The following is a 99,737-nucleotide window of genomic DNA, read 5'->3' on the forward strand; positions in this document are numbered from 1 at the left end:
CCCATCTCGAACACGACCGTTAAGCCCTCCAGCGCCGATGGTACTTGGACCGCAGGGTCCCGGGAGAGTAGGACGTCGCCAAGCACAATGAACCTCGCATCTTACGATGCGGGGTTTTTTGTTGTGAAATTGCCTGATTTTCGGCGGGAAGGCTTGAACCGGAAGGCTCGGGACCCTATGATTAAAGGGGTTCTTATGGACAAAGCCCAACGAATTGAGGACGACTATGACATCTTGGACGCGATACATCACGGCAGGGCTTTGCCTTATCAGCTTGCTGCTCTTTTTCCTGTACCGGGAGGAGGGACGCCAAGCCGACCATGCCGTTAATGGCGTGCTCGACCTGGCCGCCACTTCTGTGTCGGCGACTCCCCTGATCCCTCTAAACGGAATATGGGAATTCTACTGGGGAAAGTTGCTTCAGCCGAACGACTTCGCCGAAGGCAAGCAAGGCAAACCCGGATGGATGAGAGTGCCCGGCAATTGGACCAAGGGGACAGACGGTCGCTCCTATGCCAACACCGGACTGGCGACTTACCGCCTCAAGCTGGAGCATGTTCCTCCCGGGATGACGTTCGGCATCAAAAAGGAAAATATCCGCAATGCCAGCCGGATTTACGTCAACGGCACGCTTGTCCTGGAGAACGGGGAGTTTAACGCTCAGAAGACGATCGTCGAAAGCAACTACCCGCAAACGGCGTCCTTTCGGCTTCCGGTCCCCACGGCGGACATTATCGTTCAGGTAGCGAACCATAACTACCTGATCGGGGGCATTACCGGCCCCCTGTTGTTTGGGACCCAGGAAGCGATCGTCCTTCACAACAACCGTCACATGATCGCCGAAACCTTTGCCGCTACGTTGATCTTGGCGATCGGCGTTTTTTATCTTCTTCTGTACGCAGGGTCGTCATATTTTCGTCGGAGAGACTTGGCTATCTTTCCGTTTGGCCTCACATGCCTGTTCTCGGCCGTCATGCTTGGCTACCTCAGCCAGCGGACTATCTCGCTTTTGCTTCCCGGGATTGGCTATTGGAGTTTGTTTCGGATTGGCCATATGGCTTCCTATTGCAGCATCATCGCCTTAATTCTCATCGTTCATCGGACGCACGAACCATTCTTGGCGAAGCGTGTGAAGCAAGCCATAACGCTCGTCTATGCATGCTGTATTCCCTGTGTGGCCCTATCTCCTCCGGCCGTCTTTATTCGGCTTGCGGGGGTGATGGGAATCGTCAATTTATCCGTTGTCCTGGGCGTTTTCATCTCCGTACTGGTCAGCTTCTATCGGGGGAGAGCGGCCGTGGAGGCGAGTGTGCATGCGACGCTGATAGCTGCCCTCTATTTGGTTACCGTCTATACCGCGGATGTAGGCCTATACAGCCTCGGACTGAAGGCCGACATGAACATCGGCATCCTGTTCCTCGTTCTTTATTCGTTAAGCTTGGCCGTGCTGGTCATCATTCGGTATTATCTGATTTTCCGGAACAGCGAGCAGGTCTCGCAAGCCCTCGGTAAGGCGGAGCAGAGGTCGCGTCAGAGCGAGACCGCTTTTTTGCAGGCGCAGATCAAGCCGCACTTCCTATTCAATGCGCTGAACAGCGTCATCAGCCTGTGCTACCTCGATGGGGCTAGAGCGGCGGAGGTTCTCCACAAGCTGTCCCGCTACTTGCATCAGTCGTTCGATATGGACGCCAGCTCCGACTATGTCACCATCGCCAAAGAGCTGGAGCTGATCCGCTTGTTTGTGGATATCGAGCGAGTTCGTTTCGGGGAGCGGCTGCAGGTGGACTATGCCATCGATCCGGATGCGCTGGGCGTTCGGGTCATTCCGCTGGTCATCGAGCCGCTTGTGGAGAATGCCATTCGCCATGGCGTTATGGAGAACCGGGAAGGCGGCGTGATCCGACTCAGCATTCGCCGCGAGCGGGAGCGCCTGTGGGTGACGGTGGAGGACAACGGCAAAGGAATGTCCGCCCAGCAGATCCAGGCCGTTCAGGAGGGGGGCGGCAGGCTGCGGAAGGCCGAGGGGAATGGCATCGGCCTCATCAACATCAATGGACGGCTGCGGGAGTTCTACGGCACGGAGCTGCGTTTCGAGACGGAAAGCCATGGGACGAAGGTAACGTTTGATGTTCCCGCCGAGGCGGAGGAAGAGGAGGTACGGGATGATTCGAGCGGTACTTGTGGATGACGAGGCATTGGGCCTCGCTCTTCTCCGGAAACTTCTAGAGGATACGGGACAGGTGGAGATCGTCGGCGAGTACACGGACCCGGAGACAGCGTTAAAGGAAATTCCGCGGCTGCAAGCCGATGCGGCGTTCCTCGATATCGAAATGCCGGAAAAGGACGGAATCAGCCTGGGAACCGAGCTGTTGGAAGGAACGGAAGAGCTGGAGATCGTCTTCGTCACGGCTTATGAACGGTATGCCGTGCAAGCGTTCAAGCTGAACGCGGTTCATTACTTGCTGAAGCCGGCCAGCCCCGAGGCGATTGCCGATACCTTGCTCCGCATCGTCAAGAAGAAGCCGGTGCCTGTCAAGGCGGCGTCGGAGCCGATCAGCTTGCGGTTGTTCGGGGATATCGAATTCCGCAGGAACGGCAGGCCCCTTAAGGTCAATTGGATCACCGCCAAGGTGGAGGAGCTGTTCGCCCTCCTGGTCAGCGAGCCGGGCGGGAAGATCAGCAAATGGCGGATCATGGACCTTCTGTGGCATGAGCTCGAACCGCAAAAGGCGGAGCAGAATCTGTATACGACAGTTTTTCGGCTGAAGAAGGCGCTCAAGGAAGCGGGCATTCAGGCGGCCGTCGAAAATGAGACGGGCGTCTATCGGCTGGTTCTGGAGGCCGTGAGCTGCGATTTTTATGAACTCGAGCACAGCAGCGAGAAGGAAGCGCCGTTGGAGAATTGGCCGGCGGAGCAGACGAACCGGGCGCTCGCGGTCTACCGGGGAGACCTGTTCGGAGAACGAGCCTACCCCTGGAGCCTGTGGCGGCGCGAGTTGTGCTATAACCGGTTCGTCTCTCTGCTGAAACGAGCGCTGGTTCTCTATGCGGCCGAGAAAAACCGCAACGGGGCGAAACGGCTGCTGCTGCAAAAGCTCCCGTTCCTTCTTGAGGAAGATAAGAAAGATGTCAATGACATTTTTCTCAGTTTATTTTGACATAATTCGTCATGAACAATAGGTTCGATTTCATGCTCGAATGGCAGAAAGCCTTATTTTATAAGGCTTTTTTTGCATTTTGGCGTATTTTACCGTGTAAGAATCTTGTAAGCCGGTTCCCGATATTATGACATTATGCCCATAACGAACAGGAGGAACTAACGTGCATAGGCAAATGGTCCTAAGAAAAAAGATCAGCCTTCTTCTCGTCTCAACCCTGCTTCTGTCTTTATTGTCCCCCTTCTTCGCCCAGAATGTCGCACTTGCCGACCCCGGCCAAGCCGGTATCGAGGTTGCGGTAGCACTGGGAAACAGCAGCCAGGATGTGAGTGCGTTTGAACAAGATCTGAAGACGGTGCTGCAGCAGGTTTACGGCATCCCCGGCGATCGGGTCCGTGTGAACGTGTTTGACGAGGCCAACATCAAGGCAACCAATCCTGCCAATTGGCAGACGTACGATCATTATTTCGATAAGAGTTATCCGACGAACGGAAGTGTTCCGGCGGGTTGGGATAACCTCCAGGGTTATCGTCCCTACTTTTATTACAAAGAAAAATATACCCCCGACGCCAATAAATATTTCACGGATATTAGTTCGGCCGACGAATCGCTGACGGGTACGTACTATCGGCTCAAGCATGTCTATGCCAAGGACGGCGACGTTCATTTCCTCGGGTACAGCGAACCCGCGTACAAGGACTTCATGCTGTATCCCGATACGAGCCAGTGGCAGAAAACCATCTCCTTCACCTTGAGCGAGGGAAAGATCGACGTTCACACGCTGGAAGGCGCCGGTTTCCTGTTCAATACGGCGATCGATTCCAACGGAAAGCTGAACGGGTATCTGATTCTGTACGATTACAACGATCCCGCACAGGAAGCGGAGTACGATGAAAATTATGTGGTCACGGCCTATCATCCCAACATCAAGCTGTACAAGCTGACGAACGTGGACGCCGCCCAGTTCCACAACGTCAACAACAGCACAATCAGCGGGCTGGCCGGCGTTCAGTTGTTGAAGACGAAGCCCAGTCAAACCGCATCCTCGATCAAGAATATCTCGATGGACGTCTCCTCGACTAGCCTGAAATTCGTGGAAAATGGTCTAACGATCTATGACACGGCCCGAATCGACCAGGATGTGCAAATCGCGGTCACGAACGGATACGGCTTTGGTCCGCTCGTCAGCTACGTTTCCCATGGCTGTACGGTTCTGACCTACTTTACCTTCAAGAACATCACCATGACCAGCAAGAACACGAAACCATTCAATGATGTCGTTCGGGAGCCGAACTGGGACCCGGGCACGAACCGCTACATCGTCAACTTTACCGATACGGTGGAGCCGGACTTTACCAAGAACAACGATGCCCATAGCGAAGTCCTCTACCGCTTGGGCAAGGATGATGTGCATTACATCGGCGTCGGCAACGACGAACCGACTCTCCGCGAGGAGACGGACAAGCTTGTCCAAGAGAACGATGGAAAAGGCGCGTTTATCCCCAACGAGAATTACCAAAAAACGATTGAAGCGATTGCGGGCTACATCGCGCATAACCTCGCCCCGTCGAGTGCCGTCTCCTTGCCGGTAGCCTCGATTGTCTATACGGCCGAAAATGGCCTGCAGAGCGAGTCTTACGACCCGAACGGCAGCCCCCTGACGGAGCTGTGGAAGTGGAGAACGGTAGGCCAGCCGGATGATCAGTGGGTGCCGGGCAAGCCGGATACCGTGAGCGATTTCGTGTACGCGGACGGCTACTACCTCGTCCACTTGCAGGTCGCCAATGAGGCGCAGGTTTGGAGCAAGCCGGATATGGAGTATCTGTCGCAGAACGGTTTAGCGCTTCCGGTGGCGGAGTTCCACTTGTCCGGACGGGTATTGAAGCACCATGAGGGCCAAACCTCTCTGGTTCTGAACCAGGATTCCTTCCACCCGGCCGGCAGTTCCATCGACGAATATGCCTGGACGATCACCGATTCCATGGGCAACAAGGTCTATGGAAGCGACGCCGCTGAACCCACCGTTGACGTGAGCGAATTCCCGACGGACACCTACACGGTCCAGTTGAAGGTGAAGTCCGGCGACAACTGGTCTTCCGCCTTCACGCAAAAGGCGACCGTCATCAACGACCAGACGGCCCCGCAGATCGAAACCAATGCCGCCTCGAACAAGACGGTAACGAACGGCGTGTTCCAGATCATGGACATCGGCGGCAGCGGGATTCAGGGCTACCGGGTGAAGAAGAACGGCGGTAAATGGAGCGAATGGGTCTCCGGCACAAGCGGATTCTTGGAAGCCGGGGAATGGAACTCGTATGAAATCGAAGCCCGCGACAACGCCGGCAATGCTTCTACCCTCCTCTTATCCAATCTGACGGTCAAGGATACGACCCCGCCGGTATTGGCGAAAGCGACGATTAGCGGCGAAGGCAAGTATGGCGCCGTTCTGGAAGCAACCAGCAACGAGAACGGGAAGCTTTACTACGTTGCCGTTCCGGCGGGCGCTCCCGCGCCATCGAATCAGCAGGTGAAGGACGGACAGAACGCGGCAGGCAAGCCGGCGATCAACGGCCATGCCGCCCTCGGTGCCGATACGCCGGCAACCGTAACGGTAACCGGACTGACCCCGGGGACCGGCTATGACGTATACGCGGTTGCGGAAGACGCGGCAGGCAATCTGTCGGCTCCGCAGAAAATTGCCATGACGACGGCCGAGCTGAAGATTCCGCAGCTTTCGGCGGAGCTCTCTCAGGTGAAGCAGCGGGAGGTTGAAGGAAGAGCGAACAGCACGGAAGCCGGATCGGTCTACTACGTGCTTGTTCCGAAGGATACGGCCGCTCCGAACCGGGAGCAGATCGTCGCCGGGCTGAACGGCGAGGACAAGGCAGCCTTGAAAAAGGGCTCCATCCCGTTGGAAGCGGGTATGGACGCGACCTTCACGGTAAAGGGACTCCAGGTCGAGACCGCTTATGACCTCTACGCGGTGGTACGCAACACGGATGGCGACGCGTTCTCCGATGTCGTCAAGCTGAGCTTTGCCACGCTCGACAATCACCGCGAGCTGGCGGAAGCCGACGCGGCTGCCCTAAAGATCGGCTATGCCGGTCGAGATAACGAGCAATTGGTTACCCGAAATGTCGGATTGCCGGGCGTTGGCATCTACGGCAGCGAGATTACCTGGACGAGCAGCAACCCGGACGTGATCTCGGCGGACGGTGAATTCGTCAAGCCGGACGCTAATACGTACGTCACGCTGACCGCCACTATCCGGAACGGCAAGGAGACAGTAACCCAGACGTTCGTCGTCCGGGCGGTCGCCGACATCCTTCCGCCGGAGTTGACGCTGGCCGGCGAGACCACGGTTAGCGTTAAGCAGGGTACCCTGTACCGCGAGCCGGGCTATACGGCCCAGGACAACTTGGACGGTGACCTGACCCGCCTGGTCACGGTCAGCGGCTATGTCGACACGAACAAGCCCGGTACCTATACGCTGGTTTACAGCGTCAAGGATGCAACGGGCAACGTAACGGAGGTTACCCGGACGGTCATCGTGACGGCCGCCGCGGTCTCGGCGGATGCGGTTATCCCGGCCGGCAACGGCGATGTCGTACCGGACCGCAAGGTCGATGACGCGATCGAAGGCGCCAAGCAGCAGGGAGAGCCGACGATTGTGGTGAAGGTCGACGAGACCGTGACCGTCGGCAACCCGGTCGAAGTGGAGCTGACCAAGGAGAAGGCGCAAAAGGCGGCGGACAATGGGCTGACCCTGACGCTCGAGACCCGCAATGCCTCGATCGAGGTTCCGCTGACCCAAGCGCTGCTCGATTCTCTGCCCGACGGCTCCCGCTTGAAGCTCGTCTGCGAGCAGGTGGATACGGCCAAGCCGGGCAACGAGCCGCTGACGGCCAACATCAAGTCCGGCATGGGCATTTACCAGAATCAAATTTACGACTTCAAAATGGTCAACGTTCAGCTCGATGCGTCCGGCAACGTGCTGAAGGAGCAAGTGATTCCGTCATATGCCTCCGATAGGGACATCAAGCTCGGCATGATGATCGGAGCGGGCATCGACGATCAGGTCTTCATGACCTTCTATTACAACGAAGCGAAGGTGACGTGGGAATACATCCGCGGCCAATACGATTCGGCGAGCGGCCGCATGACGCTGCTTACCCGGCACCTGAGCATCTACTCCGTGATGACCATGACCTTGGAGCAGAAGCGGGCCGAATTGCTCGGTTTGATGAACGGCGGGGGATTGACGATCGAGGAAGTGATCGCCATCGTGGAGGACCCCGATGCGGGCTTCCGCCCGGCAGCGATGGAAACCTATCGCGACTACACCCCGCAGCATCGGGATAATGTCGCGAAGGAGCTTCGCGATGACGCTCCGTATGCGGATTATACCGGTCTGCTGGACAGCTTTGACCAAATCGTACAGGCCGAAAAGGACGGCATCGCCTCCGACCTCATCGCACCGGTGGTCACGCTGAAGGGAGACGCGAGCCTCACCGTTTACGTCGACAGCGCGTTCGCCGATCCGGGCGCGACGGCGGTGGATGACCGCGATGGCGATATCACCAGCCGGATTATCGTGTTGGGCCGCGTGGATACATCCAAGCTCGGCGATTATGTGCTGACCTATACCGCCCGCGACCAGAACGGGAACATCGGCAGAGCCGAACGGCGGATCAGCGTCGTCAACCGCCCCGTCTCCGTCCCGGCGAAGGATACGCTGGAAGTCGTCAAGGGCAAGGAGACGGTTAAGCTTGTCGAGCTTCCGGCAACCGGCACGCCGGTGCCCAACGATGGAGGCATGAAGCAGATCGGCGGGGCTTATGAACTCACTCCGGCCGCCTCCGGAGACAAGGTTCAAGTGACCGTGGCGATTCCGTACGACCCGACTCGGGTAGGTTCCGCCGAGCACCTGTCGGTGTTCTATTACGACGAGACGGCAAAAGCCTGGAAGTCGATCGGGGGAGTCGTCGACAAGGAGAAGCACACCGTATCGGCAACTCTGACCGTCGCCGGGGCGACCAAGGTCGCTTTGATGGAGTACACCAAGTCGTTCAAGGATATTCAGGGACACTGGGCGCAATCGGTTATCGAGCTGCTCGCTTCCCGCCAGATCCTGGAGGGCGACAACACCGGCAGCTTCCACCCGAACATGGGCATCACCCGAGCCGAATTCGCGACTTTGGTGACGAGGCTGTTGGGTCTACCGGTCAAGCCGGAGGAAACCGGCTTTGCGGACGTGTCGGCGAAGGATTGGTACGCTCCTTACATCGCCGCTGCCCGCAATGCGGGCTTGATTAAGGGGATCACCGACACGGAATACGAGCCCGGCCGGATCGTCAGCCGGCAAGAGATGGCGGCGATCATCATGCGGGCTTACCGAAAGACGGCAGGGACAGACATCCTGCCCGAGGCGGCGGAACGCTTCATCGACTCGGGAGCGGCCGGATTCTGGGCTGTCGAGGAGGTCCACGAAGCCAAAGCGCTGGGACTGGTGGAAGGCCGGGGCGGTGATGCCTTCAAGCCGAAGAGCCAAGCCCAAAAGGCGGAAGCCGCTGTCTTGATCTATCGCTTCCTGAAGCTGCTCGGCGAGATTTAACGCCGGAAACGCATCAAGGTTCAAGGCCCAAAAAATACCGGCTTCGAGGGAGTCTTCCCTCGAAGCCGGTATTTGCCTTTTACTCGAATATCCTCAGGGCATATAATAGGAAACTTCCCGCTTGCCGTAGCGGATCAGTCCGCCGGGTTTCAGACGAAGGAAAGCGAGGGCGGCGGCGTAATGCGGCAGCACGAGCCAAGTATGGACGAGCAGCCCGCAGGCGGCGTAAACGGGCGGGAACCAGACATAGAGAAGACCGGCAATGGCCGCGCCCAGGAAGGCGGTCTGATGCAGCATGCGCAGGCAGCGGCGAAACGGAGAATAGCCGGCGGGCAGATAGCCGGCCCAGGGCGAACCGAGGCGGAACCGCCAGGCCTCGGGCAGCGCGCCGCTCAGCCGCTTGTACAGACGGGCGATGAGGAGATGGAGCAGCGGGATGCCCAGCAGGGCGGCCGCGGCCGCATAGGCTCCGTGACTCCCGAACCGGAAGACAAAGGCGGCGCACAGCCCCCCCAGGAGGAGGGCGTAGACAACGCTGATGGCAACCGGTACACTCAGCTTACGGACAAGGGTATAGGTATAGTAGGTGGAATCCTTGGAGAGGGTGCGTTCGGGCATGGGAACCTCCTGTCTCGGGTCTCTTCCTACATATCGGAAAAAAGAGTCGAGAAAAATAGTTTTTGCGAAAAAAAGGCGTACAGACACCGGAATTGGGCGCGCCGCATACCGATAAAGCAAGGAGAACGGAGTTTGAAAGGCTGAAAGATGGGCCATCCTAATAGAAAAAGGAAAGGGGTGAACGAGAATGGAAGAAACGTCCGAGGTGTGCATCATCTGCGGCGAGACGGGCAAAAACGGCATCACCATTATATCCGGATTCATTTGCGAAGACTGCGAGACCGAGATGGTGCGGACCGATGTGCAGGACGAGAAGTATCCGTTTTTCATTCACCGGCTGAAGGCCATCTGGATTCAAAAAAACGCATAAAGCCTTGGCGGCAGCGCGGAAATCGGCGCAAACGGGCTTTTCTTTGGTATAGTGGAGGAGTACCCGAATGGGAACTGCTCCTTTCTTTTGTTTAAAGAGAATCATGGAGGTTGACTATAGCATGACGGACTTTGCGAAGCAGGAACGATCGGGGGATGCCCGGACGGCGGCGAAGGGACGGGCTCCTCTCCTGGAGGCGCTGGTCGATTACCGGGACCGCAAGCTGGGCAGCTATCACGTTCCCGGCCACAAGGGCGGGCTTGGGCTGGACCCGGCGGGCGAAGGGCTGTTCCGAGAGGTCATGGCTATCGATTATACGGAAATCACCGGGCTGGACGATCTGCATCATCCGGCGGGCATCATCCGCGAGGCGCAGGAACTCGCCGCGGCTTGCTTCGGCGCGGACGAAACCCGCTTCCTGGTCGGCGGCAGCACGGCCGGCAATCTGGCGCTCGTCCTCGGGCTCTGCGGCCGCGGCGACTTGCTCCTGGTGCAGCGGAACGCGCACAAGTCGGTGCTGAACGCGGCAGCGCTCGGCGGCGTGCGCTGTGTGTTCCTGCCGGGCCGCACGGACCCGGCGTCGGGGCTCGCCGCCGGGGTGCCGCTCGCGGCTCTGCAGGAAGCGCTGGAGCGCTACCCGGAGGCGAAGGGCGTCCTCTTGACCAATCCGAACTATTACGGGATGGCGGACGACCTGCAGGAAGCCGTCGAGCTGGTCCACCGCCACGGCAAGCCGATCGTGGTGGATGAGGCGCACGGCGCCCATTTTGGCTTTCATCCGGCGCTGCCGCCTTCGGCAATGCAAAGCGGGGCCGATGCTGCGGTGCAGTCCACCCACAAGATGCTCACGGCCATGACCATGGGCGCGATGCTGCATTTGCAAGGCGAGCGGCTCGACCGTCCGCGCATCCGCCGGGTGCTCGCCTCCCTGCAAAGCTCCAGCCCGTCTTACCCGCTGCTCGCCTCGCTCGATCTGGCCAGGCTCCAGTTGGAGACGAACGGCCGGCGGATGCTGGACGAGGCCATGGCCCGTCTGAATCGGCTGACGCAAGCGGCCGAGACATGGAAGTGCTTGGAGCTGCTGCGCCGGGAGGCGGATTCGGCGTATGGCGCCCTCGATCCGTTTAAGGTTACCGTGCGCGATCGCAGCGGCTCGCTGGACGGGTACCGGCTTCAGGAGCGGATCGAAGCCTTCGGCTGCATGACCGAGCTGGCCGATCCCGTTCATGTGCTCTGCCTGTTCACCCTCGCTTCGCCGGACGAGAATGTCGACCGGCTCACTGCTGCTCTGTCGGCAATCGACGCGGAAATTCCGGGAGGAATGCAGGAAAAACGGCAGTTTATGGCGAATTTATCGGAAGATACGCCCGATTTCGAGCTTTCTTTGCCGATTGCGGTGCCTTGGGATTTGGAAAAGGCGCTCTCCTCCGCCTCCGTTCCAGTAGAGGCGGTGCCGCTCGCCGAAGCCGAAGGCTGCTATGCGGCCGAGATGGTGATTCCCTACCCGCCCGGCGTCCCCCTGCTCTATCCCGGCGAGCGGATTACCTCCGCCATGCGGGACCGGCTTCTGCGCTTGGCGGAGGCGGGGGCCCGGTTTCAGGGAACGGCCGGCGACATCCGGGCGGGGCTGAACGTCACCCGCCGGCCTTGGGCCGAAGAATAAATGCAGCTTGGCAAAGGGCCGACTGGAGCAAGGCAGTCTGCACCGATAGAGAGATCAGAACTGCGCGCCGAACCGAAGGGAGAACCCTGAGCGGTTCCGGCGCGGTTGGAGGAACAGCATGAACGGCTACAGCGGTATGTTTATCACCTTTGAGGGGCCGGACGGCTCCGGCAAGACGACCCAAATCGCCCGGGTTGCCGAGGAACTCGCCCGGCAAGGCTTTCCCGTCATGGCCACGCGCGAGCCGGGAGGGACCGCGATCAGCGATAAGATCCGGTCGATCATTCTCGACCCGGAGAACGGGGAGATGGCGGACCGCACGGAGGTTCTTCTCTATGCGGCCTCCCGGGCACAGCATGTCGAAGAGAAGATTCTTCCCGCCCTGCGGGAAGGACGGATCGTGCTCTGCGACCGGTTCGTGGATGCGAGCATGGCTTACCAGGCCTACGGGCTCGGGCTATCGGCCGAGGCGGTGGCCGCAATCAACCGGTTTGCCACGGGCGGGCTCGTCCCGGACCGAACCTACCTGATCGACGTGCCCGTCGCGGTGACGCAGGAGCGGCTCGCCGCCCGGGCGGCGCGGCATCCGGCCCTTGGCCTCGATCGGATCGAGCAGAAGGACGCCGGGTACCACGGGCGGGTTCGCGAGAGCTTCCAAGCGATCGCGGCGGCCGAGCCGGAGCGCATCCGGATCGTTCGGGGGGACCGCCCGCCGGACGAGGTGTTTGCCGAGCTGAGCGGCAATTGCCTGAGCTTGCTTGCAAAGCGGGTAAAGCGATAAGATAGAAGAAGAGGAGGAATTCACGATGAAAATGGTCATAGCCGTCGTGCAAGACAAGGACAGCAACCGCTTGTCCAATGCCCTCATCACCGCAGGCTTCCGTTCCACGAAGCTGGCGACAACCGGCGGATTCCTGAAGGCCGGCAACACCACCTTCCTGATCGGGATCGAGGACGACCGGGTCAGCGAGGTGCTCCAGGTCATCAAGGCGAACTGCAAGGTTCGCGATCAGCTGGTGACCCCGGTATCGCCGATGGGCGGCACCACCGATTCTTACATTCCTTTCCCGGTCGAAGTCCAGGTAGGCGGAGCGACGGTGTTCGTTCTTCCTGTCGAACGCTTCGAGCATTTCTAAAGGCATGCGGATCGATCCGGTTCGCGGCTCTCTGGTCCGCAGCGTAAGCCCCGCTTCCCAAAGCGGAGAGCAGGCGGTTTCCGGCAAAGCCTTCTCCGACTTCCTGCAGCAGCAGGAGAGAGGGCGGCGGGACCCGGAACTCGCGGAGGCGCTGGAGGAAATCCGGCAGCAATCCGACCGCCTGGCCCGCTCCATGACCATGCGGGAGCTGCATGCGTACAAGCGCCTAGTTAAGCGTTATCTGGAACGCACCGCCCGCAAGGGTGTGGGGCTGAAGGATGCGAGAAGCCGCGACCGCCAGGGGCGGGATCGCCAGTACCTGCTCCTGGACGAGATCGACCGGGAGCTTCTGTCGCTTGCGGACGAGCTTCTGGAGACGGAACAGGGGCGCATGGCTCTCCTGACGACCGTCGGAGAGATCAAGGGGCTGCTGTTTCATTCTCTGTCTTGACCTATGTCTTGAATCCAAGAATACCGGGCGAACGGGCCGGAAAGGAGGAGCCATGGGGCTGCAAGAAAAAACGGGGCAAGAGCGGATTCGGAGCATTCTCCGCGCAGCGGTGAAGAACCGGAGCCTGTCCCATGCCTATATCATGAGCGGACCGAGAGGTTCGGGCAAGCGGGACATGGCCCTCTGGCTCGCCCAGGCCGTCTACTGCGAGAGATTCCAGGAGGAGCCGTGCGGCGAATGCGCGGAATGCCGCAAGGTGCTCCACGGCAACCACCCGGATTTTCTCTGGACCAAGCCGGACGGGGCATCCGTCAAAATCGAACAGATCCGCGACCTGCAAAAGGAGTTCAGCTACCGCTCCGCGCAGGCCCGCAAAAAAATATATGTCATCGAGCAGGCCGACCGGATGACGGTGCAGGCCGCAAACAGCCTGCTCAAATTCCTGGAGGAGCCCTCGGCGGATGTCCTGGCCCTGCTCCTCACGGAAAACGGTCAAGCGCTGCTGCCGACCATTCAATCCCGCTCCCAGTGGCTGTCCTTTGTACCGGAGAATCCCGAGACCATGGCCTCGGCGCTGATCGCGGAGGGAATTCCCGCGAGTCTGGCCCGCACCGCCGTCCGCCTCGCGGCGGGGCTGCCCGCGGCCCGCGAGCTGGCGCAAGCGGAATGGTTTGCCGAAGCGAGAACGACGATGGTACAATTGGCGAAGGAGACGCTGACGCGTTATCCGGCGGCGCTCCTTACCGTACAGCAGAAACTGGTGAAGGGCGAGCTGGCCGAAAGGCTGGATACCGTCCTGGATCTTTGGCTCCTGTTCCTTCGGGACATGATTCAGCTGCAGTGCGGCCGCCGCGAACAGTTGGTTTTTGCCGATCAGGTCGACTGGATGGCGGACAAAGCCTTTTCCCGGGGAGCCCACGATTGGGTTCGGGCCATGGAGCAGGTAACCGACGTCCAGAAGCGGATAAGATACCATGCGAATTCCCAGCTTGCTGTGGAAAAGCTGATTCTGGACATGCAAGGAGGTTAGATTTTGTATTCTGTAGTAGGGGTGCGCTTCAAGCGGGCGGGCAAGGTCTTTTATTTCGATCCCCACGAGCTGCCGGTTGAAAAGGACCAGAGCGTCATCGTCGATACGGCGAGAGGCCTGGAATACGGCAAGGTGGTGATCGGCAAGCGCGACGTCCCGGAAGACGATGTTGTCCTGCCGCTCAAGAAAGTCATTCGGATCGCGGACGCGAACGACGCCGTTCTGGTGGAAGGAAACCGGAAAGCGGCGGGCGACGCGTTTCATATATGCCAGGCGAAGATCAAGGACCATAACCTCAAGATGAAGCTGATCGACGTCGAGTATACGTTTGACCGCAACAAGATTATCTTTTATTTCACCGCAGACGGCCGGGTCGATTTTCGCGAGCTCGTCAAGGACCTGGCGAGCATCTTCCGTACGCGGATCGAGCTCAGGCAGATCGGGGTGCGCGACGAAGCCAAGCTGCTCGGAGGGATCGGTCCCTGCGGGCGAATTCTCTGCTGCTCCTCGTTTTTGGGCGATTTTGAGCCCGTGTCGATCAAGATGGCCAAGGACCAGAACCTGTCGCTGAATCCGACGAAGATTTCCGGTCTGTGCGGCCGACTGATGTGCTGCCTCAAATATGAGCATGATAATTACGAAAGCGTCCGAACCGAGCTGCCGAAGCCGGGCAAAATTGTCCTCACCTCCTATGGAACCGGCAAGGTGCTGAGCCTGAACACGGCGGAGCGGTCCGTTAAGGTGCAGATCTTCGATCTGAACAACAAGGTGATGGAACTGCCTGCGGACGACGTGGCCGAGCAGGATTGATCGCTGCCCCGTGGCGCTTGAGCCGGAATTGCCGCTAGCTACCCGTGAACCTTGAGGTGAACGAACTCATGAAGGATATTTTTCTTCAGCTGGAGCAAATTGAAGACAAGATGGGCTTGACCTATGCGGACTTGGGCGTGCTGAAGCAGAAGATCGTGGCGCTCCTCGAAGAGAACCAGCGGCTTACGCTGGAGAACCAGCAGCTCCGCGATCTGTTGAAGAACGGAGAATTGCCTCCGCCCGCGCCGGAGGACCCGGAAGCCCCGGGAGTCGGCGAAGGATTCGACAATCTGCTGCGCTTATATAATGAAGGGTTTCATATTTGCAACGTGTACTATGGACACCTTCGGACCGAGGGAGACTGCCTGTTCTGCCTTTCGTTCCTGAACAAGTAGGACAAGCGGGCATCGGCGAACGGTAGCGAAGCCGCAGGGACAAGGTCCCTGCGGCTTTTTTTCAAAGCGGCGGACCGCATTCAAAGCGGCGGACCGCATTCAAAGCGGCGGACCGCATTCAAAGCGGCGGACCGCATTCAAACTGGCGGACCGCAATCAAAGCGACGGCCCGCATTCAAAAGCGGCGGCGGCAGCCAAACCGGCCGACCCCGCGAAAAGCAACGGTAGAGCGTTCGCTTAAGGGGCCCGGCAGCGAGCCGAGGAACCCGGATTAGACGGAGGTAAGCGTGTGGAAGAACAACCGAACGAGCTGCGGCTTAGGCCCGGCGAGCGGATCGATGATCTCTTAAGAAACGACCTTAAACTCATTCAATCGGCTGAAGTGTTTTCCTTCTCCATGGACGCGGTGCTGCTGGCGCATTTTTGCTCCGTTCCGGCCAAAGGACGGGTCATGGACCTCTGCACCGGCAACGGCGTCGTGCCGATTCTGCTGACGGCGAGGACGAGGGCTTCGCTGTGGGGAGTGGAGATTCAGGAGCGGCTGGCCGACATGGCGCGGCGCAGCGTGCGGCTGAACGGGCTCGGGGAGCGGGTTCAGATCGACCGGTTGGACCTGAAGGAAGCGCCTGCCGCTTACGGGCATGGCCGGTTCGATCTGGTGACCGTCAACCCGCCCTACCTGCCGGTGCAAGCGGGCGAGCAGAACGGCAATCCGCATGTGGCAGCAGCCCGGCACGAGATCCACTGCACGCTCGAGGAGGTGACGGCTTCCGCCTCGCGGCTCGTCAAGGCGGGAGGCAAGGTTGCGATGGTGCATCGGCCCTCGCGGCTGGCCGATATCCTGATCCTGTTCCGGCAGTACCGGCTGGAGCCGAAGCGGCTGCGCTTCGTCCATCCCCGCGAGGGGGAGGAAGCGAACATGGTGCTGATCGAGGCGATCAAGGACGGCCGCCCGGAGCTGCGGCTCTTGCCGCCGCTGATCGTCTATCAGGCCGACGGACGTTACTGCCCGGAGCTGCTGCGGGTGTATTACGAGCCGCTTGCGGCAGGGCCGGTTACGGAAGATTCGGAAAGCGCCGGGGCGGCGTCCCCGTTAGCGGTCCCGGAGGAAACCCACACCGAGAAATCGAGCAGAGGAGAGACGGCCCGATGAACATTCAGAAGAGCTTTCGGGACGAGCCGGTCACCGGCACGCTGTATTTGATCGGCACGCCGATCGGGAACCTGGAGGACATGACCTTCCGCGCCGTTCGGCTCTTGAAGGAAGCCGACCTAATCGCCGCCGAGGACACCCGGCAGACGCGCAAGCTCCTGACGCATTACGAAATAGCGGGGCGGCTCGTCAGCTACCACGAGCACAACAAGGAGGCGAGCGGCCGCGAGCTCCTGCGGCTGATGGAGGAGGGCCAGACCGTGGCGCTGGTCTCCGACGCCGGCATGCCGGCCATCTCCGACCCGGGCGCCGATCTCGCCCGGGGGGCGATCGAGCGCGGCATCCCGGTGGTGCCGGTGCCCGGCGCCAACGCGGCGCTCTCCGCGCTCGTCATGTCGGGGCTGTCCACCGAGCGGTTCTTGTTCTGCGGCTTTCTGCCGCGGGAGAAGAACAAGCGCTCGGAGGAGCTGGCGGCGCTTCGCGGAGAGAAAGCGACGCTCCTGTTCTACGAGTCGCCGCACCGGGTCGCGAAGACGGTGGAGGCGATGCTCGCCGCGTGGGGCGACCGCGAGGCGGCGCTCGTGCGGGAGCTGACCAAGCGGCATGAGGAGGCGGCGCGCGGCACGCTCGCGGAGCTGCTCCGCCACCTGGAGGAGCAGCCGCCGCTCGGTGAATACGTGCTGGCGGTGGCGGGGGCTTCCGAGGACGGCGCGGCCCGGGAGGAGGACGCCTGGTGGGGCGGACTCAGCGCCGCCGAGCATGTCCGCCGCTACGAGGAGGGCGGCGAGGACCGCAAGACGGCGATGAAGAAGGCCGCCGCCGACCGGGGCGTATCGAAGCGGGACATCTACCGGGAGCTGCTGGAGGACTAGCGAAGCAAAAAAAGATCCCCGAAGCGCGCGGCTGCCGTTCCGCGCAAATCGGGGACAAGGAGTATGAAAAAGGTTATAAATAACAATGGGATTTCTTTCATTATACTATAGGTGGATTACTTTGTCACCGGTTCCGGCATATCTTGAATGCAGTTATTGCAAACAATTTTGCCCTTGAAATACGTTACGTTCTCAGCGTTGCCGCAGAAGATACAAGCCGGTTCATACTTCTTCAGCATGATGCGCTCGCCGTCTACATAGATTTCGAGAGCGTCCTTTTCACCGATGCCGAGCGTGCGGCGCAATTCGATCGGAATCACCACACGCCCCAGCTCGTCTACTTTTCTCACAATCCCAGTTGATTTCATCATCGTTTATCCCTCCGCGTTATATGTAGGATCGCCTTATCGCCATAATTCGACAGGAAACTCTCTGTATGATACCAACCATTCCCATAATAGTCAATAGAGAAAATTGGCTTCTTTTTGCGAGGGGAGACAAAATAGCGCTAATCCTAGAGAAAACGGCTGAAATGGCGATTAATTCCCCTGAATTTGGCCGGATGACCGGTCCGATAAGGCGGATTGAAATGTCAAGCGAAAGATGACATCATTCGACATTCCGCACAGGTGCTGTCGAATTAGAAGGAGGCGTGGCAACGAATGGGCAGACTGAAAGAGGAAAAGGTGTTTAAAGATCCGGTCCACCGGTACATTTATGTTCAAGACGAGATCATCTGGAATCTGATCAATTCGCCGGAACTTCAGCGGCTTCGCCGGATTCGGCAGCTCGGCACTTCGTACCTGACGTTTCACGGAGCGGAGCACAGCCGATTCTCGCATTCTCTCGGCGTCTACGAGATCGTCCGGCGAATTCTCTCGCAATTCGAGCGCAGCGGCTACGGAGAGCTAACCGAAGAAGAGCGGCTCACCTGCCTCTGCGCCGGCCTGCTGCACGATGTCGGACACGCCCCGTTTTCTCATTCGATGGAGAAAATATTCGGCGAGCATCACGAGACGTGGTCCTGCCGGATTATTCTGGGGGAAACGGAGATTCACCGCATCTTGAGCGAAGCGGGCGACGGATTTGCCGAACGGGTGGCCGGGGTGATCTGCAAAACGCATCCGAACCCGGTGGCGGTCAGCCTGATCGCGAGCCAGCTCGACGCCGACCGGATGGACTATCTGCTGCGCGACGCATATTTCACCGGGGTCAATTACGGCACGTTCGACCTCGACCGGATTCTGCGGGTGCTGCGTCCGCTGAAGACCGGGGTCGTCGTCAAGGAGAGCGGCATGCACGCCGTCGAAGACTATCTGATGTCGCGGTATCAAATGTATTGGCAGATTTACTTTCATTCGGTCACGCGCAGCGGGGAGATCCTGCTGACCAAGATCCTCAACCGGGCGAAGACGCTGCACGAGGAAGGCTACCGCTTCGCCTATATGACCGCTCCGCTCCGCCGTCTTCTGGAGGGGACGCTCGATGTCCGCAGCTACCTGAAATTGGACGAGGCGCTCATGCAGGCGGCGTTCTCCGAGTGGGTGGAGGAAACCGACCCGATTCTCGCCGATCTGTGCGAGCGGTTCCTGAACCGCCGGCTCTTCCGCTATGTGCCTGCCGAAGACATGCCGGGCCAGCTGTTCGAGGAGCTGCGCCGGGAAATGCAGCGCATCGGCTGGGACCCGGACTACTACCTGGAGATCGACTTTCCCTCCGATTTGCCGTATGATGTGTACCGACCCGGCCAGGAGGACGAGAAGCGGCCGATCCTGCTCTTGGGGCCGGAAGGAGAGCTGAAGGAAATTTCCCGCGCTTCCGAGATCGTCCGCTCGATCAGCGGAGTTCATTCCGGCGAGAGCCAGCTCTACTATCCGGCGGAGCTGCTCCAGGACGACCGCCTGCCGCAGGCGGTGCGGGAGCTGCTGATGAACGGCAAGCGCCGCTCCTAACCCAAGGACGAAGCGCAGGAGAGCCGGTTGTAAGCGAGCGGAAGGGCGGTAGGCGCAGGAGAAGCCGGAGAGGGCAAACCTGCGATCAGCGGGAGGACACCGGCGGCCGGAACGAACGGCGACCGGCAGCGGCCCCCTGGGGCAATCGATCCATTTCCCACAGCAAGATTACCAAAAGGAGACGAAGGCTATGCTTACGGATTCGCATGCGCATCTGAACGCGCCGGAGTTTGACGAAGACCGGGCGGAGACGATCGCCCGGGCCCGGGAGGCGGGAGTGACACGGATCGTCAACATCGGCTTCAACCGTGAGACGATCCCCAGCTCGCTCGCGCTCGCCGAGGCTTATGATTTCATCTGGACGGCGGTCGGCTGGCATCCGCAGGATGCCAAGGACATGCAGCCCGGGGATTTGGAATGGATCGAGGAACTGACGCGGCACGAGAAGGTGGTCGCGATCGGCGAAATCGGGCTCGACTATTACTGGGACACGTCTCCCAAGGACGTGCAGGACCGCGTGTTCCGCGAGCAGATTCGGCTCGCCCGCAAGGTGGGCAAGCCGATCATCATCCACAACCGCGACGCCCATCACGATATCGTCGAGACGCTGAAGCAGGAGAAGGCCGCGGAGGTCGGCGGCATCATGCACTGCTACTCCGGCAGCTGGGAGACGGCGAAGCAGTGCCTCGATATGAATTTCTATATCTCCTTCGGCGGCCCGGTGACGTTCAAGAACGCCCGCCAGCCGAAGGAAGTGCTGGCTCAGGTGCCGCTCGACCGGCTGCTCCTGGAGACGGACTCGCCTTATCTGACGCCGCATCCCTTCCGCGGCAAGCGCAACGAGTCGGCGCACGTGCGGCTCGTCGCCGAGGCGGCGGCCGAGCTCACCGGGCTGTCGGTCGAAGAGATCGCCCGCATCACGACAGAGAACGCCATCCGGCTGCTCGGCATTCGATAAGGAAGGCGCGGTGCTTCGAACGGGTGCCGCAGCCCGATTGACACGTGCAAGCGTTCCCTCGCTTGCAACGGGCCATGTTAAAACAAGCCCCCCGATTCGCCGCAGGTACGGCGAGCCGGGGGGCTTGTTGCTGGAATTCCGCAAGCGTGCGTCCGCATGCGGGTTGAAGGGCTTAAGCGGCGTAGAAGTCATCCCGCCGCCGCTTGCGGCTTTGCACGAGCCCGAGGGCGGCGGCGAAGGCGGCTCCGCCGCAGAAGCAGGCGGCGGCGAGCGGCCAAGCCACTCCGCCGGCAGCCAGGACGAGCGCCAGGACGAGCGCCTGAACCGTCAGCGCGGCCGCGGCGATGCGGCCCGCGGCCGCGCTCGCCGCTCCGGGAGCCAGCGGATACAGGTAGAGCCAGGAGCTGTAGCGGTGATAGCGCGGCAGCGACGCAGCCTGCAGGCCGGACAGCAGCAGGGCCAGGATGAAGCAGGCGAGCTGCGCGGGAGCGGAACGGAAGAGCAGCATCAGCAGCGCGAACACCACGGTTACCCGAAGCGACATGGCAAACGGCTCGCGGCGCAGGTAGGTCTTGGCGAACAGGTAAAGGGGCGCGCTGCCGGGACGAAACGGGAGGCGGTCCGCCAGTCCGGCGAGCACGGCCCGCCGCTTGACGGCCCCGGCCAGCTCCGGCACATCCGTGAACCAGCTCAGGAAGTGAAAGTGCCGGGCCGCGTGCCGCTGCTCGAGGCCGATCAGCCGCTCCCAGGGCAGCGGCAGCTTCCGCCCGGCGGCGAATAGCGCAACCGCGACCGCCCCCAAGGCGACGGCGGCCCCGAGCGCGGCGGCGAGCCCGAAGCGCCAGAGCGCGAAGCTGGCGGCCGCGGCGAGCGCCCAGCGCAGGGCGGCGGCCGTCCGGCCGAGCGCCGGGCTCGTCAGGCGCGGCTGCCCGATGCCCGCGGCCAAGGCGGCCGCTTTAGCCGCGAGCGCGGCGACGAGCGCCGCCGCATAGGCCAGCCGGTCCGGCCCGGCGGCGCGCAGGTAGAGCGGCCACAGCAGCGTGAGTGCCGCTGCCGTGATCAGCGCTTGCTTCACCGCCGCCGAGCGCACGGCGCGCCGGAGGTACGCGGCCATCGCCGGCTCGGCCGGCAGCAGGAACACCCGGTCGGCGCGCTCCAGGTAGGTACGGACCGGGCTCCAGCCGATGGACAGCGCCAGCACCGGGACCGTGATCCAGCGGTACGGGAAGTCGGCGGGCAGCCGGTCGAGCGCCCAGGTGTAGGCGGGCCCGGCGGTGAGCAGGGCGAGCGCCGCCAGCATTCCGGCGCCGCTGCGGAGCACGTCGCGCCAATAGGGCAGCACCCTGCGCAGCCAGCGGGCCCGGCGTTCGCGGTAGAGCGCCGCCGTGTCCAGGCCGGAGCCGCGGACACCGGCCGCCTGACGGCTCGGCGCGCTCATAAGACCCCTCCCTCGCCGCTGCCGCCGACCAAGCGGAAGAAGATCTCGTCGAGTCCGGCGTCTGTGCCGAGTCCGGCTTGGGTGCGGATGTCCGTCAGCGTGCCGCTCGCGGCCATCTCCCCGTGATCCAGCACCACATAGCGGTCGCAGTATTTCTCGATGGTCGAGAGGATGTGCGAGCTGACCAGGAAGCTGCAGCCCTTCTGCTTGAACGCCGCCATCAGCTCGAGCAGCGAGCGGATGCCGAGCGGGTCGAGACCAAGGAAGGGCTCGTCGATGATGTAGAGCGGCGCCTCCGTCAAGAAGGCGTTCATCAGCATCACCTTTTGCCGCATGCCCTTGGAGAGGTGCCGGGAGAAGCTGTCCGCCTTCTCCGTCATACGAAACCGGGCAAGCAGCTCCTTCGAGCGGGTTTCGTACGTGCTTCGGTCCAGCCCGTACACCCGCGCGGTCAGCTCCAGGTGCTCGCGGATCGTCAGCTCCTCGTAGAGCTCCGGGCTCTCCGGCACGAAGGCGAGCGAGCCGCGGTACAGCCCGGGGTCTTCGGTTAGGGTGACGCCGTTCACCCGAATTTCGCCCTGCTCCGGCGTCATCAAACCGAGAATATGCTTGATCGTGGTACTCTTGCCGGCCCCGTTCAGGCCGACCAAGCCGACCATTTCGCCGGACCCCAGAGAAAAGCGGATATTCCGAATGACCGGCTTGCGGTAAATGTATCCCCCGTACAGCCCGTCCACCGTTAAGACCGATTGCATGACAGCGCCTCTCCTCCACAAAAATAATTCAAAAAAACCGCTTCCATTTTTCGTTCGCTCCGCAACTTTTTTGTTCATCAAAACGTTAAAATAGAGACGAATCGAGTCCCCTTTATTATAAACCGGGGATACCGGGAAGCAAGAAAACTATAAAAAACCGAGTATCGCTCCGATTCAGGGCGATTTAGCGAGCATTGGCCTCTTCTCTTTCGGCGATTTCCGCTTATCAGGCGGATTTGGCCCTTTTTTGCTGCATGCGGACCGTTTGGCGCCCTTTACATGTCTCGCCGTCAGGGCGTATCATACATTCAGGATAACTTAATATACCATGCCAATTTTCCAAAAGTTCGCTGAGTTCCATTTGGGAAACGGGGGAACCGCAAGCGAAGGGCCGCTTATCCAAACGGGCCGTTCGCGGGTTTTAGGGGTGAATCGCAAGGGGAGGAGAACGTTCCTGTCCGAGCGTAGGGCGACTCTCTCGTCCGAATCCGTCAGCTAACCTCGTAAGCGTTGAAGAGAGAGGTATTGATCGGGCGGGTCTACGTAGCCACGAGAAGTCCTCTTCTTATGGCTTTTTTGTGTCCAAAATCGCCATGAGAATCTCAAATGGGAAAAAACAGGAACGGAGGTGAGGAAGCGGAAGTGCCGTTTTACGATCTGGCAAATGGTAAACGGAAATTGGCGAAGTGAGAGTTCCGCAATCGAGCGTTCCTTATCGGCGCGGTTGCGAAGCAAGACGACTACCAAAATCCATAGTCACGTCAGATGGAATCATGCATAACAGTCGATGGCGAGGCTTTCAAGGAGGACCGAAACAAGTGGGAGATCAGGCAAACCGAACCCCCCATGAGAAACGATCATCCAGCATGTCCTTCGCATTGCGTTGGAAGCATGAAAACGTGCGCAGGTTTACATTTCTTGCCTTGTTCACCCTCGTGGTGACCACTATGTTTTTCATGTTGCTGAACGGCACCCAGACCAAGAGCGTGGCTCTGGTCGTTAACGGCGAGGAGCAGGTGCTTAAAACCAAGCACCACACCGTCGAGCAGTTGTTGGATGAAGCGAATGTCCAGGTCGGCGCATACGACCGCATCTCGCTGGCGCTGGACGCGCCGCTGAAGCATGGAGACCGGATCGCCATCGAGCGGGCCCGGACGATCGAATTGGACGCAGACGGCAAGGTGCAGACGTTACATACGGTAGCGAAGACCGTAGAAGCCGCATTGGACGAATTCCATATCGCCGTGGACCAAGACGACCGAATCACTCCGTCGCTGACCGCCGCTCTGGCGGAGAACAATCAAGTCAAGATCGTACGCGTCACCAAGGAAAAACAGCAAGTCGCCGTACCCATTGCCTTCAAAACCACCACGAAGCAAGACGCAACGCTGCTTAAAGGCAAGCAGCAGACCCTCCAGGAGGGCAAGGCTGGCAAGAAAATCGTGACCAAGGAAAGAATTTTCGAGAACGGCGTTATGGTCAAGGAAAGCGTCCTTGGCGAAACCATCGCCGCCCAGAGCGTGGCCAAAATCGTTGCAGTCGGAACCAAGAAACCGGTGGTTGCCCTGGCGGCAAAGCCGGCGGTAAAAACAACCGCGAAAACGACCGCGAAAACGACGGCCGCTAAGACAGAGAAAGCAAAGGCGCTCACCGTGGTGAAAGGCGGCGTGCCCATCAGCTATAAGAAGATCTTGAACAACGTAACCCTCACCGCTTATTCCGCAGGCGTTGAATCCACCGGCAAACGGCCGGGCGATTCCGGCTATGGCCTGACCCGCACGGGCACCCGGGTGACGGAGGGACGGACCATTTCCGTCGATCCGAACGTCATTCCGCTCGGCTGGTGGGTCTATATCGAAGGCGTCGGCTACCGGCGGGCCGAGGATACGGGCAGCGCTGTGAAAGGCGCGAAAATTGACGTTTACTATGACAGTGAGGATTACGCCCAGCAGTTTGGCCTCAAGCGAGGCTACACCGTGTATGTGATCGGGCCGAAGAAGCCGACGGTGGAGTAGGTCCGGGCATTGCGCCGGAAGGGGAAAATCCGTATACTTATCTATAACCAAGGAGAGGCCCGGTGCCTCTCCTTTTCGCACGGATTTCCCATTTTTTTGCTGGCGGAACCGTGTTCGAATAAACGGAGGGTTCAGCGCTTTGATAAAGGAAATCATAGTGGTCGAGGGCAAGGACGACACGACAGCCATCCGCCGGGCGGTGGAGGCGGAGACGATCGAGACCGGCGGCTCGGCGATCAACGAAGCCGTCTATCGGCGGATCGAGCGGGCGCAGGCGACGCGCGGCGTCATCATCTTCACCGACCCGGACCATGCGGGGGAACGGCTGCGCAAGCTGATCTCCGCCCGCGTGCCGGGCTGCAAGCACGCTTTCATCACCCAGGAGGAAGGGCGGAGGAAGGACGACATCGGCGTCGAGAATGCGTCGCCGGAGACGATCCGCTCGGCGCTTATGCGGGTGAAGAGCGAATTCCGCGAGCAGCCGGGAGAGATCGGGCTGGACGATCTGATGGAAGCCGGACTGCTCGTCCATCCCGATGCCGCCCGTCGGCGGCTCGCCGTCGGCAATGCGCTCGGCATCGGGTATGCCAACGGCAAGCAGTTCCTGAACCGGTGCCGGATGTTTCAGATCACCCGGTCGGAATTCGCAGAGGCGGTGGCGGCTATGCTGGCCGAGTTGGACCCTGCCGGAATGGAGGACGAGTCCCATGAATGAACCGAGAGCCGATATCGCCACGCCCAAACGGACCCAGGAGATCGTCCGCCGCTACGGGCTGACCATGAAGAAGAGCCTGGGCCAGAACTTCCTGATCGACCGCAATGTGTTGGCCAAGATCGTGGGAGCCACAGGGCTTACGGAAGACCGCGGAGCCCTGGAGATCGGCCCCGGCATCGGCGCCCTGACCGAGCAGCTCGCCCGCGCCGCAGGACGCGTCGCGGCGATCGAGATCGACCAGCGGCTCTTGCCGGTGCTGCAGGAGACGCTGGCCGATTACGGCAACGTGAAAGTCATCCACGGCGACGTCCTCAAGCTGCCGCTCGGCGAGCTGTTCGAGCGGGAATTTGCCGGATGCGCCGAGGTGAGCGTCGTCGCCAATCTGCCTTATTACGTGACGACGCCCATCATCATGAAGCTGCTGGAAGAGAAGCTGCCGCTTGCGAACATCGTCGTCATGATTCAGAAGGAGGTGGCGGAGCGGATGGCCGCCTCCCCCGGCACCAAAGACTACGGCAGCCTAAGCGTCGCCGTCCAGTATTATTGCGAGCCGGAGCTCGTGGCCATCGTGCCGCATACGGTGTTCATCCCCCAGCCGCAGGTGGATTCGGCCGTGATCCGGCTGCGGCTGCGCAAGGAGCCGGCCGTTCGGGTGCGGAACGAGCGGCTGTTCTTCGAGACCGTGCAGGCGGCCTTCGCCCAGCGGCGGAAGACGCTCGGCAACAACCTGCTCGCCCGCTTCTTCGGCAAGGGAGGGCGCGAGGAGATGACCCGGCTTCTGGCGGAGCTGGACATCGACCCCGGGCGCCGGGGCGAGACGCTGAGCCTGGAGGAATTCGCCCGGCTGGCGGACGCGCTCGACGGTCGCGAGAACGCCCCGGAGAGCTGACAACCGCCCCGTTCGGCGCCTGACGGAAACCGCCCGCCCGCCATACACCAAACGCCCACCCGCTCCATAGGATGATGGGGGAGGCGATGGAATGCGGCAGGGCGATCTGGTAGTGCGCAACTCGTACGGCGGGGACCTGATTTTTGTGCTCGGACCCGTCTATCAGGGGCAAGCGCTTCTCAAGGGGCTGGAGCTCCGGCTGTTGGCGGATGCGCCGCTCGAGGATTTGCGTCCGGCAGGTCCGGATGCGCTGCAGGCGGCCATAGACGACGAAAACCGGCGCGCGCGCCGTTCCATCCGGCAGCTCGACCGGCTTCGCGCGGCCCAGCACACGGGCATGCGCCAAAGCGGACGGCAGCAGACCGGTTATTTTGAAGTGCCCGGACGGGTGCTCCATCTCGACGGCGATCAAGGCTACCTGCGCAAGAGCATGGCGCTGTATAAAGAACTGCGGGTGCCCGCGGAAGGGTATTACGTGCCGGAGCCTTCGATGGCGGCGGCGGTGAGCTCGCTGCTCCCCAAGGTGAATCCCGACATCCTGGTGCTGACCGGGCACGACAGCATCCTCAAGGAGAGAAAGGCGCGGGATATGCAGAGCCTGGCGAGTTACAAGAACTCCCGCAACTTCATGAACGCCGTGCAGGCGGCGCGGCAGTTCGACCGCGGCAAAGACAGCCTGGTGATCGTCGCGGGGGCGTGCCAATCGCACTTCGAGGCGCTCCTGCAGGCCGGGGCCAACTTTGCCAGCTCTCCCGCCCGCGTGCTGATCCATGCGCTCGACCCGCTGGTGATTGCCGCCAAGGTCGCGTATACGCCCTCGAACAGCACCATGCGGATTCCCGAGGTGCTGTCCGGAACGCTGAGCGGCTTGGAGGGATTGGGCGGAATCGAGACGCGGGGCGTTTATCGAGTCGGGATGCCACTGGTCGAATGGAAGGAATCCGGCGAAACGGCCACAATAGCCAGTCAAAAGACGAGTAAAACAGGAAAAAGGTCAAGGTAATTTCCCTTAAAGCCGAGATTCGGCTTTTTTTTTCGAATTTTAACCAATATCCCCGTTGACAACGCAATTGTCCTGCTGATATAATAATTTGTTAATTTGACAAACGCCTCTGTTTCCGTTATAATGGAAAGAAGGAAAGAGGTGGTTTGGAGACAATGGCTAAAAATGCGCTATTGGAAATCAAACGCAGTCTTGAGCCCCATGTGGGACAAAAGATCATGTTACGGGCGAACGGCGGTCGCCGAAAGACCATCGAGCGTTCCGGTGTGTTGGAAGAGACCTACCCTTCTGTGTTTATCGTCAAACTCGACGAGGAGCAGCATTCGTTCAAACGAGTGTCCTACAGCTACGCCGACATCCTGACCGAATCCGTGGAGGTTACCGTGTGCCAGGATGAGGAAGAGCTTCGAATTACGTACTTAAGCCACTGAGCCGAATGGCTCGGACATAAGCGGGACGGCAGCCGGATAAACGGCTGCTGTGTTTATTTGACGAGGCCTCCCCGGAGTACTTTCCGGCGGAGCGCCGCATACTAGTTGGAGACCGGCGGGGGTTGCGCCGCCGGTCTCCAGCTTTTTTATTTATCCACCACGGGGAGGGCAAAGCCAGTGAGCAGACGACGCGGCGGCATGATGTCCGATTCGTTCAAGTATGAGCTGGCCAAGGAGCTCGGTTTCGCCGACAAGGTCGACAAGGACGGCTGGGGAGCGATCACGACGAAGGAAGCCGGCAGCATGGTGAAGCGTGCGATCCAGCTGGCGGAGGAGGCCGCGCGCAAGCGGACCTAACCGCGGGCAGCCGGTTCAAGAAGCGAAGCGATGAAGCGAAGAAAGCTCCGAGCGCCTACGGAGGCGGCTGAAGAATGAGCGGGTGGTGCGGAATCGTTCCGGAAGAGCATATCGTCCCGGATGAGATGCGCCGCCGCGAAGGTCTAACAGTCGCCTCCTGCCCGGGGCTTTTTTCGCGTTTGCGTTCGGTTGCGCGGGCTTGCGGAGATGGCCTTGGTAGGGGGCGCTCCCGCTGCCGGGCAGCGCTTTCGCACCGGATGTCATTTTCCGGGGGCCTTTGTTATAATGGATAGGCCTGTACCCGTTAACCATGCCAGGGTTTCAGGGCTTGCAGGGACCGTTACCTGCCGTAATCGGTGCGAAAAGAGGGGTTCACGTGAAGATCTGGGAAAAGGCCCCGGCCAAAATCAATTTATCCTTGGATGTTTTACATAAACGCCCGGATGGCTACCACGAGGTGGAGATGGTCATGACCATGGTCGATCTGGCCGACCGCCTCGAGATGAAAGAGCTTCCCCGGGATACCATTATGATCTCCAGCCAGGCGGGCTACATCCCGCTCGACGAGAAAAACCTGGCCTTCCAGGCCGCCAAGCTGATCAAGGACCGCTGCGGGGTGGAGCGGGGGGTTTACATTCACCTCGACAAGAACATCCCCGTCGCCGCCGGTCTTGCTGGCGGAAGCAGCGATGCGGCGGCCACCCTGCGCGGCCTGAACCGGTTGTGGAAGCTGGGGCTGACGGTGGATGAGATGATGGAGCTGGGGGCGGAGCTCGGCTCCGACGTGCCCTTCTGCGTGTGCGGAGGCACCGCCTTGGCGCAAGGCCGGGGAGAGCGGCTTACCCGCGTCGCTTCCCCGCCCGCCTGCTGGGTGATCATCGCCAAGCCGCCGATCAACGTCTCCACGGCTGACGTCTACGGCAAGCTGCGCGCCGCAGAGATCAAGCGGCACCCGGATACCTCCGGCCTGCTCGGTGCGATCAAGGGGCGGAATTTCTCCGGCATCTGCGACTTGCTCGGCAATGTGCTGGAGGAGGTCACGCTGTCGCTGTATCCGGAGGTGCGGCATCTGAAGGCCTGCATGGAGCGGCTCGGCGCTGACGGCGTGCTGATGTCCGGCAGCGGACCGACGGTATTCGGCCTGGTGGAGAAAGAGACGAAGGCCGAACGGATCTACAACGGGCTTAGGGGCTTCTGCAAGGAGGTTCATGCCGTCCGGCTGCTGACAGAACCGATCTGCTGATCGCCAAGCCGTGGTTGAATAAACACGGACATAAATGGTATAGTGAGTACAAAATATTCGGATTTTACGGGGGTGCATGATGAAGAAGCTGAAGCGCAGCGAGCGGTTAGTGGAGTTGACCCAATACTTGCTGTCCCGCCCCCACTCCCTGATTCCGCTGACCACGTTCGCCGAACGCTACCAATCGGCCAAGTCCTCCATCAGCGAAGATTTGGCGATCATCAAGGAAGTGTTTCTGGAGGAAGGGGTCGGCGACCTGCAGACGATGGCGGGCGCAGCCGGAGGGGTGAAATTCCTGCCGAAGGCGCAGGCCGCCGATTCGCTCGCCTTTGTCGAGTCGATCTGCCGGGAGTTGACGGCGTCTGACCGGATTTTGCCCGGCGGCTATATGTACATGTCGGACATCCTCGGCGATCCCAAGACGGTCAACGAGATCGGCCGCATCTTCGCTACGCTGTTCGCCGAGGTCGAGGCGGACGCGGTGATGACGGTGGAGACGAAGGGGATTCCGCTCGCCTACGCCACGGCGGGGTACCTGAACCTGCCGGTCATCATTGTCCGGCGGGACCACAGCGCCGTCGAAGGCTCGGCAGTCAGCATCAATTACGTCTCCGGCTCGGCCAAGCGGATGCACACCATGTCGCTCGGACGCCGGGCGCTGAGGGAAGAGTCGCGCGTGCTGATCGTCGACGACTTCATGCGCGCGGGCGGCACGATCCAAGGGATGAAGGACCTCTTGGCGGAGTTCCGGGCGCAGGTGGCGGGCGTGGCGGTCTTTGTCGAGGCCGGGGATGTGGAAGAGCATCTGGTGAGCGATTACGTCTCGCTCGCCCGCATCCACGACATCGACACGAAGAGCAAGCTGGCCAGCGTTACGCCGGGCAACTACTTTGCGGCCGTCCGCGAGATGTCGGCGGCCATCCAAGGAGGAGAAACGCCATGACGATCGAACGGATTGCAACGGGCCAAGCTCCGGCGGCCATCGGGCCGTATTCCCAGGCGGTTCGCTTTGGCCGCCTGCTCTTTACCTCGGGGCAAATTGCGCTGACGCCGGCGGGCGATTTCGCGCAGGGCGGCATTGAGGCGGAGACTCGCCAGGTGTTCGCCAACTTGCAGGCGATCCTGGAGGCGGGCGGAGCCGCTCCCGGGGACGTGATTAAGGCGACGGTATTCCTGAAGGACATGGACGACTTTGCGCGGGTGAATGCCCTGTACGCCGAATTCTTCGGCGAGCATAAGCCGGCCCGCTCGACCGTTCAGGTAGCCGCTCTCCCCCGAGGGGCCCGCGTGGAGATCGAATTAATTGCCTCGTGTTCTGCCGAATAATGGGATTGATTTTATAATTTTGCATATTGAGATCAAATAAGTAAAAAAATCTGGGACTTCTTCACCAAATCGAGAAGGAATTCCACAATTTGCGTGGAATTATATACCAAGTCTTCTTGAGCCAAAGGTGGTGATCCCAAGATGCAAATCACTGACGTAAGACTCCGCCGAGTCAACTCCGAAGGGAGAATGAAGGCAATCGCTTCCATTACCATCGACAACGAGTTCGTCGTTCACGATATCCGTGTGATCGACGGCAACAACGGTATGTTCGTGGCAATGCCGAGCAAGCGCACTCCGGATGGAGAGTTCCGCGACATCGCACACCCCATTTCGTCGGCAACCCGCGAGAAGATTCAAATCGCGGTTCTGACCGAGTATGAGAACGCCGCCGTGGAAGAAGAGGTCATCGAAGAAGGGGCCTGAGTGTAGGGGGGCCTTGAACCGAACGCAGATTAACCTGAGGGTCCGGCGCGCCATGCGCCGGCTCTCTTTTTTTGAGGGAGCCTCCGGGCGCAGCGGGGCCGGGGGTTTTCATCGGGAAGGAATTCCGCTATAGTGGGGTGGAATGCCGAAGAATGGAGTGAGGACGTTTGCGGATCTATGGAATCGTATTGGCCGCGGGCCAAGGCAAGCGGATGAAATCGAAATTATATAAGGTGCTGCATCCGGTATGCGGCAAGCCGATGGTGGGGCATGTGGTCGATCTGCTCGACCGGCTGGCGTGTGAAAAGCGGATCGTCGTCGTCGGACACGGCGCGGAAAAGGTGAAGGCTTATCTGGGCGATCGGACCGACTATGCCCTTCAGGAGCAGCAGCTCGGAACCGGCCATGCGGTTCTGCAGGCGAAGGACCTGCTGGCCTCGGAAGAGGGACTCACGTTCGTGCTGTACGGCGACACGCCGCTGATCCGCGAGGAAAGCCTGCGGGAGATGATTCGCCTCGTCGAGCAGGAATCGGCGGCGGGAGCGGTGCTGACGGCCGAGATGGATGTCCCGTTCGGCTACGGCCGCATTCTGCGCGACGGCGAAGGCAATCTGGCCGGCATCGTGGAAGAGAAGGACTGCACGCCGGAGCAAGCGGCCATCCGCGAGATCAACACCGGCATCTACTGCTTCGACAACCGCAAGCTGTTCGCCGCATTGGCCCAGGTGACCAACGAGAACGCCCAGCGGGAATATTACCTGACGGACGTCATTGCCATCCTGCGCGGCGCGGGCGAAGCCCTGCTCGCCTACAAGACGCCGGACTGGACGGAAGCGATCGGCGTCAACGACCGGGTGGCCTTGTCCGAGGCGGAAGCGGTGATGAAGCAGCGCATCAACCGGATGCACATGCTGAACGGCGTCAGCATCCAGGACCCGGCCTCCACCTATATCGAAGCGGACGTGGTGATCGGCTCCGATACCCGGCTTCTTCCGGGAACCGTGCTGCGGGGGGCTACCGTCATCGGCGAGGATTGCGTCATCGGACCGAACGCCGATATCACCGATTCGCGGGTGGAGAACGGCGCGACGGTCAAGCATTCCGTCCTGCTGGAAGCGGAAGTGGGACCGGAAGCCGCGGTTGGACCGTTCGCCTACCTCCGTCCAGGCGCGAAGCTGGGCGAGAAGGTCAAGGTCGGCGACTTCGTCGAGATCAAGAACGCCACGCTCGGTGCGGGCAGCAAGGTCTCCCACCTGAGCTACGTCGGAGACGCGATCGTGGGCAAGAACGTGAACATGGGCTGCGGCTCCATCACGGTCAACTACGACGGCTTTAACAAGCACAAGACCGAGATCGGCGACGATGCCTTCGTCGGCAGCAACGTCAACCTTGTCGCCCCGGTGACGATCGGCAAGGGAGCCTTTGTGGTGGCCGGTTCGACCATTACGCGGGATGTCGAAGAGGATGCGCTGGCCGTCGCCCGCGAGCGGCAGGTCAACAAGCCGGGCTACGCCGCCAAGCTTCGCAGCCGCTTGAAGAACCGCAAGAAGGAAGAAGACGAGTAAGAGGGTTCACCGGATTGCCACAATTTTTGCAAGCAAGCTTGTTTAAAACCTCCTTGAAAGGTGTAAACCATTAGGTGAAACCTATTTCTCTCATCCGCGTCGGAAAACACGGAAGTTCAAGGAGGTTCTTTGGTATGTCCATTCAGTTGAAAGCGGAGCTTCGCACGGGCCAGACCCGTTCGGCTATCCGGGGGTTGCGGAATGGCGGGCGGGTACCGGCTTCGGTATACGGCAAGAAGATCTCGTCCGGGGAATCCATTTCGGTGGAGGAAAAGGAACTGAACGCGATCCTGCGCAAAAGCCGGCACGCCGTCATCGACCTGGCGATGGGGGACAAGGGCACCCAGCCGGTCATCATTAACGATATTCAGCGCGACAAGCTGTCCGGGAAGGTGCTGCATGTCGACTTCCATCAGATCAGCATGGATGAGCCGATTCATTCTTCCATGCCGGTCGAGCTCGTCGGTACATCCGCGGGCGTGAAGGAAGGCGGCATTCTCACCGTGGAAAGCCACGAAGTGGAAATCCGCTGCTTGCCGAAGGACTTGCCCGCCAGCTTGACGCTCGATATCAGCGGACTCGGCATCGGCGACACCATCCACGCCTCCGCCATCGAGCTGCCTGCCGGGGTGGAGCTGATCTCCGAACCGACGCTGAGCATCGCCTCGGTTCTGGCGCCGCAGAAGGCGGACGAATCGGACGCTGGCGAAGCGGCGGAAGAAGCTCCTGCCGCCGACGAAAGCGCCGAATAAGGACATTTGCGGGGCCGAAATGGGCCCTCCCGCATTCGAAGGCCGGTCGGCAAGGAACTTCCTTGCCGGGACCGGCCTTTTCCTATGGCGGGATAAGCGGCTATAATAGGCAGCAGGCGCCGCTTTCGCATCCGGCGGTCGGCCGCCGAGGACTACGCAAGCCTCCCGTAGGAGGCGAAAGGAAGAACGGCATGAAATGGTTTGTCGGGCTGGGCAATCCCGGCCGGGAATACAAGGATACCCGCCACAACGCGGGCTTTATGGCACTCGACCGCTTCGCGGAGGAGCGAGGGTTCGTCTTCAAGGAAAGCAAGCTGAAAGGGTGGCTGGCCGAAGGGCAAGTGCAGGGACAGAAGGTCTATCTGCTCAAGCCTTCCACGTATATGAACCTGTCGGGCGAGTCGGTGCACGCCTTCCGGCAATTCTATAAAGCGCGGCTGGAAGACATGGTCGTACTCTATGACGACCTCGACACCGAAGTGGGCCGCATGCGGCTTCGCTACCAGGGAAGTGCGGGCGGACACAACGGCATCAAGTCGATCATTCAGCATACGGGCACCCAGACGTTCAACCGCATCCGCATCGGCATCTCCCGCCCCCAGCCGGGGCGGACCGTCGTCGATTACGTGCTGGGGGAATTCTCGAAGGAGGAGCGCAAGCTCTTGCCCGAGGTGTTGGACCAGGCCTGCGAGGCCATGCTGTACAGCCTGGACCATACCTTCGAGCAGACGATGGCCCGCTTCAATAAGTAAGTTCGGCGGCCTCGGATGTTAGGCAAAAGGCAATCGCTCCGGGCACGGATCATTCTTCCAATCGCTGTTGCCCCCGGATTTTCTGAATAGGCTTCTTAGTGGTTAAAATCCGTGGACAAAGGCGACCGCTGCGCTTTTCCAGAACGATTCCGCACCCTCCGCTCGATTTCCGACGCCTGGCGACCTCTGAGGGGTAATCTCCCGCATTTCCGGGCATACTGGGGACTATTAGGAAGGCGAGGAGGATTCAGTCCCATGACCATTCAGTATGTCTGCCGCCACTGCGGCTCGGTGATCGGGGTGCTCGACGGAGGAGCGGTAAGCGAGTCGCGGCTCGGCCTCCATTTCTTGACCCTTGCGGAGCGGCGGGATATAATAGCATATAACGCTGACGGAGGAATGACCGTAAAGGTGGTCTGCGAGTTTTGCCGGGAGGCCCTGGAGGCCAACCCGGAGCTGTCCCTGGTCGGCAGTCCGTTGCAATAATGCCGTTCCTGTACCTGTAATCCCCCACAAGACGAGCGCGCTTCTCATTCGCGCGACCCGTGTTTGGGGGTTCTTTTGCTGGGCATTTGTCCGCAGTTTGCCAGGAGGTGTGTCATGCGGGAGTTGATCTCCGCCTTTAAGGAAGACAAAGATTTTGCAGCGATAGCCGCCGGCGTCCGCTCCGGCATGCGGGAGCAGCTGGTGGCGGGTCTCGCCGGTTCTTCGCGTCAGGTGATGATCGCTGCGCTGATGGACGAGACGGAACGCCCGGTCATGATTGTCACCCATAACATGTTCGCGGCTCAAAAAATAGCGGAAGATTTGGTAGAATGCGTATCCGCCGACAAGGTGCTGCTGTATCCGGCCCAGGAGATGCTGGCGGTGGAAGCGGCGGCGGCCAGCCCCGAGACGGAAGCCCAACGGATCGACGCGCTCACCAAGCTCGCCGCCGGCTTCCGCGGCATCCTCATCACGCCTTACGCCGGGCTTCGGCGTCTTTTGCCGGAGCGCAGCGTTTTTGCCGATTCTACGATTTCGGTGAAAGAGGGCGAGGAGCTTGCGCTGGAAGAATTCCTGCGCCGGCTTGCCGAGCTCGGCTACGAACGGACCGAGCGCGTCGAGAAGAAGGGCGAGTTCAGCGTACGCGGCGGTATCGTCGATCTGTATCCGCTTACATCCGCGTCGCCCTATCGGATCGAGCTGTTCGACGTCGAGGTCGACTCGATCCGCTCCTTCGACCCGGAGACGCAGCGCTCCCAGGACCGGCTGTCGTCGCTCGAGATTCCGCCGGCCCGGGAGATCATCGCGTCGCGACGGCGGTTTGAGAACGCCGCCCAGCATGCGGCCGATCTGCTGGAGGTTCAGCTCGGCAAGATGGCCGACCGTCAGGCCAAGCTGCGCCTCGGAGACACCATCCGCGACGAGCTGGGAAGGCTGGAACAAGGGACCCCGTTCGCCGGGGTGTCCAAATACATCTCGCTGCTCTATCCCGAGCGGCAGACGCTCTTCGATTACGTGCCGGCCGACACGCTGCTCATGATCGACGAGCCGGCGCGGCTGATGGAGACCGCGAAGCAGCTCGAGCGCGATGAGGCGGAGTGGGTAACCGGCCTGCTGCAGGAGGGCAAGACCCTGCCGCAGCTTGCGCTGTCCAAAGCGTACGACTCGCTCCTGCACCGCAAGCCGTTCCCGACGCTGTACCTGTCCCTGTTCCTGCGGCAGGTGCCGAACACGCAGCCGCAGAACATCGTCAACTTCATGTGCCGCTCCATGCAGAGCTTCCACGGGCAGATGAACCTATTGAAGGCCGAGATGGAGCGGTGGAAGAAGTCCGGCTCCCGGGTGATGATCCTGGCGGAGGGCCCGGAGCGCCAGGACCGGGTGCGCCGGGTGCTGACCGATTACGGCATCGACGAGCCGGAGCTCGTGAGCGGCAACCTGCAGAGCGGCTTCGAGCTGCCGTCGATCCGCCTCGTGGTCATCACCGAGGGCGAGATGTTCTCGCAGAAGCAGCGCAAGGCGCGCCGCGTCGACAAGCGGATCGAGAATGCCGAGCGGATCAAGAGCTACCAGGAGCTGCGTCCCGGCGATTACGTCGTGCATGTCAATCACGGAATTGGGAAATATATGGGGATCGGCACCCTCGAAGTCGGCGGGATTCATAAGGATTACATGCATATCCTGTATGCCGGCGGCGATAAGCTGTCCGTCCCGATCGACCAGATCGACCTGATCCAGAAGTATGTGGGCTCCGAGGAGAAGGAGCCCAAGGTCTACAAGCTGGGCGGCACCGAGTGGAACAAGGTCAAGACCAAGGTGCGCGCCTCGGTCAAGGACATTGCCGACGACCTGATCAAGCTGTATGCCGAGCGGCAGAGTGCACCGGGCTACGCCTTCGGCAAGGACACCGCTTACCAGAGCGAGTTCGAAGCTTTGTTTCCGTACGAGGAGACGCGCGACCAACTGCGGGCGATCTCCGAGATCAAGCTGGACATGGAGAAGACCCGGCCGATGGACCGGCTCCTCTGCGGAGACGTCGGCTACGGCAAGACGGAGGTGGCGGTCCGCGCCGCGTTCAAGGCGGCCATCGAAGGCAAGCAGGTAGCAGTGCTCGTCCCGACGACGATCCTCGCCCAGCAGCATTACGAGACGTTCCGCGAACGGTTCAGCGATTACCCGTTCAAGATTCAGGTGCTGAGCCGCTTCCGCTCGAAGAAGGAGCAGACGGAGACGATCAAGGGAGTCAAGGCGGGCACGGTGGACATCGTCATCGGCACGCATCGCATCCTGTCCGCCGACGTCAAGTTCAAGGACCTCGGGCTCCTCATCGTCGACGAGGAGCAGCGCTTCGGCGTCTCGCACAAGGAGAAGCTGAAGCGGCTGAAGACCAACGTCGACGTGCTGACGCTGACCGCGACGCCGATTCCCCGCACCCTGCACATGTCGATGCTCGGCGTGCGCGACCTGTCGGTCATCGAGACGCCGCCGGAGAACCGTTTTCCGGTGCAGACCTACGTGCTGGAATACAGCATGGGGCTGGTCCGCGAAGCGATCGAGCGCGAGCTCGCCCGCGAGGGACAGGTTTACTACCTGTACAACCGGGTCCAAGGCATTCAGCAGATGGCGGATCAGATTTCGGCGCTCGTTCCCGATGCCCGCGTCGCCTATGCACACGGTCAGATGGGCGAGCAGGAGCTGGAGCGGACGATTCTCGACTTCCTCGACGGGGAATACGACGTCCTCGTCAGCACCAGCATTATCGAGACCGGCGTGGACATCCCGAACGTCAATACCCTGATCATCCACGACGCCGACAAAATGGGTTTATCCCAGCTGTACCAGCTCCGCGGGCGGGTCGGACGGTCCAATCGGATCGCTTACGCCTACTTCACCTACCAGCGCGACAAGGTGCTGACAGAGGTGGCGGAGAAGCGCTTGCAGTCGATAAAAGAGTTTACAGAACTTGGGTCAGGGTTTAAAATTGCTATGAGAGACTTGTCCATCCGAGGCGCTGGCAACCTGCTCGGGGCCGAACAGCACGGGTTTATTGCCTCCGTCGGTTTTGACATGTACTCGCAGATGCTGGCCGAAGAAATCAACAAGCTGAAGGCGGAAATGGACGGGGGCGCTCAGGTTCCGCTTCAGGATTTCACGACCCAGCTCGATCTGCAGATCGACGCTTACTTGCCGTCTGATTATATCTACGACAGCATGCAGAAGATCGAGATCTATAAGAAAGTCGCCGGTATTACGACGCTTGAAGAAGCAGGGGACCTCCAGGAAGAACTGGTGGATCGTTTCGGGGATCTGCCCGAGGCTGTGGACAATCTGCTCGCGGTCGCAAGGGTTAAAGTATACGGTTCTTTGTTCAAGATCGAATCGATCGTCCAGAAGGGAGAGGATTTCCAGCTCAAATTTCATCCCATCCAAAACGACCGTCTGGACGGCAAGCGCCTGGTGGCCTTGTCCGCCGAGTTCGAGAATAGAATCCGGCTCGTGCCGGGCGTACAGATTCAGATCGAGATCAAGGGGAAAGGCAATAAAACGGGCCGACCGTTCCTGCTTCTCGAGGAAATCCTGAGCAAGATGACGGAGGCCCACATCCTGAAAGGAGAATTACAGAATGCAGCAAAGTAAACAACGGAGCTGGACGAAAGCCTTGGCGATCTGCCTGGCGCTGGTCCTGGCCGTTTCCCTTACCGCCTGCGGCAAGAAGAACGATGCCAAGGGTGCCGAGAAAGACAGCAGCAAAGTCGTCGCCACCTACAAGGACGGCCAGATCACCCAGAACGAGCTCGATACCTTCGTCGGCGTGAACGCGATGATGGACTCCACGGGCCAGGTTTCCCAGATGCTGGCGAGCGAGGAGCTGAAGAGCTACATTCAGGAGCAGTTCCTGCAGCAGCTCGCCGTATGGAAGGTGCTCGACGTGAAGACGTCCGCCGAGAACCGCAAGGAAGGCGACAAGAAGGCCGAAGAGCTGGATACCCAGATCAAGGGCATGGACGAGACCTCGAAGAAGTCCTTCGACGAAGGGCTCAAGACGAACAAAATTTCCGTCGACGATATCAAGAAGTACGTATCGATGACGTACGGCATCGTGCATCAGATGGAACAGCAGGTGACCGACAAAGAAGTGCAGGCTGCCTACGACGCCAATGTTAAGGCCAACGCCCACTATTACGACGTGGTGAACGTCCGCCATATCCTGATCGCCACCAAGGACCCGGAAGACCAAACCAAGGAAAAGCGGAGCAAGGATGCCGCACTTAAGCTCGCCAAGGAAGTTAAAGCCAAGCTGGATGCCGGCGGCGACTTCGCCGAGCTGGCCAAGCAGTATTCGGAAGATACCGGTTCGAAAACCAATGGCGGTCTGTACGAGAACCAACAGGTGGGTACCTCCCAGTTCGTTGAACCGTTCCTGAAAGCGATGAGCGAGCAGGAAGTCGGCAAGGTCAGCGAACCGGTGGAAACCGACTTCGGCTACCACATCATCAAGGTGGATTCCCGCAAGACGCTGGCGTTCGCGGATGAGAAGGAATCCCTGCGTTCCTCGCAGGCGCAAACCAAGCTGTCCGATTTCGTGCAGAAGGACTTCGCATCGTACAACTTCAAGTCCTTGCTGCCGCAGCCCTCGGCCGCTCCGTCGGCGAGCCCGGCCGGAAGCGCATCGGCCGCTCCGTCGGCAAGCGCCGCGGTCAGCCCGTCTGCTTCCGTGGCTCCGACGGCCAGTCCGTCCGCCAGCACCAAGTAAGCGGAGGAAGACGCCAACATCTACCAGGGACCTCTTCAGGGGGGTCCCGTTTCTTTTTCCAGCATTCGGGCATAATGAGGGGGACAGAAAACCGCCGCAGCCAGTCGGGGCGAATTGCCTTAAGGCTTTCGAGCCGGAATGCATAAGGAGCCGTCCGTGGAGAATACTGAGCATACACTTATATCCAGTGAAATCATCATCTGAGGAAAGCGAGGCATCACGAGCATGAAAGCAACTGGAATTGTCCGCCGTATCGACGACTTGGGCCGCGTCGTCATCCCCAAGGAAATTCGCCGCACCCTGCGGATCCGGGAAGGCGACCCGCTGGAGATTTTCGTAGACCGCGACGGCGAAGTGATTTTGAAGAAATATTCCCCCATCGGGGAGCTCGGCGATTTTGCCAAGGAATATGCGGACTCGTTGTTTGAAACCACCAATCACATCGTGCTGGTCACCGACCGGGATAACATCATCGCCGTATCCGGGGGCTCCAAGAAGGATTACATGGACAAGCAGGTCGGCAGCTTGGTCGAGACGTCAATGGAAAACCGCCGCACGCTCTTGGAGAGCGGCAGCGGCAGCTATGAGATCGTCAAGGACAGCAAGGATACGTACTCGTCTTATGTGGTATCCCCGATTGTCGCGGGCGGCGATCCGATCGGCGCCGTGATCATGCTGAGCAAAGAAGAAGGCGTCAAGATGGGCGAGATGGAGCAAAAGATGGCGGAAATCGCCTCCGGCTTCCTCGGCAAGCAGATGGAGCAGTAACCGGCAAGCCCGGCCATTGAACGAGAAAACCAAGGACTCTTCCCCGCTAAAAGGCAGGGAGGAGTCCTTTTTGCATCACGTCAGGAGCGCTTGCGTTCCGTGAGGAAGGCGAGCAGAGCGAGCAGGGGAAGGGCGGCGCCGATCCAGATGGCGAGCGTCCAGCCGCTCTGGGCGTAAGCCCAGCCGCCGACCGCCGAGCCGACGGCGCCGCCGAGGAAGAAGAGCGACATGAACAGCCCGTTCAAGCGGCCGCGGGCTTCGGTACCCAAGGAGTAGATCGCCCGTTGACCCAGCACCAGGTTGCCGGAGACGGCCATATCGAGCGTGACGGCCGCGATCAGCAGCAGGGCGAGGGCGAAGCGCGAACCGCTTGCGTCGAGATGGAGCACCAGGAAAGAAGCGGCGGCCATCGCGAGCGCCAGGGCCGTCAGCGGCCGCGTCCAGCCCTTGTCGGCGAGCCGCCCGGCGATCGGCGCGGCCACGGCTCCGCCCACGCCGACCAGGGCAAACAGCGCGATTCCCCGTTGGGATAGACCGAATTGGTCGGTGAGGCGCAGGGGAACCGTCGTCCAGAACAGGCTGAACGCTCCGAAGAGGCAAGCCTGGTACAGCGCGCGGCGCCGAAGGATGGGTGTATGGCGGAACAGTGAGACGAGGGAGGCGATCAGCCCGCCGTAGGACAGGGTCGGCGTCGGCTTGCGTTCGGGAAGGGCCCGGGCGAGCAGGACGATGAGCAGCAGGATGATGCCCGCCGACAGCGCGAAGACGCTGCGCCAGCCCCAGAGGCTGGCGACCAGGCTGGCGACGGGACGGGCGAACATGATGCCGAGCAACAAGCCGCTCATCACGTTGCCGACGACACGGCCCCTTTGGTCTTCGGCGGACAGGTAAGTGGCGAAGGGAACGAGGATCTGGGCGACTACCGAGCCGAGTCCGATCAGGAGCGAAGCCGTCAGGAACAAGGCACCGTTCGGGGCGAGGGCGGCGCCGATGAGCGCGGCGACGGCGAGACCCAATCCCGCGAGCGTCAAGCGGCGGTTCTCCAGCAGATCGCTCAGCGGAACGACGAACAGCAGGCCGGCCACGTACCCGAGCTGGGTCAGCGTCACGATCAGCCCGGCGGCCCCCGAGGACAGGCCGGTGGCTACCCGGATCGGGCCTACCAAGGTCTGAGAGTAATACAGATTGGCGACGATTAGGCCGCAGGCGGCGGCCAGCAGGAACAGCAGGCGGCCGGACAGCCGGTTTTCCGGGGCGGGTGTTGCGGATTGCATATGAATTCCTCCTTTGAGTGCGGTGCGGTTCCGACAGAAGAGCGATACGGAACGGGGCAGCGCCAATTCGCTTGAGTTAATAATATACTGAACGTACAGTATTGTAAATAGCAAATTGCTCTTGCCGGAAAATAATTCTATAATGAACGTATCGTTTTTCTAAGGAAGGGAAGGATTGTCATGGAGAAGAAGCGCGGCCGCCCGCGAAACTTGGAGACCCAGAACGCCATCCTGAACGCCGCCTACGAGCTGCTGCTGGAGGGCGGCTTCGATGCGGTGACCGTGGAAAAGATTGCGGAACGCGCCGCGGTCAGCAAGGCGACCATCTACAAATGGTGGCCCAACAAGGCGGCGGTGGTAATGGACGGCTACCTCCATGCCGCTTCGTCGCGGCTGCCGGTGCCGGACACGGGCTCCGCGCGGCAGGATATCCTCCGGCATGCGGGCAATCTGGTCCGATTCTTGACCAGCCGGGAGGGCCAAATCATCACGGAGCTGATCGGCGAAGGCCAGAAGGACGCCGGGCTGGCGGAGGCGTACCGGACCCGCTATTTTCAGCCGCGCCGGCAGGAGGCGAAGCAGTTGATCGAGCGGGGAATGGAACGGGGGGAGCTGCGATCCGATCTTAGGCCGGAAGCGTGCATCGACCTCATCTACGGGCCGCTCTTCTACCGGCTGTTGGTTACGGGAGACCCGCTGACCGAGACCGAGGTGGAGAGCTTAACCAACCTGGTCTTCACCGGCATTGCGGTTCGCTGAGAAACCGGGCCGCGGTTGGTGGCGGTTCGCAAATGCGGTATAATGGAGGCTATGCGGTCGGGGAGCCGGGACAAGCGATTCGTCCGGCCGCGTACGAGCTTGCGTAAGGGACGGGACCAGCGCTCATGAAAAGCACCGGCAACGGCTACCTGAAGGGCGCAGCGGTGCTCGGGGCGGCAGCCATCGTGTCCAAGCTGCTCGGTACCCTGCAGAAGATCCCGCTGCAAAACCTTGCGGGGGAAGAAGCCTTCGGCATTTATAACATCGTTTATCCGCTGTATACGTTCATCCTCACCCTGGCGGTGGCCGGTCTGCCGCTGACGGTATCGGCCTTCGTCTCCGAGGCGCGGGCCACCGGCAAGCCGGGCGAGGCCCGCCGGGTGCTCCGCACCGCTTCGGCGGCGCTCGCCGCGACCGGGCTCGTCGGCTTCCTCGCGCTCTACTTCGGCGCGGAATGGATTGCCGGCTGGCTCGGCGCGCCCAAGACGGCCGCAGCCATCCGCAGCGTCTCCTGGGCGCTGGTGTTCGCGCCGGTCATGGCCGCGCTTCGCGGTTATTTTCAGGGCTTTGGCGAGATGGTGCCGACCGCCGTCTCCCAAGTGGCCGAGCAGTTCGTCCGGGTCGCGGTGATGATCGCGCTCCTGCTGTACTTCCTCGGCCTCGGCGCAGGGCCGGCGCGGATCGCCGCCGGGGCTACGTTCGGCTCGGCGGCGGGCGCCGTCGCCGGTCTCGCTGTCATGCTCGGGTATTGGCGCCGGGAGAAGCGGCGCCTGCAGCCCGCCGCCGACGGCGCAGGCCGGGAGCGGGCGGCGGCGCGCTCGGTTCCGCCGCAGGCGGGAGTCAAGACGCCGTCCCGGGCGCCTTCCGGCGAGTCGACGGCGGCCTTCGTCCGCCACTTCCTGCGGGCGGCGCTGCCGGTCTGCCTGGGCTCGGTGGCGCTGCCGGTGCTCACCCTGGTCGATTCGGCCTCCCTGCCCCGCCTCCTGGCGGCGCAGGGGCTTGGCGAATCGGCCCGGCTGCACGCCATCGGCCTCTACAATCACGCCCAGCCGCTGGTGCAGCTCACCTCGCTGATCGCCACGTCGATGACGGCGGCGCTCGTACCCGCCATCGCCGAGGCCAAAGCGGCGGGTCGGCCCGGGCTCATCGCCCGGCGCACCGAGCTGCCCGTGCGCTTCGCCTGGCTGATCGGCTTCGCCGCTTCCTTCGGACTCGCGGCGGCGGCGAAGCCGATCAACATCATGCTGTTCACGTCCGCCGAGGGGACGCGGACGATGGCGCTGCTCGCCTTCACCGCCGCCTTCTCGACGCTGCAAATCGTCAGCGGCAGCGTGCTGATCGGCCTCGGCCAGGCGAAGCGCCCGGCGCTCTACCTGTTCGCGGCCGCCGCCGCCAAGCTGGCGCTGAACGCGCTCCTCGTGCCGGCCTTCGGCATCGCCGGAGCCGCCGCCGCCGGGGTGGCCGCCAATGCGCTCGCGGCCGTGCTGAACCTGGCCGCGCTGACCCGGCTGACCGGCGTGCGCTTCGCCGCGCCGGATTACCTCGGGCGGCCGTTCATCGCCGCCCTCGCCATGACGGCGGCGGTGCTCGCCGTGCGCGTCGGCCTCTCGGGCCTCGGCGATGGCCGGGCGGCCGCGAGCGTCACGGCGCTCGCCGCCGTTCTGCTCGGCGCCGCCGTCTACGCCGCCGCGCTCATCCGCGCGGGCGGGCTCACGCGCGCCGACGCCGCGGCCCTGCCCGGCGGCAGCGGCAAGCTCGTGCCGCTGCTGGAGCGGCTGCGCCTGCTGCGCTGACCGGCGGCCCGCGGCCCGGCCTGCGGACGCCGCAGGCTTGCCGCAAGCTGCCGCGCGCGTTTCCGTCGCTCTCCGCCTGCTCGCTTGATGCCTGCGTTGCGCCCGTCGTCCTGCTTGCGGCGCCGCCCGGCGGTGGAGCCGTCGGTCCAATACATAGCCTGCATGCGTCAGGCGGAAGGAGCGTGCCACATGGCCGCAACCCTAACGGTCATCGGACTGGGGTCCGGTGACGAGAATCAACTCACGATCGGCATCTGGAAGAAGCTCCAGGCTGCCGATCGGCTATACCTGCGCACGGCCCGGCATCCCGTGGTCGCCTTCCTTCAGGAGCACGGCATCGCCTTCGAGAGCTTCGATGCCGTGTATGACAAGCATGGCGATTTCTCCGCCGTCTACGACGAAATCGCCGAAACCCTGCTCGCCGCGGCGGAAGCGGCGGACGGCGGCGAGCTTCTCTACGCCGTGCCCGGCCATCCGTCCGTGGCCGAGCGCACGACCGTGCTCCTTCGCCGTCAGGCGGCGGAGCGGGGGCTCGCCTTCGAGGTGCTCGGCGGCGAGAGTTTCCTCGACCAGGCCTTCCTGCGCTTCGGCTTCGACCCGGTCGAGGGCTTTCAGCTCGTCGACGCCGCGGAGCTGGACGCCGGCCGGCTCGACCCGCGCCAGCACCTGATCGTCACCCAGGTGTACGACGCCTTCACGGCTTCGGACGCCAAGCTGGCCTTGATGGAGGTCTATCCGGACGATTACCCCGTCACGGTAGGCCACGCCCTCGGCGTCGCCGGAGAGGAGCGGATCGTTACGCTGCCGCTCTACGAGCTCGACCGCGAGCAGGGCTACGGAAACCTGTCGCTCGTCTATGTCCCCCGTTCCGACGAGGAGACGCTGAGAACCCGCAGCTTCGGCCGCCTGCACGAGATCGTGGCGATTCTGCGAAGCCCTGGCGGCTGCCCCTGGGACCGCGAGCAGACGCACGAGAGCCTGCGCAAGAATCTGATCGAGGAAGCCTACGAGGTGCTGGAGACGATCGACGAGGACGATCCCGACCACATGCAGGAGGAGCTGGGCGACCTGCTGCTTCAGGTCATGCTGCATGCGCAGATCGAGGAAGAGACCGGGGCGTTTACGGTCTACGACGTCATCGGCACATTGAACGACAAGCTGATCCGCCGCCATCCGCACGTCTTCGGAGAATCGGCCGCGAAGGATGCCGACGAAGCGCTCGCCAATTGGCAGGAGATCAAGAAGCAGGAACGGGAAGGCTTGGAGAAGCCCCCGGCCTCCGTGCTGGACGGCATTCCGCGCGAGCTGCCCGGCCTGATGAAGGCGTACAAGCTGCAGAAGAAGGCAGCCGCCGTCGGCTTCGACTGGACCGATATCCGCGACGTGTTCGCCAAGGTCGAGGAGGAGCTGGAGGAGGTCCGCGAGACGATCGTGGCCGAGGAAGCCGGGCTCACGCCGGGCGAGCTCGGGGACCTGCTGTTCTCCGTGGTCAACCTGGCGCGCTTCCTGAAGATCGACCCGGAAGAGGCGATGGCCGCGACCATCCGCAAATTTTATGCCCGATTCCGCTATATCGAGGATCAAATCCGTTTAAACGGCGGAAATTTGGACGAGACTGGTCTTGACGAGATGGAACGCCTCTGGCAGGAAGCCAAGAGCCGGATTCAAGAAAAATAACCGGAATAAGCAGGAATTATGGCGGAAGCAAAGAATATAGTCAGGGTTAGCTTAACTATTTAGAGGAGGACTATTAATGAACAAGACGGATTTGGTTAACAATATCTCGCAAAAAAGCGGCATGTCGAAAAAGGACGTAGAAGCCGTTCTGAACGGTTTCTTCGGTGAAGTTACCGACGCTCTCTCCCAAGGCGACAAGGTTCAGCTCGTCGGCTTCGGTACGTTCGAAACCCGCAAGCGCAACGGCCGCACGGGCCGCAACCCGCAGACCGGCGAATCCATCAGCATCCCGGAATCGGTCATCCCCGCATTCAAGGCCGGCAACAAGCTCAAAGAAGCCGTCAAGTAATGCGCATCGACAAATTCCTGAAGGTGTCGCGTCTCATTAAACGGCGCACGGTTGCGAAGGATGTCTCCGATCAGGGACGCGTCTGGATCAACGGCCGGGAGGCCAAGCCTTCCAGCACGGTTAAGCCGGGAGACGAACTGACGGTGCAATTCGGCCAGAAGAACGTCACCGTGCGGGTGGAGCGCATCGCCGAGAACGTCCGCAAGGACGACGCGGGCGAGATGTACACGCTGCTGAGGGAAGAGCCGAGACAGCCGTCCCAAGGGTAAATCGTTATACACATGCAAGCTGCCAAGCAGGCACTTCGAAGCCGGTTCGCCGGACGCGGGGTGCCTGTTTTTGCTCCAAATGGCTTGTTCTAAAACCGGGCTTCCCTCCATAGGGTAGTGGTAAAGGAGGGAACGGCATGGTCGAAACCCAAGGGAAGATGAAGCGCCAGGAGATCCGAATGCTGAACCGGAAGGTGATGGAGGTCACCGGCGTTCTGAATGTGGACAGCTTCGACAGCGAGGAGTTCCAGCTTGAGACCGAATGCGGCTTTCTCACGATCAAGGGGAGCAATCTGCATATCAAAAACCTGAATCTCGAGCAGGGCCTGGTCGCGATCGAGGGGCTCGTCGATCAGCTGGCGTACCGGGAAACGGGAGCCCCGGCCAAATCCGGCGGCCTGCTCGGCAAGCTGTTCAAATGACGCTCGCCACGCAAGCGATCACCCTCGCGGTCATGCTGGCGTGCGGACTGGCCATGGGCACGGTCTTCGACGCCTACCGGGTGCTGACCTGGCAGCTCCCCTTCCTCCGCAAGCTCCTGCCGGTTCTCGATCTCCTGTATTGGGCCGGTGTGACGGTATTCGTCTTTCGCGCGCTCTACGGGAGCAACGAGGGACAGCTGCGTTCGTTCGTGTTCATCGGCCTCGCCGCCGGGGTACTCCTGTACTATTTTCTGTTCAGCAAGCCCGTCGTTTGGCTCGTCCGCAAGGGACTCGACGGCGTTCGCTGGACCATCCGGCTCGTTCGCAGACTGTTTGAAGTTCTTGTCATAAAGCCGGTTCTTTTGCTGTACAAGCTGGTGCTTGTCATCCTGGGAATTGCGGCTTCCGTCTCTATTTTCCTCCTAAAAGTTGTGCTACAATTGCTTTACCCTATTCGGATGCTGGGCCGTTTTCTCTGGCGGCTGACCGGAGGAAGGGTGAACTGGCGGGGCTTCGCCGACTGGCTGCTGAAGGTCACTCGGGTGTACAAGCTGGCCCGATTCCGGGAGCCGATGAAGAAAATATGGAACAAGCTGTTTCACCGGTGAGCGAAGCGTGTAAGTATCTTAGGTTGTGCCGGACGCCGGTTAACGGAAAAGCCGGCCCATTTTGGAACGATCGACGCAAAGGTTGAGCCAACCTTACATACACTAATAACCGACAAGGCAGGAGGTCCGCCGTATGCCGTCACAACCCAGCCAGCCCAAGAAGGGAAAAGCGTCCGTGCGCCGGATGAGGCTGGTTCTCCTGGTGGTCATTTCGATCATGGTTCCCATCGGCTATTCCGCCTGGGGGCAGCACGCCAAGCTGAAGGAAAGCAACGCCCAACTGGAAGAGCTTCAGGGACAGCTGGGAGCGAAGAAGCAAACCAACGCCAAGATGGATCTGGAACTGAAGCGAATGAGCGATCCCGAATACCGGGAGGAGATCATCCGCAGCGAGCTGAACCAAGCGAAAGACGGCGAGACGGTCTTCGAGACCGTCAAGCCTGTGAAATAGGTTACGGAGGGCGGGTTGCCGTTCGGGAACGGGCCGCAGCGCAAGCAGCGTCGGGTCTCCGAACCCCGGCGGATTTTGCCAACCCTTGCAGGGCAAGGCTTTCTTGCTTTCAGGTCAGGCATCGGGTATAATCTGCATAGCCCTTGTTTTTCTAACCATTATGAGGAGGAACGTATTACCTTATGGCCATCGAAGTAGGCGCCAAACTGCAAGGCAAGGTGACAGGGATCACTCACTTTGGAGCTTTTGTTGAGCTTCCGGAGGGAGGCACCGGTCTTGTCCACATCTCCGAGATCGCGGATAACTACGTCAAGGACGTGAACGATCACCTCAAGCTGGCCGACATCGTGACGGTCAAAGTGATCAATGTGGACAAAGACGGCAAAATCGGTTTATCCATCAAGCAAGCTGTCGATAAACCGGTATCCGAAAGGCCCGTTCGCACCGGACCTGGCGGGGGCGGCTTCGGCGAAAGGAGAGAGGGCGGCGGCGGCTTCAATCGCGACCGCGGCGGTCGTCCGTTCAACAAGTCCGGCTACGGCAACAAGCCCAGCTTCGGCAAACCCTCCTTCGAAGACAAGATGAGCAAATTCCTCAAGGATAGCGAAGAGCGGATCTCCTCCCTGAAGAAGAACACCGAAGGCAAGCGCGGTGGACGGGGAGCCCGGCGGGACTGATTCCTTGCGCGACGATACCACCGCGGTCGGCAGATGCCGGCGGCGGTGTTTCCTGTTGGGGGAGCGAAAAGCGGCTCGTCCCATTGACTCCGGCTCCCTGCGCGAGGTATAATTCAGGACATATGGCGGTGTAGCTCAGCTGGCTAGAGCGTTCGGTTCATACCCGAAAGGTCGGGGGTTCGATTCCCTTCGCCGCTACTTCTTTTATGAAAAAGGTCCCGGGTCCGGGGCCTTTTTTTGATGCGCTGCGCGGGTATTCGGGCGGGTCCGGGCATCGGCTTACCGGCCCTTGGCCGCTCGCCGGAATCCGGCATCGATTTCCGGGCTCCGGCATCAGCCTGCCGGAATTCGGCCCAGCCGACCTCCGCCGACAGCGGCGGACGGCGCCTCCCTCTTAAGTCCCCACGCGGCGACAGCATGCGGGCAGGGTCCGCAAGGTTTGGGGAACGGACGAACGGGGAAAGCGGCGCTTCACGGACGAGGCGCAAACTTATCGACAGCTTCCCCGGGGGGAGGCGCAGCCGGCAAATCCGCGCGGCAGAAGGGCGGAGCCGGACCCGGGCAGGCGAGGAACGCCCGTTGACGGCACTCCTGCCGCCGAAAGGGGACATCCGCTCGACACGGCCCGCTGTCAGGTTAGGCCGCTTTCTCCCGTCCTCATCCCCCGAACCCTGCCGGTTCCCTTGTCTTCGAAAGCGGACGGACCCGCGCCCCGTCTCGCCTTCGGCTTGTCGAAGGCATCCGCGTCCCGCGTGTCGGAAATTTCTTCCACCCCCATCCCGATATGCGACAAACTTTCCCGGGGACAACCCGTATAATAGGGTCCACTATACCGCTAGGGTGGTGTCCAAGAGAATGGAGAAGAAGAGCGCGGCAAGCCGGATGGTGGGATGGGCTAGCGAGGGGTGGAACGCCTGGAAGCTGGCAGGCTGGGACCTGCTTCAAGGAAACAAGTGGATGCAGGCGTGGACGGTGAAAAAATGGGGGATGCTGCTCGCCTTGATGGCGTTTCTCCTCGGACGGGCGGCCATTCTGGATCAGCTCGCTCCGTTTGCCCTCGCTTATTTTGCGGTGATCTATTATCTGCGCAAGGACCTGATCGCCTGGGTGGGCATCGGCACCGTCGCCGGCTGTCTGCTCTCGCCGGTGGCGCATCCCTGGTCGCTGCTCGGTGAACTGGCGGTGTTCCTCCTGTTGCAGAAGGCCATGGAGAAATTCGAGCGGACGGACCTGTCCCAGGTGCCCGTGCTCGTCGGCACTTCGATCCTGCTGGTGCAGGGCTTCCTCGCGCTCGTCGGCCAGACCGGCGGCTGGTTCCCGATCGTCATGGCGGCCATCGATGCGGCGCTCGGGTTGATTTTGTCCTTGATTTTCGTCCAAGCCATTCCGATCTTCGCACCGGCTCGCAAATCGTATCACCTGAAGAACGAGGAGATCATCTGCCTGATCATCCTGCTCGCCTCGGTCATGACTGGCACCGTCGGCTGGACGCTCGGCCCGGTGACGGCGGAGCATGTGCTGTCCCGCTATTTGGTGCTGCTGTTCGCCCTGGTGGGCGGTGCGCCGCTCGGCGCTTCCGTCGGGGTCGTCGCCGGGATGATCCTGAGCTTGGCCGACCCGAACGCCGTCTATCAGATTAGCCTGCTTGCGTTCTCCGGGATGCTGGCCGGGCTCCTGAAGGAAGGCGGCCGATTGCCCGTGGCGCTCGGCATGCTGCTCGGCTGCTCGATCCTGTCCTTCTACATCGGCAACCAGACGGCGGTGCTCAACTCCACCTGGGAATCGCTGCTCGCCATCCTCGTCTTCTTCCTGTCCGGGCGGACGCTGATCCATACGCTGTCCCGCTATGTGCCGGGAACGCAGGAAAACCTCAAGTCGCATTATGAATATGCCAAACGGGTACGGGATATTACCGCAAGCCGGGTCGAGCAGTTCTCGGAGGTGTTCCGCCAACTGTCGCGCAGCTTCACGCAGCTCGCGGCGGACGGGGCCGGCGGGGAGCGCCGGAAGGCCGAGCAGGAGCATTTTATGAACGCGGTGGCCCAGAAGACTTGCGCGAACTGCTTCCGGCAGAAGACCTGCTGGAATGAGAAGTTCTATGATACCTACGCGGTGATGACCGAGATGATGGCCTCGATCGACGAGGAGGGCAAGAAGGCGAAGGGCGAGATTCGTTCCGAGTGGCGGGCGGCCTGTAAGAAGCCGGAGCAGGTGATGGCGGTGATGCGCGAGCAGTACGGCCTCTACAAGAACGACCAGCACTGGCGCAAGCAGATCATCGAGAGCCGCCAGCTCGTGGCCGACCAGCTCGTCGGCGTGTCCCAGGTCATGGAGGACCTGGCGCGGGAGATCAAGCGCGAGGGGCAGCAGCTCTACCTGCAGGAGGAGCAAATTCGCACGACGCTGGAATCGCTCGGGCTGTCCGTTCACAGCATCGACGTGATCAACCTGGAGGAGGGCAACGTCGAGATCGAGATCGTGCACCAGTACACGCGCGGCTTCGACGAGTGCCGGAAGATCATCGCGCCGATGCTCTCCGATATCCTGGGCGAGACGATCACGGTGACGAAGGAGCAGCCTAACGACCGCGGTCCCTCTTACAGCCTCGTCACCTTCGGCTCGGCGAAGGAGTTCGAGGTCGAGACCGGCGTCGCCGGAGCGGCCAAGGGCGGCGACCTGCTGTCCGGCGACAGCTTCACCGCCGTCGAGCTCGGCAACGGCAAATTCGCCGTCGCGCTGAGCGACGGCATGGGCAACGGCGAGCGGGCGCGGCTGGAGAGCAGCACGGCGCTGGAGATTCTCCAGCAGCTGCTCCAGTCCGGCATGGACGAGAAGCTCGCCATCAAGTCGGTCAACTCGGTGCTGATGCTGCGCTCGCCGGAGGAAATCTACGCTACGGTGGACATGGCGATCATCGACCAGTACAGCGCCGAGACCACCTTCATGAAGATCGGCTCGACGCCGAGCTTCATCAAGCGCGCCGGCGAGGTGATCCCGGTGACCGGCAGCAACCTGCCGGTCGGCATCTTGAGCGACATCGAGGTGGACCTGGTGACGGTCCAGCTCCTGCCCGGCGACACGCTCATCATGATGACCGACGGCATCTTCGATGCTCCCGGCTACGCCGTGAACAAGGAGCTGTGGCTGAAGCGCGTTATTCAGGAAATCCGCGCCGAGGACCCGCAGGAATTCGCCGATTGCCTGCTGGAGCGCGTCGTGCGCCATCAGCAGGGCGATATCCACGACGACATGACCGTGATCGTCGCCAAGGTCAACCGCTACCAGCCGGAATGGGCCACCTTCCGCTGGCCGGGCGTCAGCCGCATGGAGCGGCCGAAGGTGGTGAGCTAGGGCGCAACCCATGTGCTTGAATGTCGATGAAAGTAAGGGCAGCCATCAGGCTGTCCTTTTTGATGGCATCATACCGTTATTAACAAAATTTTTACAAAAGAACGCTGCAATCAACCTATATTTGGGTTATAAGGAATGAAGGACAATATCGACTATGTTATTCCAATAGTCGCTTTCATGGGGGTGAACAAACAAAATAATGGCGTAATCAAATACATTATCCCAAAGATTAGTTGTGATTGAAACAGACAGTGGGAAGCGGATTTACAAATTGAGAAGGAGGAACCAATTGTGAACAAACGTTTTTTTTCGGCATGCGCGACTGTCTTGTTGACCATCGGGTTGATTATCCCACCTGTAAATACCTATGCGGACGCTCCCGATACGACGTTAACAAAGCGCATCTCTCTTGACCAAGCGGTAAATCCGAATGAGCAGACGGCGAAGCAGGATCTACAGACGTTCCTCGCTCAAGATGGAGCCACATTGGTTTTTACCGGCGCGGATATTGATAAAGTGAGCTTGTATAATACGTATCTGAAAAAGTTGAAGGTTCCGCTTTTTTATGATAAGCATGAGATGGACCAACTAAAAGGAGAACTTACGAAAGAGGTATCTCCCGATCTGTCGGAAAGCAAGAATTCCGGGGAGAGTGTAACGACCGCGGTCGCCTTATATAATTATAAAGGCATGCTTTTTGTAATGGAGAACAATGAAGGAATAGGCCCGGACGGTTCATCGCTTGCCAAAAGCAGCGAGAGTTTATTAAATCAACAGATTGAGAGCTTCAAGGCAGACATGCAAAAAACTTATGCAGGGCAAGCGGATAAGGCCTCTCTCAATTCGGTTCAACCCCTTGCTGGCGGTGCACCAACCATTTTGACAACCATTCGGGTTAACTACGATGTTAATGGGACCTATAAAAATGGTGTAGGTACGTCCGTCTCATACAAAGCAGGCAAAGCGACAACGGATTATATTGTGTATCGGGAAGACGACGCAGATGCCAACTATGATTATTTAATTATAAGTGCGAGCTCTCAGATTTGGCCTGCTGGTGTTGCAGACGGAAACAATCTGGTTTTAACGAATGCGCTGAAATCCAATTTGCGTAAATCGGCCTCTTCGGACTCTTTGTTAAGCTGGTCCCCAGATACTACTGGATTGAATTTAAATTCCGGCACCCAATACTCGTTTTCCATAGGCTATCCATGGGCTGTAAATTTCGGCTTTACTTGGGCTGGAAGTTCGAGTACCAAAATGAATTCAACCGGTGATAAGAATACTGGACTTGCTACTTGCTTCATATACCGGACATCCAACAGTTCGGCAATCGCGACAAAAGCTTTTACCTTGAACAACAGCATTGAAATTAAAAGTTCGGGCAAGCAGCTAGTGGCTTATGCCAGCATACAATTTGGAAACAGCGATTTTTACCATCCGGATAACAGGGATTGGTTCTCCTCGTCGTCTCAATATCTGTTTTGGAATTATTGATAAAACCCCCGTTTTCAACTGAAGAAGGTTAGGAGGGAGCTTCCATCAAAAAGATCATTTTCGGCGTCGTATGCCTTCTTTGCAGTGCCATGGTGTACGGGGCTCGCCTGATCGCAGCCAGTATCCTGGTGACGAGCAACTCCATCAAGGGCGGCAATGGCAGCATCGAGAACGGACTGGACTGGCTCGGCAGCGGACCCTTGTGGATCTGTATTCTCCTTTTGCTCATAGGTTTGCTGTTTAGCGGGTGGGGACTCTGGGAGAAACGGGAGTAGAGGAATGAGATGCGCGTTTATTAAGCCGTCTGCAGCAGAGATTGATTATGCCACGTTAAGTCGCTAAGGGTAAAACCGGAGGGTACTCCTCCGGTTTTTTTGCGCTGCTTCCGTATCCCAAGGAACATGCCAAATATTGCTAAACGTGTGGTATAGTGAGATTGATCATCCACCTAGATAACACCCGGGACCCATTCACCAGATGAGAGAAAGGTTCGGACTTCTACTATAGAAAGGTGGAGCTAAACCCATGTCTGCGAATCCCAAACCGCGAATTTCCTATGCCGCTTTCGAGGAGGGAATCCAATTGCCCATCCTGGACATTACCCATCCCCTTTTCCAGGCGAGCATCGATGAACAGGCGTATCATTCGAACGTGGTCAAATCGGCCCGAAGCATTGAATCCCTTAAGAAGATGCCCGGCTTTATCCAGAAAATCTTCGTGAGAATGTCCAATGTCGACAATACCCATCTCAGCGGCATGCGGACGTTGCTGTATAAACTCGGTCCCGACTTAAGCCGGGGGCTGAAGCTGAGCTTCCGGGACAAGTGGGCGGTGAAGCAAACCTCCTTCATGGGCCTTCGGATCAGGTTGAGGGAGCTTTGTCGGCGGCAGGCGGGCATTTTGCTGCCCCAGCTTAAGCAATTCCCGGAACGGAACCTCTGTTTCTTCAGTATTGCCGGAGGATCGGGTGCCGACAGCATCAACACCCTGATTCTCGTTCAAGAGGCGGACCCGAGCCTGCTCCGGGGACGGAAGATCGAGATTCATCTTCTGGACATCGACCCTTACGGCCCTGCTTTTGCCAAGCGGTGCATTGATGTCATGAAGCAGCCGGGAGAACGATTCCATGGCCTGGACATCAGCGTTCATCCGACTCCGTATGACTGGAGCCAGCCGGAGGCCCTGCAGAAGAAGAGTGCGGACCGCAGCGGCTGGATTCAGCTTTGTTCGTCGGAGGGCGGGCTGTTCGAGTACGGTTCGGATGCCGACATCGCCGCCAATCTAAACCGATTCCATGCCAACTCCCCGGCGGACGCTCGGGTCACGGGTTCGTTGATTTTCGACCGGGCCCATTGCAATCCGGGCTATCTGGGATTTACCGAGTTCATCGGCGTGCAGATCCGCTATCTCGGAGTGGAGGGGCTGCAGCGGATTTTGGCCGAAACCTCGTGGGTGCTGGAAGACTATCAGGAAATCGACACGATCTATGTGTTGTTTACGTTGAAGAAGGCTTAAGGCGGGGTGAAGGCAGTCCTTTGAGCATTCAAACCGTTTCATTAAGAGCAATAGCAAGGAATGGTCGCCTTCAAAGATTGACTTCAAGAACAATACATAGGAAGCAGGGGAAGAAATGCTTGAACTTCTTGTCGTTAGACATGGCCAATCGGTAGCGGATATTGAGAATCGATTCGAAGGCAGGGCGGACTTTGAACTGACGGCTCTTGGCATCGAGCAAGCCACATGTGCGGCCCAATTTATTAAAAATTATTATCAACCCCACTTTATAATCAGCAGCCCATTGAAGAGAGCAAGAAAAACGGCAGAAATCATCGCTGCTGCCTGTGAAGTCGAAGTGGTTTTTGAAGAAGAAATCATGGAATGGAATAACGGATTGCTGGCCGGCTTACCGAGAGAAGAGGGGAATAGAAAATTTCCGATGCCGCCTGGTGGAAGAAGACCGTACGATACCTTTGCCGATACCGAATCCTATATCCAATTCCGGGCTAGAGCAGAAACCTTTTTATCCAAGCTGGCAGATCAATATTCTGAAACGGACAAACGCATCTGTATGGTCTCCCACGGAGAATTCATAAACATGTTGTTTAGATCCTTCTTGAGGCTGCCGATAAACATGGATATTTCTATTGCTAGCGGAGATACGGGAATCCATTTATGGAAAATGGCTGGGGATCAGCGGGAAATTATATTTGCCAACTATCAAGAACATCTCAGAGATATATTATAAACGAGCCGAGCAGCGGGCGGCGGGGGCTTAGGCGCCGAGCAAACTAATTCAGCCGGAGAGTACCTTCGGCTTTTTTGTCATTCACAAAGCATTGCCGGCTTCGTTATTAATCTTTCAATTTTGCAGTAAAAAGTAAATATATTCTTCGAATGGAGCCTCTTTTAGAAAATCGAAATCCACAACGTGGGGATACTTAACAAATTAATACTTAAAAAGCATTTTATTTTATTGTGGAAACCCTTACAATTAGTCTGTTTTCTAATAATTCCATAGAAGGGAATACCCAGATGAAGAGAGAGAAAAAAGAGAGGAATTTCGGTTTTGTCCAAGGTTTATCTTGCATGTTGGCTTTTCTGATTACTATGCTATCGATTCCTACAGAGGCATTCTCGGCAAGCGTCTTTGAAATGCCCCCATCACCATCGGTAAGTGAGAGTGTGTATGGAGGGAAGATCGGAAACAACGAGAACTTAGACTTAACGGTTGACGAAGCGACTTATAGCTCGGTAACTGATGCGATTTACGGACCGTCCGCCAGTTATTTGATTACCTTAAAAAAAGGGAAGAACCCGGATAAGTTCGCTCAAAAGAAATTACTTCGCAGCAAGGCGAACAAGAAAAGCAAAAAAACGAATATTATTGAAATGAAATTGAACCTGGAAGAAGCCCGTCTGTTGCAGACAGACGAAGATGTTTTGTATATAGAGCCTAATGCTATAGCATCAACCCTCTCTATTGGAGAGCCTAGCAAGGAACGGGAAGCAGTTCGACAAACCAGTTTGGGACAGCAGATTATTCCCTGGGGGATTCATTCCATTGGGGCCGATCTTGTTATGGAAAAGGACAATCGTGTAAGGATTGCCCTTTTGGATACCGGTGTAGCCGAACATGAAGACTTGAATGTAGCCGAACGAGTTTCTTTTGTTGAAGGAACTCCGGCAGGGCTCGATGATAATGGCCATGGTACCCATGTGGCCGGTACGATTGCCGCTTTAGACAATGAAATAGGCGTTGTCGGAGTTGCTCCGAACGCTGATTTGTACAGCGTTAAAGTACTGGATGCGAGCGGAAACGGAACCTACGGGCAAATTATCCAAGGTATTGAATGGGCAATAGAAAATCAAGTGAATGTCATATCGATGAGCTTCGGCGGTAGTTCCTACAGCCATGCGTTGGAAGAAGCTATTCGAGCGGCTACGGATGCCGGTATTATCGTCGTGGCATCCTCAGGCAACCAAGGTTATGGGGAAGAGACCGAGTTATATCCAGGTCGACTGCCTGAAGTTATCTCGGTTGGGGCTGTAAACAAAACCCATCAGTGGGCTTACTATTCTAGCTCCGGGAATGAAGTCGACCTTGTCGCACCTGGTACCGAGATCCTTAGTACCACTATGGATGGACAGTATGGAGTTCTTTCAGGAACATCCATGGCCGTTCCCCATGTAACGGGTTCCATCGCAGTTTTGTGGTCGAAGCATCCGGAGTGGTCAAAAGACCAGGTGCTTGAACAACTCTATAGCACAGCCACTTCAAGTGCAGATGCAAAGCGATACGGACATGGTCTTATTAATTTGGCTAAAGCCATGGAAGTTACGGATTCTCCAATTGCTCCGGTTTTTGATACGGCGGAATTTGATAGTATTCGAATCGATCAAGAGCTTCTCCAACTTCAGCTTCAACTCCAAGCCTATACCGACGCCGCGAAGATCAAGCATAATCAAGATGCGGAAGAACTGCTAAAAGTGCGGATAAATGAACTTCTGGAAAGAAGCAACCGACTTCATGAGCTCCCGTCGGAGATGCTGTCGATCCCCAAAGAAGAGCAAGACGTTTTTCTCTATGAAAGCAATAAATATTATGAGCAGAAAAGTGAGGAATTTACTCAGCTTTTAAATGATTATTACAACGCAACAGTGGAATTTTCCTATGTGACAAAAGGAAACGAAGTTGAAATTACAGGGACAGAGGGAGATGCCAGTCAACAAGATCTGGTTTCCCAAACGGTAACCTTTCCTGAACGTTTGGAAAATAGCAGCCCCCAGCAGAAGACCGTAAAAATTCCCTACCTTAAAGGTGTAACCAGTGTAACTACATCTAATGGGACGGTATCCAGTTCAGTCGATGGAGAGAATGTAACCGTAACTGTTCAGGGGGGAAATCCCAGGCAAGTAAACAACCCCACCAAGTATAGTAAATCAGCTAAACAAGATGTCTATCGAGATTCGGAAAGCCAGTTTCCTCTAACATGGCCTTATTCGGAGGATGGCTATTCAGGAGAATTACCTAGGGAGGGGAACCCGAACGCGTTTGCCGGTTCCGTGACGACCTATCCCAACAAAACAATCAATCAGACCAACTCTGGAGACAGTACCACTACTTTTCCTTCCTATATCGTCTATGATGATGCCGATGGTTATCATGGCGCTCTGTACACAACAGGGACGGCATACCAAAAAACTTTGACCAAGACTGGTTCACGGACAGCTTCCACAAGCGACGGGCATCCAGAGTACATCGTATACGACGATGGCGCCTATCGTGGCGCACTCTACAAGACGGGCACGAGCTCGGTTGTAAGCGGCTCCTATACAGCGCCGGTGCAAAAAACGGTTACCGATGTTAGAACGGGAACGGCCACAACGACATTCCCGGAATACTTGGTTTACGATGATGCAAGTGGTTATCATGGCGCGATCTATAAGAGTGGAACTCCTTATCAACAGAGCGACACAAAATACGGCACAAGAGATGCTAGCACAAGTGACGGGCATCCCGAGTACATCGTCTATGACGACGGAACGTACAAAGGCATTCTCTATAAGTCGGGTACCAGCTCGGTTATTAGCGGATCATACGTTGCTCCTCAAACGAAGACGGTGAATGACACCAAAAGCGGTACAGCAAGCACGGTATTCACTGATTACATCGTTTATGACGATACCAGTGGTTATCACGGAGCGCTCTATAAAACGGGCAGTAAGTATCAAGCCTCAAAGTCGGCTAGTGCTACAAGGGACAGTTCGTCCAGTTCTGGACATCCGAGTTCGGTTTCTTATGACAGTGGTGGATACTCCGGAACCCTGTCCAAATCGGGATCCAGTTATGTGATCAGCGGCTCCTATACCCCTTCATCCAGCAAGTCATTTTCCGATAGCTGCAGCAACACGGTCACGGAGTACTACAAGTATGGGGTGTTTCAATCCCAATCCAGCAGTGGAAGCTGTCCGAGTTCCATAAGCATTAACTCAGACGGCTACTCGGGCTCCATTCCGAGAACCAGTACGGACAGCGTCTCCGACTCGGGCGCTTGTTCATCAACAAAGGCCAGTTGTACACGAACCAAAACGTATAGAGCCAATTACTCGGGTACCCTGACGAAGGCTGCTGTGGACACGCGGGTTTGGCGACAGGATTACTCCGGAACGGTCTACGGCTCTACCTATTATCAAGATTATCGAGGGGATGTGACCAAACCCGGTTCCGATTCACGGGTTTGGCGGCAGAGCTACAGAGGCTCTGTATACAGCAATACCTATTATCAAGATTATCGGGGAGATGTGACCAAGCCTGGAACGGATACCCGCGTTTGGAGCCAAGATTACCGAGGGGTCGTTTCCAGCAACGCTTACTACCAAGACTACCGGGGAGAAGTGGCTAAACCACCTCTCGATACCCGCCAATGGGTTCTGCGTTATAGTGGAAACATCTACAAGGCGGGCATCGACAACTACTATGGGTATGTGGTGACAATTAAGGCCAATATCACGCCTCCCGATACGACTCCGCCCACTGCGCCTACTAACTTGCGAGTAGAATCGATTGGCGACTTATCGGCACAGCTTACTTGGAACCCATCGGCAGAAGCGGATGTAAACGGATATTACATTTACCGAAACGGTCTACTGAACGGGACGGTAAGTAAGGATTCGACTTCATTTCGAGCAGAAGCGTTGAACCCGCAAACGGCCTATACCTTTACGGTAAAGGCTTTCGACACAACCGGTAACCTATCCCCGGCCAGCAATGCTCTGTCGGTAACAACATTGCCGCTTAATAATACGCCGATTCCGATCTCAGCAGGAACTTACGTGGATATCAGCCTTCCGGCTGGGAATACCAGACAATTCAGCATTACGCCCTCTGCTACGGGAACCTATCATTTGTTTACCAGTTCCTACGGAAATGAAGGGGGGACCAACGATACAGTACTGAGTTTGTATGCGGACAGCAGCTTCACGAATTTGCTTTCGACCAATGACGATGCCAATGCGAACCGGTTTTCTCAGGTCGATTATTCGATGACAGCAGGGACGACCTATTATGTGAAAGTAGCCCATTATGATCTCGCTTTGGCGTTACATGCACGATTTAATGTTCAATTCTTAGGAGACAACACTCCGCCGACCGAGAATCCAGAAGTTTATTATGACTGGTATTACCAAGAGGAGACGGATGATAGTGGTAATACTATTGAAGTCTACTACTCAGATATTGCTGGGACAACTCGAAAAACTCCGGGGACTATAAGAATAATCAAAAAAGCAAGCAACGATACGGTATGGAAAGAGTATTCCTATGATGAAAACATGGATAGCTTTAGTGATACAGGTTTAACCTATGCGGTTAACCCGATTTTAACGGAAGGAGCGAATACAAACAGTCTAAACCCCTTGAAGATATTTCGTTTAAAAGAGAAAATAAATCAAAAGAAACAAGAATTACTTCAATGGGTTTATGAAAAAACAGATTTAGTCCCAGAGTTTCTCTCATCCGAGAACGTTAGAATGTTATATACCGGAATATCTTTTAGCGTCGATGACAATGTATTGCTTGGCTTCATTCAATGGCTTTATCGGGCCTCCCCCCCCAATGATAATCTCTACTTTTTAATTGGAAGAGTGTTTGCAGACAGCATCTTTAGTTCAGCTTTTGCAATTGGTTCATCCGGGAGTGCTGCTGCTGCTTACCGATCCCTTGAAAGTGCTGGTGTATTAGGAATTATGGCAGCCGGTACAAGCGCAACGGGAGTAGGGGGCGTTACTTTTGGGGCCGCTGCAGTAAGTCAATTGGGGAAAGCAGGTATACTAGCGGGGGTCTCCGTGATTTCTGGTGCTATGGCAGTCAGATCGGCAAATATATTACTGAGTGACGGCGGCAAGTTGCTTTACTTATATGAACATAATGGTAACAATATTAAGTATAAGCCTAATGAAAGTGGATATTTTGGAACTACGGGTAACAATCCTAAAGTAAACAAAGTTAGAAATATCAGTGGAGGCGATAAAGCAGCGAAAGAGTTCTTTGAAGAAAAAACTAAGGGCTATGTTAAGGAAGTTGTAGAGATACCAGATGAGCATATCCGGAGGCAGCTAAACGATGGAACATGGATAACATATCGGAAAGTATCCTCGTCTCCTGATAAATCTCCGGCAGTAGATATCTATGGAGGGAATACCTATAAGGGCCAAAAAATACATTTCGTAGAGTAAGGAGGTAAATGGGATGCTTACTTCTAAAAAAAGCTCGTTCCCAGCTTGGATTAAGGATGAAGTAACTCAACCTTTTATTTCTGCAAATTATGGTGCAAAAGATTATATAACTAGTTTTATTCCAAAGCGATATGAGGCTTATTGTAAGCTAATGAATCCTGTATATAGAGATCGTACCGTTCAAGACAAAACGATTATGTGGAATTTAGAAAATGAAAACGAAGAGGAAGGGGCGGTATTCGATGAAAGGGTAAGATTCGAGGAACTGGCAAGAGAATATAGTATTCCTCTCGAGCGAATAACCATCGAAATGATCTCTTATAAATGTGGTCATCAACTGCCTAGATACTTATCTGGTTCTGAGGTAGGAACTTTGGAAGAGAATGAGTGTGTAAAACTTGTAGAAGAATTAAAGCCATTTACAGGAACACAAAAGTGTTTCTTCTATTTTGATGATATGAAGGTAATGGCAAGCGGAAGTTTTTCTGGAAAGGAAAAGGATATTTCTGGTCGGTTATATTCGGGCAAATTGGAGGAAGTATTAAGTTTCTATAAAGGAACAGAAGTCGACTTCTCTCCGACTTATTGGTGGCCCGAAGATAAAAGTTGGTGTGTTACAACAAATTATGATAACTCTTATACCATTATCGGAGGTTCGAATCCGCTGATTGATCAGCTTGTTGGGAACAAAGAACTGGAATGTATTAAGGTGGACGGAAGTCTCAAAATCTCTCTATACTAAATTTAACATTATTTTTATTATGACTATCCTGTAAGCCCATCTAGATGCAACACCAGGACAAATAAAAAAGAGCTGAGCGGCGACCGCTATTCGGAAACCCCGGAGAAACGGTCGCCGGTAATCAGTCGTTATGCCGCAGTGGTCTTGCTTGTGGAGTTAAACCTTCTCGGCTTTCAGATGGAAAGAGACTCCATCAAGTATTGTGAGGGCGAATTCATTAAAGAAGTGTAGTTTAATTTACCTGATTATGAGGTAGAAATTTTGTACGGAGTCAGTATAATGTCTAGATATATCACTGGCTTTTAAGGAACAGAAATTCGCATTTGGAAGATACCAGATTGGGCCGGATCTCTTTAAATAGATAGGTTGATTAATGGAGGATAAACGGCTCCAATCGCCACTCTTCCTGCCGGAACGGAACACTTCAGGACAACTGACCTCCAACACAAAAAACGGCCGACGAGATGTCGGCCGTTTTTCCTTGCGCGTTCCTCTACTCCCCCGCCGGAAACGAAAAATCCAAAAACCGCGCCGTATCCGGCCGCTCCCGGCGGAAGACGCCGGGCGTGCAGCCGACCCAGGCGGCAAACTGGCGGGTGAAGCTCGGCACGTTGGCGTACCCGAGCCGGTGGGCCACCTGTTCGATCGTCATGTCCTCGTCGTTCAGCATCCGCATCGCTTCCTGCTGCTTGAGGATCATCAGGTAATGGCGCGGCGAGATGCCGTACGTCTCGCGGAACACCCGGTGGCAATGGCGGCGGCTGATGTTCAGCCGCTGGGCGATCTCCTCCAGCCAGTGGTTGCCGTTCTCGCGCAGCGTAAGCAGCTCCGCGGGCGTCACATCCCGGCCGCTCTCCTCCAGCACCGACCGCTGCAGAAGCCCCTCAATCTCCCGCGCGATTCGATAAGCCAGACTGCCGACCGCTTCCTGGTCTCGCGCCAGCCCCGGCTCCGCGGCTTCCCGCCGCGCGTAGTCTCCCAGCGTCTCCAGAATCTGCAGCACCCGGATCAGGATGCCCGTTCTTCGCAGCGGCTCCTGCCGAAGCCCCTCGAACAGCCCGCGGGCGTGGCCGCGCAAAGCGGCGTTCACCGGGCTGTCGGCCGCAAACTGCCGCACGCCGCCGTTTTCGAGGATGTCGAGACCCGTATCCTCGCCGCTGAACTGCACGTGAATGATGCGAAAGGTGGCCTCTCCCGCTTCCACCGCTTCGTAGCCGTGGAGCTGCATGGGCGGAATGAACAGCAGGTCGCCCTCGGCCAGCTTGCGTTCCGTGGTGCCGGTGTAAGCGTTCAGCTCGCCCCGCTCCATGAACAGCAGCTCGAACAAGCGCTGGTGCAGATGGCGGCCGCAGCGCCAGCCGCGCGTCACGGTGCGGATATGCGGCGAGTATAAGCTGATGTCCGAGTGAATGTGCGGGTAGAAGACCGCCTCGTCCTTATGTCCGCTCAAAGCTGTCCCTTCCTTCGTTGACCGATTATGCTAAGAAAAGGCCGAAATCGGGCCGCTTATGTGATGGAGTTATCCGCCCGCTCTCCCTATACTGACGAAGGTAGGCTTTTGCCCAGAGCAGATAAGCTTTCATTGGTTTTCATTATAGAGGATAAAGGCGGGGAATACGATGGCCAAAACCGAACCGTCCCTGGATTACGCCAAATGGTTCCAGGCCGAGCAGGAAGAGCGCGACGGCAAGCTGAATCCCGTTCGGCTGTTGTCGCACTTGCTTGGCGAGCATAGGAAGAAGCTTGCTTTGTCGCTTGGCTTTTACGTGTTGAAAACGTCGCCGGTCTGGGTTCTGCCCGTCGTCACGGCCAACATCATCAATATCGTCACCTACCCCGGACGCCATACCATGGCGGATTTTTGGGCGAATTTTGCGGCGATCTTCCTGGTCATCCTGCAAAACATCCCCACCCATACCCTGCACATCAAGTATCTGAGCCAGGCGGTGCGCCAGGTGGAGGCGGGGCTGCGCAGCTCGCTCGTGCGCAAGCTTCAGCAGCTTTCCCTCGGCTACCATGGGGACATGAACGCGGGGCGGCTGCAATCCAAGGTGCTGCGCGACGTCGAGGCGATTGATTTTCTGTCCCGGCAGCTGCTGATGACCCTGATCCCGGCGGGCATCAACCTGCTGGTGGTCGTCGTGCTCACCCTGTACCATAGCTGGATGGTGGCGCTGTTCTTCGCCCTGATGGCGCCGATGGCGATCCTGCTCGTCCGGATCTTCCGCGGCAAAATGTCCAAGAACAACCGCGAAGTGCGCCGCAACATCGAAGAAATGTCCGGCAAGGTCTCCGAGACCGTCGAGATGATCCCGGTCACGCGGGCCCACGGGCTGGAGGAAGTGGAGATCCGCAAGGTGGACGCGGCTCTGGAAAACATCCGGCAGCGCGGGCATCTGCTCGATGTGATCGAAGCGTATTTTGGCTCGTCGAGCTGGGTCGTGTTTCAACTCTTTCAGGTGACCTGTCTGTTCTTCACGGCCTTCCTGGCCCACCAGGGCTATATGGAAGTCGGCGACATCGTCATGTACCAAGGCTTTTTCTCGATGATCATCGGGTCGGTGACCTCGATCCTGAACGTCTACCCTAACCTGGTCAAAGGCATGGAGTCGCTCCATTCCGTATCGGAGGTCATGCTCTCCAACCAGACGGAGGAGTACAAAGGACGGCTCAAGCCGGAAGAGCTTCGCGGCAGCTACAGCTTCCAGGGTGTCGGCTTCCGCTATACGGAATCGGACCGGCATGTACTGGAGGATTTCACGCTGATGGTGCGCGAAGGCGAGACGATCGCTTTTGTCGGCGAGTCGGGCTCGGGCAAGTCGACGATCCTGAGCCTCATCATCGGTTTCTACAAGCCGCAGGCCGGTACGATCTTCGTGGACGGCATCCCGATGGAGGAGCTCAGCATGCGCCGCTATCGCAAATCGCTTGCCATCGTGCTGCAAAACAACATTCTGTTCTCCGGCACCATTCGCGAGAACATCACGTATGGGCTTCCGAACATCACCGAAGAGCAGGTGCAGCAGGCGGTGGAGATGGCCAACCTGCAGGACGTCATCGACAGCCTGCCGCAGGGGCTGGACACGCGCGTCGGCGAGCACGGCGGCAAGCTGTCCGGCGGCCAGCGCCAGCGCATCGCCATCGCCCGGGCGCTCGTACGCGACCCGAAGATCATCATCCTCGACGAAGCGACCTCCGCGCTCGACAACGTCTCGGAGCGGCATGTGCAGAATGCCATCCACCAGCTCATGCAGGGCCGCACGACCTTCATCGTCGCCCACCGGCTGTCCACCATCCAGAACGCCGACCGCATCGTCGTGATGAAGAAAGGCCGCATCGCCGAGATCGGCACCTACGACGAGCTGCTCGCGAAGCAAGGGGAATTTTACAAGCTGAAGAACATGTAAAAGGGATGGAAACGGCCCGTATGCCTTGGTGCATGCGGGTTTTTTGGTGTGACAAAATTTTCCGGTGGTGTGGTATAGTGGGGTGAGTAAATATTGATCAAGGAATTACATGATATATTTTATTGTGAAGTTTATTAAGTGAGATGAAATACAAGTTATAACGCAAAATTATGTAAAAACAAGTACAAAAATAATTAAAATAAGGTGATTTTAGTGACGATAATGGAAGAATACTATCAATTACCATCATACCAACCGAATGACGATCTTTTATTAAGCATTAACGGAATTCAGGGAATTATTAATAATCTTAATGCTCGAAGAGATAGGGGCCTAAACCCGAACCTAAAAGAAAAAATTATGCGACACCTTAAAATATCACATGTTTATAATAGTAATGCAATCGAAGGGAATATTTTAAGTCTCCGCGAAACTGAACTTATACTTGAAAACTTAACTGTAAATGAAAGGCCCTTCAAGGATCAAGTCGAGGCTAGATCACTAGGCGTGGCTATTGATTATCTATATGGATTAATAAATGGTAATGAACCAATTAATAAAGTTAGCTTGCTTAATGTTCATCGATTAATTTTGGGGGAAATTGATATTAAATATGCTGGGACGACAAGAGAAGAGAATGTAATAATTAGTAAATCAGTACACACCCCACCTAAATGGGAATATATTAATGATCACCTTGATGATATGTTTAAATGGTACGACAGAGAAAAAAATATTTCACCAATAATAAAGGCAGCAATTCTTCATCATTGGATAACTTGGATACATCCATTTAAAGATGGAAATGGAAGAGTTAGTAGATTAATGTTGAATTTCCATCTACTACAGTATGGGTTTCCAGAGGTAGTTATTAGAGTTGAAGATAGAGATCGCTATTATAATGCTTTAAGTGAAGCAGATGCTGGCGACATCACGTTATTACTAGAGTTATTGTGTGATAAACTATATGAATCTGTTTCAATATATGAGCAATTCATGAACGAGGAAATTCGGGAAAAAGAATGGGTGGAGAAATTCTCTAGGAGGGTGTTTGACCAAAAGATTGAATCAGCAAGATATAATTATGAAGTTTGGAAATCTTCAATGGAGGTATTCAGAACAAGATTTATACAAACTGTAAACGCCATTGATAGTCAGCTCGAAAACATAAATATGTATGTAAGAACTTATGACATAATTTCATTGCATCAGTATTTGGATATCATCGAAAATAGAAGTGTTAGTAATACTTGGTTTTTTAAGTTAAGAATTAAGGAATTCAATGGCGATGATATTACATTTATTTTCTACTTTGAACGTTGGTGGCCCCAAAAGGCATCACATTATAAACAAAATCCGTTAATAAAAATGTTTATTTCTGTAGTTCAAGGAGGTCACTCTAAGAGGCTCGATAATTCAGTTGATCTTGTTAATGTTGGTGTGATGAAAGATCGACTCGTAATAGGGTTGAGGGATAGAGATATTAGAAATCGCGTTAAATCAATGGAATCTTTACCGGGTCCAATAATTACAGAGTTTATTGATCAAATTTTATTGAGCTATTTTAAGTTTAAGTAGGTATCATTATAATTTATCTACAATATGTTCTAATGAATGTAGACTGCCAAGCTTCGAGGAGTACGCGCCTATCCTGGCGTATTCCCTGTTTTCCACCCATCCATAGTGAGTTTCGGATGAGGAGATCGAGCTTCTGGAAGAAGTGATCCAATTATATGGATAATCCTCTTTCTTGTGGAAACTGTCGGCTTTTGACGAAGCAAGGTATAATGACGAAGAAAATTCGAACAACACGCGATCCGGCCTTAGACAACGATATCTCAGGCAGGGTCGTTTTGTTTTTCTGGGATGTTGAACACCTTTTATCCGTCTTAGAAAGTCCTGCTCCTGGTTAGAAATGAAAATAACCGACTACGAACGAAGGGGGGGATGGCATGATTAGCTACAAACCCTTGCAGAAGTTGCTGATCGATCGGGGTATCAAAAAGCAAGAAATCATCAAGCTGACGGGGGTATCCTCGGCGACGATGGCAAAGCTGAACAACAATGGGTATGTTTCCTTGGAAGTCATCGATAAGATTTGCTCGGCGTTGGGGTGCCAGCCCGGTGATATATTGGAACATCTGCCGGACCGGTCCGATTTGAATGGACACCATTAGAAATTCATCAAACCATTCATTTGGGCTACGACGTGCGGTTCCTTAACATCTAGGCGTTTTCCAACGGGGCGAAATTCGGCACATTCGTGTCCTGCTGATCAATCGGGACGAGGGGCGGACGGCATGCCTCCCCAAACCACAAAACCCAATTCCATCCTGCGGTCCTTCCCGGATAAAAATAACCCAATGATTGGTTATTGTGGTATAATTTAATGGCAATAGGATGGCAATATGGGCGGTCGGCTATCCTCTCGGAAGGGAGGTTATGCCTTGTGGAGGTATACCAGGCACTGAGCTTAATGTTCATGTTCGGCATGTTCATTATGGCGCTGCTGTCATACCTAAGCAAAAAGAAATAGGCCGCCCGCGGTAGGGATTCGGCCCATTTCTGCTGATGATCCTATTGGAAGCCACCGCCCTTAGAGCGGCTATTGCCAAGGAGCCGTGTTCCAGCACGGCTCTTTAGCATTTTAAGCTTCTTCAGGAGATAGTATACCACACTGTTTTTTACAATATAATACGTTTTTTCGGTGGAATTGTGATTTGTTGTATCTTTTACCCAAAGGAAACGGGGGAGAAACCTTGATTCAGTCCATTGTCCACATCGCCTTGGTCGTGAAGGACTACGACGAGGCCATCGAGTTCTACACGAAGAAGCTTCATTTCACCCTAATCGAGGACACGTACCAGCCGGAGCAGGACAAGCGCTGGGTGGTGGTGGCCCCTCCGGGATCGGTCGGAACGACGATCCTGTTGGCGCGGGCGTCGAAGCCGGAGCAGGAGCCCTTTGTCGGCAACCAGTCGGGCGGCCGCGTCTTTCTGTTCCTGAACACGGACGACTTTTGGCGGGATTACCGCGACATGCAGGAGCAGGGAATCGAGTTCGTCCGGCAACCGCAGGAGCAGCCCTATGGCTGGGTCGCGGTCTTTAAGGACCTGTACGGCAACCTCTGGGACCTGCTGCAATTGAAAGAGGACCACCCGATCGCAAAACGGATCAAGTAAGGTCCTCTCCAGGAATCGTCTATTCCATCTTTTCCAGGACGCCTTTCACCAGTTGAACGAAGGTGGTGCGGACTTTGCCGGCCACTTCGAGAACTTCTTCATGGTTCAAGGGCTGATCCAGGATGCCGCAGGCCATGTTGGTCAGGCAGGAAATGCCCAGCACCTTCATTCGCCCATGGGCGGCCACGATCGCTTCCGGTACCGTGGACATGCCGACCGCGTCCGCGCCGAGTGTGCGAATCATCCGGATTTCGGCCGGAGTCTCGTAGGCGGGGCCGCTCCACCAGGCGTAGACGCCTTGTTGGAGGGTCAGGTTTTGCTCCTCGGCGACCTGCAGCGCCAACTGGCGCAGGCCCGGATGGTACACCTGGGACAGGTCGGGGAACCGGGTGCCCAGCTCGTCGTTGTTGGGTCCGATCAAGGGATTCGTACCGACCAGGTTGAGGTGGTCTGTAATCAGCATCAGGTCCCCGGGATGGAACGCGGTGTTGACCGCGCCGCAGGCGTTGGTCAGGATGAGGCTTTCCACGCCCAGCGCCTTCATGACCCGCACGGGAAACGTCACTTCGTCCAGGCTGAACCCTTCGTAATAGTGGAACCGTCCCTTCATGGCGACGATCGTTTTTCCTTGGAGCTCCCCGATGACCAGCTCGTTGGCGTGACCCGCCGCTTCGGACTTGGCAAAATGGGGGATGTCGCTATAGGGGATTCGGTAGGGATTTTCGATTTCATCGGCAAGCGTACCCAAGCCGGACCCGAGGATCAGTCCGACGGTAGGACGGTAGTTCGTTTGACTCCGGATCAGATCCCGGACTTCGTTAATCTCTTGCGATTGGTGCATGATCGACTCTCCCTCTGCGTGAAGTCGTGGATGGAACCACTGTGGAGCGATTCCAGTGTAGTCGATAGGCGAGGCAAAGTAAACCTGGCACATCCTGAGTACCGAAGCAAGGCGAGGCTACGGAACGGGAGTGTGGATCGAGTTGTATGACCAATTACTTCGGGAAGGGAAGTCCCCCCCTCCTTGTTCTATGCCAACCCGGCCGCAAGATCGGTATATAAAAACTTGGGCATGACGGAAGTATGTGAATGGCGTATCATTGCGTTAAAAAAGTAAGTGAGACCTAACTTCGGCTTATTCAGTACACGAGATGAGATGATACATGGGAGGATATCCATTGACCGAGAAACTGAACATATTGGATCAACTGAATCGCCACTACAATGTCTACCTGGACGAGATCGAGCTGCTGCGCGAGGGAGGCAGCAAGGCCTACCGCGTATCCAGCGGTAACGAACGATATTTCCTGAAGGCGGTTTCGCCGGTGTTCCGGGATACGGTCAAGGCTTCCCTGGAGGTTCTCTGCTATCTGGATCGGAGCGGGGTGGCCGTACCGCCGGTTCTGGCGGCCCGAGACGGTCTGGCATACATGGAAACGAACGATTCCGGCGAAGACCGGCTCTACGCCTTGTTCGGCTACGTCGAGGGCCGGGAACCGGAAGAGGACGAGGCGGTGGAGGAGATCGGCGCCGCGGTCGGGAAGCTCCATCGGACGATGGACGGGTATCCCGGCGAGCTGCGGGAGCAAGAAAAGGCCTTCTTCATCGGCCGCTACTTGGATATCCTGGAGCGTAAACAATACCCCGAGCCCAAGCTGGCCCGGTTCCGCGACTACGGAGACGAGCTGTGGGAGCGGGTGAGCCGGTTGCCGCGCGGCTACTGCCACGGCGACCTGCATCGGGGTAACGTCCTGCTCCAGGCCGAGGGGGAACCGGTTCTACTCGACTTCGATTCCTCCTGCCGGGCTTATCCGATGTTCGATATCGCGACCTTTTGCGACGCGACGGATTACTTCCGGTTCGATCCGGAAGGTTATGGGAAGGCGGCGGCCGTCCTGGAGCGGTTTCTCGCCGGCTATACGAAGCACCGGAGCCTCGCGGCCGACGAGATCCGCTCTTTCACCGATTGGATCGCCATCCGGCATTATCAGCTGCAGGCGACCATCCTGGAGCTGTACGGGATCGACGCCGTGGATGAGACGTTCCTCGACGGACAGCTCGATTGGCTGATGCGCTGGCGGGAGCAGGATCAGTCGCTGTCCGGCCGGGGGATTTCGTAGGTTACTGTCTCTTCGGTATGGGTGAGCGGATGCTTATAGCGAAAGATCAGCTTCTGCCCATCCCGCCGGAGGAACGTCAGACCGTCGCTGGGGTAGTCAACAGCGGTCCATTCCCAGCCGTCAATGATCTTTTGATCTTCAACCGGCACCAGCTTCCGGTAGAGGAGATCGGCGGTATCTGTGCGCAAGTCGATGCCAATGAGCGTATAGACTCCATTGGGTCGGACGAGGAGGTAGTCGTCGAAGACCTGTTCGACGGTGAAGACGTCATCCAGCCCGGTGATTTGTGGCAGGTCCACCTCGCGGAGCACCGTTCCTTGGCTGTTTTCCAAGCGGAGCCGCTTCCCGTCGAACAGAAGGGCGCGGTTATCGAAGCTTAGCGGATTGACGGGGTTTAAGGAAACCGCCCGCATGTGAGTCTGATATACGGCCACAGAAGTATCGACCGCTTTCCGCCCGTTCACGAGCACCCGGTAGTCGGCGTAGAAGATGCCGGGTTCTCCATAGTTGATGGTGAACGAGGCGAGAACCGCACCGCCGTTCAGCTTGCGGACTTGCAGCTCGGCTTGGTGAATTCCGTACTTGACCCGGGGCAGCGAGGTCGGCACGACCACCGGCATAGAAGTCGCCTCATCCAGGTAGGTGACCGTCCGCTTGAGCGAATCGAACCAGACCAGGGTTCCCTGATCGGATGCTTTCCAATACCGCGAAGCGGAGTGCAGCTCGATCGTGCGGTCGGCGGCGTCCCAACCGGCCTGGACACCGAGAAGCCCGGCAAAATCCTTGAGCGGAACGAAGATTCGTCCGCTCCGGCTGATGGCTTTGTGCGTAAGCGTCACCGGTTTGCCGTTCAAGCTGAGGCGATAGGGCGAGAGGGAGAGCGTCAGGCGGCCCGATGGACTTAAGTAGACGGCAGTTTGAGTCCTTTCGTCCCATTTCAATTCGTCGCTGAGAAGCCGGGCTAAATCCCGAACATGGACATACGTGGTTCCGTTCAGCAGGATCGGGGGTTGGCTCACCGGATTGGTGTATTCATCGTTCAAGGTGATCGTAATGCTAGGCGGGGAAGCCTCATCTGCGGCATGTGCGGGTACTGCGCCACTGAATACCAAGCTGCCGCTGAGCAGAAAAAGCAGTGCGGTTGTCTTGTTCATCTTTGGTTCGTGCCTCCATTTCCCCTTGCAATTGGAATTTGCCTTCCTCCCATTAACGACGGCACGGGCCTCCAAGTTGCAGAGTCGGAGAGGGGACGACAACTATTCGGCCACGGGCGTCCACTTCCGGTCGTCTTCCCATTGGTAGGATCGAAGGAAGAAATTGGACATATGTAGCTGTTTATCCGAAGCGGAAAGAGGGATGACCATGGAATGCTTAGGTTGCCGGATCGTGCACCAATTGGAGCCCGCGGTGAACGTTGTCTATGAAACGGAGAGCGTCATCGCCGTGCTGGATATTGATCCGTTCAACGACGGCCATTTGCTGATTTTGCCAAAATCCCATTATGTCGAGCTTGAAGAAATGGATGAGGGGACCAGGAGGGCGATTATGGAGACGTCGGTGGAGCTGTCCCGCTTGCTGAAGAAGGCCTTTCAGCCCGATGGAATCACCGTTTGCCAGAACGGAGGGCGGTTTAACGACCTCGGCCATTATCATATGCATCTCATTCCCCGCTACGAGGGGGACGGGTTTGAATGGTCAAGCCCGAAGGAAGCCTTTAAGACGAATCGAACCCTGCGGGAGATTCAATGCCAGTTGGCGGCGGCTCAAGCAGCGTCTATAGATGGAGGAGAAACAAGATGATTCATTTGGAATCGGAGCGCTTGGCGATCCGGAATTTTACGCCGGAGGACTTCTATGATCTGCATGAGTATTTATCGCAGGAAGAGGTTTTGAAATACGAGCCGGACGGGCCGAGCGATCTGGACAATTGCCGGAAAATGGCCACCGAACGTTCTCAGGGAGAGGCCTTCCTGGCTGTCACGCTCAAAGAATCCGGCAAAATGATCGGGCATGTCTATTTGGGGCAGACCGAACCCGCACACTTCCGGACCTGGATGATCGGCTATATCTTCAACCCGTCGTTCTATGGTAACGGGTATGCAACGGAAGCCTGCCGCCGGATCATGGACCATGCCTTCGCAGAGGGGAATGCCCACCGAATCGTCGCCATGTGCAACACGGAGAACGCCCCATCCTGGAGGCTGTTGGAACGGCTCGGCATGCGCCGGGAAGGACACTTTAAGCAGGAAGGCTATTTCCGGGAATCGGCGGACGGACAGCCCATCTGGCACGATGCCTACCAATATGCGGTCCTGGCGGAAGAGTGGATGCAGCGGAGCTGAGCTGAGCGGGGCGGCAGCATCGCCTGCGGCAGCAGCTTGTTGACATTCTTAACTGTGACTAATATAATAACAGTAAGCACAACGGAAGCAGGGGAAGCGCAGTGAACAGCGAATTTACCATTGCAGTGCACAGCCTGGTCTTTCTGACCTATCAGTCCGGCGGAATGGCCACGAGCGATGAGATTGCCCATAACGTCAATACGCACCCGTCGCGTGTTCGCAAGGTCATGAGCTGTCTGCGCAAAAGCGGCTACGTTGCCACGAAGGAGGGTCTCGGCGGCGGTTACCTCCTCAGCCGAAGCCCCGGCGAGGTGACCTTGGCGGAGCTCTACGGAGCGACGTCCGTCGGCTCGATCAAGCCGGGCTGGTGCTCCGGCAGCGAGGAAGCCGAGTGCATGGTCGCCTGCCATATGGCGGAGGTCATGGACCATATCTTCGGTGAAGCGGAGCGGGAGATGCTGATCTACTTGGAGAAGCTGACGATTCGCGACGTGCTCGACCGGATTCGGTCTGCTGAGGCCCAGAAGCGCAAGCCGATGTAAGTTATGTTTAACCGGGACCATCGTCCCCCCATTCCACGGGGAGACGATGGTGAACGGACGAGTTCGCGGTTGCTGTTCTTTTTTTGCTCAAACTGTTACTGAAATCATGCCAGATTGAATTCCATGAAAGCAGGTGAACGAGGATGAATGCTTCCTATTCGGGAATGATTCAAGCGGGCGATTGGGTCGGCGGCACGTCGCAGGCGGATGAGCGGTTTATCGGCTTCGTTGATTCGCTGCTGGCGGACGGTACGGTGAAGGTGCGAGTGACGCAATCGGACCGCGAGGAACTTGCCGGAGCGCTGGTCGAGATTCGGCGCTCCAAATTGAAGAAGCTGCCGGATGCCGTTCCGTCCAGCCGGGAGGAACTGCATAGCCTGATCGAGCTCGCTTTGCAGACGCACGATGCGGAATGGTTCGCGGAGCTGAGCACCCGGCTCGGCAGCTCCCCGCCGGCGGCGAATGAGTCCCCGGCGCCGCCGCGGCAAAGCTTCCCTCCCGGTCGGCTCGGCATCCTTCCGAAGAATACACCGGGGAACTAAAGCAAGATTTTAAGCAAGAGCAAGCATTTCCATTTCGAGAGGAGCGGTTAAGATGGCTATTGTAAATGTAACGGATGCGAAGTTTCAAGATACGGTGATGAAGGACGGTGTCGTGCTGGTCGACTTCTGGGCGCCTTGGTGCGGTCCCTGCAAGATGATCGCGCCGATTCTGGAGGAGCTGAGCGACAAGCACGGCGACGCCGTGACCATCGCCAAGCTGAATGTGGACGATAACCCGGAGACGGCGGGCCGGTACAACGTGATGAGCATTCCGACGCTGAAGGTGTTCAAGAATGGCGAAGAAGTCGGCACCTATATCGGACTTCGTCCGCTGGCGGAATTGGAGCAAGTGGTACAGGCGCAGCTTTGATCCGCGACGTACGATAGACAGGGTCCGATGCGACCCGGACGAACCGCCCCGGCTACAGCCGCGGGCGGTTTTGCTTTTTTCGTAACCGAGAACCTTTCTCCGGTTTGTTTTATGAACATACCTAATAATCGCTAACGAAAACCATAAGTTAGCACAAAAAGATACAATAAAAACTAAATTGATCCATTTAAACCGCTTTCATTTACCTGTATTTTGATTATACATTCATTTCCATATCGAGCATCTCCCCCTCTGGCCAAAGAGAAACGGCCCGACCTGCCGCCTTTTGAAAGCGATTGCTGTTCGTTCGTCGGGATGGTATTCCGTTCGGTTCTTTTTTCTATCCCTAGTCATGGTCGGAAGGGGGGCAGCCGCTATAAGCCTCAGGGACGGAAATTTGAATAATAAATTCCTTCTGGAGGTTAGGAAATGAAAAGAGTATTCATCTGCTGGTTGGTGCTGGGACTGTTGGTCGGCTTGTTGCCCCATTCATCTGTAAGCGCTGCCACGAACGTGGCGTTGGCCAAATCCGTATCGGCCAGCTCGGTGGAAGATTCCGGGAAGGCGGCCGCTTATGCGGTGGACGGCAATGCTTCGACGCGGTGGTCCTCCCAGTATTCGGACCCGCAGTGGATCACGATTGACCTTGGTGCTGCAACGACTGTGAACGGAGCGATGTTGAATTGGGAGGTGGCGTACGGGAAGTCCTACCAGCTTCAGACTTCCCTGGACAACCAGAATTGGACGACGGTTTATACGACAACTAACGGCGACGGAGGCATCGATAATATTGGGTTTACCGCTACGAGCGCCAGGTATGTCAAGATGAACGGCCTGGCGAGGGGGACATCCTATGGATATTCCCTGTGGGAATTTGAAGTCTATGCGGCCGGAGGCACAGGAGACACCTCGTCGCCTTTCGCACCGGCCAATCTGGCCGCTTCTTCCGTAACGGACACGACGGTCGGCTTGAGCTGGTCGGCCGCGACGGACAACATCGGCGTGGTCGGCTATGACATTTTCAAAGGCTCGGTTCTGGTCGGGTCCACCACGGCGACGTCCTTCGTGGTAACCGGACTCACGGCCAAGACGGCTTACTCCTTTACCGTAAAGGCCCGGGATGCGGCGGGCAATGTGTCGGCTTCGAGCAACGTGGTTACGGTCACGACGATTTCGGCGAGTACGGACATCGTATCGGGTGCGGTGTATAAGCTGACGGCTCGGCACAGCGGCAAAAACCTGGATGTGGAGGGGGGCTCCGCCGCCGACGGGGCCAAGGTTCAGCAGTGGACAGACAATGGGAACGCTCAGCAAAAGTGGAAGGTCGTCGATGTCGGCGGCGGGTATTACAAGCTGCTTGCCGAGTCCAGCGGAAAAGCCTTGACGGTGGCGGGAAATTCCACGGCCGATGGCGCGAGCGTCCAGCAATGGACGGACACCGGCGGCTCGAATCAAAAGTGGAAGATCGTAAGCTTAGGCGACGGCTCCTACAAGCTGCTCGTCGAGTTCAGCGGCAAGGCACTGGATGTCATCGGGGGCTATACGAATGATGGGGCGGCCGTCCAGCAATGGACCGACAACGGCAATGCTCAGCAAAAGTGGGTATTCACGCGGGCGGAATCGACCGCCGACACCACGCCGCCGACCATGCCGACGAATCTGCAAAGCGTCGCGAAGACGAGCACCTCGGTAAGTCTCGCTTGGACGGCGGCCACGGACAATGTGGGCGTTACCGGCTACGACATTTACAACGGCACGGCGCTGGCCGGCTCCAGCAGCACGACGAGCTTCACGGCAACGGGCCTTTCGCCCGGCACGGCGTACAGCTTCACCGTTAAAGCAAAGGATGCCGCCGGCAATGTCTCGCCCGCGAGCAGTGTCGTCCAAGTCACCACGGATTCCGCTGCCGCGCAAACCGGCTTCTACATCAACGGTACCACGCTGTATGATGCGAACGGCAATCCCTTTGTGATGAGGGGCATCAATCACGCGTACACCTGGTACAAAGGTCAGGAGTCGGCGGCGATCCCTGCCATCGCCCGCACCGGAGCGAATACGATTCGTCTCGTGCTCTCCGACGGTCAGCAATGGACGAAGGACGGCCTGGCGGCGATCCAAAATCTGATCACGTTGGCGGAGCAGAACAAGCTGGTCGTCATACTGGAGGTCCATGACGGCACGGGGTCCGACAGCGCCGCAGTGCTGGATAACATCACCAACTACTGGATCGAAATGAAGAGCGCCTTAATTGGCAAAGAAAAGACGGTCATCCTGAACATCGCGAACGAATGGTTCGGCACGTGGGATGGGGCCGGCTGGGCGCAAGGCTACAAGGCGGTCATTCCGAAGCTTCGGAACGCCGGGATTCGGAACACGCTCCTGGTGGACGCGGCCGGTTGGGGGCAGTACCCGAAGTCGATTTTCGATTACGGCAAGCAGGTCTTTAACGCCGACCCGCTTCAGAATACGATGTTCTCCATTCATATGTACGAATACGCCGGAGGGGATGCCGCCACGGTGAAGAGCAACATCGATCAGGCGCTGAATCAGAATCTGGCGCTGGTCATCGGAGAATTCGGCATCCGGCATACGAACGGGGACGTGGACGAGGCGACGATCATGAGTTATTCCCAGCAAAAGGGGGTGGGGTACCTCGGCTGGTCCTGGAAGGGAAATGGTTCGGGGCTGGAATACTTGGATATGTCCAACGACTGGCAGGGTACCTCTTATACGGAGCAGGGACACGCCATTATCGAGGGAGTGAATGGCATACGGGCGACCTCCAAGCTCAGCACGGTATACGGCGGCGGCTCTACGGATACGCAGAAGCCCTCCGCGCCCGCCAATCTGACCGGAACCTCTCCAACCTTCTCGACCGTCGCGCTAAGCTGGATCGCGTCCACGGACAATGTGGGCGTATCGGGCTATAACGTCTACCAAGATGGGGCGCTGATCGCGATCAGCCCGTCACCCGCTTATACGGTGACCGGGTTAAAGGGCAGTACGGCTTATACCTTCTCGGTCAAAGCCGTGGACGCGGCCGGGAATCTGTCCGATGCCAGCAATGCCGTCACGGTGAAGACGCAGGCCAGCAACGATCAAACGCCGCCCACCGCTCCGGCCGGGCTGACGGCGATCCCTTCGATTACCACGGCGGCGCTGTCTTGGACCGCGTCCACGGACAATGTCGGCGTCGCAGGCTATACCATCTGCAAGAATGGGGTGGAGGTCGGGACGAGCACGACGACAAGCTATGTGGTCTCCGGTTTGACCGGACGTACGGCCTATACCTTCACGGTCAAGGCGTTTGACGACGCGAACAACCGGTCGGGAGCGAGCAACGCGGTGACCGTGACGACGGGCGACCCGAACCAGACCCCGCCGATCGACCCGGGAATTCTCGACGATTACACCGGCTGGTACGTCGGGATCAACGGAGCCGACAAGCCGGCGTCCACGGTGGCAAAGCTTGCTCCCTTGGACGGCGGCGGCCTGCAGCTCGCGTTTGACCTGAAAGCCGAGAATTATCCCGGCATTCAGCTCGACCCCAGTCCGGCGGCCGACTGGAGCTCGCATCAGACGATGAATCTCGTCCTGACGAATCCGAATGCCGCGGAGCTTCAACTGCAGCCGATCGTCAAGGACGGGGCTTGGAGCTGGGTTGAGCTGGGCTCTTATTTGAAGATTCCGGCAAAAACCACCATTCTCGCTGCGGTTCCCCTGGATAAGCTGGTCAATAAGCAGGTGAACCGGATCATCCTCCGCGTCCAGAGCGGCAGCGGCGGGCTCGCCGGAAGCCTGCAACTGCATGCGGTCGATTTCGACCTGACGGCGGGTGCCTATGCCGCAACCCTGGCCGAGATGAACCGGCCGAAGTCGGCCAGCTATTACCCTTGGACCTTCGTGGACTCCGCCTTCACGGGGACCCTGTCCGGCGGACTCGTCGAAGAAAAGCTGATCGTACAGTACGGCTCTTCGCTGAATGATTCGGTCGCGGCCGGCGTGGCGACGGAGACGAAGCCGGGCCTTGGCGTAGGAGACGACTGGTCGCAGTATTCGAGCGTCTCCTGCACCCTGACCAACACCAGCGCGAACGCCATCCATGTGTCGCTGGTACTGCGGACGGGCGGTGGTTGGGTCTGGCAGGAAACCGGCGGGCAGACCCAGACCGATTCGGCGGCCGAGCGGGTGCTCGCGCCGGGAGAATCGGTAGATGTCACCTACGATTTCCATGCGCCGGTCTGGAAATCGGCTGCGACCGGGTGGATACACCAGGCCGCCGTATCCGGCTTGACGGATATCCGGGCCGTGGAATTCAAGGTCTATCCGGGCTCGGGAACGGCCGTGGCCCCGGGAACGCTGACGATTGCGAATTTTCAAGTGAATTTCTAGCCTCCGATTGCCTGAGCAACCTGCCGGCCGCTGCCGGCGGGTTGTTTTTTTATCTCGGCAGCAACTTGCGGTGCTGCCGGGCGACGAACCGGATATAGCGGAGCAGCAGCCGATGCGCGCCGTAGGCGATGGCGCCCAAGAAGAGAGCGATGAGGAGCGAATACGGCAGGCTCCAGGCAGCGGGCACGTCATTGGGGCCGAACAGGCTCATGCTGACCCAGCTCGCTCCGAGGGTACGCACAAGTCCGGCAAACGGCGCGATCACGGCGACGAAGCCGAAGCCGTAGGCGACGGTGGCGATGACCGGGACGAGCATGGCGCTGAGCAGGCCGGTGGTGCTGTAAAAGCCGATCAGATGAAAAACCTTCATCAAGGACATGCGTCCTCCGCTTTGCAGGAAATAGTCGCTCTGATACGCTCTCGCCAGCCGAACCGGGTCGCCCAACCGGCGCAGGATCGCTTCCTCCGACAAGCCGTCGGCCAGACCGTCGGCGATGGTGCTGTCGATCTCCCGGATCGCATCCAGGCGTTCCTCCTCCGGAACATGACGGAGCCGATCGCCGAACACTCTCAGATAGGTGTCTCTAGTCCACTTCACAAGCTTTTCCTCCTTGTTATTCGTCCTGCAGGTCCTGAACGGCCTGCGTAATCTTCGTCCATTCGCGGGACATGGACGTCAGCAGCTCTTGTCCGCTCGGCGTCAAAGAATAATACTTGCGGGGTGGACCGGCCGGCGACTCCTTCCAGCTCGACTCGATGAACTTCTCTTTCAGCAGCCGGCGCAACAAAGGATAGAGCGTTCCTTCGGTCACCGCGAGGAAATCCCAGCGGTTCAGGGTCGTCACCAGCTCGTATCCGTAGCGGGGGGCCACCCCGATCAGGCGCAGCACGCAAAATTCCAGCAGCCCCCGGCGCACCTGGGAAACCCATTCGGTCATTTCCATGTCTTTCTCCCCTTTGGCAACAATGTACCATACAGTACCTTGCTGTGTACAGTACTGTTTTTGGTTTTTCGTTGAATTGGCGATTCCCGGCAGGACTGGCGGAAGCGGGACCCGGGTTTAAAGGCCGTCATGCGTTCGCTCGTTTAGATCTCTCTCTGAAAGGCAAGACTGGAAGAAGAGAGACTAAGAGGAGGCGGCAGAGATGAAACAGATTATCCTGATCACGGACGGCTGCTCCAATGTCGGCGTGAGTCCGGTGGTGGCGGCGGCGCACGCGCTGTCGGAGGGAATTACGGTGAATGTGGTCGGCGTCGTCGACCAAGGGGAGATCGGCGAGCTCGGCTCGGAGGAAATTCGCGAGATTGCCCGCTCGGGCGGCGGGTTGTCCCGGCTCGTCGGCTCGGCCACCTTGTCGCAGACGGTGCAAATGATGACGCGCAAGACGGTATCGCATACGATCCGGCAGGTGGTCGGAGCCGAGCTGAAGGCGATCATGGGCGAGGAGTCGGCCGAGCTGACCGACCTGCCGCCGGACAAACGGGCCAAGATCGTCCAGGTGATCGACGAGATGGAGGAGACGGCGCCGCTCGAAGTGGCGCTGCTCGTCGATGCGAGCGCCAGCATGAAGCCGAAGCTCACCGCCGTCCGCGAAGCCGTCCGCGATCTGATGAAGAGCCTGGAAGCCCGCTCCGGGGAGAGCCGGCTGGCGGTGCTGCGGTTTCCGGGAACGGGCGGGGAAGAAGTCCGCGTCGAGCAGGCCTGGTCGAACCGCCTTGCAAAAGTGGGAGAGTTATTCTATAACATTAACATGAAGGGGACGACTCCGACCGGCCCAGCTCTACTTCGCACCGTGCGCTATTTTGCGGAAGGAGAAGGGAAGGGCGGATTGCCGGCTGAGGGCGTTCCGGGATCATCCGCCGCTCGCCGGCTGACGAAGGACGGGATCTGGAGTGACTACGTCGTATAAGCCCGAACCGGCCGCCGGCAGCCTCCTGACAGGCAAATGGAAGGGGCGCCCCTACCGGGTATTGGGCAAGCTGGGCGAGGGCGCGAACGGGGCCGTTTACCTGGTGTCCGGCGGCGGCCGCCGGTTCGCGCTGAAGATCGGCCTCGACGCGGCCGATGTCCAGTCCGAGGTCAACGCGCTGACCGCGATCACCTCGGGAGCGGGGCCGCTCGCCGGGTTTCTCGTCGATACCGACGATTTTGTCTGGCGGGGAACGAGCTACTCCTTCTACGTGATGAAGTACGTGGAGGGCAAACAGTCCTCGCAGTTTCTGGACAAGGAAGGGCCCGAATGGCTCGGCGTCATCGGGCTGAAGCTGCTGGCTCAGCTCGCCCATCTGCATGAGCGCGGCTGGGTGTTCGGCGACCTGAAGACCGAGAACGTGCTGGTCTCCGCCTACGGGGACGCCCATCTCGTCGACTTCGGCGGCTTGTCGCCGATCGGCCGCTCGGTCAAACAGTTTACCGAAATCTACGACCGCAGCTACTGGAACGCCGGCACCCGCACCGCCGACCCGGGGTACGACCTGTTCTCGTTCGGCGTGCTCTGCTTGCGGCTCTTGAACGCGGGCGGCGAATGCTTCCGCCCCGGTCTCCTGCCGCAGAACCGCAGCCCCGAGCTGCTCCTGCGCGCCGCCGAGACCACTCCGTCCTGCCGGCCTTATCTGCCCTGCCTCCGGCGGCTCCTCACCGGAGGCTATTCGTCGAGCCGGGAAGCTTTCGAGGATTGGCGGGCGGGCATCTATTCCCGCTATGCCCGGCCGCGGGGGAGCGGCGGCGCGCTCGGCTTCGGCTTCAAGACGGGAATTGCCGTGTCGGCGATTCTTTTTCTGTCGGTGGTGTATTTATATATACGGGATCTGCTCTGACCGATCCGGATGCGAAGGGGTACGAATGGAATGCTGACGGCCAAGATGCGCAACCATATTCGCGAGGAAGGCTTGCTGCGGCCGGGAGAGCATGCGGTGGTCGCCGTCTCCGGCGGACCCGACTCGATGGCGCTGCTGCATCTCTTGTGGCGGCTGTCCGGAGAGCTCGGCTTCGCCCTGACCGTCGCGCACGTCAATCACGGCTTCCGGGGGGAGGAATCCGACGAAGAAGAGCGGATGGTGGAGGCTTACGCCCGCGGGCTGGGGCTTGCTTTCCGGGTCGCTCATCTGGATATGCCCGCCTACATACGCGACACCGGAAGAACCGGGCAGGCCGCTTCCCGCGAGCGGCGCTATGCGTTCCTGGCGGAGACGGCCGCCGACTGCGGAGCGGCTAAGATCGCGCTGGCCCATCACGCCGACGACCAGGCGGAGACGGTGCTGATGCGCGTGCTGCGCGGAACCGGCCCCCAGGGTCTGTCCGGCATGCTGGCCGAACGAAGTTTTGCGAATGTGGAACTTATCCGGCCCTTGCTTCGTATAAACAAAGAAGCTCTTGTCGGCTATTGCCGGGACGAGGGAATTCCTTACCGCATCGACAGCAGCAATGCCAAGCGGCACTATACCCGCAACCGGCTGCGCCTCGATACGATGCCGCTCCTGCGTCAGTACAATCCTCGGCTGGAGGATGCGCTGGTCCGTCTCGCGGACGTCATGCAGGGCGAGAACGCCTATCTGACGGACGCGGCGAAGGCGGCCTTCGACTCGCTCGTCCGGCCGGAAGACGGCGGTTTTGCCTTTTCCCGCAAGGCTTTCCAGGGCCTCCATCTCGCTTTACAAAGGCGGTTGATTAAACTACTATTAGATTATCTTGCCGTCGGACCGGACCAGCAGGATGATTTTGGCTACGTGTTGACCGAGGGAATCCGCCTTGCGGTCTTGCGCGTTGGACCGCCGAACGCGTCGCTCGATCTCGCGGCGAATTTGCGGTTTTACCGCGAGTACGACCGGATTCTCATCGCCGCTCCGCACCATCCCGAACCGTTTCTTCATTATATAACGGAAGAAGCGGCGACGGCGGGAACAGGCGGAGCCTGGCAGCTCGTCCTGCCGAACGGGCGGACGCTCCGGGCCGCCGTCGCCTCGGACCGCAACGTTTTGCCGGCGGAGGGGCGAAATGGCCGCGACCGTGCCATTTTTGACTGCGACAGCCTGGTATTTCCGCTTACGGTGCGTACTCGCCGGGAGGGCGACCGCATCCGCCTGATGGGATTAAAGGGCGTCAAAAAAGTAAAAGATATCTTCATTGACGAGAAGCTTCCTTCCCGCGAGCGGGCGGTGTGGCCGGTCGTGACGGACGGCGAAGGAAGGGTTCTTTGGCTTCCCGGCATACGTCAATCGTCGCACTCCACCGTGACGGAGGAGACCTCGCGTTATCTGGGGATGACGTTCACGGGGCCGTGAAGGCGGTTTTCGGTCCGAATGCATCACCGCATCCATTCATAGGATAATTTGTAGGAGGGGCAACCGTTGCAAAACGACATGCAGAACGACATTAAGGAAATCATGTACAGCGAAGAACAGATTGCGGCCAAGATCCAGGAGCTCGGGGAGACGATCAGCCGCGATTATGCGGACAAAAACCTGTTTGTCATCTGCGTCCTGAAGGGCGCGTTCATTTTTATGGCCGACCTTGTGAAGACCATCCGCATCCCGCTTGAGCTCGACTTCATGGCGGTGTCCAGCTACGGCGCCTCCACCCGTTCGTCCGGCGTCGTCCGGATTATCAAGGATTTGGACGTGCCGGTGGAAGGCCGCGACGTCCTCATCGTGGAAGACATCATCGACAGCGGCATGACGCTGAGCTACCTGATCGAATTGCTCCAGGGCCGCGACGCCAAGTCCGTCAAGGTGGTGGCGCTGTTCGACAAGCCCGCCCGCCGTACGGTCCCGCTGCAGCCCGACTACCGCGGCTTTGAGATTCCCGACGAATTCGTCGTCGGCTACGGCCTCGATTATGCCGAGAAGTACCGCAATCTTCCTTATGTCGGCATCCTCAAGGAATCGGTGTATTCCGATTGAATTTACGGATTTTGTTCATTCCCGCCGCGTCCCGCCGGCACCTCGGTTCAGTTGAGAAGCCAAAAGACGCTGTGGTAAAATAAAACAAGCATGAGAGGAGGTTGGGGATGAATCGAATCCTCCGCAGTACCGGATTCTATTTGCTCATCATTTTAGTCATTATCGGAATCGTGCGCGTCATCAGCACCCAGAACGAGATCGAAGTGACGAAGCCTTACAGCGAATTCCGGAATGAACTGCAACATATAGTCGATCAATCCAAGACGAATAATATCGCCAAGCTGGCTGTTCAGCCCGATCAAGGCATGTACGACATCCACGGAACCTACGACGACGGCAAGACGTTCCGCACCGTTGCCCCCGCGACCGAGGAGACGGATAAGCTCATCGGGGCTCTCACCGATACGGCCGAGAACCAGAAGAAGGAAGTTCAGTACAACTATGTAAAAATGCGCGGCACCAGCATTTGGGTGACGTTCCTCGGCTCCATCTTCCCGCTCGTGCTCATCTTCATCCTGTTCTTCTTCATGATGAACCAGGCGCAGGGCGGCGGCGGCAAAGTGATGAACTTCGGCAAGAGCCGCGCCCGCCTTTACAATGAAGAGAAGAAGCGGGTCACGTTCGAGGACGTGGCCGGCGCAGACGAAGAGAAGCAGGAGCTCGTCGAAGTTGTCGAGTTCCTCAAGGACCCGCGCAAGTTCGCGGCGGTCGGGGCCCGCATTCCGAAGGGCGTGCTGCTCGTCGGACCTCCGGGAACCGGTAAGACGCTGCTCGCCCGCGCCGTGGCCGGGGAAGCCGGCGTTCCGTTCTTCAGCATCTCCGGCTCCGACTTCGTGGAAATGTTCGTCGGCGTAGGCGCCTCCCGCGTCCGCGACCTGTTCGAGAACGCCAAGAAGAACGCGCCCTGCATCATCTTCATCGACGAAATCGACGCCGTCGGCCGCCAGCGCGGAGCCGGACTCGGCGGAGGCCACGACGAACGCGAACAGACGCTGAACCAGCTGCTCGTCGAGATGGACGGCTTCGGTGCGAACGAGGGCATCATCATCGTCGCCGCCACCAACCGCCCGGATATTCTCGACCCGGCGCTGCTGCGTCCCGGCCGCTTTGACCGGCAGATTACGGTGGACCGCCCCGACGTCAAGGGCCGCGAAGCCGTGCTCAAGGTTCACGCCCGCAACAAACCGCTCGCCAAGGATGTCCGCTTGGATACCCTGGCCCGCTATACCACCGGCTTTACCGGTGCGGATCTGGAAAACCTGCTGAACGAATCGGCGCTGATCGCCGCCCGCCGCAACCGCAAGGATATCTCCATGGCGGAAGTGGATGAAGCCTACGACCGCGTCATCGTCGGTACGCAGAAGAAGAGCCGCGTCATCAGCGAACGCGACAAGAAGACGGTCGCCTTCCACGAAGCCGGCCATGCGATTGTCGGGTATTACGAACGCAATGCCCAGATGATCCACAAGGTCACGATCGTGCCCCGCGGACGGGCAGGCGGTTACGTCATGATGCTGCCGAAGGACGCGGAGGACCCGCTTGTAGTCACCAAGTCCGAGCTGCTTGACCAGGTGACCGGGCTGCTCGCCGGACGCGTATCCGAAGAGCTGTTCATCGGCGAGATCGGAACCGGCGCTTACGACGACTTCCGCAAGGCAACCGATATCGTCCGCCGCATGATCGTCGATTACGGCATGAGCGAGAAGCTCGGCCCGATGCAGTTCGGCCACACCCAAGGAGGCCAGGTGTTCCTCGGCCGCGACCTGGGTCACGAGCAGAACTACAGCGACGCCATCGCTTACGAGATCGATCAGGAAATGCAGCAGATGATCCGCCGCTGCTACGAACGGGCCCGCGAGCTGCTGCAGATGCACTCCGACAAGGTCCATCTGGTGGCGAAGACCCTGCTTCGCCGCGAGACCCTCGACAAGGATCAGATCATTCAACTGATCGAGAAGGGCTTCATCGAAGGCGAGGAAGCCGTGGATGTCGAGGCTACGCCGACCGCCGCCCCCGGCTTTGCCGAGGACGTGAAGGTCAACATCCAGAGCCAGGATCAGGACAGCAGCTCCAACCGGTTGGGGGACATCGGCCGTGGTCCGGGAAGCACACCCGAGGACGGAGAATCCACCGACGACAAGTAAGCCATTCGAACTCTGACATGACCGAACATGAGAGCCGGACTTCCATCGGAAGCTCCGGCTTTTTAAATGGGCAGACGGACCGTTCTGCTCTTTCAGTGATAAAAATCACACCAAACGGCGGATTCCCGCCCTCCCCGCGTTGACACCCGCCGCAAGTTTCTGTAAATTAGGTTTAAATTCATTTCATACAGCCAGGGGATGGTCGAATGGAAGCTCTCGCGCTAGAGCGCAAGGAACAGCAGAACCGAGAGCTCAAGGAGCGGATTCTGCGGCTGAAGCAGGAGAAGAACGCGATTATACTTGCTCATTATTATCAGCGGGACGAGGTTCAGGAAGTGGCCGATTTCCGCGGCGACTCGTTCCTTCTCGCTCAGAAGGCGGCAAGCACGGACGCGGAGGTCATCGTCTTCTGCGGCGTCCATTTCATGGGAGAGAGCGCCAAGATTCTCGCTCCGAACAAGACGGTGGTAATTCCCGACGAGCGGGCGGGCTGCCCGATGGCGGATATGGTCGGCGTCGAGGGCCTGCGGGCGCTCAAACGGCAGCACCCGAATGCGGCGGTGGTGGCGTACATCAACACCTCGGCCGATGTGAAGGCGGAGACGGACATCTGCTGCACATCCGCCAACGCCGTCCAGGTGGTCAATTCCGTCGAGGCCGACGAAATCATCTGGGTTCCGGACAAAAACCTGGGCAACTATGTCTCCAAATTCACAAACAAGAAGATGATCCTCTGGGAGGGGTACTGCAACACCCATGACATGCTGACGGTTAAGGATGTCATGGAGATGCGGGAGAAATACCCGAACGCCGAGTTCGTCGTTCATCCCGAATGCCGGCCCGAGGTCGTGAAGCTGGGCGATTTCGTCGGAAGCACGACCGCCATCCTGAAATATTGCAAGGAATCCCCGGCGAAGGAGTTCATCGTCGGTACCGAGGACGGGGTCGGCTACCAGCTCCGCCTCGACAGCCCGAACAAGGCCTTTCATTTTGCCACCAAGTACCTGGTCTGCCCGAATATGAAGGTCAACAACCTCAAGAAGGTCGCCCAGTGTCTGGAGACCTTGTCTCCCGAGATCTATGTGCCGCCGCAAGTCGCGGACAAAGCCAGACAATCTCTCGAGCGCATGCTGCTGGTGAAGTAGCATGCGCTGCTTCATGTCTTCCCGGCTTAGGCCACGTTCCCTATCAACTACAACGAGTAAAGACAGGTGAAGGCAATGATTCCACGGTATTTGACGGACGTTTCCTGGCAGGACCTGCCCCGGCACGAATACGGGACCCTCGTCATCGGCTCGGGAGTGGCCGGACTGTACACGGCCATCAAATCGGCCAAGTTCGGCAAGGTATTGATGATCACCAAGAAGGCGCTCGACGAGAGCAACACCCGGTACGCCCAAGGCGGCATCGCGGCGGTGATCGCCGACGAGGATTCGCCCGATTTTCACCTCCAGGATACGCTGATGGCCGGTGCGGGCCTGTGCGACGAGGATGCCGTCGATGTGCTGGTCCATGAAGGACCGGCCCGGGTGAACGAGCTGATCCGCCTGGGCACGGAGTTCGACCTGGAAGACGGCGAGCTGGCGCTTACCCGCGAGGGGGCGCACAGCCAGCGGCGGATTCTGCATGCCCACGGCGATTCGACCGGAGCGGAGATCGTCCGCGCGCTTGCCCATCAGGCCCTGGAACAGCCGAACCTGGAAATCTGGAACGATCACTTCGTCATCGACCTGCTGACCGTAGGCGGGGAATGCTTCGGCGCGCTGGTTCAGCGGCCGGACGGAAGCCGGATCGCCGTGTTCGCCAAGGCGACCATTCTCTGCTCCGGCGGTGCGGGACAGCTCTACCGCTACACGACCAACCCGGAGATTGCCACTGCCGACGGCATCGCCATGGCTTACCGGGCGGGAGCCGAGGTGCGCGACATGGAGTTCGTCCAGTTTCACCCGACGGCGCTGAGCTATCCCGGCGCTCCCCGGTTCCTCATCTCGGAGGCGGTCCGCGGCGAAGGGGCCTACCTGCGCAACGCCCACGGCGAGCGCTTCATGGAACGCTACCATCCGCTTCTGGAGCTGGCGCCGCGCGATGTCGTGGCGCGGGCGATCCTCGACGAGATGGCGCGGACGAAGACGACCTTCGTCTACCTCGACATCACGCACGAGCCGCGGGAAAAGGTGCTGCACCGGTTCCCGATGATCTACACCACCTGCCTGCATTACGGGCTGGACCTCACCTCGGACTGGATTCCGGTCGCTCCGGCCGCGCATTACATGATGGGCGGGGTCAAGACCGATCTGTACGGAGAAACTACCCTTAAGCGATTGTTTGCCTGCGGCGAGGTGTCCTCGACGGGAGTTCACGGCGCAAACCGGCTGGCGAGCAACTCGCTGTCCGAGGCGCTGGTGTTCGGCAAGCGGATCGTGAAGAAGCTGACCGAGCTGCCCGCACTGGAGCTGGCGAAGCTTCCGGGCGGGTTCACCGACCGGCTGACCATGGCGCTGCGCAAGGATGTGCCGATGACGCCGGTGGTCGAGAAGAAGCTCAAGCTGCAGAAGGTGATGCTCCGCCAAGTGGGGCTCGTTCGGACGGAGGAGGGCCTGGAGAAGGCCATCGAAGAACTGAAGCGCTTGACCTCGCTGTTCGAGTCCCGGCTCACCAAGCGGGAGGAATACGAGTTCGCCAACATGCTCACCGTTTCCCTGTTGATCGCCGTGGCGGCGCAGATTCGCGAGGAAAGCCGGGGCGGCCATTACCGCAGCGACTTCCCGTCGCCCGACGATGCCGGCTGGCGCAGGCATATCGTCTTCCAACGCGAAGGCGGCACCTTCGTCGAGCCGGTCCGGCCGCGAATCGCAGCGGCAGAGCCGTCCGGCGAGCTTCCGGCGGCGCAGGCCCAGTGACGAAGGCCCGGTAACGGCAACCGTGACGCCCAGGCCCACAAGTCGCAGGCGGCTCCGTGAGGGCCGCCCCTATTCCAACCAAATGCAGGAGTGACCATCCCATGCAAGCCTCTCTCTTGGAGCTATATAAACCGAACCTGATCGAATCGATCCGCCACTGGCTGGAGGAGGACATCGGCACGGGCGACGTGACCACGCTGTCGACCATCCCGGCGGACAGCGTCTCGACCGGCATCATCCATGTCAAGGAAGACGGCATTCTGGCCGGTCTTCCGGTTGCCGAGGAAGTCTTCCGCGCCGTCGACCCGGCGCTCGTCTTCGAGGCCCGCGCCGCCGAAGGCGGGCCGCTCCGCAAAGGCGACCTGATCGCCGTCGTCAGCGGCAGCACCCGCAGCATTCTGCTGGGCGAGCGGCTGGCGCTCAATCTGCTCCAGCGGCTGTCGGGGATCTCCACCCGCACCCGCTCCTTCGTGGATGCGCTGGAGGGACTCCCGACGCGGCTCGTGGATACGCGCAAGACGACGCCCGGCCATCGCCTGCTGGAGAAATACGCCGTCCGGGTCGGCGGCGGCCACAATCACCGCTTCGGCCTGTATGACGCCGTGATGATCAAGGACAATCACATCAAGGGAGCGGGCGGCATCTCTGCCGCGGTGCAGGCGGCGCGGGCCAGCATCCCCCATACGATGAAGATCGAAGTCGAAGTCGAGAGCTTCCCGCAGCTCGACGAGGCGCTCGCTGCGGGAGCCGACATTATTATGCTGGACAACATGAGCGTGCCGGATATGACGGAAGCGGTGAAGACCATCCGCTCGTCGGCTCCGCATGTCATCGTCGAAGCCTCCGGCAACGTCAACCTGAACACGATTCGGGGAATCGCTTCTTCCGGCGTGGATGTCATCTCGGTCGGCCGGCTGACGTATTCGGTGAATGCCCTCGACATCAGCCTGGACCTGAACGAACGGAAGGAGAGCTCGCTGTGATCCTCGTCGTCGACGTCGGCAATACCAATATTGTGCTCGGCCTGTACCGGGGCAAGGAGCTGCTGCACCATTACCGGATCAGCACAGACCGGACCGCTACCACCGACGAATACGGGATGAAGATCTACAGCTTGTTTCAGCACGCGAATGTGAAGGTGGAAGAGATCGAGGGGGTCATCATCTCCTCCGTGGTTCCGCCGCTCATGCACACCCTGGAGAAGCTCTGCGACAAATACCTGGGGCGGACGCCGCTCGTCGTCGGCCCCGGCCTGAAATCCGGGCTCAACATCCGGTACGAGAACCCGCGCGAGGTGGGAGCTGACCGCATCGCCAACTCGGTGGCGGGAATCGAGCTGTACGGCGCCCCGCTGATCGTCGTCGATTTCGGTACTGCGACCACCTTCGATTACATCGACGAGCAGGCCCGGTACCTTGGCGGAGCCATCGCTCCCGGCATCGGCATTTCCACCGAGGCGCTCTACGAGCACGCGGCCAAGCTGCCGCGCATCGAGCTGGCGCGGCCCAAAAGCACGGTCGGCCGCAATTCCGTCGCCTCCATGCAGGCGGGAATCATCTTCGGCTTTGCCGGGCAAGTGGACGGCATCGTCGAGCGGATTTGCGAGGAATTCGCAACGGCCCCGACCGTGGTCGCCACCGGCGGCCTGGCCGGGATGATCGCATCCGAATCGCGGACGATTCAGATCGTCAATCCGCTGCTGACGCTCGAAGGGCTTCGGCTCATCTACATTCGAAACGTATAAGGAGGGGACTCGCTCCCATGAAAGACGAATTGATCCGGGCGACGGCGGGGGACGGAAAGTTCCGCGCCTTCGCCGTTCGAACCACGGAACTCACCGAAGAACTGCGGCAGCGCCACCGGACGACGCCGACGGCCACGGCGGCCCTCGGCCGGACGGCTGCGGCCGGCGCGATGATGGGCGCGATGATGAAGGGCAATGAGAAGTTGACCATTCAGGTGAAGGGCGGGGGACCGATCGGCCAGATTGTGGTGGACGCCAATGCCCGCGGCGAAGTCCGCGGCTACGTGGATCATCCGGAGGTCGACCTGCCCCTGAACGAGCGCGGCAAGCTCGATGTGCGGGGAGCGGTCGGGACCGACGGCTTCATCTACATCATCCGCGACCTCGGGCTGAAGGAGCCTTACCTCGGCAGCACGCCGATCGTCTCCGGCGAGCTCGCCGAAGATTTTACCTACTATTTTGCCAAGTCGGAACAGACCCCTTCGGTGGTGGCGCTCGGCGTTCTCGTCGACACGGATTACACCGTTAAAGCGGCCGGTGGCTTTATCGTCCAAGTGCTTCCCGGGGTCAGCGAGGAAGAGATCGACCGGCTCGAACAGCGGCTGAACGGAATTACTTCGGTCACCTCGCTGCTCGACGGAGGTGCAACTTTAGACGAAATTCTGGCGTCTATACTAGAGGATGTCCAAGTGCTCGAGCGCATGAACGTCGCATTCCGCTGCCAGTGCTCGCGGGAACGGATGGAGCGCGGCTTGATCAGCTTGGGCCGCGAGGAGCTTCAGACCATTTTGGAGGAAGACGGGCAGATGGAGCTCGTTTGCCATTTCTGTAACGAAACGTATCATTTTTCCGATAAAGAGATAAAGGACGTTATCGCCCGGATCGGCGAATAAGGCGAAACGGCGGCCGTCAAGGCCGAGAGGAAACCCGAGGGGATAGAGATGAGAAATGCGAAGCTGTTGTGGGGCATCATCGTCATCTTGACGGCGGCCTGCCTGGTGCTTACGCGTGTCGCCATGACGGAAACGCGCGCTCCGGGTCGGGATTCAGCCGCAAGCAAGGGCGAGGAGAGCCGCGTGGTCGCCCGGATCGGCGACAAGACGATCACTTCCGAGATGGTGAGGCAGAAGGTATACAGCAAGTACGGAATGGAAATGCTGAACCAGATGCTCGACCACCTTGCCATCCAACTGGAGGCGGATGACCGGGGACTACGCGTCGAGGAGAAGGAGATCGCTTCCGAGCTCACCCGCATGCAGCAGGGGTACGGCAGCGAAGAGGAGTTCTACCAATCGATGAAGGAACAGGTCGGCATGACCCGCGAGGAGCTGCATGAGGACGTGTATTTCAAGCTCTTGGTGGAAAAGGCCGCCACCGCCGACATCGTGGTAGGAGAGAACGAAATCAGCGACTACATCAAGCAGCACCCCGAGGAATTCGCCAATACCGAGCAGTTTCATCTCCAGTATATCCTGAACGAGACGCTGGAGCAGGCCAACCGGACGTATGAGCTGGCCCGCAGCGGCAATGATTTTTCCACGCTGGCCAAGGAACGGTCGTTGGATGTCAACACGGCGAGCGAGGGAGGCGACCTGGGCTGGATCGAAGAGAACGACCCGTTCGTCTCGCCCGGCATCCTGAAGGCGGCCAAGGACATGGAGATCGGAGCGGTCAGCCAGCCGGTGCAGACGGACGGCGGATACGCAATCGTTAAGCTGATCGAACGCAAGGAAGACAAGAAGGGCGATCCCGAGGCCATCCGGGAGACGGTGCGCAAGCAGCTGGCATTGCAAAAGGCTCCTCCCATCAAGGACTTCACGGAGCAGCTGCGCGACAAATGGAAGGCGACGCTCGTCGACACGGATCAGGAATTTGGCACTCCGGGCACAGCCGCCGCCTCCTCCGCCCCCTCCGGCGGACAATAGCCTTAAGCTCAAGAAGGGATTCCGAAGCTCCACAGCGGGCGGCGGAACCCTTTTCACATTCCAGTTGACAAGGAACAGGCGGATTGGTAAGATGAAGCTATAATACCAACCGGATTAGTCGGAAATATGCGAAGGAGGGTTTCATTCATGGCCAAAATCGTAGACAGCGTCACCGAATTGATCGGAGGAACTCCGCTTGTGCGCTTGAATCGCGTCGTCCCCGAGGACAGCGCGGAGATTTACGTGAAGCTCGAATACCAGAACCCCGGCTCAAGCGTCAAGGACCGCATCGCCATCAGCATGGTGGAGGTGGCCGAGCGGGAAGGCAAGCTGAAGCCCGGCGACACCATTGTCGAGCCGACGAGCGGCAACACTGGGATCGGTCTGGCCATGGTCGCCGCCGCCAAGGGCTATAAAGCCATTCTCGTCATGCCGGAGACGATGAGCCTGGAGCGGCGCAACCTGCTCCGCGCATACGGCGCGCAGCTGGTGCTGACCCCCGGAGCGGAGGGCATGAAGGGCGCGATCAAGAAGGCCGAGGAGCTCCAGGCGGAGAACCCGACTTATTTTATTCCGCAGCAGTTTAAGAACCAGGCGAACGTGAAGGTCCACCGCGAGACAACCGGACCGGAAATCGTCGAAGCGATCAACGCCAAGGACGGCAAGCTGGACGCCTTCATCGCCGGCGTCGGAACCGGCGGAACGATCACCGGCGCGGGCGAAGTGCTGAAGCAGAACTTCCCGGACATCGAGATCTACGCCGTCGAACCGGCCGCTTCCCCGGTGCTTTCCGGCGGCAAGCCCGGCCCGCACAAGATTCAAGGCATCGGCGCCGGCTTCGTGCCGGATATCCTCAACACGGAGATTTACAAGGAAATCATCGCAGTCGAGAATGAGCAGGCCTTCGAGACCGCCCGCCGCGTGGCGCGCGAAGAGGGCATCCTCGGCGGGATCTCTTCCGGCGCCGCCATCTATGCAGCCCTTCAGGTCGCCAAGAAGCTGGGACCGGGCAAGCGCGTCGTCGCCGTTCTCCCGAGCAACGGCGAACGTTACCTGAGCACCCCGCTGTATCAATTCGAAGAGCAATAAGGTCCGTTCGCGAACGGACTCGGCATCGAAAGGCAGCCCCTATCGCAGAGGGGCTGTCTTGTTGCGTTTGGACGGGGGTTGTCCTCTAGGTTGACGGGGAGCGCAATATCCTTTTAAATAGGGGAAAAGGCTAAGGAGTGAGTCGGCTGTGATCTTGGTTATCGATAATTTCGACTCGTTTACGTATAACCTGGTTCAGTATTTGGGCGAGCTGGGGGAGACCGTCGAAGTCCGCCGCAACAACGAGATCACGCTTGCCGGGATCGAGGAGCTGGCGCCGGACCGGATTCTCTTGTCCCCGGGACCCTGCACGCCGAACGAAGCCGGCATTTGCCTCGACCTGATCGAGCATTTCAAGGGCCGGATTCCGATCCTCGGCGTCTGCCTCGGCCACCAAAGCATCGGCCAAGCCTTCGGGGGCGAGGTGGTCCGGGCGGAACGGCTGATGCACGGCAAGACCTCCGCCATTCGCCATGACGGCGAAGGGGTGTTCGCGGGGATCGAATCGCCGTTCACGGCTACCCGCTACCACTCGCTCATCGTCCGCCGGGAGACGCTGCCGGCCTGCCTGACCGTCAGCGCTTGGACGCAGGAGGGCGAGGTCATGGGGCTTCGCCACAAAGACTACGCCATCGAAGGCGTACAGTTTCATCCCGAATCCATTCTGACCGATCACGGCCGCAAGCTGCTGCAGAATTTTCTGTCGCTTCAGCCGACGGAAACGATCGGCTGACCGATCTCAATTCAAGGAAGGATTTAGCGCCATGGAGGACAATCGTTCCGCCCTTTCCGCTTTCCCCAGCCCGGCCGGCCCTCCGGACCGGGTGCTGGACTGCCGGGGCCTTCCGCTGCGGCTTGGCGAAAAGACGCGGATCATGGGCATTTTAAATGTAACGCCGGATTCTTTTTCCGACGGCGGACGCTACATGGAGGTCGCCGCCGCCGTCGAGCACGCCCGGGCGATGGTCGCCGCCGGAGCCGATCTCATCGAAATCGGCGGCGAATCGACCCGGCCCGGCTCGACCCCGGTACCGGAGGAAGAAGAAATCCGCCGGGTCGTGCCGGTGATCGAGGCGCTCCGGGAGGCGATCGACGTTCCGCTGTCGATCGACACCTTCAAGCCGGGGACGGCCCGGCGGGCGCTTGAGGCGGGCGCCCATCTGCTGAACGACATCTGGGGCTGCCGGGACCCGCGCATGGGCGAGCTGGCGGCGGAATTCGGCTGCCCGCTCATCCTCATGCACAACCGGGTGCAGCCGGATTACGGCGATTTTCTCGAGGACGTCGTCACCGATTTGAAGGAGAGTGTGCGAAGCGCGCGCCGGGCGGGCGTGCGCGACGAGCAGATCATCCTCGATCCCGGGATCGGCTTCGCCAAATCGCATGAGCAGAACCTGCTCCTGATGGGCAGCCTGGACCGGCTGACGCGTCTCGGTTACCCGGTACTGCTCGCGGCTTCGCGCAAGCGGACGCTGCGCCGGGTGCTGGATTTGCCAAGCGGGGATATCGTTGAGGGAACGGTGGCGACCACGGTGCTGGCCATCGCCCAGGGCTGCGAGCTGGTTCGCGTGCATGACATCAAGGAGAACGCACGGGCGGCGCAGATGGCCGATGCCATCGTCCGCCTCCGGCCGGATAAGGGGACTGCCGCATGGACAAATTGACACTGAGCCGCATGGAATTTTACGGGTATCACGGGGTGTTCCCCGAAGAAAATAAGCTGGGCGCCCGCTATTATGTGGATGTAGAGCTGTGTCTTCCGTTATCCCGGGCAGGCGCCGGCGACGAGCTGACGGAGACGATCAACTACGCCGAGCTGTACGGCCGAGTGAGAACAATTGTCACCGAGCGCTCGTTCAAGCTGATCGAAGCGCTGGCCGAGCACATCGCGCAGGACCTGCTCGCCGCCTACCCGGTGCTCGGGGAGGTGGTCGTTCGCGTCACGAAGCCCCATCCGCCCTTCGATATCCACTTTGCCGGCGTGACGGTCGAGCTGCGCCGCGGTCGGCCGATCGAGGCGGCGATCGGGCTCGGTTCCAACCTGGGCGACCGGGCCGGCACCCTCGCCGAAGCGTTGCGGCTGCTGTCCGCGCACCCGCGGCTGAAGCTCGTCCGGCAGAGCCGTCTCTTCGAGACCGAGCCGGTCGGGAACACCCGGCAGGGCCGATTCCTGAATCAGGCCGCCGTTTTCTCCACCGACCTGCCGCCCGAAGAGCTGCTCTCGGAGCTCCTCGCGGCGGAGAATCGGCTCGGGCGCGAGCGCTCGGAGCGGTGGGGCCCACGGACGATCGACCTCGACCTGCTGCTGTATGGGCAGGCCGAGCTGAAGCTCCCTCGCCTCGCCGTCCCGCACCCCCGGATGGCCGAGCGGGCCTTCGTATTGGTTCCGCTGGCCGAGGTCGTGTCCGACGACGCCGTGCCGGGTCTCTGCTCCCTGGCGGAACGGATTGCCGCTATGCCGGATAGAAACGAGGTCGTCGCATGGACACCATGAAGCTTGCCCTGCGTATCCGCGCGTTCCGCAAACTGAAAGGGCTGACGCAGATGGAGCTCGCCGATCGGATGAATGTGTCCGTATCGGTGCTCGGCGCCCTGGAGCGCGGAACGCGCAAAGCGGACGCCAAGCTGATCCGGCTGATCGCCGAGGTGCTGAGCGTCAAGGAAGAAGAACTGTTGGACCGGTAGCCGTTCTCTGAACGGCTGCCGCTTTTAGAATAGAAAGGAGCCTGTAATGCTGAAAATTGGGAATGTAGCCGCCCCGAACAACGTTGTCTTGGCCCCGATGGCCGGTGTCTGCAACCCCGCTTTCCGGCTGATCGCCAAGGATTTCGGCACGGGACTCGTCTGTGCCGAGATGGTGAGCGACAAGGCCATTATGCACGGCAACAAACGGACGATGGAAATGCTCTACGTGGACGAGCGGGAAAAACCGCTCAGCCTGCAGATCTTCGGCGGCGATACCGAGACGCTGGTGGAAGCGGCCAAGGTCGTCGACCGAGAGACCAATGCCGATATCATCGATATCAACATGGGCTGTCCCGTCCCCAAGATCACCAAATCGGACGCCGGGGCGCGGTGGCTGTTGGCTCCCGATAAAATTGAACAAATGGTGTCGGAGGTCGTAGCCGCCGTATCCAAACCGGTCACGGTCAAAATGCGGATCGGCTGGGACGACGACCACATCTACGCCGTCCAGAATGCGAAAGCTGTCGAAAACGGCGGGGGCTCCGCCGTCTCCGTTCATGGCCGCACGCGCGTTCAGATGTATAGCGGAACGGCCAATTGGGAGATGATTAAGGAGGTCAAGCAAGCGGTGGGCATTCCCGTTATCGGCAACGGCGACGTGTTTACCCCGGAGGACGCCAAGCGCATGCTGGACACGACCGGCTGCGACGGAGTCATGATCGGGCGCGGCGCGCTGGGCAATCCGTGGATGCTGTACCGGACCGTGCGCTACTTGACCGAGGGGGTGCTTTCCCCGGAGCCGACGGCGGAGGAAAAGATCCGCATCGCCATCCTCCATATGGACCGTCTGATCGCCCTCAAAGGCGAAAACATCGCCATCAAGGAGATGCGCAAGCACCTGGCCTGGTACCTCAAGGGGCTGACCGGAGCCGCCCGCGTCAAGGACGCCCTCATGGAGATGGAGGAGCGCCGGGACATCGTGGAGGCGCTGGAGGAATTTGTCGAAAAACTGGCCCAAACCGGCGAAGCGGAAGCGGAACCGTCGGAGATTCCCGTCTCCTGATGATCCCTTAACCGCTGGTTAACCGTAGTTCTGGCTTCGATTGACAATTGAAGGGGCTTGCAATATAATCAGTCGTAAATCTTGAAGCCAAGCCGCCATTGTCATGACGTATCTACGCGAACCATATAGTAAAGATGAAGCCGCGAAGCCGTTTGGCCTTGCGGCGCCTTTTATTGAATTCACACGACAGGAGTTTTGTTGGAATGAGCGAAAAAGAAACGATTCTGACTCAGGAAGGCCTGAAGCGGCTGGAGGAAGAGCTGGAAAACCTCAAGTCGGTCAAACGCCGCGAGGTGGCGGAACGGATCAAGATCGCCATCGGCTACGGAGATATCAGCGAGAACTCCGAATACGATGATGCCAAGAACGAGCAAGCCTTCATCGAAGGCCGCATTCTGCAACTCGAGAAGCTGCTTCGCAACGCCCGCATCATCAACAACGAAGAAGTGGACACCAATACCGTCAGCATCGGCGCCAAGGTAACGCTTAAGGACCTGGAATTCGGGGATACGGTGGTCTACACGATCGTCGGAACGGCGGAATCCGATCCCTTCGAGAATAAAATCTCCAACGAGAGCCCGGTCGGCCGTTCGATTCTCGGCCAAAAGAAGGGTTCGACGGTGGAAGTCAGCGTTCCCGCGGGTATTATCCAATACCAGATCATCGACATTCAAAAGTAAGCGGACGAACGGATGGACCAAGACGCCCTACAAGGCGAAGGAAAAGCTTCCTCAGCGGGAAGCTTTTTCGCATTTTCCGGATTCAAATGGGGAAAAGGCTTTTGTTTGACCCGGTTTATGAGTACAATGAAGGAATGGATTCGATAAGGTGAAGGAGTTTTGAGCGATGAGTCAGGAACTGGAACTGAATGACCTGCTGGTGATCCGCCGGGACAAGCTGGACGAGCTGAGGAAGCTCGGCATGGACCCGTTTGGGCACAAATACGTTAGAACGCATAGCGCCAAGGAGATTCTCCGGGCTTATGATGAGATGGACAAGGACGAACTCGAAGCGCTCGCCCCGAAGGTGAGCATCGCCGGCCGCATTATGCAAAAGCGGAGCATGGGGAAGGCCTCCTTCGCCCACATCCAGGACCTGTCCGGCAAGATTCAGATTTACGTCCGCAAGGATTCGGTGGAAGAGACGCAGTATGAAGCCTTCGATCTGCTGGATATCGGCGACATCATCGGCGTGAGCGGCGAAGTCTTCAAGACGAAGACCGGAGAAACGACCGTCAAGGCGACCAGCCTGGAGGTGCTCACCAAATCGCTCTACCCGCTGCCGGATAAGTTCCACGGGCTGAAGGATGTTGAGATGCGCTACCGCCAGCGCTATGTCGATCTGATCATGAGCGAATCCGTGAAGGAAACGTTCATCACCCGCTCGAAGATCATCCAGGCGATCCGCCGTTACCTCGATACGAACGGCTACCTGGAAGTGGAGACGCCGACCCTGCATGCCATCGCCGGCGGCGCTGCGGCGCGTCCCTTTGTCACCCACCACAACGCCCTCGATATGCAGCTGTTCATGCGCATCGCCATCGAGCTGCACCTGAAGCGCCTGATCGTCGGCGGAATGGAGAAGGTGTACGAGATTGGCCGCGTCTATCGCAACGAAGGCACCTCGACGAGGCACAACCCGGAATTTACCCTGTTGGAGCTGTACGAAGCCTATGCCGATTACGAAGATATCATGAAGCTGACCGAGGATTTGATCGTTCACGTCGCCCGCGAGGTGCTCGGAACCACCGAGATTCACTACCAGGGGAAGACGATCGATCTGGCTCCGCCGTGGCGTCGCGTTTCCATGGTCGAGGCCGTCAAGGAAGCCGTGGGAATTGACTTCAGCGTAGAGATGTCCGACGAAGAAGCCATCCGGCTGGCCAAGGAGCATAAGGTTCCGGTCGAGCCGAGCATGACGTTCGGTCATATCGTCAACCAGTTCTTCGAAACCTTCGTCGAAGAGACCCTGATCGAGCCGACGTTTATTACCGGACATCCCGTCGCCATCTCTCCGCTGGCCAAGAAGAGTGCCAAGGACCCGCGCTTTACCGACCGGTTCGAGCTCTTCATCGTCGGTCGCGAGCACGCCAATGCGTTCACCGAGCTGAACGATCCGATCGACCAGCGCGAGCGGTTTATGGAGCAGCTGCGTGAACGGGAGCTCGGCAACGACGAGGCGCATGAGATGGATGAAGACTTCGTCCGGGCGCTGGAGTACGGCATGCCGCCTACGGGAGGTCTCGGCATCGGCATCGACCGGCTGATCATGCTGCTCACCGATTCGGCGTCGATTCGCGACGTCCTGCTGTTCCCGTTGATGAGGGACCGTTAAGCTCGCGGAATGCGGGCTTGGAGGAAAAGCGGAAGGCCTTGGGGCTTTCCGCTTTTTTATTGGTTCCGGAGGTCAAGGAAAGAATGAATAAAATAATGCTTGCATTGCGAAGGCGTTCTATGGTACATTACTTCTTGCCGCTTCGAGAGCCGCAAGGCACAGCAGGCGGTGCAAAGTGAGAAAATGCTTCTCTGGTAAAAATTGAGGGTTGCATGATTAAAACTCACTGTGCTATATTATAAAGGTCGCGCTTGACGCGATGCATGCCCTTTGAAAACTGAACAACGAGTGGATAGGACGCAGAATTCGGGCTTCGGCTCGAAGGACGCACAAACAACACGCAAGTGTTAATGAATGAGCTTAAGAGAACGATCTATAGAGTAACTTTTATGGAGAGTTTGATCCTGGCTCAGGACGAACGCTGGCGGCGTGCCTAATACATGCAAGTCGAGCGGAGTTGTTCCTTCGGGAATAGCTTAGCGGCGGACGGGTGAGTAACACGTAGGCAACCTGCCCTCAAGACCGGGATAACCTTCGGAAACGAAAGCTAAGACCGGATACGTCCTCTTTGTCGCATGGCGAAGAGAAGAAAAGCGGAG

At 58.6% G+C, this 99,737-nt stretch carries 87 protein-coding genes, 1 tRNA gene, 2 rRNA genes, 2 pseudogenes and 1 riboswitch; of the genes and pseudogenes, 82 read left to right on the plus strand and 10 right to left on the minus strand.

Annotated elements, in window-relative coordinates:
* From rrf to ACSEXS_RS20940, 4 genes are all read left to right on the plus strand, one after another.
* Positions 1-84 (plus strand): 5S ribosomal RNA (gene rrf, locus ACSEXS_RS20925); the annotation flags it as partial.
* A 142-nt stretch (positions 85-226) separates the two neighbouring features.
* Positions 227-2,188 (plus strand): sensor histidine kinase, encoded by a 1,962-nt coding sequence (locus ACSEXS_RS20930; protein ID WP_438435197.1) that lies wholly within the window; start codon positions 227-229, stop codon positions 2,186-2,188.
* Positions 2,163-3,158, plus strand: a complete 996-nt coding sequence (locus ACSEXS_RS20935; protein WP_438435198.1) for a response regulator — start codon at positions 2,163-2,165, stop codon at positions 3,156-3,158. Before ACSEXS_RS20930 ends, ACSEXS_RS20935 begins: the two co-directional genes overlap by 26 nt.
* A 163-nt stretch (positions 3,159-3,321) precedes the next feature.
* Positions 3,322-8,772 (plus strand): immunoglobulin-like domain-containing protein, encoded by a 5,451-nt coding sequence (locus tag ACSEXS_RS20940; protein ID WP_438435199.1) that lies wholly within the window; start codon positions 3,322-3,324, stop codon positions 8,770-8,772.
* A 93-nt stretch (positions 8,773-8,865) separates the two neighbouring features.
* Here ACSEXS_RS20940 and ACSEXS_RS20945 read toward each other — a convergent pair whose 3' ends face one another.
* The gene (locus ACSEXS_RS20945) at positions 8,866-9,390 is read right to left on the minus strand and encodes a hypothetical protein (RefSeq protein WP_438435200.1); all 525 of its coding nucleotides are present in this window, start codon (positions 9,388-9,390) and stop codon (positions 8,866-8,868) included.
* A gap of 187 nt (positions 9,391-9,577) precedes the next feature.
* Between ACSEXS_RS20945 and ACSEXS_RS20950 the strand changes: the two genes are divergently transcribed.
* The 10 genes from ACSEXS_RS20950 to rsmI all read left to right on the plus strand — a co-directional run bounded on the left by ACSEXS_RS20950 (position 9,578) and on the right by rsmI (position 17,270).
* A complete protein-coding gene (locus ACSEXS_RS20950; RefSeq protein WP_438435201.1) occupies positions 9,578-9,760 on the plus strand; it encodes a sigma factor G inhibitor Gin in 183 nt (60 codons plus the stop codon).
* Between the two features lie 121 nt (positions 9,761-9,881).
* On the plus strand, positions 9,882-11,423 hold the full coding sequence (locus ACSEXS_RS20955; RefSeq protein WP_438435202.1) for an aminotransferase class I/II-fold pyridoxal phosphate-dependent enzyme: 1,542 nt from the start codon (positions 9,882-9,884) through the stop codon (positions 11,421-11,423).
* Between the two features lie 118 nt (positions 11,424-11,541).
* Positions 11,542-12,204, plus strand: coding sequence for a dTMP kinase (gene tmk, locus ACSEXS_RS20960; RefSeq protein ID WP_438435203.1), 663 nt, complete (start codon positions 11,542-11,544; stop codon positions 12,202-12,204).
* Positions 12,205-12,229: 25 nt separating this feature from the next.
* Positions 12,230-12,559, plus strand: a complete 330-nt coding sequence (gene darA, locus ACSEXS_RS20965; RefSeq protein WP_438435204.1) for a cyclic di-AMP receptor DarA — start codon at positions 12,230-12,232, stop codon at positions 12,557-12,559.
* Between the two features lie 4 nt (positions 12,560-12,563).
* Complete coding sequence (locus tag ACSEXS_RS20970; RefSeq protein WP_438435205.1) at positions 12,564-13,010, plus strand: YaaR family protein; 447 nt, start codon at positions 12,564-12,566, stop codon at positions 13,008-13,010.
* A gap of 52 nt (positions 13,011-13,062) precedes the next feature.
* Entirely contained in the window at positions 13,063-14,040 is a 978-nt protein-coding gene (gene holB / locus ACSEXS_RS20975) for a DNA polymerase III subunit delta' (protein ID WP_438435206.1), read from the plus strand.
* A gap of 3 nt (positions 14,041-14,043) precedes the next feature.
* Complete coding sequence (locus tag ACSEXS_RS20980; protein ID WP_438435207.1) at positions 14,044-14,850, plus strand: PSP1 domain-containing protein; 807 nt, start codon at positions 14,044-14,046, stop codon at positions 14,848-14,850.
* A gap of 68 nt (positions 14,851-14,918) precedes the next feature.
* Positions 14,919-15,245, plus strand: coding sequence for an initiation-control protein YabA (locus tag ACSEXS_RS20985; RefSeq protein ID WP_438435208.1), 327 nt, complete (start codon positions 14,919-14,921; stop codon positions 15,243-15,245).
* Positions 15,246-15,534: 289 nt separating this feature from the next.
* Positions 15,535-16,398, plus strand: a complete 864-nt coding sequence (locus ACSEXS_RS20990) for a tRNA1(Val) (adenine(37)-N6)-methyltransferase (protein WP_438435209.1) — start codon at positions 15,535-15,537, stop codon at positions 16,396-16,398.
* A complete protein-coding gene (rsmI, locus tag ACSEXS_RS20995) occupies positions 16,395-17,270 on the plus strand; it encodes a 16S rRNA (cytidine(1402)-2'-O)-methyltransferase (RefSeq protein WP_438435210.1) in 876 nt (291 codons plus the stop codon). The genes ACSEXS_RS20990 and rsmI overlap by 4 nt, the downstream gene beginning before the upstream one ends.
* Before the next feature lie 116 nt (positions 17,271-17,386).
* Here rsmI and ACSEXS_RS21000 read toward each other — a convergent pair whose 3' ends face one another.
* A complete protein-coding gene (locus ACSEXS_RS21000) occupies positions 17,387-17,641 on the minus strand; it encodes an AbrB/MazE/SpoVT family DNA-binding domain-containing protein (protein WP_058300440.1) in 255 nt (84 codons plus the stop codon).
* Positions 17,642-17,932: 291 nt separating this feature from the next.
* Here ACSEXS_RS21000 and ACSEXS_RS21005 point away from each other — a divergent pair, with 291 nt between their 5' ends.
* The gene (locus ACSEXS_RS21005) at positions 17,933-19,222 is read left to right on the plus strand and encodes an HD domain-containing protein (protein WP_438435211.1); all 1,290 of its coding nucleotides are present in this window, start codon (positions 17,933-17,935) and stop codon (positions 19,220-19,222) included.
* 190 nt (positions 19,223-19,412) lie between these two features.
* The gene (locus tag ACSEXS_RS21010) at positions 19,413-20,180 is read left to right on the plus strand and encodes a TatD family hydrolase (RefSeq protein WP_438435212.1); all 768 of its coding nucleotides are present in this window, start codon (positions 19,413-19,415) and stop codon (positions 20,178-20,180) included.
* Positions 20,181-20,352: 172 nt separating this feature from the next.
* Here ACSEXS_RS21010 and ACSEXS_RS21015 read toward each other — a convergent pair whose 3' ends face one another.
* Positions 20,353-21,618, minus strand: a complete 1,266-nt coding sequence (locus tag ACSEXS_RS21015; protein ID WP_438435213.1) for an ABC transporter permease — start codon at positions 21,616-21,618, stop codon at positions 20,353-20,355.
* On the minus strand, positions 21,615-22,373 hold the full coding sequence (locus ACSEXS_RS21020; protein WP_438435214.1) for an ABC transporter ATP-binding protein: 759 nt from the start codon (positions 22,371-22,373) through the stop codon (positions 21,615-21,617). The genes ACSEXS_RS21015 and ACSEXS_RS21020 overlap by 4 nt, the downstream gene beginning before the upstream one ends.
* Positions 22,374-22,711: 338 nt before the next feature.
* Positions 22,712-22,898: riboswitch (cyclic di-AMP (ydaO/yuaA leader) on the plus strand.
* Positions 22,899-23,272: 374 nt separating this feature from the next.
* On the opposite strand from ACSEXS_RS21020, the gene ACSEXS_RS21025 reads away from it, so the two are divergent.
* The 17 genes from ACSEXS_RS21025 to spoVT all read left to right on the plus strand — a co-directional run bounded on the left by ACSEXS_RS21025 (position 23,273) and on the right by spoVT (position 39,854).
* On the plus strand, positions 23,273-24,388 hold the full coding sequence (locus ACSEXS_RS21025; protein WP_438435215.1) for a resuscitation-promoting factor: 1,116 nt from the start codon (positions 23,273-23,275) through the stop codon (positions 24,386-24,388).
* A 139-nt stretch (positions 24,389-24,527) separates the two neighbouring features.
* Positions 24,528-25,103 carry a ribonuclease M5 gene (gene rnmV, locus ACSEXS_RS21030; RefSeq protein ID WP_438435216.1) on the plus strand — a complete coding sequence of 192 codons (576 nt, stop codon included), beginning with the start codon at positions 24,528-24,530 and terminating at the stop codon, positions 25,101-25,103.
* Complete coding sequence (gene rsmA, locus ACSEXS_RS21035) at positions 25,096-25,992, plus strand: 16S rRNA (adenine(1518)-N(6)/adenine(1519)-N(6))-dimethyltransferase RsmA (protein ID WP_438435217.1); 897 nt, start codon at positions 25,096-25,098, stop codon at positions 25,990-25,992. Before rnmV ends, rsmA begins: the two co-directional genes overlap by 8 nt.
* Before the next feature lie 91 nt (positions 25,993-26,083).
* Positions 26,084-26,995, plus strand: a complete 912-nt coding sequence (yabG, locus tag ACSEXS_RS21040; RefSeq protein WP_438435218.1) for a sporulation peptidase YabG — start codon at positions 26,084-26,086, stop codon at positions 26,993-26,995.
* A gap of 155 nt (positions 26,996-27,150) precedes the next feature.
* On the plus strand, positions 27,151-27,426 hold the full coding sequence (gene veg, locus ACSEXS_RS21045) for a biofilm formation stimulator Veg (RefSeq protein WP_438435219.1): 276 nt from the start codon (positions 27,151-27,153) through the stop codon (positions 27,424-27,426).
* A 177-nt stretch (positions 27,427-27,603) separates the two neighbouring features.
* A complete protein-coding gene (locus tag ACSEXS_RS21050) occupies positions 27,604-27,783 on the plus strand; it encodes a small, acid-soluble spore protein, alpha/beta type (RefSeq protein WP_438435220.1) in 180 nt (59 codons plus the stop codon).
* 376 nt (positions 27,784-28,159) lie between these two features.
* On the plus strand, positions 28,160-29,026 hold the full coding sequence (gene ispE / locus ACSEXS_RS21055) for a 4-(cytidine 5'-diphospho)-2-C-methyl-D-erythritol kinase (RefSeq protein ID WP_438435221.1): 867 nt from the start codon (positions 28,160-28,162) through the stop codon (positions 29,024-29,026).
* 79 nt (positions 29,027-29,105) lie between these two features.
* Positions 29,106-29,969: a pur operon repressor gene (gene purR, locus ACSEXS_RS21060; protein ID WP_438435222.1), complete on the plus strand. Its 864-nt coding sequence runs from the start codon at positions 29,106-29,108 to the stop codon at positions 29,967-29,969.
* On the plus strand, positions 29,966-30,352 hold the full coding sequence (locus tag ACSEXS_RS21065) for a RidA family protein (RefSeq protein WP_438435223.1): 387 nt from the start codon (positions 29,966-29,968) through the stop codon (positions 30,350-30,352). Before purR ends, ACSEXS_RS21065 begins: the two co-directional genes overlap by 4 nt.
* A gap of 141 nt (positions 30,353-30,493) precedes the next feature.
* On the plus strand, positions 30,494-30,778 hold the full coding sequence (spoVG, locus tag ACSEXS_RS21070) for a septation regulator SpoVG (protein WP_438435224.1): 285 nt from the start codon (positions 30,494-30,496) through the stop codon (positions 30,776-30,778).
* Positions 30,779-30,945: 167 nt separating this feature from the next.
* A complete protein-coding gene (gene glmU, locus ACSEXS_RS21075; RefSeq protein WP_438435225.1) occupies positions 30,946-32,343 on the plus strand; it encodes a bifunctional UDP-N-acetylglucosamine diphosphorylase/glucosamine-1-phosphate N-acetyltransferase GlmU in 1,398 nt (465 codons plus the stop codon).
* A 134-nt stretch (positions 32,344-32,477) separates the two neighbouring features.
* Positions 32,478-33,095: a 50S ribosomal protein L25 gene (locus ACSEXS_RS21080; RefSeq protein ID WP_438435226.1), complete on the plus strand. Its 618-nt coding sequence runs from the start codon at positions 32,478-32,480 to the stop codon at positions 33,093-33,095.
* 191 nt (positions 33,096-33,286) lie between these two features.
* Complete coding sequence (gene pth, locus ACSEXS_RS21085) at positions 33,287-33,847, plus strand: aminoacyl-tRNA hydrolase (RefSeq protein ID WP_438435227.1); 561 nt, start codon at positions 33,287-33,289, stop codon at positions 33,845-33,847.
* Between the two features lie 255 nt (positions 33,848-34,102).
* On the plus strand, positions 34,103-34,333 hold the full coding sequence (locus ACSEXS_RS21090; protein ID WP_438435228.1) for an anti-sigma-F factor Fin: 231 nt from the start codon (positions 34,103-34,105) through the stop codon (positions 34,331-34,333).
* 114 nt (positions 34,334-34,447) lie between these two features.
* A complete protein-coding gene (mfd, locus tag ACSEXS_RS21095; RefSeq protein ID WP_438435229.1) occupies positions 34,448-37,969 on the plus strand; it encodes a transcription-repair coupling factor in 3,522 nt (1,173 codons plus the stop codon).
* Positions 37,956-39,086, plus strand: coding sequence for a peptidylprolyl isomerase (locus tag ACSEXS_RS21100; protein ID WP_438435230.1), 1,131 nt, complete (start codon positions 37,956-37,958; stop codon positions 39,084-39,086). The genes mfd and ACSEXS_RS21100 overlap by 14 nt, the downstream gene beginning before the upstream one ends.
* A 225-nt stretch (positions 39,087-39,311) precedes the next feature.
* Positions 39,312-39,854 (plus strand): stage V sporulation protein T, encoded by a 543-nt coding sequence (spoVT, locus tag ACSEXS_RS21105; RefSeq protein WP_438435231.1) that lies wholly within the window; start codon positions 39,312-39,314, stop codon positions 39,852-39,854.
* 80 nt (positions 39,855-39,934) lie between these two features.
* Here spoVT and ACSEXS_RS21110 read toward each other — a convergent pair whose 3' ends face one another.
* The gene (locus ACSEXS_RS21110; RefSeq protein ID WP_438435232.1) at positions 39,935-41,128 is read right to left on the minus strand and encodes an MFS transporter; all 1,194 of its coding nucleotides are present in this window, start codon (positions 41,126-41,128) and stop codon (positions 39,935-39,937) included.
* Between the two features lie 180 nt (positions 41,129-41,308).
* On the opposite strand from ACSEXS_RS21110, the gene ACSEXS_RS21115 reads away from it, so the two are divergent.
* The 16 genes from ACSEXS_RS21115 to ACSEXS_RS21190 all read left to right on the plus strand — a co-directional run bounded on the left by ACSEXS_RS21115 (position 41,309) and on the right by ACSEXS_RS21190 (position 61,457).
* On the plus strand, positions 41,309-41,887 hold the full coding sequence (locus tag ACSEXS_RS21115) for a TetR/AcrR family transcriptional regulator (protein ID WP_438435233.1): 579 nt from the start codon (positions 41,309-41,311) through the stop codon (positions 41,885-41,887).
* Positions 41,888-42,012: 125 nt separating this feature from the next.
* Positions 42,013-43,680, plus strand: coding sequence for a putative polysaccharide biosynthesis protein (locus ACSEXS_RS21120; RefSeq protein ID WP_438435234.1), 1,668 nt, complete (start codon positions 42,013-42,015; stop codon positions 43,678-43,680).
* Between the two features lie 189 nt (positions 43,681-43,869).
* Positions 43,870-45,357: a bifunctional methyltransferase/pyrophosphohydrolase YabN gene (gene yabN / locus ACSEXS_RS21125; RefSeq protein WP_438435235.1), complete on the plus strand. Its 1,488-nt coding sequence runs from the start codon at positions 43,870-43,872 to the stop codon at positions 45,355-45,357.
* A 76-nt stretch (positions 45,358-45,433) separates the two neighbouring features.
* Positions 45,434-45,706 (plus strand): HU family DNA-binding protein, encoded by a 273-nt coding sequence (locus ACSEXS_RS21130; protein WP_438435236.1) that lies wholly within the window; start codon positions 45,434-45,436, stop codon positions 45,704-45,706.
* Positions 45,706-45,975 carry an RNA-binding S4 domain-containing protein gene (locus ACSEXS_RS21135; protein ID WP_438435237.1) on the plus strand — a complete coding sequence of 90 codons (270 nt, stop codon included), beginning with the start codon at positions 45,706-45,708 and terminating at the stop codon, positions 45,973-45,975. Before ACSEXS_RS21130 ends, ACSEXS_RS21135 begins: the two co-directional genes overlap by 1 nt.
* A gap of 137 nt (positions 45,976-46,112) precedes the next feature.
* On the plus strand, positions 46,113-46,397 hold the full coding sequence (yabP, locus tag ACSEXS_RS21140; RefSeq protein WP_438435238.1) for a sporulation protein YabP: 285 nt from the start codon (positions 46,113-46,115) through the stop codon (positions 46,395-46,397).
* On the plus strand, positions 46,394-47,005 hold the full coding sequence (yabQ, locus tag ACSEXS_RS21145) for a spore cortex biosynthesis protein YabQ (RefSeq protein ID WP_438435239.1): 612 nt from the start codon (positions 46,394-46,396) through the stop codon (positions 47,003-47,005). The genes yabP and yabQ overlap by 4 nt, the downstream gene beginning before the upstream one ends.
* A 133-nt stretch (positions 47,006-47,138) precedes the next feature.
* Positions 47,139-47,456, plus strand: coding sequence for an FtsB family cell division protein (locus ACSEXS_RS21150; RefSeq protein WP_438435240.1), 318 nt, complete (start codon positions 47,139-47,141; stop codon positions 47,454-47,456).
* Positions 47,457-47,638: 182 nt separating this feature from the next.
* Positions 47,639-48,133, plus strand: a complete 495-nt coding sequence (locus tag ACSEXS_RS21155) for a S1 domain-containing RNA-binding protein (protein ID WP_438435241.1) — start codon at positions 47,639-47,641, stop codon at positions 48,131-48,133.
* A gap of 124 nt (positions 48,134-48,257) precedes the next feature.
* A tRNA-Met gene (locus ACSEXS_RS21160) sits at positions 48,258-48,331 on the plus strand.
* A gap of 657 nt (positions 48,332-48,988) precedes the next feature.
* Complete coding sequence (spoIIE, locus tag ACSEXS_RS21165; protein WP_438435242.1) at positions 48,989-51,484, plus strand: stage II sporulation protein E; 2,496 nt, start codon at positions 48,989-48,991, stop codon at positions 51,482-51,484.
* A gap of 291 nt (positions 51,485-51,775) precedes the next feature.
* Positions 51,776-52,981 carry a hypothetical protein gene (locus ACSEXS_RS21170; protein WP_438435243.1) on the plus strand — a complete coding sequence of 402 codons (1,206 nt, stop codon included), beginning with the start codon at positions 51,776-51,778 and terminating at the stop codon, positions 52,979-52,981.
* Between the two features lie 582 nt (positions 52,982-53,563).
* On the plus strand, positions 53,564-54,496 hold the full coding sequence (locus ACSEXS_RS21175) for a hypothetical protein (protein ID WP_438435244.1): 933 nt from the start codon (positions 53,564-53,566) through the stop codon (positions 54,494-54,496).
* Between the two features lie 115 nt (positions 54,497-54,611).
* Positions 54,612-55,226, plus strand: coding sequence for a histidine phosphatase family protein (locus ACSEXS_RS21180; protein ID WP_438435245.1), 615 nt, complete (start codon positions 54,612-54,614; stop codon positions 55,224-55,226).
* A 287-nt stretch (positions 55,227-55,513) separates the two neighbouring features.
* Complete coding sequence (locus ACSEXS_RS21185) at positions 55,514-60,715, plus strand: S8 family serine peptidase (RefSeq protein WP_438435246.1); 5,202 nt, start codon at positions 55,514-55,516, stop codon at positions 60,713-60,715.
* Between the two features lie 13 nt (positions 60,716-60,728).
* Positions 60,729-61,457, plus strand: a complete 729-nt coding sequence (locus ACSEXS_RS21190) for a hypothetical protein (RefSeq protein ID WP_438435247.1) — start codon at positions 60,729-60,731, stop codon at positions 61,455-61,457.
* Positions 61,458-61,950: 493 nt separating this feature from the next.
* Here the strand turns inward: ACSEXS_RS21190 and ACSEXS_RS21195 are convergent, their stop codons facing one another.
* Positions 61,951-62,907, minus strand: a complete 957-nt coding sequence (locus ACSEXS_RS21195; RefSeq protein WP_438435248.1) for a helix-turn-helix domain-containing protein — start codon at positions 62,905-62,907, stop codon at positions 61,951-61,953.
* A gap of 169 nt (positions 62,908-63,076) precedes the next feature.
* Between ACSEXS_RS21195 and ACSEXS_RS21200 the strand changes: the two genes are divergently transcribed.
* From ACSEXS_RS21200 to ACSEXS_RS21220, 5 genes are all read left to right on the plus strand, one after another.
* Positions 63,077-64,864, plus strand: coding sequence for an ABC transporter ATP-binding protein (locus ACSEXS_RS21200; RefSeq protein WP_438435249.1), 1,788 nt, complete (start codon positions 63,077-63,079; stop codon positions 64,862-64,864).
* Between the two features lie 222 nt (positions 64,865-65,086).
* Positions 65,087-66,442 carry a Fic family protein gene (locus tag ACSEXS_RS21205; RefSeq protein WP_438435250.1) on the plus strand — a complete coding sequence of 452 codons (1,356 nt, stop codon included), beginning with the start codon at positions 65,087-65,089 and terminating at the stop codon, positions 66,440-66,442.
* Positions 66,443-66,816: 374 nt separating this feature from the next.
* Positions 66,817-67,041 (plus strand): helix-turn-helix domain-containing protein, encoded by a 225-nt coding sequence (locus ACSEXS_RS21210; RefSeq protein ID WP_438435251.1) that lies wholly within the window; start codon positions 66,817-66,819, stop codon positions 67,039-67,041.
* Between the two features lie 305 nt (positions 67,042-67,346).
* Entirely contained in the window at positions 67,347-67,400 is a 54-nt protein-coding gene (locus ACSEXS_RS21215; RefSeq protein WP_438435281.1) for a hypothetical protein, read from the plus strand.
* A 223-nt stretch (positions 67,401-67,623) separates the two neighbouring features.
* Positions 67,624-68,046, plus strand: coding sequence for a VOC family protein (locus ACSEXS_RS21220; protein WP_438435252.1), 423 nt, complete (start codon positions 67,624-67,626; stop codon positions 68,044-68,046).
* 19 nt (positions 68,047-68,065) lie between these two features.
* Here ACSEXS_RS21220 and ACSEXS_RS21225 read toward each other — a convergent pair whose 3' ends face one another.
* The gene (locus ACSEXS_RS21225; RefSeq protein WP_438435253.1) at positions 68,066-68,887 is read right to left on the minus strand and encodes a purine-nucleoside phosphorylase; all 822 of its coding nucleotides are present in this window, start codon (positions 68,885-68,887) and stop codon (positions 68,066-68,068) included.
* A 337-nt stretch (positions 68,888-69,224) separates the two neighbouring features.
* On the opposite strand from ACSEXS_RS21225, the gene ACSEXS_RS21230 reads away from it, so the two are divergent.
* Complete coding sequence (locus ACSEXS_RS21230; protein WP_438435254.1) at positions 69,225-70,166, plus strand: phosphotransferase enzyme family protein; 942 nt, start codon at positions 69,225-69,227, stop codon at positions 70,164-70,166.
* Here ACSEXS_RS21230 and ACSEXS_RS21235 read toward each other — a convergent pair.
* Complete coding sequence (locus ACSEXS_RS21235) at positions 70,136-71,320, minus strand: copper amine oxidase N-terminal domain-containing protein (protein WP_438435255.1); 1,185 nt, start codon at positions 71,318-71,320, stop codon at positions 70,136-70,138. The genes ACSEXS_RS21230 and ACSEXS_RS21235 overlap by 31 nt on opposite strands.
* A 208-nt stretch (positions 71,321-71,528) precedes the next feature.
* Between ACSEXS_RS21235 and ACSEXS_RS21240 the strand changes: the two genes are divergently transcribed.
* From ACSEXS_RS21240 to ACSEXS_RS21265, 6 genes are all read left to right on the plus strand, one after another.
* Positions 71,529-71,966 carry an HIT family protein gene (locus ACSEXS_RS21240; RefSeq protein ID WP_438435256.1) on the plus strand — a complete coding sequence of 146 codons (438 nt, stop codon included), beginning with the start codon at positions 71,529-71,531 and terminating at the stop codon, positions 71,964-71,966.
* Positions 71,963-72,508 (plus strand): GNAT family N-acetyltransferase, encoded by a 546-nt coding sequence (locus ACSEXS_RS21245; protein ID WP_438435257.1) that lies wholly within the window; start codon positions 71,963-71,965, stop codon positions 72,506-72,508. Before ACSEXS_RS21240 ends, ACSEXS_RS21245 begins: the two co-directional genes overlap by 4 nt.
* A 101-nt stretch (positions 72,509-72,609) precedes the next feature.
* Positions 72,610-73,050: an RrF2 family transcriptional regulator gene (locus ACSEXS_RS21250; protein ID WP_438435258.1), complete on the plus strand. Its 441-nt coding sequence runs from the start codon at positions 72,610-72,612 to the stop codon at positions 73,048-73,050.
* A 143-nt stretch (positions 73,051-73,193) separates the two neighbouring features.
* Complete coding sequence (locus tag ACSEXS_RS21255) at positions 73,194-73,592, plus strand: hypothetical protein (RefSeq protein ID WP_438435259.1); 399 nt, start codon at positions 73,194-73,196, stop codon at positions 73,590-73,592.
* A gap of 52 nt (positions 73,593-73,644) precedes the next feature.
* Entirely contained in the window at positions 73,645-73,962 is a 318-nt protein-coding gene (gene trxA, locus ACSEXS_RS21260; protein WP_438435260.1) for a thioredoxin, read from the plus strand.
* 429 nt (positions 73,963-74,391) lie between these two features.
* Positions 74,392-78,354 (plus strand): fibronectin type III domain-containing protein, encoded by a 3,963-nt coding sequence (locus ACSEXS_RS21265; protein ID WP_438435261.1) that lies wholly within the window; start codon positions 74,392-74,394, stop codon positions 78,352-78,354.
* Positions 78,355-78,403: 49 nt separating this feature from the next.
* On the opposite strand, the gene ACSEXS_RS21270 is transcribed toward ACSEXS_RS21265, so the two are convergent.
* Complete coding sequence (locus ACSEXS_RS21270) at positions 78,404-78,952, minus strand: DUF1700 domain-containing protein (protein ID WP_438435262.1); 549 nt, start codon at positions 78,950-78,952, stop codon at positions 78,404-78,406.
* 16 nt (positions 78,953-78,968) lie between these two features.
* The gene (locus ACSEXS_RS21275) at positions 78,969-79,298 is read right to left on the minus strand and encodes a PadR family transcriptional regulator (protein ID WP_438435263.1); all 330 of its coding nucleotides are present in this window, start codon (positions 79,296-79,298) and stop codon (positions 78,969-78,971) included.
* A 202-nt stretch (positions 79,299-79,500) separates the two neighbouring features.
* On the opposite strand from ACSEXS_RS21275, the gene ACSEXS_RS21280 reads away from it, so the two are divergent.
* From ACSEXS_RS21280 to ACSEXS_RS21380, 21 genes and pseudogenes are all read left to right on the plus strand, one after another.
* Complete coding sequence (locus ACSEXS_RS21280) at positions 79,501-80,265, plus strand: vWA domain-containing protein (RefSeq protein WP_438435264.1); 765 nt, start codon at positions 79,501-79,503, stop codon at positions 80,263-80,265.
* Positions 80,249-81,172: a protein kinase domain-containing protein gene (locus ACSEXS_RS21285; RefSeq protein WP_438435265.1), complete on the plus strand. Its 924-nt coding sequence runs from the start codon at positions 80,249-80,251 to the stop codon at positions 81,170-81,172. The genes ACSEXS_RS21280 and ACSEXS_RS21285 overlap by 17 nt, the downstream gene beginning before the upstream one ends.
* Positions 81,173-81,202: 30 nt before the next feature.
* Positions 81,203-82,636: a tRNA lysidine(34) synthetase TilS gene (gene tilS / locus ACSEXS_RS21290; protein ID WP_438435266.1), complete on the plus strand. Its 1,434-nt coding sequence runs from the start codon at positions 81,203-81,205 to the stop codon at positions 82,634-82,636.
* 78 nt (positions 82,637-82,714) lie between these two features.
* Positions 82,715-83,254, plus strand: coding sequence for a hypoxanthine phosphoribosyltransferase (gene hpt, locus ACSEXS_RS21295; protein WP_438435282.1), 540 nt, complete (start codon positions 82,715-82,717; stop codon positions 83,252-83,254).
* A 107-nt stretch (positions 83,255-83,361) separates the two neighbouring features.
* Entirely contained in the window at positions 83,362-85,398 is a 2,037-nt protein-coding gene (ftsH, locus tag ACSEXS_RS21300) for an ATP-dependent zinc metalloprotease FtsH (protein WP_438435267.1), read from the plus strand.
* 206 nt (positions 85,399-85,604) lie between these two features.
* The gene (gene nadA / locus ACSEXS_RS21305; RefSeq protein WP_438435268.1) at positions 85,605-86,543 is read left to right on the plus strand and encodes a quinolinate synthase NadA; all 939 of its coding nucleotides are present in this window, start codon (positions 85,605-85,607) and stop codon (positions 86,541-86,543) included.
* A 75-nt stretch (positions 86,544-86,618) separates the two neighbouring features.
* Positions 86,619-88,298 (plus strand): L-aspartate oxidase, encoded by a 1,680-nt coding sequence (gene nadB / locus ACSEXS_RS21310; RefSeq protein ID WP_438435269.1) that lies wholly within the window; start codon positions 86,619-86,621, stop codon positions 88,296-88,298.
* Between the two features lie 101 nt (positions 88,299-88,399).
* Positions 88,400-89,281, plus strand: coding sequence for a carboxylating nicotinate-nucleotide diphosphorylase (nadC, locus tag ACSEXS_RS21315; protein ID WP_438435270.1), 882 nt, complete (start codon positions 88,400-88,402; stop codon positions 89,279-89,281).
* Positions 89,278-90,042, plus strand: coding sequence for a type III pantothenate kinase (locus ACSEXS_RS21320; RefSeq protein ID WP_438435271.1), 765 nt, complete (start codon positions 89,278-89,280; stop codon positions 90,040-90,042). Before nadC ends, ACSEXS_RS21320 begins: the two co-directional genes overlap by 4 nt.
* 17 nt (positions 90,043-90,059) lie before the next feature.
* On the plus strand, positions 90,060-90,935 hold the full coding sequence (hslO, locus tag ACSEXS_RS21325; protein ID WP_438435272.1) for an Hsp33 family molecular chaperone HslO: 876 nt from the start codon (positions 90,060-90,062) through the stop codon (positions 90,933-90,935).
* Positions 90,936-90,983: 48 nt separating this feature from the next.
* Positions 90,984-91,967: a peptidylprolyl isomerase gene (locus ACSEXS_RS21330; RefSeq protein WP_438435273.1), complete on the plus strand. Its 984-nt coding sequence runs from the start codon at positions 90,984-90,986 to the stop codon at positions 91,965-91,967.
* Positions 91,968-92,114: 147 nt separating this feature from the next.
* The gene (cysK, locus tag ACSEXS_RS21335; protein WP_438435274.1) at positions 92,115-93,056 is read left to right on the plus strand and encodes a cysteine synthase A; all 942 of its coding nucleotides are present in this window, start codon (positions 92,115-92,117) and stop codon (positions 93,054-93,056) included.
* Positions 93,057-93,204: 148 nt separating this feature from the next.
* The gene (pabA, locus tag ACSEXS_RS21340) at positions 93,205-93,789 is read left to right on the plus strand and encodes an aminodeoxychorismate/anthranilate synthase component II (RefSeq protein WP_438435275.1); all 585 of its coding nucleotides are present in this window, start codon (positions 93,205-93,207) and stop codon (positions 93,787-93,789) included.
* 31 nt (positions 93,790-93,820) lie between these two features.
* A complete protein-coding gene (gene folP, locus ACSEXS_RS21345; RefSeq protein WP_438435276.1) occupies positions 93,821-94,720 on the plus strand; it encodes a dihydropteroate synthase in 900 nt (299 codons plus the stop codon).
* Positions 94,708-95,064, plus strand: a pseudogene (folB, locus tag ACSEXS_RS21350) (dihydroneopterin aldolase); the annotation flags it as partial. The gene folP and the pseudogene folB, both read left to right, overlap by 13 nt.
* Positions 95,065-95,088: 24 nt before the next feature.
* Positions 95,089-95,550, plus strand: a pseudogene (gene folK, locus ACSEXS_RS21355) (2-amino-4-hydroxy-6-hydroxymethyldihydropteridine diphosphokinase); the annotation flags it as partial.
* A complete protein-coding gene (locus ACSEXS_RS21360; RefSeq protein ID WP_438435277.1) occupies positions 95,538-95,741 on the plus strand; it encodes a helix-turn-helix domain-containing protein in 204 nt (67 codons plus the stop codon). The pseudogene folK and the gene ACSEXS_RS21360, both read left to right, overlap by 13 nt.
* 46 nt (positions 95,742-95,787) lie before the next feature.
* Positions 95,788-96,804: a tRNA dihydrouridine synthase DusB gene (gene dusB / locus ACSEXS_RS21365; protein WP_438435278.1), complete on the plus strand. Its 1,017-nt coding sequence runs from the start codon at positions 95,788-95,790 to the stop codon at positions 96,802-96,804.
* 203 nt (positions 96,805-97,007) lie between these two features.
* Positions 97,008-97,484 carry a transcription elongation factor GreA gene (gene greA, locus ACSEXS_RS21370; RefSeq protein ID WP_438435279.1) on the plus strand — a complete coding sequence of 159 codons (477 nt, stop codon included), beginning with the start codon at positions 97,008-97,010 and terminating at the stop codon, positions 97,482-97,484.
* Between the two features lie 166 nt (positions 97,485-97,650).
* Positions 97,651-99,138 (plus strand): lysine--tRNA ligase, encoded by a 1,488-nt coding sequence (lysS, locus tag ACSEXS_RS21375; protein ID WP_438435280.1) that lies wholly within the window; start codon positions 97,651-97,653, stop codon positions 99,136-99,138.
* A 386-nt stretch (positions 99,139-99,524) separates the two neighbouring features.
* Positions 99,525-99,737: ribosomal RNA gene (locus ACSEXS_RS21380) — 16S ribosomal RNA — on the plus strand; the annotation flags it as partial.

The organism is Gorillibacterium terrae (assembly GCF_051594785.1).
GTDB lineage: Bacteria > Bacillota > Bacilli > Paenibacillales > NBRC-103111 > Gorillibacterium.

Coding starts and splice junctions, on each gene's coding strand:
- ACSEXS_RS20955 (WP_438435202.1), top strand. CDS start 9,882: ATGACGGACTTTGCGAAGCAGGAACGATCGGGGGATGCCCGGACGGCG.
- hpt (WP_438435282.1), top strand. CDS start 82,715: ATGCAGAACGACATTAAGGAAATCATGTACAGCGAAGAACAGATTGCG.
- ACSEXS_RS21000 (WP_058300440.1), bottom strand. CDS start 17,641: ATGATGAAATCAACTGGGATTGTGAGAAAAGTAGACGAGCTGGGGCGT.
- ACSEXS_RS21360 (WP_438435277.1), top strand. CDS start 95,538: ATGGACACCATGAAGCTTGCCCTGCGTATCCGCGCGTTCCGCAAACTG.
- ACSEXS_RS21155 (WP_438435241.1), top strand. CDS start 47,639: ATGGCCATCGAAGTAGGCGCCAAACTGCAAGGCAAGGTGACAGGGATC.
- hslO (WP_438435272.1), top strand. CDS start 90,060: ATGAAAGACGAATTGATCCGGGCGACGGCGGGGGACGGAAAGTTCCGC.
- lysS (WP_438435280.1), top strand. CDS start 97,651: ATGAGTCAGGAACTGGAACTGAATGACCTGCTGGTGATCCGCCGGGAC.
- yabQ (WP_438435239.1), top strand. CDS start 46,394: ATGACGCTCGCCACGCAAGCGATCACCCTCGCGGTCATGCTGGCGTGC.
- ACSEXS_RS21185 (WP_438435246.1), top strand. CDS start 55,514: ATGAAGAGAGAGAAAAAAGAGAGGAATTTCGGTTTTGTCCAAGGTTTA.
- nadB (WP_438435269.1), top strand. CDS start 86,619: ATGATTCCACGGTATTTGACGGACGTTTCCTGGCAGGACCTGCCCCGG.
- folP (WP_438435276.1), top strand. CDS start 93,821: ATGGAGGACAATCGTTCCGCCCTTTCCGCTTTCCCCAGCCCGGCCGGC.
- ACSEXS_RS21280 (WP_438435264.1), top strand. CDS start 79,501: ATGAAACAGATTATCCTGATCACGGACGGCTGCTCCAATGTCGGCGTG.
- ACSEXS_RS21200 (WP_438435249.1), top strand. CDS start 63,077: ATGGCCAAAACCGAACCGTCCCTGGATTACGCCAAATGGTTCCAGGCC.
- ACSEXS_RS21330 (WP_438435273.1), top strand. CDS start 90,984: ATGAGAAATGCGAAGCTGTTGTGGGGCATCATCGTCATCTTGACGGCG.
- ACSEXS_RS20950 (WP_438435201.1), top strand. CDS start 9,578: ATGGAAGAAACGTCCGAGGTGTGCATCATCTGCGGCGAGACGGGCAAA.
- ACSEXS_RS21100 (WP_438435230.1), top strand. CDS start 37,956: ATGCAGCAAAGTAAACAACGGAGCTGGACGAAAGCCTTGGCGATCTGC.
- nadC (WP_438435270.1), top strand. CDS start 88,400: ATGCAAGCCTCTCTCTTGGAGCTATATAAACCGAACCTGATCGAATCG.
- greA (WP_438435279.1), top strand. CDS start 97,008: ATGAGCGAAAAAGAAACGATTCTGACTCAGGAAGGCCTGAAGCGGCTG.
- ACSEXS_RS21010 (WP_438435212.1), top strand. CDS start 19,413: ATGCTTACGGATTCGCATGCGCATCTGAACGCGCCGGAGTTTGACGAA.
- ACSEXS_RS21115 (WP_438435233.1), top strand. CDS start 41,309: ATGGAGAAGAAGCGCGGCCGCCCGCGAAACTTGGAGACCCAGAACGCC.
- holB (WP_438435206.1), top strand. CDS start 13,063: ATGGGGCTGCAAGAAAAAACGGGGCAAGAGCGGATTCGGAGCATTCTC.
- ACSEXS_RS21245 (WP_438435257.1), top strand. CDS start 71,963: ATGATTCATTTGGAATCGGAGCGCTTGGCGATCCGGAATTTTACGCCG.
- ACSEXS_RS21130 (WP_438435236.1), top strand. CDS start 45,434: ATGAACAAGACGGATTTGGTTAACAATATCTCGCAAAAAAGCGGCATG.
- cysK (WP_438435274.1), top strand. CDS start 92,115: ATGGCCAAAATCGTAGACAGCGTCACCGAATTGATCGGAGGAACTCCG.
- spoIIE (WP_438435242.1), top strand. CDS start 48,989: ATGGAGAAGAAGAGCGCGGCAAGCCGGATGGTGGGATGGGCTAGCGAG.
- yabG (WP_438435218.1), top strand. CDS start 26,084: ATGCGGCAGGGCGATCTGGTAGTGCGCAACTCGTACGGCGGGGACCTG.
- ACSEXS_RS21080 (WP_438435226.1), top strand. CDS start 32,478: ATGTCCATTCAGTTGAAAGCGGAGCTTCGCACGGGCCAGACCCGTTCG.
- ACSEXS_RS21065 (WP_438435223.1), top strand. CDS start 29,966: ATGACGATCGAACGGATTGCAACGGGCCAAGCTCCGGCGGCCATCGGG.
- ACSEXS_RS20970 (WP_438435205.1), top strand. CDS start 12,564: ATGCGGATCGATCCGGTTCGCGGCTCTCTGGTCCGCAGCGTAAGCCCC.
- ACSEXS_RS21110 (WP_438435232.1), bottom strand. CDS start 41,128: ATGCAATCCGCAACACCCGCCCCGGAAAACCGGCTGTCCGGCCGCCTG.
- rsmA (WP_438435217.1), top strand. CDS start 25,096: ATGAATGAACCGAGAGCCGATATCGCCACGCCCAAACGGACCCAGGAG.
- ACSEXS_RS21180 (WP_438435245.1), top strand. CDS start 54,612: ATGCTTGAACTTCTTGTCGTTAGACATGGCCAATCGGTAGCGGATATT.
- ACSEXS_RS21150 (WP_438435240.1), top strand. CDS start 47,139: ATGCCGTCACAACCCAGCCAGCCCAAGAAGGGAAAAGCGTCCGTGCGC.
- ACSEXS_RS21240 (WP_438435256.1), top strand. CDS start 71,529: ATGGAATGCTTAGGTTGCCGGATCGTGCACCAATTGGAGCCCGCGGTG.
- ftsH (WP_438435267.1), top strand. CDS start 83,362: ATGAATCGAATCCTCCGCAGTACCGGATTCTATTTGCTCATCATTTTA.
- ACSEXS_RS21120 (WP_438435234.1), top strand. CDS start 42,013: ATGAAAAGCACCGGCAACGGCTACCTGAAGGGCGCAGCGGTGCTCGGG.
- yabN (WP_438435235.1), top strand. CDS start 43,870: ATGGCCGCAACCCTAACGGTCATCGGACTGGGGTCCGGTGACGAGAAT.
- ACSEXS_RS20930 (WP_438435197.1), top strand. CDS start 227: ATGACATCTTGGACGCGATACATCACGGCAGGGCTTTGCCTTATCAGC.
- ACSEXS_RS20945 (WP_438435200.1), bottom strand. CDS start 9,390: ATGCCCGAACGCACCCTCTCCAAGGATTCCACCTACTATACCTATACC.
- rsmI (WP_438435210.1), top strand. CDS start 16,395: ATGAACATTCAGAAGAGCTTTCGGGACGAGCCGGTCACCGGCACGCTG.
- ACSEXS_RS21255 (WP_438435259.1), top strand. CDS start 73,194: ATGAATGCTTCCTATTCGGGAATGATTCAAGCGGGCGATTGGGTCGGC.
- ACSEXS_RS21265 (WP_438435261.1), top strand. CDS start 74,392: ATGAAAAGAGTATTCATCTGCTGGTTGGTGCTGGGACTGTTGGTCGGC.
- ACSEXS_RS20935 (WP_438435198.1), top strand. CDS start 2,163: ATGATTCGAGCGGTACTTGTGGATGACGAGGCATTGGGCCTCGCTCTT.
- spoVT (WP_438435231.1), top strand. CDS start 39,312: ATGAAAGCAACTGGAATTGTCCGCCGTATCGACGACTTGGGCCGCGTC.
- ACSEXS_RS21135 (WP_438435237.1), top strand. CDS start 45,706: ATGCGCATCGACAAATTCCTGAAGGTGTCGCGTCTCATTAAACGGCGC.
- ACSEXS_RS21190 (WP_438435247.1), top strand. CDS start 60,729: ATGCTTACTTCTAAAAAAAGCTCGTTCCCAGCTTGGATTAAGGATGAA.
- pth (WP_438435227.1), top strand. CDS start 33,287: ATGAAATGGTTTGTCGGGCTGGGCAATCCCGGCCGGGAATACAAGGAT.
- ACSEXS_RS21015 (WP_438435213.1), bottom strand. CDS start 21,618: ATGAGCGCGCCGAGCCGTCAGGCGGCCGGTGTCCGCGGCTCCGGCCTG.
- ACSEXS_RS21090 (WP_438435228.1), top strand. CDS start 34,103: ATGACCATTCAGTATGTCTGCCGCCACTGCGGCTCGGTGATCGGGGTG.
- tmk (WP_438435203.1), top strand. CDS start 11,542: ATGAACGGCTACAGCGGTATGTTTATCACCTTTGAGGGGCCGGACGGC.
- dusB (WP_438435278.1), top strand. CDS start 95,788: ATGCTGAAAATTGGGAATGTAGCCGCCCCGAACAACGTTGTCTTGGCC.
- ACSEXS_RS21020 (WP_438435214.1), bottom strand. CDS start 22,373: ATGCAATCGGTCTTAACGGTGGACGGGCTGTACGGGGGATACATTTAC.
- ACSEXS_RS21235 (WP_438435255.1), bottom strand. CDS start 71,320: ATGAACAAGACAACCGCACTGCTTTTTCTGCTCAGCGGCAGCTTGGTA.
- purR (WP_438435222.1), top strand. CDS start 29,106: ATGAAGAAGCTGAAGCGCAGCGAGCGGTTAGTGGAGTTGACCCAATAC.
- ACSEXS_RS21205 (WP_438435250.1), top strand. CDS start 65,087: ATGGAAGAATACTATCAATTACCATCATACCAACCGAATGACGATCTT.
- darA (WP_438435204.1), top strand. CDS start 12,230: ATGAAAATGGTCATAGCCGTCGTGCAAGACAAGGACAGCAACCGCTTG.
- trxA (WP_438435260.1), top strand. CDS start 73,645: ATGGCTATTGTAAATGTAACGGATGCGAAGTTTCAAGATACGGTGATG.
- veg (WP_438435219.1), top strand. CDS start 27,151: ATGGCTAAAAATGCGCTATTGGAAATCAAACGCAGTCTTGAGCCCCAT.
- ACSEXS_RS21005 (WP_438435211.1), top strand. CDS start 17,933: ATGGGCAGACTGAAAGAGGAAAAGGTGTTTAAAGATCCGGTCCACCGG.
- ACSEXS_RS21210 (WP_438435251.1), top strand. CDS start 66,817: ATGATTAGCTACAAACCCTTGCAGAAGTTGCTGATCGATCGGGGTATC.
- nadA (WP_438435268.1), top strand. CDS start 85,605: ATGGAAGCTCTCGCGCTAGAGCGCAAGGAACAGCAGAACCGAGAGCTC.
- yabP (WP_438435238.1), top strand. CDS start 46,113: ATGGTCGAAACCCAAGGGAAGATGAAGCGCCAGGAGATCCGAATGCTG.
- ACSEXS_RS20985 (WP_438435208.1), top strand. CDS start 14,919: ATGAAGGATATTTTTCTTCAGCTGGAGCAAATTGAAGACAAGATGGGC.
- spoVG (WP_438435224.1), top strand. CDS start 30,494: ATGCAAATCACTGACGTAAGACTCCGCCGAGTCAACTCCGAAGGGAGA.
- ACSEXS_RS21275 (WP_438435263.1), bottom strand. CDS start 79,298: ATGGAAATGACCGAATGGGTTTCCCAGGTGCGCCGGGGGCTGCTGGAA.
- ACSEXS_RS21225 (WP_438435253.1), bottom strand. CDS start 68,887: ATGCACCAATCGCAAGAGATTAACGAAGTCCGGGATCTGATCCGGAGT.
- tilS (WP_438435266.1), top strand. CDS start 81,203: ATGCTGACGGCCAAGATGCGCAACCATATTCGCGAGGAAGGCTTGCTG.
- mfd (WP_438435229.1), top strand. CDS start 34,448: ATGCGGGAGTTGATCTCCGCCTTTAAGGAAGACAAAGATTTTGCAGCG.